At 42.1% G+C, this 115,343-nt stretch carries 102 protein-coding genes and 2 tRNA genes (2 of these 104 cut by a window edge); 26 read left to right on the top strand and 78 right to left on the bottom strand.

Annotated features, from left to right (window positions below):
• From D0907_RS14860 to D0907_RS14915, 12 genes are all read right to left on the bottom strand, one after another.
• On the bottom strand, positions 1-1,069 hold the 5' portion of the coding sequence (locus D0907_RS14860; RefSeq protein WP_075593914.1) for a glycosyltransferase family 4 protein. Its footprint begins 17 nt before the window's first position; only the first 1,069 of its 1,086 coding nucleotides appear in the window; its start codon is at positions 1,067-1,069; its stop codon lies off the left edge, out of view.
• Positions 1,066-2,451, bottom strand: coding sequence for a capsular polysaccharide export protein, LipB/KpsS family (locus D0907_RS14865; RefSeq protein WP_118844699.1), 1,386 nt, complete (start codon positions 2,449-2,451; stop codon positions 1,066-1,068). The genes D0907_RS14860 and D0907_RS14865 overlap by 4 nt, the downstream gene beginning before the upstream one ends.
• Positions 2,452-2,461: 10 nt before the next feature.
• Positions 2,462-3,679 carry a lipopolysaccharide biosynthesis protein gene (locus D0907_RS14870; RefSeq protein WP_162898060.1) on the bottom strand — a complete coding sequence of 406 codons (1,218 nt, stop codon included), beginning with the start codon at positions 3,677-3,679 and terminating at the stop codon, positions 2,462-2,464.
• Between the two features lie 50 nt (positions 3,680-3,729).
• Positions 3,730-4,782, bottom strand: a complete 1,053-nt coding sequence (gene pseI, locus D0907_RS14875; protein ID WP_075593911.1) for a pseudaminic acid synthase — start codon at positions 4,780-4,782, stop codon at positions 3,730-3,732.
• A gap of 6 nt (positions 4,783-4,788) precedes the next feature.
• Positions 4,789-6,315, bottom strand: a complete 1,527-nt coding sequence (gene pseG, locus D0907_RS14880; RefSeq protein WP_075593910.1) for a UDP-2,4-diacetamido-2,4,6-trideoxy-beta-L-altropyranose hydrolase — start codon at positions 6,313-6,315, stop codon at positions 4,789-4,791.
• On the bottom strand, positions 6,309-6,995 hold the full coding sequence (gene pseF / locus D0907_RS14885; protein ID WP_075593909.1) for a pseudaminic acid cytidylyltransferase: 687 nt from the start codon (positions 6,993-6,995) through the stop codon (positions 6,309-6,311). Before pseF ends, pseG begins: the two co-directional genes overlap by 7 nt.
• 2 nt (positions 6,996-6,997) lie before the next feature.
• Positions 6,998-8,158, bottom strand: a complete 1,161-nt coding sequence (gene pseC / locus D0907_RS14890) for a UDP-4-amino-4,6-dideoxy-N-acetyl-beta-L-altrosamine transaminase (RefSeq protein ID WP_075593908.1) — start codon at positions 8,156-8,158, stop codon at positions 6,998-7,000.
• Between the two features lie 12 nt (positions 8,159-8,170).
• Entirely contained in the window at positions 8,171-9,184 is a 1,014-nt protein-coding gene (gene pseB, locus D0907_RS14895) for a UDP-N-acetylglucosamine 4,6-dehydratase (inverting) (protein ID WP_075593907.1), read from the bottom strand.
• A gap of 48 nt (positions 9,185-9,232) precedes the next feature.
• Positions 9,233-10,201 (bottom strand): Wzz/FepE/Etk N-terminal domain-containing protein, encoded by a 969-nt coding sequence (locus D0907_RS14900; RefSeq protein ID WP_075593906.1) that lies wholly within the window; start codon positions 10,199-10,201, stop codon positions 9,233-9,235.
• Positions 10,202-10,259: 58 nt separating this feature from the next.
• Positions 10,260-12,929 (bottom strand): SLBB domain-containing protein, encoded by a 2,670-nt coding sequence (locus D0907_RS14905; RefSeq protein WP_118844701.1) that lies wholly within the window; start codon positions 12,927-12,929, stop codon positions 10,260-10,262.
• Positions 12,930-13,055: 126 nt separating this feature from the next.
• Positions 13,056-13,835: a DUF481 domain-containing protein gene (locus D0907_RS14910; protein ID WP_036973284.1), complete on the bottom strand. Its 780-nt coding sequence runs from the start codon at positions 13,833-13,835 to the stop codon at positions 13,056-13,058.
• A 35-nt stretch (positions 13,836-13,870) separates the two neighbouring features.
• Complete coding sequence (locus D0907_RS14915; protein ID WP_036973285.1) at positions 13,871-14,689, bottom strand: mechanosensitive ion channel family protein; 819 nt, start codon at positions 14,687-14,689, stop codon at positions 13,871-13,873.
• A gap of 277 nt (positions 14,690-14,966) precedes the next feature.
• Between D0907_RS14915 and D0907_RS14920 the strand changes: the two genes are divergently transcribed.
• Positions 14,967-15,042: transfer RNA gene (locus D0907_RS14920), tRNA-His, on the top strand.
• 1,946 nt (positions 15,043-16,988) lie between these two features.
• Here D0907_RS14920 and nagP read toward each other — a convergent pair.
• The 11 genes from nagP to trmJ form a co-directional block, all read right to left on the bottom strand.
• Positions 16,989-18,272, bottom strand: a complete 1,284-nt coding sequence (gene nagP, locus D0907_RS14925; RefSeq protein ID WP_371915643.1) for an N-acetylglucosamine MFS transporter NagP — start codon at positions 18,270-18,272, stop codon at positions 16,989-16,991.
• Positions 18,273-18,487: 215 nt separating this feature from the next.
• Positions 18,488-21,133, bottom strand: a complete 2,646-nt coding sequence (locus tag D0907_RS14930) for a family 20 glycosylhydrolase (RefSeq protein WP_118844702.1) — start codon at positions 21,131-21,133, stop codon at positions 18,488-18,490.
• Positions 21,134-22,682: 1,549 nt separating this feature from the next.
• Entirely contained in the window at positions 22,683-24,110 is a 1,428-nt protein-coding gene (locus D0907_RS14935; protein WP_036973287.1) for an NAD-dependent succinate-semialdehyde dehydrogenase, read from the bottom strand.
• Between the two features lie 142 nt (positions 24,111-24,252).
• Positions 24,253-24,591 (bottom strand): ISC system 2Fe-2S type ferredoxin, encoded by a 339-nt coding sequence (gene fdx / locus D0907_RS14940; RefSeq protein WP_036973288.1) that lies wholly within the window; start codon positions 24,589-24,591, stop codon positions 24,253-24,255.
• A gap of 11 nt (positions 24,592-24,602) precedes the next feature.
• Positions 24,603-26,465, bottom strand: coding sequence for a Fe-S protein assembly chaperone HscA (hscA, locus tag D0907_RS14945; RefSeq protein ID WP_118844703.1), 1,863 nt, complete (start codon positions 26,463-26,465; stop codon positions 24,603-24,605).
• 46 nt (positions 26,466-26,511) lie between these two features.
• Positions 26,512-27,039 carry a co-chaperone HscB gene (gene hscB / locus D0907_RS14950; protein WP_036973290.1) on the bottom strand — a complete coding sequence of 176 codons (528 nt, stop codon included), beginning with the start codon at positions 27,037-27,039 and terminating at the stop codon, positions 26,512-26,514.
• A 78-nt stretch (positions 27,040-27,117) separates the two neighbouring features.
• Complete coding sequence (gene iscA, locus D0907_RS14955) at positions 27,118-27,441, bottom strand: iron-sulfur cluster assembly protein IscA (protein ID WP_036973291.1); 324 nt, start codon at positions 27,439-27,441, stop codon at positions 27,118-27,120.
• An 11-nt stretch (positions 27,442-27,452) separates the two neighbouring features.
• Complete coding sequence (iscU, locus tag D0907_RS14960) at positions 27,453-27,836, bottom strand: Fe-S cluster assembly scaffold IscU (protein ID WP_036973292.1); 384 nt, start codon at positions 27,834-27,836, stop codon at positions 27,453-27,455.
• A gap of 40 nt (positions 27,837-27,876) precedes the next feature.
• Positions 27,877-29,094 carry an IscS subfamily cysteine desulfurase gene (locus tag D0907_RS14965; RefSeq protein ID WP_036973293.1) on the bottom strand — a complete coding sequence of 406 codons (1,218 nt, stop codon included), beginning with the start codon at positions 29,092-29,094 and terminating at the stop codon, positions 27,877-27,879.
• A 22-nt stretch (positions 29,095-29,116) separates the two neighbouring features.
• Positions 29,117-29,608 carry a Fe-S cluster assembly transcriptional regulator IscR gene (gene iscR / locus D0907_RS14970; protein ID WP_036973294.1) on the bottom strand — a complete coding sequence of 164 codons (492 nt, stop codon included), beginning with the start codon at positions 29,606-29,608 and terminating at the stop codon, positions 29,117-29,119.
• A gap of 192 nt (positions 29,609-29,800) precedes the next feature.
• Complete coding sequence (trmJ, locus tag D0907_RS14975; RefSeq protein ID WP_074989227.1) at positions 29,801-30,523, bottom strand: tRNA (cytosine(32)/uridine(32)-2'-O)-methyltransferase TrmJ; 723 nt, start codon at positions 30,521-30,523, stop codon at positions 29,801-29,803.
• Between the two features lie 346 nt (positions 30,524-30,869).
• Here trmJ and suhB point away from each other — a divergent pair, with 346 nt between their 5' ends.
• A complete protein-coding gene (suhB, locus tag D0907_RS14980) occupies positions 30,870-31,673 on the top strand; it encodes an inositol-1-monophosphatase (RefSeq protein ID WP_036973296.1) in 804 nt (267 codons plus the stop codon).
• A 43-nt stretch (positions 31,674-31,716) separates the two neighbouring features.
• Here suhB and D0907_RS14985 read toward each other — a convergent pair whose 3' ends face one another.
• The 8 genes from D0907_RS14985 to queA form a co-directional block, all read right to left on the bottom strand.
• On the bottom strand, positions 31,717-32,547 hold the full coding sequence (locus tag D0907_RS14985) for a substrate-binding periplasmic protein (protein ID WP_118844704.1): 831 nt from the start codon (positions 32,545-32,547) through the stop codon (positions 31,717-31,719).
• Positions 32,548-32,629: 82 nt separating this feature from the next.
• Positions 32,630-34,420: a GGDEF domain-containing protein gene (locus tag D0907_RS14990; protein WP_036973298.1), complete on the bottom strand. Its 1,791-nt coding sequence runs from the start codon at positions 34,418-34,420 to the stop codon at positions 32,630-32,632.
• A gap of 60 nt (positions 34,421-34,480) precedes the next feature.
• Entirely contained in the window at positions 34,481-35,053 is a 573-nt protein-coding gene (locus D0907_RS14995) for a hypothetical protein (protein ID WP_141687265.1), read from the bottom strand.
• Between the two features lie 57 nt (positions 35,054-35,110).
• The gene (gene secF, locus D0907_RS15000; RefSeq protein WP_036973300.1) at positions 35,111-36,058 is read right to left on the bottom strand and encodes a protein translocase subunit SecF; all 948 of its coding nucleotides are present in this window, start codon (positions 36,056-36,058) and stop codon (positions 35,111-35,113) included.
• An 8-nt stretch (positions 36,059-36,066) separates the two neighbouring features.
• A complete protein-coding gene (gene secD / locus D0907_RS15005; RefSeq protein ID WP_036973301.1) occupies positions 36,067-37,926 on the bottom strand; it encodes a protein translocase subunit SecD in 1,860 nt (619 codons plus the stop codon).
• 22 nt (positions 37,927-37,948) lie between these two features.
• Positions 37,949-38,287: a preprotein translocase subunit YajC gene (gene yajC, locus D0907_RS15010; protein ID WP_036973302.1), complete on the bottom strand. Its 339-nt coding sequence runs from the start codon at positions 38,285-38,287 to the stop codon at positions 37,949-37,951.
• 29 nt (positions 38,288-38,316) lie between these two features.
• Positions 38,317-39,444 carry a tRNA guanosine(34) transglycosylase Tgt gene (tgt, locus tag D0907_RS15015; RefSeq protein WP_036973303.1) on the bottom strand — a complete coding sequence of 376 codons (1,128 nt, stop codon included), beginning with the start codon at positions 39,442-39,444 and terminating at the stop codon, positions 38,317-38,319.
• A 258-nt stretch (positions 39,445-39,702) separates the two neighbouring features.
• Positions 39,703-40,734: a tRNA preQ1(34) S-adenosylmethionine ribosyltransferase-isomerase QueA gene (queA, locus tag D0907_RS15020; RefSeq protein ID WP_036973304.1), complete on the bottom strand. Its 1,032-nt coding sequence runs from the start codon at positions 40,732-40,734 to the stop codon at positions 39,703-39,705.
• A gap of 215 nt (positions 40,735-40,949) precedes the next feature.
• Here queA and D0907_RS15025 point away from each other — a divergent pair, with 215 nt between their 5' ends.
• Positions 40,950-43,460 (top strand): two-component system response regulator, encoded by a 2,511-nt coding sequence (locus D0907_RS15025; protein WP_118844705.1) that lies wholly within the window; start codon positions 40,950-40,952, stop codon positions 43,458-43,460.
• 231 nt (positions 43,461-43,691) lie between these two features.
• Entirely contained in the window at positions 43,692-43,895 is a 204-nt protein-coding gene (locus D0907_RS15030) for a hypothetical protein (protein ID WP_118844706.1), read from the top strand.
• Between the two features lie 29 nt (positions 43,896-43,924).
• On the opposite strand, the gene D0907_RS15035 is transcribed toward D0907_RS15030, so the two are convergent.
• The 10 genes from D0907_RS15035 to D0907_RS15080 form a co-directional block, all read right to left on the bottom strand.
• A complete protein-coding gene (locus D0907_RS15035) occupies positions 43,925-44,839 on the bottom strand; it encodes a hypothetical protein (protein WP_075594507.1) in 915 nt (304 codons plus the stop codon).
• Between the two features lies 1 nt (position 44,840).
• The gene (locus tag D0907_RS15040; protein ID WP_118844707.1) at positions 44,841-45,440 is read right to left on the bottom strand and encodes a hypothetical protein; all 600 of its coding nucleotides are present in this window, start codon (positions 45,438-45,440) and stop codon (positions 44,841-44,843) included.
• On the bottom strand, positions 45,433-45,975 hold the full coding sequence (locus tag D0907_RS15045) for an RNA polymerase sigma factor (RefSeq protein ID WP_074989223.1): 543 nt from the start codon (positions 45,973-45,975) through the stop codon (positions 45,433-45,435). The genes D0907_RS15040 and D0907_RS15045 overlap by 8 nt, the downstream gene beginning before the upstream one ends.
• A 123-nt stretch (positions 45,976-46,098) precedes the next feature.
• Positions 46,099-47,025, bottom strand: a complete 927-nt coding sequence (locus D0907_RS15050) for a hydrogen peroxide-inducible genes activator (protein WP_036973310.1) — start codon at positions 47,023-47,025, stop codon at positions 46,099-46,101.
• A gap of 84 nt (positions 47,026-47,109) precedes the next feature.
• Complete coding sequence (locus D0907_RS15055) at positions 47,110-48,378, bottom strand: inorganic phosphate transporter (protein WP_036973311.1); 1,269 nt, start codon at positions 48,376-48,378, stop codon at positions 47,110-47,112.
• 42 nt (positions 48,379-48,420) lie between these two features.
• Positions 48,421-49,098, bottom strand: a complete 678-nt coding sequence (locus tag D0907_RS15060; protein ID WP_036973312.1) for a TIGR00153 family protein — start codon at positions 49,096-49,098, stop codon at positions 48,421-48,423.
• Between the two features lie 149 nt (positions 49,099-49,247).
• Positions 49,248-49,949, bottom strand: a complete 702-nt coding sequence (phoU, locus tag D0907_RS15065; RefSeq protein WP_036973313.1) for a phosphate signaling complex protein PhoU — start codon at positions 49,947-49,949, stop codon at positions 49,248-49,250.
• A gap of 47 nt (positions 49,950-49,996) precedes the next feature.
• The gene (gene pstB, locus D0907_RS15070) at positions 49,997-50,824 is read right to left on the bottom strand and encodes a phosphate ABC transporter ATP-binding protein PstB (protein ID WP_036973314.1); all 828 of its coding nucleotides are present in this window, start codon (positions 50,822-50,824) and stop codon (positions 49,997-49,999) included.
• A 26-nt stretch (positions 50,825-50,850) separates the two neighbouring features.
• On the bottom strand, positions 50,851-52,500 hold the full coding sequence (pstA, locus tag D0907_RS15075) for a phosphate ABC transporter permease PstA (protein ID WP_036973315.1): 1,650 nt from the start codon (positions 52,498-52,500) through the stop codon (positions 50,851-50,853).
• A 15-nt stretch (positions 52,501-52,515) separates the two neighbouring features.
• Positions 52,516-54,750 carry an ABC transporter permease subunit gene (locus D0907_RS15080; protein ID WP_065979566.1) on the bottom strand — a complete coding sequence of 745 codons (2,235 nt, stop codon included), beginning with the start codon at positions 54,748-54,750 and terminating at the stop codon, positions 52,516-52,518.
• A 346-nt stretch (positions 54,751-55,096) separates the two neighbouring features.
• On the opposite strand from D0907_RS15080, the gene D0907_RS15085 reads away from it, so the two are divergent.
• The 3 genes from D0907_RS15085 (at position 55,097) to ppx (ending at position 59,297) form a co-directional block, all read left to right on the top strand.
• Positions 55,097-55,603 (top strand): glycine cleavage system transcriptional repressor, encoded by a 507-nt coding sequence (locus D0907_RS15085; RefSeq protein WP_036973316.1) that lies wholly within the window; start codon positions 55,097-55,099, stop codon positions 55,601-55,603.
• A gap of 126 nt (positions 55,604-55,729) precedes the next feature.
• Positions 55,730-57,817, top strand: coding sequence for a polyphosphate kinase 1 (gene ppk1, locus D0907_RS15090; RefSeq protein ID WP_075594511.1), 2,088 nt, complete (start codon positions 55,730-55,732; stop codon positions 57,815-57,817).
• Entirely contained in the window at positions 57,810-59,297 is a 1,488-nt protein-coding gene (ppx, locus tag D0907_RS15095; protein WP_036973318.1) for an exopolyphosphatase, read from the top strand. Before ppk1 ends, ppx begins: the two co-directional genes overlap by 8 nt.
• Positions 59,298-59,507: 210 nt before the next feature.
• Here ppx and D0907_RS15100 read toward each other — a convergent pair whose 3' ends face one another.
• The 7 genes from D0907_RS15100 to D0907_RS15130 form a co-directional block, all read right to left on the bottom strand.
• Positions 59,508-59,963, bottom strand: coding sequence for a hypothetical protein (locus D0907_RS15100; RefSeq protein WP_036973319.1), 456 nt, complete (start codon positions 59,961-59,963; stop codon positions 59,508-59,510).
• 142 nt (positions 59,964-60,105) lie between these two features.
• The gene (locus tag D0907_RS15105) at positions 60,106-63,210 is read right to left on the bottom strand and encodes an efflux RND transporter permease subunit (protein WP_036973320.1); all 3,105 of its coding nucleotides are present in this window, start codon (positions 63,208-63,210) and stop codon (positions 60,106-60,108) included.
• Positions 63,207-64,661: an efflux RND transporter periplasmic adaptor subunit gene (locus D0907_RS15110; RefSeq protein WP_118844708.1), complete on the bottom strand. Its 1,455-nt coding sequence runs from the start codon at positions 64,659-64,661 to the stop codon at positions 63,207-63,209. Before D0907_RS15110 ends, D0907_RS15105 begins: the two co-directional genes overlap by 4 nt.
• Positions 64,654-65,916, bottom strand: a complete 1,263-nt coding sequence (locus D0907_RS15115) for a TolC family protein (RefSeq protein WP_425274512.1) — start codon at positions 65,914-65,916, stop codon at positions 64,654-64,656. The genes D0907_RS15110 and D0907_RS15115 overlap by 8 nt, the downstream gene beginning before the upstream one ends.
• 163 nt (positions 65,917-66,079) lie before the next feature.
• Positions 66,080-66,433, bottom strand: coding sequence for a hypothetical protein (locus D0907_RS15120; RefSeq protein WP_074989219.1), 354 nt, complete (start codon positions 66,431-66,433; stop codon positions 66,080-66,082).
• Between the two features lie 52 nt (positions 66,434-66,485).
• Entirely contained in the window at positions 66,486-67,091 is a 606-nt protein-coding gene (locus D0907_RS15125; protein WP_074989218.1) for a paraquat-inducible protein A, read from the bottom strand.
• Between the two features lie 54 nt (positions 67,092-67,145).
• Complete coding sequence (locus tag D0907_RS15130; RefSeq protein WP_065979574.1) at positions 67,146-68,423, bottom strand: EAL and HDOD domain-containing protein; 1,278 nt, start codon at positions 68,421-68,423, stop codon at positions 67,146-67,148.
• A gap of 103 nt (positions 68,424-68,526) precedes the next feature.
• On the opposite strand from D0907_RS15130, the gene D0907_RS15135 reads away from it, so the two are divergent.
• The 3 genes from D0907_RS15135 (at position 68,527) to D0907_RS15145 (ending at position 70,869) form a co-directional block, all read left to right on the top strand.
• Complete coding sequence (locus tag D0907_RS15135) at positions 68,527-69,297, top strand: substrate-binding periplasmic protein (RefSeq protein WP_162898061.1); 771 nt, start codon at positions 68,527-68,529, stop codon at positions 69,295-69,297.
• A gap of 75 nt (positions 69,298-69,372) precedes the next feature.
• Positions 69,373-69,939, top strand: coding sequence for a PhnA domain-containing protein (locus tag D0907_RS15140; RefSeq protein WP_036973325.1), 567 nt, complete (start codon positions 69,373-69,375; stop codon positions 69,937-69,939).
• 120 nt (positions 69,940-70,059) lie between these two features.
• The gene (locus D0907_RS15145) at positions 70,060-70,869 is read left to right on the top strand and encodes an META domain-containing protein (RefSeq protein ID WP_065979576.1); all 810 of its coding nucleotides are present in this window, start codon (positions 70,060-70,062) and stop codon (positions 70,867-70,869) included.
• A gap of 82 nt (positions 70,870-70,951) precedes the next feature.
• Here D0907_RS15145 and D0907_RS15150 read toward each other — a convergent pair whose 3' ends face one another.
• A complete protein-coding gene (locus D0907_RS15150) occupies positions 70,952-71,791 on the bottom strand; it encodes a 23S rRNA (adenine(2030)-N(6))-methyltransferase RlmJ (RefSeq protein WP_065979384.1) in 840 nt (279 codons plus the stop codon).
• 240 nt (positions 71,792-72,031) lie between these two features.
• On the opposite strand from D0907_RS15150, the gene D0907_RS15155 reads away from it, so the two are divergent.
• The 9 genes from D0907_RS15155 to D0907_RS15195 all read left to right on the top strand — a co-directional run bounded on the left by D0907_RS15155 (position 72,032) and on the right by D0907_RS15195 (position 79,287).
• Positions 72,032-72,262 (top strand): cell division protein ZapB, encoded by a 231-nt coding sequence (locus D0907_RS15155; RefSeq protein ID WP_036973328.1) that lies wholly within the window; start codon positions 72,032-72,034, stop codon positions 72,260-72,262.
• Positions 72,262-72,561 (top strand): cell division protein ZapA, encoded by a 300-nt coding sequence (locus D0907_RS15160; RefSeq protein WP_065979385.1) that lies wholly within the window; start codon positions 72,262-72,264, stop codon positions 72,559-72,561. The genes D0907_RS15155 and D0907_RS15160 overlap by 1 nt, the downstream gene beginning before the upstream one ends.
• Positions 72,562-72,653: 92 nt before the next feature.
• The gene (locus D0907_RS15165; RefSeq protein ID WP_118844711.1) at positions 72,654-73,655 is read left to right on the top strand and encodes an MBL fold metallo-hydrolase; all 1,002 of its coding nucleotides are present in this window, start codon (positions 72,654-72,656) and stop codon (positions 73,653-73,655) included.
• Between the two features lie 28 nt (positions 73,656-73,683).
• Entirely contained in the window at positions 73,684-75,183 is a 1,500-nt protein-coding gene (locus D0907_RS15170; protein WP_178387099.1) for a transglycosylase SLT domain-containing protein, read from the top strand.
• A 64-nt stretch (positions 75,184-75,247) separates the two neighbouring features.
• Positions 75,248-75,736 carry an FKBP-type peptidyl-prolyl cis-trans isomerase gene (locus D0907_RS15175; RefSeq protein ID WP_036973331.1) on the top strand — a complete coding sequence of 163 codons (489 nt, stop codon included), beginning with the start codon at positions 75,248-75,250 and terminating at the stop codon, positions 75,734-75,736.
• Positions 75,737-75,745: 9 nt separating this feature from the next.
• The gene (locus D0907_RS15180; protein WP_065979386.1) at positions 75,746-76,471 is read left to right on the top strand and encodes an SDR family NAD(P)-dependent oxidoreductase; all 726 of its coding nucleotides are present in this window, start codon (positions 75,746-75,748) and stop codon (positions 76,469-76,471) included.
• Positions 76,468-77,310, top strand: a complete 843-nt coding sequence (locus D0907_RS15185; RefSeq protein WP_118844712.1) for an amidohydrolase family protein — start codon at positions 76,468-76,470, stop codon at positions 77,308-77,310. Before D0907_RS15180 ends, D0907_RS15185 begins: the two co-directional genes overlap by 4 nt.
• Before the next feature lie 46 nt (positions 77,311-77,356).
• Positions 77,357-78,904 (top strand): S41 family peptidase, encoded by a 1,548-nt coding sequence (locus D0907_RS15190; protein WP_118844713.1) that lies wholly within the window; start codon positions 77,357-77,359, stop codon positions 78,902-78,904.
• A gap of 8 nt (positions 78,905-78,912) precedes the next feature.
• Positions 78,913-79,287: a hypothetical protein gene (locus tag D0907_RS15195; protein WP_118844714.1), complete on the top strand. Its 375-nt coding sequence runs from the start codon at positions 78,913-78,915 to the stop codon at positions 79,285-79,287.
• 64 nt (positions 79,288-79,351) lie between these two features.
• On the opposite strand, the gene D0907_RS15200 is transcribed toward D0907_RS15195, so the two are convergent.
• From D0907_RS15200 to D0907_RS15215, 4 genes are all read right to left on the bottom strand, one after another.
• On the bottom strand, positions 79,352-80,527 hold the full coding sequence (locus D0907_RS15200) for a mandelate racemase/muconate lactonizing enzyme family protein (RefSeq protein ID WP_036973337.1): 1,176 nt from the start codon (positions 80,525-80,527) through the stop codon (positions 79,352-79,354).
• 9 nt (positions 80,528-80,536) lie between these two features.
• Positions 80,537-81,304: a class II aldolase/adducin family protein gene (locus tag D0907_RS15205; protein WP_036973338.1), complete on the bottom strand. Its 768-nt coding sequence runs from the start codon at positions 81,302-81,304 to the stop codon at positions 80,537-80,539.
• Positions 81,305-81,433: 129 nt separating this feature from the next.
• Positions 81,434-81,757: a c-type cytochrome gene (locus D0907_RS15210; RefSeq protein WP_036973339.1), complete on the bottom strand. Its 324-nt coding sequence runs from the start codon at positions 81,755-81,757 to the stop codon at positions 81,434-81,436.
• A 127-nt stretch (positions 81,758-81,884) separates the two neighbouring features.
• Positions 81,885-82,424 (bottom strand): DUF2058 domain-containing protein, encoded by a 540-nt coding sequence (locus tag D0907_RS15215; protein ID WP_036973340.1) that lies wholly within the window; start codon positions 82,422-82,424, stop codon positions 81,885-81,887.
• A 233-nt stretch (positions 82,425-82,657) separates the two neighbouring features.
• Here D0907_RS15215 and D0907_RS15220 point away from each other — a divergent pair, with 233 nt between their 5' ends.
• Positions 82,658-83,794, top strand: coding sequence for an MFS transporter (locus tag D0907_RS15220; RefSeq protein ID WP_036973341.1), 1,137 nt, complete (start codon positions 82,658-82,660; stop codon positions 83,792-83,794).
• On the opposite strand, the gene D0907_RS15225 is transcribed toward D0907_RS15220, so the two are convergent.
• Together D0907_RS15225 and D0907_RS15230 are read right to left on the bottom strand one after the other, a co-directional pair.
• Positions 83,761-84,261: a prolyl-tRNA synthetase associated domain-containing protein gene (locus D0907_RS15225; protein ID WP_036973342.1), complete on the bottom strand. Its 501-nt coding sequence runs from the start codon at positions 84,259-84,261 to the stop codon at positions 83,761-83,763. The two genes, D0907_RS15220 and D0907_RS15225, sit on opposite strands and share 34 nt — an antisense overlap.
• The gene (locus D0907_RS15230) at positions 84,262-84,648 is read right to left on the bottom strand and encodes a hypothetical protein (protein ID WP_036973343.1); all 387 of its coding nucleotides are present in this window, start codon (positions 84,646-84,648) and stop codon (positions 84,262-84,264) included.
• Between the two features lie 165 nt (positions 84,649-84,813).
• Between D0907_RS15230 and D0907_RS15235 the strand changes: the two genes are divergently transcribed.
• Positions 84,814-84,889 (top strand) — tRNA-Ala (locus tag D0907_RS15235).
• A gap of 155 nt (positions 84,890-85,044) precedes the next feature.
• On the opposite strand, the gene D0907_RS15240 is transcribed toward D0907_RS15235, so the two are convergent.
• Positions 85,045-86,292 carry a glutamate-5-semialdehyde dehydrogenase gene (locus D0907_RS15240; protein WP_036973344.1) on the bottom strand — a complete coding sequence of 416 codons (1,248 nt, stop codon included), beginning with the start codon at positions 86,290-86,292 and terminating at the stop codon, positions 85,045-85,047.
• On the bottom strand, positions 86,289-87,395 hold the full coding sequence (proB, locus tag D0907_RS15245; protein WP_036973345.1) for a glutamate 5-kinase: 1,107 nt from the start codon (positions 87,393-87,395) through the stop codon (positions 86,289-86,291). Before proB ends, D0907_RS15240 begins: the two co-directional genes overlap by 4 nt.
• Positions 87,396-88,316: 921 nt before the next feature.
• On the opposite strand from proB, the gene D0907_RS15250 reads away from it, so the two are divergent.
• On the top strand, positions 88,317-90,173 hold the full coding sequence (locus D0907_RS15250) for a cation:proton antiporter (protein ID WP_036973346.1): 1,857 nt from the start codon (positions 88,317-88,319) through the stop codon (positions 90,171-90,173).
• Positions 90,174-90,208: 35 nt separating this feature from the next.
• Here D0907_RS15250 and D0907_RS15255 read toward each other — a convergent pair whose 3' ends face one another.
• The 15 genes from D0907_RS15255 to cutA all read right to left on the bottom strand — a co-directional run bounded on the left by D0907_RS15255 (position 90,209) and on the right by cutA (position 105,874).
• Positions 90,209-90,817: a tetratricopeptide repeat protein gene (locus D0907_RS15255; RefSeq protein ID WP_036973347.1), complete on the bottom strand. Its 609-nt coding sequence runs from the start codon at positions 90,815-90,817 to the stop codon at positions 90,209-90,211.
• A gap of 111 nt (positions 90,818-90,928) precedes the next feature.
• Entirely contained in the window at positions 90,929-92,242 is a 1,314-nt protein-coding gene (locus tag D0907_RS15260) for an adenylosuccinate synthase (protein ID WP_036973348.1), read from the bottom strand.
• A 225-nt stretch (positions 92,243-92,467) separates the two neighbouring features.
• On the bottom strand, positions 92,468-93,346 hold the full coding sequence (gene hflC / locus D0907_RS15265) for a protease modulator HflC (protein ID WP_036973349.1): 879 nt from the start codon (positions 93,344-93,346) through the stop codon (positions 92,468-92,470).
• A 5-nt stretch (positions 93,347-93,351) separates the two neighbouring features.
• Positions 93,352-94,518, bottom strand: a complete 1,167-nt coding sequence (gene hflK / locus D0907_RS15270; protein ID WP_036973350.1) for an FtsH protease activity modulator HflK — start codon at positions 94,516-94,518, stop codon at positions 93,352-93,354.
• A 91-nt stretch (positions 94,519-94,609) separates the two neighbouring features.
• Positions 94,610-95,899: a ribosome rescue GTPase HflX gene (gene hflX / locus D0907_RS15275; RefSeq protein ID WP_036973351.1), complete on the bottom strand. Its 1,290-nt coding sequence runs from the start codon at positions 95,897-95,899 to the stop codon at positions 94,610-94,612.
• A 17-nt stretch (positions 95,900-95,916) separates the two neighbouring features.
• Entirely contained in the window at positions 95,917-96,180 is a 264-nt protein-coding gene (gene hfq / locus D0907_RS15280; protein WP_036973352.1) for an RNA chaperone Hfq, read from the bottom strand.
• Between the two features lie 79 nt (positions 96,181-96,259).
• Complete coding sequence (gene miaA / locus D0907_RS15285; protein ID WP_036973353.1) at positions 96,260-97,177, bottom strand: tRNA (adenosine(37)-N6)-dimethylallyltransferase MiaA; 918 nt, start codon at positions 97,175-97,177, stop codon at positions 96,260-96,262.
• Between the two features lie 6 nt (positions 97,178-97,183).
• The gene (mutL, locus tag D0907_RS15290; protein ID WP_118844715.1) at positions 97,184-99,037 is read right to left on the bottom strand and encodes a DNA mismatch repair endonuclease MutL; all 1,854 of its coding nucleotides are present in this window, start codon (positions 99,035-99,037) and stop codon (positions 97,184-97,186) included.
• Between the two features lie 23 nt (positions 99,038-99,060).
• Positions 99,061-100,368, bottom strand: a complete 1,308-nt coding sequence (locus tag D0907_RS15295; RefSeq protein WP_227006797.1) for an N-acetylmuramoyl-L-alanine amidase — start codon at positions 100,366-100,368, stop codon at positions 99,061-99,063.
• Positions 100,369-100,439: 71 nt separating this feature from the next.
• Positions 100,440-100,910, bottom strand: coding sequence for a tRNA (adenosine(37)-N6)-threonylcarbamoyltransferase complex ATPase subunit type 1 TsaE (gene tsaE / locus D0907_RS15300; RefSeq protein ID WP_036973356.1), 471 nt, complete (start codon positions 100,908-100,910; stop codon positions 100,440-100,442).
• Between the two features lie 143 nt (positions 100,911-101,053).
• Positions 101,054-102,394 (bottom strand): acetyl-CoA carboxylase biotin carboxylase subunit, encoded by a 1,341-nt coding sequence (gene accC, locus D0907_RS15305; RefSeq protein WP_036973357.1) that lies wholly within the window; start codon positions 102,392-102,394, stop codon positions 101,054-101,056.
• A 23-nt stretch (positions 102,395-102,417) separates the two neighbouring features.
• Positions 102,418-102,879 (bottom strand): acetyl-CoA carboxylase biotin carboxyl carrier protein, encoded by a 462-nt coding sequence (gene accB, locus D0907_RS15310; protein WP_036973358.1) that lies wholly within the window; start codon positions 102,877-102,879, stop codon positions 102,418-102,420.
• Positions 102,880-102,909: 30 nt separating this feature from the next.
• Positions 102,910-103,362, bottom strand: a complete 453-nt coding sequence (gene aroQ / locus D0907_RS15315) for a type II 3-dehydroquinate dehydratase (RefSeq protein WP_036973359.1) — start codon at positions 103,360-103,362, stop codon at positions 102,910-102,912.
• Between the two features lie 350 nt (positions 103,363-103,712).
• Entirely contained in the window at positions 103,713-105,554 is a 1,842-nt protein-coding gene (locus D0907_RS15320; protein ID WP_118844717.1) for a protein-disulfide reductase DsbD, read from the bottom strand.
• On the bottom strand, positions 105,554-105,874 hold the full coding sequence (gene cutA / locus D0907_RS15325) for a divalent-cation tolerance protein CutA (protein WP_036973361.1): 321 nt from the start codon (positions 105,872-105,874) through the stop codon (positions 105,554-105,556). Before cutA ends, D0907_RS15320 begins: the two co-directional genes overlap by 1 nt.
• 161 nt (positions 105,875-106,035) lie before the next feature.
• Here cutA and D0907_RS15330 point away from each other — a divergent pair, with 161 nt between their 5' ends.
• From D0907_RS15330 to groL, 3 genes are all read left to right on the top strand, one after another.
• Positions 106,036-106,512 (top strand): FxsA family protein, encoded by a 477-nt coding sequence (locus tag D0907_RS15330; RefSeq protein ID WP_036973751.1) that lies wholly within the window; start codon positions 106,036-106,038, stop codon positions 106,510-106,512.
• 143 nt (positions 106,513-106,655) lie between these two features.
• Positions 106,656-106,943, top strand: a complete 288-nt coding sequence (locus D0907_RS15335; RefSeq protein WP_036973362.1) for a co-chaperone GroES — start codon at positions 106,656-106,658, stop codon at positions 106,941-106,943.
• 51 nt (positions 106,944-106,994) lie between these two features.
• On the top strand, positions 106,995-108,641 hold the full coding sequence (gene groL, locus D0907_RS15340; protein ID WP_075594292.1) for a chaperonin GroEL: 1,647 nt from the start codon (positions 106,995-106,997) through the stop codon (positions 108,639-108,641).
• A 65-nt stretch (positions 108,642-108,706) separates the two neighbouring features.
• Here the strand turns inward: groL and D0907_RS15345 are convergent, their stop codons facing one another.
• Both D0907_RS15345 and D0907_RS15350 read right to left on the bottom strand, forming a co-directional pair.
• Positions 108,707-110,209, bottom strand: a complete 1,503-nt coding sequence (locus tag D0907_RS15345; RefSeq protein WP_118844718.1) for a S41 family peptidase — start codon at positions 110,207-110,209, stop codon at positions 108,707-108,709.
• A 242-nt stretch (positions 110,210-110,451) separates the two neighbouring features.
• Positions 110,452-111,927 (bottom strand): NAD(P)H-hydrate dehydratase, encoded by a 1,476-nt coding sequence (locus D0907_RS15350; protein WP_118844826.1) that lies wholly within the window; start codon positions 111,925-111,927, stop codon positions 110,452-110,454.
• A gap of 145 nt (positions 111,928-112,072) precedes the next feature.
• Between D0907_RS15350 and D0907_RS15355 the strand changes: the two genes are divergently transcribed.
• Positions 112,073-113,401, top strand: coding sequence for a M24 family metallopeptidase (locus D0907_RS15355; protein WP_065979398.1), 1,329 nt, complete (start codon positions 112,073-112,075; stop codon positions 113,399-113,401).
• Between the two features lie 52 nt (positions 113,402-113,453).
• Here the strand turns inward: D0907_RS15355 and speD are convergent, their stop codons facing one another.
• From speD to astD, 4 genes are all read right to left on the bottom strand, one after another.
• Entirely contained in the window at positions 113,454-114,266 is an 813-nt protein-coding gene (speD, locus tag D0907_RS15360) for an adenosylmethionine decarboxylase (protein WP_036973370.1), read from the bottom strand.
• Between the two features lie 88 nt (positions 114,267-114,354).
• Entirely contained in the window at positions 114,355-114,768 is a 414-nt protein-coding gene (locus D0907_RS15365; protein ID WP_036973371.1) for an OsmC family protein, read from the bottom strand.
• Positions 114,769-114,856: 88 nt separating this feature from the next.
• Positions 114,857-115,204, bottom strand: coding sequence for a DUF3802 family protein (locus D0907_RS15370; protein ID WP_065979400.1), 348 nt, complete (start codon positions 115,202-115,204; stop codon positions 114,857-114,859).
• A gap of 130 nt (positions 115,205-115,334) precedes the next feature.
• On the bottom strand, positions 115,335-115,343 hold the end of the coding sequence (gene astD, locus D0907_RS15375) for a succinylglutamate-semialdehyde dehydrogenase (protein ID WP_065979401.1). 1,461 nt of this gene lie beyond the right edge of the window; 9 of the gene's 1,470 nt are visible here — the last part of the coding sequence; the start codon falls outside the window, past its right edge; it ends in the stop codon at positions 115,335-115,337.

A 115,343-nucleotide genomic window follows, 5' to 3' on the forward strand; every position in this document is an offset into this window, starting at 1 on the left:
TGCTTTGCCATAGTTCAAGAATGTGTAAATCATCATAGCTTTTTGATGTCTCTAAACCATTACCTATGAGTTCTTTTGCCAGTTTATCATTTTCAGCTATATCAAGCATTGCCCTAGCTAGCTCTTCAATGCTTTGATCTTGAACTAGGATACCATCATAATTATTTGTAATAATATCTGACGGGCCTGTTTTACAGTCAAACGAAATAACTGCAGCACCGCAAACTTGAGCCTCTAAAATCACTAGTCCAAACCCTTCATATCTTGAAGAAAGAATAAATGCTTTGCTCTGTAAGTAATATTTAGATACATCATTTTGAGCACCAAGTAACTCGACTTGACTAGATAAATTAAGCTCAGAAATTTGAGCTTCGAGATTCGCTCTTTCCTTACCTTCACCAATAATTTTAAGCTTCCACTCTGGGCATTTGTGATGTATCAAAGAGTATGCTTTTAATAAATTATCGAAACCTTTTTGTGGGTCTAATCTACCGACAGCCAAGAATTGCTTCTGCCTATCCTCATAAGCAGGAATATTTTTCGGCTTAACAAGAGTGATTGGATTTATTGTCTTTATCGATGTACAAAACTTTTGATATTTCTTTTGATCAGACTCTGTTAAACATAGCACTTTGTGAGCATATGGATATAACAGTCTTCTTAACACGCGCCACACGATACTCGGCGAGTCAAAGTGAATATGTTCGTAACATATTACTTTTTTTGCTAGAAATAAGGACGCAAGTAATGTGAAACAATTTGTAGATGTCCAATTAGTAACAATGAAGTCTGGGTTTGAGTCTTTAATTATTTTTCTTAATGAAAATAACATCTTAGCATTTGATGAAGAGAAATAGCTTAAACCTGAATTTTCACTGTCATCACTATCAAAACCTAATGAATACCTCTTTACTTCGCTTGGAATTTTAAAGAAATCTTCATCTGGACTTCTAAATGTAACTAGCTCACACTGAATATTTTTATCGTTTAAAAAAATATTTATAAGCTTATTAACTACATTATCAGTACCACCGCAATGCATGGCATGATTAACGAACATAATTTTCATATATTTTCTTCTACTAATGTTGCTAACTCTTCGATTCCTTCAGCTGTTTCTTTATCCGCTAAATTAAGCTTAAATTCGAAGCAAACTTTATGATAGCTAGCGACAAAATTAATATTATAATCTGCCGGCAAGCTATTTTGGGGTCGGCTTTTCATCCACTCTATTGCATCTCTAATCTCACCGAACCCATTCAGTTTTCTTGCTAAGAAATGCTTCTTATAAAATGCATCCCCAAACATCGAAACTGGTTTATTTTTAAGAACCGCCTCATAGCCTACCGTACTAGTTAAAGTGAAGATTCCAGAACATTCATCAATAATCTTTTTTGCATTCAGTTCAGGACGAACCAAAAGAACATTTGGTAAATTAGAGAGCTTTTTATAAAACTGCTTATCCTCAAACGCATGAGCACTTTTATGATCTTTTACTATTAGTAACTCCCCTTTTTTTAAGCTAAAAGCAATATTTTTAATGATATTTAGCTCATCATAAAATCGTCCTAACAAAGAGGTCGACGACTCGGGATGATAATGTAGAGGATATAAAAAGTAAGTTTGGGTATCTAATGGCTCAAATTTAGTAAAATATTTTTTTATTCTATATGAGTTAAGCTTTCTATAAACATTTCGTAATCTATATCGGATTGAAGATACAATAGGCTTACCTAACTGAAACCCTGCACTATTAGACCCCAATGAATATTTGATATGAGTTTTAAGACTGTGTATACCCACTTTTTTTAATGCAGGTAAAGCACTTACTTTGCTTAACCCATTATTCTTCATGTAATCTGGCTCAACTTCGTTAATCTGAGATAAATAATTTTTAGCAAAATCTAAATCATCTGCTCTAAAAGTATTCGATAATAAAGCCTGCTCAATCTTATCTGCTAATTCATTATCATCAGTCGAAAAACAGCACATAGATGGTAATCTTGAAGACGTTAGGCCTAAATATTTACCATTTTCAGATTCGATAGCTTTCCAAGCAATATAAGCAAACCCATTAGACACGTTTTCATAAAAACATGTTGATATATTATGCTCAAGAATGACTCGTTTAAAAAAGCAATATAATCTTTCGACGACTTGACTTGACTTATGTCCTGAAAACTCGCCAGAAAAACCATAATAGTTGCCTCGGTCAAAATCTGGATGCAAGCACCAAGTATCTAAATTACTTACCAGATCACTGTCTATTGATAGATCATTTTCGAACACCTCAACAGGGATACCACTTTTATCTAGTTGAAATAATTCTTGAGTAAACTTAGAGTCTGTTGCTATGACAACATTGTTGCCTCGCTGTTTAAGCTCAATTGCCAACTTTAGATAGTACTTAGAAAATGCTGCTGTATTAATTAATATTAAAATACTTTTCAAAACCAACTCTTTATTTCAACACTTGGTAACAATAGAAAGCTTTACTCAGGAATGTAATCACTGATGATAAAAGCATAGCCAATACAATATTCATGAACACATTAATATCTGTTGCTACGTAAAGCCCAAAAACACTAACGAAAAAAACTAAAAATTGAAAAAAATGGGTTTTTAGTATCTTTCTGTCTTCATTTGCAGCATAAATTACATAATGGGGTATATATGAAATAACAATGAAAAAATACGCAATAAGCAATCCCCAAAAGTAGTTTATGTAATTCAGGTACTCTTGCTTACCTATATAGCTAAACAAAAACTCTAACAAAACATAGTAACCGGAGATGATCAATATATAAACAAACACTATTGCAACTGCATCTTTCTTCATTTGATTTAAGATTGCGTGCATATTTTTATTTTTAAAATTCTTTATTTGCTTTGGGTAACTAAATTGAAATACAGCAGAATCAGCAAATGTCATAAAAACATTGCATAACCCAACATACACAGCATATATTCCAACTAACTCTTTATGGCCTAAAAGCTCCAGTATCAGTCTATCACCAGTAAAGACAGCCCTAGCTAGCAAAGTGCCAAAAAATAGAATTATAGATATATTTATCCCTCGAATAATCCACTTTGAATCGATATTGAACTTAAATGGTGCAAGAGAAAATATATCTCTTAAATAATATACACCTATAAAAAGTGCTAACCAACTAGAGAGCAGCCAAAAGCCTAGAATGACTTTTAGAGAAATATAATCTGGGTTAAATACCATTAAGAACACAACAATATATGACCAAAGAGCACTTCGAATAAACAACGTCCAACTTGCTGCAATGACTCTTCCTGATGCAATAAGTAATCTACCTATTTCCTGCCCCAGATATTCGCTAATTACAACCATGCAAAATATAAGCAAAATATCTACTGAGAACACATCTAAAAAGAAAAGCAGTAAAAAAGGAATTGTTACAAGTGATAACGATAATAAATTAAAACTTAACTGCTTAGACGCGATTAAAGCTTGCTCACTTTCACTTTGTATAAAAGCTCGATTCGAAAAAGTATAAAAATCAAAACCGATCAAATATATTGAATAAGTTACAGAAGCAATAAAAATACCATACTCCCCCATATCTGATAGGGATAGGTATTTCGCAGCAAGAAAAATAAAGAAAAACTTACTTACAAGCACACTCAAGCGTAATGCTATATTTATCACTACCTCTTTATTGCTAATTAATTTTATAAATTGGTTCAAAGCTTTCAAATTTAAAGATCAACCAGTCTATTTGTAAGAGCTGTACCAGACTTAATAGAAGACTTTGCTTGCTTGCCTATTACATCATGTAAATACTTTGGTGCTAAGCCATAGCCTGGCCTAATACTCTTTACATTCTCATGTGTAAACACGTCACCTTCTGCAACATCCTTTACTACATACAATGAACGCCTAAAGATTGCATTCCCTTTCTCGCTCTCTTTTCGCTCATAATTTACTTTTCCTAGCGCCTGCCATGCTATTTTACTATCTCTGCATAACTGCTCTAACTCTGGCTTCTCTAACGAAAAACTATCATCCGGTCCGCCACCATTTCTGTCTAGCGTAACGTGCTTTTCGATTAAACATGCCCCCAACGCGACCGACGTAATAGCTGTTGTATTATCTATTGTGTGGTCAGATAGCCCCGTTAGCACATCAAAACGCGTTGCCATATCTGCAACCGTTGCTAAGTTGTAGTCTTCTGCTGGCGCTGGGTAACCGCTCACACAGTGTAAAACAACCAATTCTTTACACCCTGCATTTCTCGCTGTTTCTACTGCTTCACGTATTTCTTCTTCGTTTGCCATGCCCGTCGAAATTATCATCGGCTTACCCGTTTTCGCTACATACTCAATTAAGGGTAAATCAATGGCTTCGAACGAGGCTATCTTATAAGCTGGCGCACCAAGCTCTTCCAACATATCCACTGCCGTAAAATCAAATGGCGAACTAAAAATTGTAATGCCAAGCTCTTTCGCTTTCTCAAATAAAGGTTTATGCCACTCCCATGGCATGTGCGCCTCTTCATATAGGTCATAAAGCATTTTGCCATCCCATAACCCGCCTTTAATTAAAAACTCAGGGTTATCACTTTTCATCGTGATTGTATCGGGACGGTAAGTTTGCAGCTTAATTGCATCTGCGCCACATTCTTTTGCCATTTCCATTATTTTATAAGCGTTTTCTATGTTGCCATTATGGTTTGCTGACATTTCCGCAATAATATATGGTGCGTAATCTGGGCCTATCTTTCTGTTATCTATCGTAATAAATTTTGTCATTATTCCTCACTCCACAACTGGTCGAGTAAATTGCTCTGAATTGACTCTCTGATACCCTGCGCTACTAAAAAGCGCTTGTGATGCCGCGTTTTCTTTTAATACCGTGGCATTTATTATCACATCAGGGTGTAAGTTATCTATTTGCTGTAAGGCATATTTTCCTATGCCCTTGCCAAAATAATCAGCGTCAATAAAAATTGAAATCGTGTATTGACCTTGCGCGCTATTATCAAGGCGAACCACACCCACAGGTGCCGTTTCTTTGTTATTTTCGTCAACAAGTTCAATAATATAAAAATAGTCGTTGTTTGCTGCGAGCTTCTTTGTCATCCATGCTTGATGCTCTGAAAAACTCGGCACCGCTTTATTTAATGCATATTTTCGTGTTTCTGGCTTACACTGCCACTCGTAAACTTGTTCAATATCTGAGGTGATAGCGGGCCGTAACTTTAACCTAAACTCACTCAGTCGGTTAATGGCTTTCACCACTCGCTGTACTCCCTGTCCATCACACAGCTGTAAATTAATTCTCCGTATCTCTTCATACTGACTGAGTAATTCATGATACGTCGGCACTAAATCTGTCTGTATTCGAGATAGGTCTACTTGTTTTGCAGCACCTACCAATGCCAAATTACGGCTAATTGTTTGCTGATTTTCAGCCAGGGCAATAATAATGCTTGGTAGCCCAACACATGCTCGCTCCCACGAGGTGCTTCCCGGTGCACCTATTGCAAGTGAATGCTCGGCCATTAATGCTGCCATATCACTTACAAAATCAATATGCGTTACCCAATGTGAGTGTTGTAACGAAAATGCCTTTACACTTTCATAATTTGGCGCACGGGGGCTTAATAAAACGGTGACAAGTGGCTTTGTGTCAAGCTGCTGTAAAGCCTGCAGAGCTCGAAGTGTCGCGTTTGGTGCATCAATGCCTCCCATCGAAAGAAGGATGCGAGGCGGCTGTCGCAAAGGCGGCTGTTTTTCTACTTGGCACTGTTGGTGATATGTCGCAAAAACAGGCGCAATTAGTGCGTATTGCGTTCCTGCAAGTACCAATGCATTGGCATTTTTTCGGTTATACTCCGCTGCGTGTCGTTGTAATGTTTGATCGATAATTAATTCAGCGTTATGCGCTCTCACTAAGTCATCAATTACAACCACTTTACAATCATGCGTTTCTTTTACTCGCTTGTGCCATAAAGCACCAATACCATAATGGTCAACAATGACTAAGTCTGTCGATTTAATTAAATCAGCACACTCTGCTGCATCATCAAGCTCTGGGACTTGAAGCCAGCCTTGATAGTCATCTGTACTAACAGGTTCAACTGGGCACGCTAGCGCTGAAAGTGGGCAAACATTGTGACCGCGCTGCTTAATAAATGATATTAAGTCACCAGCTTGTGGACGAGTCAAAAAAACAACTTGGTGGCCATTGATTGACAGCGCATCCGCCAAAACCAAACAGCGCATAACATGACCACTACCAATGTGAATGGATGCGTCAACCCGAAAAGCAATTTTTAGCATTTGATAACCTGAAATAACGCTTCAGCTAAATCCCAATCCTCTGGCGTATCAATATCTTGCACTTGCTTTCGTGGCAAAAGTACAGCTTTTGACTTAACCCCAAATATAGGCCGTTTAGCTTTAAATGCGTCCGCTGTGCCCCAATAAAATTGGCCCGCATCATGGTATGCTTCAATTAAATCTTGCGAACGGGTATTAAAGTGCTCCGGTTGAAACATTTCAACCGTGCCTTCGGCATTCAGTTTTAGCGCTCGCTGAATAGGAAATGCATAACTCGTTGCACTAAATGCATAATCCAACTCACCCGATTGCAATGCTTCATACCCTTGTTTTAGGTTACTTGGCAAAACAAACGGCGCGGTTGCATAAAGACAACAGACATTATCAACAGCATCACCCTGTGCCTCAAGCCATTCAAGCGCATGTTTCATAACATCCAAAGTCGTTGCGTAATCATCCGCAATATCTGCTGGTCGCATAAACGGCACCTGTGCGCCAAACTGCTGTGCAACATCGGCAATTTCAGCATCATCTGTTGACACTATCACCTTGTCAAAACACCCGCTTTTGATAGCCGCTTCTATCGAATAGGCTATCATTGGCTTACCATGAAACAGTTTGATGTTTTTTCGCGGAATGCGCTTACTGCCACCCCTCGCTGGAATGATTGCTATATTCACGACTATTCACTCAAAACAGCTGTTAATTGCTTCACAACGTCATCTTGCTGTTCATGGGTCATCCCGTGAAACATCGGGATAGAAATCGCTTCTGCGTAATAACGCTCAGCTTCTGGGTAGTCACCTACGTTAAAACCCATTCGCTGATAATACGGCTGCAAGTGCACCGGAATATAGTGCAAATTGACTCCGATACCCGCTGCTCTTAGCTCATCAAATACCTGCTTGTGTGATTTGGTGATGGCGCTTAAATTCAAACGGATTACATATAAATGCAAACCAGAATACGTCTCAGGCAACTGATACGGCAAAGTAATCGGTAAATGTGCAAGCTTTTCATTGTAACGATTAGCTAACTGATGGCGAGCAGCGACAAACGACTCTAAGCGTGACATTTGCGACACTCCTAGTGCCGCCTGTAACTCTGTCATACGGTAGTTAAAACCTAGGTCAACTTGCTCATAGTACCAGCCACCGTGTGATGGATTTTCCATCAAGGCTTCATCTCGAGTGATACCATGACTTCTATACAGTGCCATTTTATCGGCCAGCGCTTTATCATTTGTGAGTGCTGCGCCCCCTTCTGCCGTCGTGACAATTTTAACAGGGTGAAAACTAAAGACGGTTATATCACTGTATTCACACGCACCAATCGGTTGTGACTGGTAACGACCACCAATCGCATGCGACGCATCTTCTATTACTTTAAAACCATACTCGCGTGATAGCGCATGGATAGCTTTCATATCACAAGGTTGACCGCACAGGTGAACAGCCACTAACACCTTTGGTAACGTTCCCGAAACTTTAGCGCGTTGTAACTTCGCCTCTAATGCAGTAGGACATAGGTTGTACGTTTGTGGATCAATATCGACAAAATCAACCGTCGCACCACAATAAAGGCCACAATTAGCTGATGCAACAAATGTGACGGGTGTTGTCCAAAGAACATCACCCTGCCCTAGCTCCAAGGCTAAACAGGCAATATGCAATGCTGAGGTGGCACTATTAACTGCTAATGCGTAATGTGCACCGGTGGCATCCATTAACGACTTTTCAAATGCAGGCACTTGTGGCCCTTGAGTTAAAAAGTCTGACTTCAATACCTCAACAACAGCGTTGATATCTTCTGCTGTGATAGATTGCTTTCCGTACGGTATCATTTATGCGTTCTCTTATACTTCAAACGTAGGATCAACGTGCTCTTTGACTAAGTGGCGTAAACTTTCAACGGTTTCCCACTCGGTGTTTGTACCTGAGTTGTATTTGAAACCAAAAGGAACTTTCTTCGCTTTATGGTGCTCAAGAAATTGCGCTTCAGTGTACATGTAAGAAACTGACGGTAGAATCGCGTACTTGTCACCTAAATCAATGGTATTAATTGAGTCGGTTTCAGTGAGCATTTCTTCATGTAACTTTTCACCAGGGCGAATACCAACAACTTCAGTCTTACACTCTGGAGCCACGGCTGTAGCAACATCTAAAATTTTGTATGAAGGAATTTTAGGAATAAAGATTTCACCACCTAAATGATGGCCAATCGCAAACATAACCAAATCTACGCCATCTTGAAGGGAAATATTAAAACGTGTCATTTCTTCGTGCGTAATAGGTAGAATACCGTCTTGACGCTTATTCAAGAAAAATGGAATAACCGAGCCACGTGACCCCATAACATTACCATAACGAACAACGCTAAATTTAATGTCTTTTGAGCCTTTAATATTGTTCGCCGCTGCAAATAACTTATCTGATGCAAGTTTTGTTGCTCCGTATAAGTTAATTGGGGCACATGCTTTGTCTGTTGACAATGCAACAACGTCTTTAACGCCGCATTCTAGTGCCGCATGAATCACATTCTCTGCGCCATCTACATTAGTACGAATACATTCTGTTGGGTTATATTCTGCTGTATCTACTTGCTTAATTGCAGCAGCATGAATAATCACGTCAACACCTTCACACGCTTGCTTTACACGCTCTTTATCACGTACATCACCAATAAAAAAGCGTAACTGGGGAAACTGTTGTGGCGGATAGCTCATACGAAGCTCTGATTGCTTCAATTCGTCACGAGAAAAAACAATAATCTTTTTCACGTCAGGGTAACGCGCTAAAATTGTCTCTATAAATTTCTTACCGAATGAACCCGTGCCACCCGTGATTAATACTGTTTTGTTATTTAACATTTTGTTCTCTCTAAAGTGATTTGGTTAAGTATGGATAGTTAAATAACATTACTTAACCTCAAAGTGTCTAGGGGAAACTGAGTTACCTCTTCTAAGAATGTAGTTCAAGAAAACGAGTGCGACTCCCACTACACCGCCAATTAAAGTCATAAAAATACAGATCAATGCTCTTTTTGGCTTAAACTTTTCTTCTGGTATTACAGCGGGATCAATAGTCCTGAATACATATTCATCTCTAACTTCAGAAAACATTATAGTCTTACTCTGCTCTTCAATGAGTTTATAAAGGATCGCCCGCATGTCAGCTACATTCGTTTGCTCGATCTGTTGCTTAAGGTATTCAATATTTTTAACAGAGCTACTAAGATCTCGTTGTTTCATTTTTTTATTGATATCTTGCACTAGCCATCTAACCCACTTTTCAGCAACATATGGGGAGTAATGCTCTACAGAAAGAGTGATCATTCCTGTTTCTTCTGACACATTTATAGACACAATTTTTGTATACTCTTTGTAAGCTTCTTGCATTGATGGTTTTGCTTTTAATGGCCACTCAACCTTACGAACCCACTTTTGAGTATCTTTATCGTATAGATCCTCATTGTATAAAACTTTATTGCTGGCACTATCCCAAGACTCTGCTGCCATTAAATCAGCTAAAAGCTCATGTGAATTAATAAACTCACTAGCAAACTGCCTCGACTTAATAATCTCAATAGCTAATTGTACCTTATCGCCGCCTTTATTGGCATTAAGGTTAATACCTGCAAAACTAGCGAGACCACTAAATTGGCCTGTTAAAGCTGATAACCCACTTGCTGTATCATTATCAGCTGCAGGAGCTAAAACTGCATATGACTTATATACATTTGGTAATAGGAGTGAAATTAGCACTCCTGATAATGCAAACAAGATTGTTATTATCAATACTTTCAACCGACCTTGCCAAATAATAAGTACAAACTCACTAATATTGAGATACTCATCATCTCGTGGGCTCAATTTTTTTTCTGTCACACTATTGCTACCTAATGTTTTTCTTTCAGTGAAATATCAAACTGCACAAGAGCTTAATTTAAATACTACTAATCGCTGCTACGGCTACACCAAGCTGATAAACAATCTGCGTTGCGGTGCTCCACAAGGTTAAGTTGTCCATGTAATCAGCATTCATTGGTACAACGATAGTGTCGCCCGCTTCTAAGAGCTGTGAATCATTAACTGCAAACCAGCTGCCGCTATTTGGAATTTTTACTGAACCATTTGCTTTAATGATATAGATTCGATCATCAGCGGCACGCTCTTTTAAACCACCACTGAGGCTGATGTAATCTTCAACGTCAATACCGGGTTTAAACAAGTGAGAAGTCGCGTAGTTTACTTCTCCAATAACGCTTATTGAGTCACGTTTGCTTGGGACATAAAGCGTGTCGCCATTTTGTAAAACTAGTTTTTGTTTGTTATCTGCAATCAGTGGAAGGTCAATAACTAAACGTCCTACAGCTTCAACATTTGCCAAATCAATAAGTAACTTGTTCATTTCTTCATAAGAAAGGGTGTTACTACTTACGGATTTTTCAAAGCTTTTTGTGGCAATGTCTCGACGTAAGTCTTCTGATAGTTTTGCTAACTGTTGTTGTTCTTGTTTTCGTATTGACTCACGAGTAAAGATAGCTGCATCGGGTTCTGCAAAGTCAGAAAAACCCCCAGCTCTTTCAAGCAGGTTAGTAAGGGTTTCTCCTCGTCGAATGGTGTATACACCAGGAAACTTAACTTCACCTTTTAGCTCAACTTTTACGTTTTCTTGCCAATTAGGAATAGAGAAAATATTAATACTATCTTTACTACGCAATATTTTATTTTCAGCTTTTTCACCTAGCATGGCTGCATGTAGGTCAAACTTGATGTGTTCAACTTTTGACGCATCACCCGCAACAATCCGAGTGATTTCAGCTTGTTCTGTATAAGCTGACTCAAGTAAGCCACCGGCTGCTGCAATAAGTTCATTTACTTCGCTGCCAACCGTTAACGGGTAAACGCCTGGGTACGCAACATGACCATTAATTTCAACAAGTTGCATTGCTGTATTAACAGAAGCTTGCTGTTTAAGCTTTGCTATAATTGGTTTTAATAAGTTATAGCGACTAAAGACTGCGTAATCTTCAGGTTCTAACTCCTGCTCTTCTTCTTTTGCTTTACGCTTCGATATTTCTGCGATGGTGAGTACTTTTTCTTCCTCAAGCTTGAAAGGGTCTTCTTCTTTTAAAACACCAATATAGCGTTCAAACTCTTTATTTTGATATTCGTGCCATTGCTTCACTTTAAATTGCTGTTGCTGTTGCTCTTCGCTTAACGCCATATTTGCAAGTGCAATTTCTTCAGCTTCTTTTTCTTGATAACGGCTAAAAACAAACAGTTTATCGTTTGCTTTTAACTCTAAATCATGACCTTGAGCTTTCACGATAGCTTGGGCAATATCAAATTGAAAAACCTCAATATCACCGGCAACGTTTATTTCACGTACCAGTAAGCCATAACCAAGATCGGCCTGTGGCAGTAAGTCGCCACGCACTGAAGTGAAAATATCTGAAATGCGTTTACCTTGATGCCATTGGTAATGACCAGGACGCGCAACAGCACCAATTAAGCTAACACTATTTTGATACTGTAAACTGATAGGGTTAAAACGAATACGGTCACCATCACGCGGAATATAGATAATTTTATCTGAGCTAAAGTCAACAGATAATACTTCTTTCATGTTGTGATTGTTAAAGCGCTCAACCAACGCTTTTTTAGCATATGCTTGTGGCTTTAAACCGCCAGCCATTTTTAAAAGCTGCTCTGCCGTTTCGCCTTTTTTTAACTCAAAAATTGCTGGACGTTTTACAAGTCCCTCAACAGCAACTTGCGAACCAACAGGCGGGATAAAAACAACATCACCTGGCTTTAATATAATATCGTTACTGCTATCACCCTTAATAAGCAGATCGTACAAGTCAAAATTTGCAACAACTTTACCGGCACGTTTAACTTGTATGTTTCGTAATGAGGCTATTTCTGACACCCCGCCGCTCACAAACAAAGCATGCGATACTGTAGTCAGTGATGACACACTGTAACTACCCGGTTTATAAGCTTCACCTAACACTAAAATACGAATACTACGAAGTTTACCGACCGATACAAACGCTTTAATGCCAATAACTTCCTGTTCAACTTTGGCTTTAATGAGCTCTTTTACTTCTGCAAATGTAAGCCCTGCAACTTGGACTGGGCTAAGATTTGGGATACTTATACGGCCTTCACGATCAACCATCACATCGTAGCTTTCACTTTCTTTACCATAAAAGTTAATAGTAAGCTCATCACCACGGCCAATTAGATAAGTATCTGGGACTGGGGCATTTTCGCTGGGCATAAATGTGGTTGGCTCACCAGCAAATAGCTCATAACCAAAAGGTTTTACTTCATCGACTTTCGGCGCAAAACGTTCATCGTCTGTGAGTTCTTCTTGTTCTTTTTCAAAGCGAGGTTGAATTGTTGACTCTTGTTCAACAGATTCTTTATTAGAGGTTTTGCCTGTTATGGTGGATAAATCGACACCATATTGCTTAGCAAGCGCTTCTTGCTGAGCTTTAGGAAGCTTTTTAAATTGCTCAATTTGAGCTGCTGTAGGGGTAAATGCCAATACTGATGCAGAAGTTAATAGCAAAAAAGTAATAAAGAGTCTTTTAAATAACATCACAAGTAGGGATTTCCATAGTTCTACAGTCAAAAAGATTGTCTATTCTACCTGAAATGACAAAAAATAAAAAAGGGACTTTCGTCCCTTTCTGTCATAAAAACATCAATATTCCGGTTTATTTAGTTAAAAACTGTAAACCAACGTTAATGACGTTTCAGTATCTGTATTTTCTTTGTCGTCAGCTACATCAGAGTTGTGAGTAATGTTGTACGCCACTTTCATTTGCAGTGAACCATTAATTTTAGCAAGAATGGCTGACTCAGAACGTGTTTTGGTGTTGGTATCACCGTACTCCACAGAAACTAGCTGAGTGAAACGCGCACTGTCTGAAATTTGCCAATTGTAGTCAAGTTTACCTAACGCAATTACTTCACCTTCGCGTTCACCCGCAAGTGAGTTACCGTTTTCGTCAACTTCTGTGCTTGTGTCTGGGTATTGGAAGTATTTATAACCTGGACCCACTTCTGCATTTAACCACATATCAGAACGGTCGATTAATCGTAAACCATAACCCGCTGAAACTACAGTCTCATTACGGTAAGCACCAAAGTAATCAGATACGTGCGAACCGTAAATGAATAAGTGTGAGTGCTTTTCGTTTAGCTTGTAGTTACCCTGTGCAGAAAAAGAGTACTTTTCGTTAGTACGCTGTGTTTCTTTAACACCGGCATCATTTTCGATCTCGTCTTCTTTATAAAGACCATCAAGCTTATATTCGTTATTCCAGCTCTCAAGGTTATGTAATACCTTTATGCCACCTTTTAGAGTGGTTGTTTCTGTATTACCGCTGGTTATGATGGCACCTAACTCACTCGTAACGTCCCACGTTTTCGTTTCATCGGCTGCGAATGCGCTAGTTGCAGCAGATGCTGCAACTAGAATTGATAAAGCTTTTAATTTCATTAAAAAATAACCTTTACTACTTTTAATTAGACAATTTAGTCTTCTTTGTGCAAATGAACGTCCATTTGCGGGAATGGAATAGTGATGTTTGCATCATCAAGTGCAATCTTAATGTTTTCCATTAAGTCGAAATATGTTGGCCAATAGTCAGCAGAGTTAACCCATGGACGAACCACAAAGTTTACGCTTGAATCGGCAAGTTCAGATACAGCTACTGTGTATGCAGGATCTTTTAATAAACGCGTTTCTTTGTCTAGTACTGACTTAAGCACTGCTTTTGCTTCTTTAAGATCAGCGTCGTAACCAACACCAATTACTAAGTCGATACGACGTGTAGACTCACGTGAATAGTTAACAATTGCATCGCCCATGATTTTTGAGTTAGGCATTACAATTACTTTGTTGTCTGGTGTGCGCATTTCTGTAGAGAAAATTTCAATTTTCTTAACAGTACCCGCTTTACCGCCAGCTTCAACATAGTCACCTGATTTGAACGGACGAAGTAAAATAATTAATACGCCAGAAGCAAAGTTAGATAATGAACCCTGAAGTGCTAAACCAACAGCTAAGCCCGCAGCACCTAAGATAGCAATGAATGATGTTGTCTCGATACCTAGTTGAGATAGAGCCATTAAGATTGTTGCAGCAAAAACGATTGCATAAACAATGCTCGCTACAAATGAACCTACCGCTTTATCTACTTTTTTCTTATCAAATGCTTTTTCAGTTAACCCTTCGCAGAATTTGGCGATGCGGCTACCAATAAAGAAGATAATTAGCGCCAGAACAGCCTGAACGGCGTAATGTATTATTAAATCTGAATTCTCATTGATCCAGTTCATTATTGTATCCATGTTCTCTCCTGAAGTTCATTTTTAGCGTAACGCTGTTGAAATTATATATGATCTTTGGTTAAAAAATCATTAAATAACATGCAGATTAATCAATGAGTGATTGCTTAATTGCAAAAGCGAGAGTCTAGCCCCCGAAACTGAACGCCAGCTGACCAGTGTTAAGTTTCTGAAATTTCTTACTCTTTCAACTTTTTTATCTTTTTTTATATTTAGGGGTTCACAAGCCCACGTTAATTATGTAATATGCGCGCCACACCAAACATGGTGTATCTCAGTGGCGGCTGTAGCTCAGTTGGTAGAGCCCCGGATTGTGATTCCGGTTGTCGTGGGTTCAAGCCCCATCAGTCGCCCCACTCCCCCCCTTTTGTATTTCTTTTGTTGTTCCTTTATAGATTTGTTCTTAGCTTAGTTACCCTAGCATTATTTTATTTCAATTTTTAGCCTTTGTTTTTAACTCTCTGTTTTTATTCAGCACATCTTATACATTTCACCTTGCTTATTTTTAACCATAAAGCTATTTAAAAAGTTGCTGCGCAAACGCGCCATGCAAGCATAACGCCTACGGTTTAATGTAGGCGTGAAATTTATTTCGCGCGAAGAGGTTATAAGCAACGAGCATCGAAAAGCGAGATACGAGCTAGTACAGCTAAACCGAGGTGGGTGTTTAATGTCGCTGAATAGGTTTGCTTTTCGGCGTTAAAACGCCTCCTACGTGTGTCGTGTGCATTTTTTGTAGGAAGGGCTTTAGCCGTGAAAGGGTTTTAAGCTACGAAGTACGAGCAGCGAGGTGCGAGCTAAATCGAGGTGGGTGTTTAATGTTGCTGAACAGGTTTGCTTTTCGGCGTTAAAACGCCTCCTACGTGGGTCGTGTGCATCTTTTGTAGGAGGGGCTTTAGTCGTGAAGAGGTTATAAGCAACGAGGTACTAGATGCGGGGTGCGAGTTACGAGCTAAATCGAGGTGGTTGTTTAATGTCGCTGAATAGGTTTGCTTTTTCGGCGTTAAAACGCCTCCCACGAGTGTCGTGTGCATCTTTTGTAGGAAGGGCTTTAGCCGTGAAAGGGTTATAAGTAACGAGCATCGAAAAGCGAGATACGAGCTAGCACAGCTAAACCGAGATGGTTGTTTAATGTTGCTGAACAGGTTTGCTTTTCAGCGTTAAAAAGCCCCCCACGTGTGTCGTGTGCATCTTTTGTAGGAGGGGCTTTAGCCGTGAAAGGGTTTTAAGCTACGAAGTACGAGCAGCGAGATGCGAGCTAAACCGAGATGGTTGTTTAATGTTGCTGAACAGGTTTGCTTTTCAGCGTTAAAAAGCCCCCTACGTGTGTCGTGTGCATTTTTTGTAGGAAGGGCTTTAGCCGTGAAAGGGTTTTAAGCAACGAAGTACGAGCAGCGAGGTGCGAGCTAAATCGAGGTGGGTGTTTAATGTTGCTGAACAGGTTTGCTTTTCGGCGTTAAAACGCCTCCTACGTGTGTGATGTGCATCTTTTGTAGGAGGGGCTTTAGCCGCGAAAGGGTTATAAGTAACGAGCATCGAAAAGCGAGATACGAGCTAGTACAGCTAAACCGAGATGGTTGTTTAATGTTGCTGAACAGGTTTGCTTTTTCGGCGTTAAAACGCCTCCTACGTGTGTCGTGTGCATTTTTTGTAGGAAGGCTTTAGCCGTGAAAGGGTTTTAAGCTACGAAGTACGAGCAGCGAGGTGCGAGCTAAATCGAGGTGGGTGTTTAATGTTGCTGAACAGGTTTGCTTTTCGGCGTTAAAACGCCTCCTACGTGTGTCGTGTGCATCTTTTCTAGGAAGGGCTTTAGCCGCGAAAGGGTTATAAGTAACGAGCATCGAAAAGCGAGATACGAGCTAGCACAGCTAAATCGAGGTGGTTGTTTATTGCTGAATAGGTTTGCTTTTTCGGCGTTAAAACGCCTCCCACGAGTGTCGTGTGCATCTTTTGTAGGAAGGGCTTTAGCCGTGAAAGGGTTTTAAGCTACGAAGTACGAGAAGCGAGATGCGAGCTAAACCGAGATGGTTGTTTAATGTTGCTGAACAGGTTTGCTTTTCGGCGTTAAAACGCCTCCTACGTGTGTCGTGTGCATTTTTTGTAGGAAGGGCTTTAGCCGTGAATTTTTAAAGGTAAGTTGCTGCGCAAACGCGCGATGCAAGCATAACGCCAACGGTTTAAATAAGACAAAAAAATGCCACCTTTCGGTGGCATTACACACGGGATTATTTCTATTTACTAGAAATGCTTTACATCAAGTGCAAGGCCGACGATTTACTCGTCTTTACCTCACGCTTTTTAATTACTTCCAACTTTTCATTTTATGCCCTTTCACAGCATAGAAAAGTATGAATAAATAACAAGGCAACATCACAATATAAGCCATTTGTTGCGCCTCGGCACTTTTAACGCCGCCACTTGCCAGGCCCCAAAATAACGGACCAAATGCACCGCCGGCAATACCCATAACAAGCAAGCCCGATCCCACACTGGTAAGCTTACCTAAGCCCGAAAGCGCTAGCGGCCAAACTGCTGGCCAAACAATTGCATTGGCAAAGCCTAGCACAGCAATCAGCAATAAGGTATCAGGAAGTACCGATTTTAGGCCAAGCAATGTAGAAATAAAGACCGATTCATTACTGCCTGTTACTATTGCAAGCGTTAACACACAGCCTAACAGCGCTGAAATAGTCAGTGCTGCCTGCTGAGACAACACACGTGGAATCAATAAGATACCTAAAAAGTAACCAAGTACCATACAACCCATGGTGTATGATGTCATCACACTGTATTGCTCAACACCCAATGACAGAGCAAAGCTACCAATGGTGTCACCAGCAATTACCTCGACAGCCACATACACAAACAACGCCACAATCCCTAACGCAAGGCTCGGATGTGCCAATGCTTTTTTAACTTGCCCAGGCTGCTGTTCATCAGCATCATCAATTAGTTCCGGTAACGGCATTTTGGTCACTGCGAAGCCAAGTATACCAATAAAAAGTGCCATCCCTAAATACGGTAATATTAAGCCATTGGCCATGGCATCGATGTCAGCTTGGCTGAGCTCTTTACCAACAAACCCTTTAAAATCACTCAATATGAGTGCGGTAAACACAATCGGGGCTACAACCCCTGCACCTTTATTTAAAATACCCATAACACTTACGCGGGCTGCGGCTGATTCCTCGGGACCAATTCTTACCACATACGGGTTCACCGCTGTTTGTAGTAATGTTTGACCCGCGCCCATAACGAGTTGCGCAAATAAAAACAGTGCAAACACTTGTGTTTTTGCAGCAGGAATAAATAACAACCCTGCAACCATCATGGTTGCCATGCCAAGGGCCATACCATTTTTGTAACCCACCTTACGAATAATCATCGCTGATGGAATCGCAGTGAATGTTACCGCGATATAAAACGAGAAAATAATCAACGACGCCTGAAACGGCGAAAGCTGCAAAACTTGCTGCAGGAAAGGCATTAAAGAGCCATTTAACCAAGTAGCAAAGCCTAAGATAAAAAACAGCGTGGCAACGATAGCCATAGGTATTAGGCTGCTTTGTTTATTCGTTTCTGACATGGTAATTCCCATTCATAGCATTGACTCAATTTATCAACGCTATTTGTTCAAGATGATTATAAATACGTTTGATGAAATATTTATAACACTAACGCAACAAAAATGACAGCGCTGCCATTAAACTGACATCAAATTGTAGTCATAATACGATGCCTTTCGTTAAAAGCAAGATAATAAAAAAGGGCCAAAGGCCCTTTTAGTTTGCTTGTAATCTATTAATTTACATAGGTTATTCGGCTTGTTTGCTGCGAATTTAAACGGCTACGCAAGGCTACATTCGCATCATTTTCAACACTGATCGGATCAGCATAAAGCTGCCAATTTTTTCCATTATCTAGGCTGTATTCAATGCTTAAATAGTTAAACGCTGTGTTGGCTTTTAACGTACCATTTTCAATAACAGCTCCCGGCACAGGTAAATGCAGATTGATACCATCTTGGGCCAGCTTTTCGAGCTCTTTTAAACCCACAGCGCTTGAGAATTCAGCCCAGTCTTTCGCTTGCTTTTTGGTATCGACATTTTCACCTTCCCACTCAGCTTTGTGCCACGCACGTTCTGCAACTGACAAAATACGCGGAAAAATCATCGCTAACACCTGATCTTCAGTGCGGATAGTTTCAGACCACACCTGACCTTGCATACCCAGAATATTTTCAGGTTTCTCAAGCTTAGGTAACGGGCGACCAACCAAGGCTTCTAAATTAACAATTGGCTCGCGAGTACGGGTATAGTCTGCGTTCGCGTATACATCGTCTGGCATGTAGTTAAAGGTTTTTTTAGTATCGGTGTAACGGGTTGCCCAATAATAACCACGCTCTTCTGGGCTGGCTTCATAGGGATGATCGAAATATAAGTGCGTGCCATGTGATAACACCACTTGGTAGCCGGCATTTGCTAACCGATATGCTCTGTCTGCAACGCCCCACTCCCAAATATTATCCCATGTATTAACCGTAAAGGTTTTATTTGGGAATTCATCACGTTTAAATGAATTCTCACGGTCATACATGATGCCGTCTTCCCAAATTCCCGGGGAAATACCGCGCTTTTCTAATAGTGTCGCGACGCGTTGCGTGAAATATGGTTTAAGATCAGCGGGGCCCGACACGCCATTACTCGGCTCGGCAAATAACGCCTGACAAACAGGTGAGCCAATCCATGAACCAGCCCCCACTTCATCACCACCAATGTGTAGGTTTGTCAGCTGTACGCCCGCTTCGCGGTACATTTGTTGTAATTCATACGTTACTTTATCTAAAAATGCATAGGTTGAATCCATACAGACATTCATCGAATTATCTTTGTAATTTTGTACCGTCATATACACTGAGGTATCTTTCGGATCGGTCAGTAGATACTGTGTTGCAGGACCCATATCCACTTGTTGTATTTCTTGCTTGGCCGAGCCAGTTTTTATATTGTTTTTAGCTGCTTTTTCGGCTTGTTCGAGCATATTATGATAACGTGCCTCCATCGCTTTTATTGAAGCACGCGCATGCCCGGGTCCCTCTACTTCAGGGATGATCTGAATATGGCGATCTTTTGCGTATTTTAACAGTTCAACAAATTCTTCGCGTTTTAAGTAACCATTACCCGAACCTGTTTTAAATGGTCCCGTACCTAGCTGCGTTAATAAACAGGTGCGCTCTTCTAAATCAAAACAACGGTATCCACCTACCTCGGTAAGCTCCGGTAGGCCAGGTATTTCGAGTCGCCAACCTTCATCTTCAGAAAAATGCCAATGTAGCTTATTCATTTTATAGCGCGCCATTTGCTCAACGAGCTTAAACATGGCTTCTTTACCGTGAAAGTTACGGCCATTATCGTAATGCATACCACGCCAGCCATAGCGAGGTGAGTCTTCTAATTCAAGCTGAGGTAAGCTTGCTGAGCCTTGGGTTGCTGCTGGCATCAAATTAAGCACACTTTGCATCGCATAAAACACACCAGCATTATCACTGCCGACGATGTTAATGACTTCATCATCAATTTCGAGGGTGTAGCTTTCAGCTTTACCGGCATTCAGTGCAGGGTCGACTTTAAGACGAATAAGTTTCTCTTTACCAAGGTTAATATGGTCAGGCTGCGCTTTAAGGCTAATACCATAGTCATCTTGTAAGTCTTGCATAAACACCATTACTTCGTGCTTGAGCTGACCTTGATAACTAATTTGCCAATCATTATTGATGGTTGTTGTACCCCGGTTAAAGTCAACTTTGCGTGGTTTTGGAATAATGCGTTTTAGTGCATCTTCTTTACTTACAGCAACGTTATCTGCATTGTTTCTTTCAAAACGTACTTTAGGCGTTGCAAGCACAGATAAATCTTTCGGCTCGTTATAGCGGTATAATTGGTTATCGCGCGTAAAAGGCATTACAAATTGTTTAAAGTCTTCGGTATCTGTGTTTGCAAATACCGCTGGCTTATTTTTTCCTGAAACAAAAAATGCACGCGGCATAAAATCACTGTAAGCAACAACCCATACTTGTGCATCAAAAGGCAGTTCTAGGCTTTCACCCGCTGCTAACCCTTTAAAGCTGCTCGTTGGCACTATACGGTGTAAGTCACCATTAACATGTTCAATATTTAAGCCTGCGACATGTTCGGTCGAAATTTTACGAACAGAGTGAATATAAAGCTGCCAATCACTTTCACCCGCAGGCAAAGCCACGTCAGAGCGATTATTAAGCGTAATTTGACCTAAGAACCCCGCGTCTTTATTACGGAAATTATCTTCTACCGAAAATAGTAATTCAGTGTCTTTAGCAAAGTGATTAACCTGTGATTGCGTCAGTGTCGCATGTGCGACTACAGGTGATGCTACCAGTATCGCGGCGAGTATTGACCTCTTAAAATCCATTACTTTCTCCTCGTTTAAGCCCTGAGTTTACGGTATTTATTCCGTAATATTTGTCATTTTTGTTTATTATTCATACCTATCATATAAAAACTAAAATGACAGCGCTATCATTTTATTAAAAATAAGCGGGTAGCTTCATCGTAGGAAGCGTTTTAACGCTAATTTTATTAAATAGATGTTGCTGCGCAAACGCGCCATGCAAGCATAACGCCTACGGTTTGTTGTAGGCGTGAAATTTATTTCGCGCGAAGAGGTTGTAAGCAACGAGGTGCGAGATGCGAGATAAATAAGCTTCGAGATACGAGTTGCGAGGTGCGAGCTAAACCGAGAGGGGTGCTTAATGCCAGTTAATAGGTTTGCTTTTCGCCGTTAAAACGCCTCCTACGTGTGTCGTGTGCATCTTTTGTAGGAGTGGCTTTAGCCGTGAAAGGGTTATAAGCTTCGAGAAGCGAGGTGCGAGATGCGAGCTAATACAGCTAAATCGAGAAGGTTGTTTAATGCCAGTTAATAGGTTTGCTTTTCGGCCTTAAAACGCCTCCTACGTGTGTCGTGTGTATCTTTTGTAGGAGGGGCTTTAACCGCGAATTTTAAAAGAGATGTTGCTGCGCAAACGCGCCATGCAAGCATAACGCCTACGGTTTAATGTAGGCGTGAAATTTATTTCGCGCGAAGAGGTTGTAAGCAACGGGGGCGAGATGCGAGATAAATAAGCTTCGAGTTGCGAGGTGCGAGGTGCGAGGTGCGAGCTAAATCGAGATGGCTGTTTAATGCCAGTTAATAGGTTTGCTTTTCGGCGTTAAAACGCCTCCTACGTGTATCGTGTGTATCTTTTGTAGGAGTGGCTTTAGCCGTGAAAGGGTTATAAGCAACGAGTTACGAAAAGCGAGATGCGAGATGCGAGCTAATACAGTTATACTGAGAAGGTTGTTTAATGCCAGTTAATAGGTTTGCTTTTCGCCGTTAAAACGCCTCCTACGTGTGTCGTGTGTATCTTTTGTAGGAGTGGCTTTAGCCGTGAAAGGGTTATAAGCAACGAGCATCGAAAAGCGAGATACGAGCTAATACAGTTATACTGAGAAGGTTGTTTAATGCCAGTTAATAGGTTTGCTTTTCGGCGTTAAAACGCCTCCTACTTGTGTCGTGTGCATTTTTTGTAGGAGTGGCTTTAGCCGCGAATTTTAAAAGAGATGTTGCTGCGCAAACGCGCCATGCCAGCATAACGCCTACGGTTTGTTGTAGGCGTGAAATTTATTTCGCGCGAAGAGGTTATAAGTAACGAGATGCGAGATAAATAAGCTTCGAGAAGCGAGGTGCGAGATGCGAGCTAAATCGAGATGGCTGTTTAATGCCAGTTAATAGGTTTGCTTTTCGGCGTTAAAACGCCTCCTACGTGTGTGATGTGCATCTTTTGTAGGAGGGCATTTGTAGGAGGCGCTTTAGCCGCGAATTTTAAAAGAGATGTTGCTGCCTAAATGCGCCATGCAAACATAACGCCTACGGTTTGTTGTAGGCGTTAAATTTATTTCGCGCGCAGAGGTTAAAGCGGCTTTTAAATCTTCATACAAAGATACTTCTCTTCTAGATACTCATCTAAGCCTTGATGACCACCTTCACGACCCAGGCCCGACTGTTTCACACCACCAAATGGGGCAACTGGGTTTGAGATAAGCCCTTCGTTGATGCCTATCATGCCGTATTCAAGTGCTTCACTTACGCGATAAATTTGCTTGATGTTGTCACTGTAAAAATAAGCAGCTAAGCCATAAGGCACATCATTGGCAAGTTTCAGTACTTCTTGTTCGTTATCAAAGGCAATAATGCTGATTACAGGACCAAACACTTCATCATGATAAATATCCATCTCTGGGGTGACATCAGTCAAAATGAGTGGCGCTTGAAAACTGCCCTCAAGCTCCTTATTATCGCCAATTAAAGAAGCCCCTTTGTTCACCGCATCTTCGACTAAGCTTTGTACCTTCTCTTTTGCTTTTGGGTAAATCAATGGGCCAATATCCACCCCTTCATCAAGGCCATTGCCTACTTTTAACTCTGCTACTTTGTCAGTGAGTTTTTCAAGCACGGTTTCAAGCACTGAGCGCTCTACAAAAATACGGTTTGCAGCGACACAGGTTTGCCCTGCGTTTCTAAACTTCGCGCCCATGAGCCCTGTAACGGCGTCATCTAAATTGGCATTTTCAAAAATAATAAAGGGAGCATTACCACCGAGCTCCATCGATGTGTTCTTAATTGTAGAAGCACACTGAGCGAGTAATTGCTTACCGACCCCAGTTGAACCTGTGAAAGTAAATTTACGTACGCGCTCAGACTCTGTCATGATTTCGCCGACCATTTTTGCGTTTTCAGATACCACCACATTTAAGGCACCTTTCACGAAACCGGCTTTATCAGCGAGATATGCAAGTGCAATTGCACACAATGGCGTATGCTCAGAAGGTTTAATAACAAAGCTACAGCCTGCCGCATATGCGGGGGCAACTTTACGCGTGATCATGGCAATCGGGAAATTCCACGGTGTAATACCTGCCACCACACCCACGGGCTGTTTTATTGTTGATAAACGATGCTGACTATCCGTCGCAGGAATACTATCGCCGTAACTGCGTTTGGCTTCTTCGCTAAACCATTTAATAAACCCGGCGCCGTACTCCACTTCACCCAATGCTTCTTTTAAAGGTTTACCTTGCTCTTTGGTCATTAACTCAGCAAGTTGTTGTTTATGCTCAATGACTAAGTCGTACCAACGTCGCAACGTTTCACTGCGCTCAGTCGCCGTTGTTTGCTTTAGTTTGCTAAAGGCTTCGTCGGCACTTTTTATAGCCAGTTCAACCCCGGCTTTATCAATATTAGAGACATGGGTAATCGCCTCTGCGGTTGCGGGATTATCGACACTAAAACGCTGGCTTGTAGAATAAAAGTCACCGTCGATAAATGAATCAGAAAAAACCAAATCAGACATAGAACCTCCAAGTTAAAGACACTAGAAATCAGAAATCTGACGACTATCATCTGAAATCTACTATCTGACAGCTAAAAAACAAAAAACCGCTGTAGAGACCAAGCAACTACAGCGGTTTTTAGGTATTCAAAGCCGTTAAGAATTAATGCTCTTCATTAACGATATTGAGATTATACTTTGGAATTTCAACCACAAGATCTTCATCTTTAATGATTGCTTGGCAACCAAGACGTGACTCTGGTTCAAGTCCCCATGCTTTATCTAACATGTCGTCTTCTAGCTCATCACTTTCGTCTAAAGAGTCAAACCCTTCGCGAATAATTAAATGACATGTCGTACACGCGCATGATTTTTCACAGGCATGTGGGATGCTAATGCCATTTTTAAGCGCAACATCTAATACAGTTTCGCCTGCAGGTGCTTCAATTGCTGCGCCTTCTGGGCATAACTCTTCGTGTGGAAGAAAAATAATTTGTGGCATACCTTACCTCGTTAAACTTCGTCTACTGACTGCCCTTGCAGCGCTTTTTTAATTGATGCGTCCATTCTACGCGCAGCAAACTCGCTACTTGCATTATCTACAGCTTCAATCGCTGCTTTAATTTCTGCCGGTGTTGTGGCACTTTCGCGTACCGCAATAAGTTTAGCAATTTCTGCTTTTAATACACTTAATTCTTGTTCATCAAGCAATTGGCTATCGGTTGCGAGTGAGGCTTTAAGTGCTTCAACAACACGTAATGCTTCAACTTGCTGCTCTTTGAGCATTCGCGCTTCCATGTCGTCTTTGGCATTTGTCATCGACTCTTTCAGCATATTAGCAACTTGGTCATCCGATAAGCCAAATGAAGGTTTTACCTGTATTTCAGCTTGCACACCAGTTGATTTTTCCATTGCTGATACGCTCAATAGACCATCTGCATCAACTTTAAAAGTAACACGAATATGCGCAGCACCTGCCGCCATAGCTGGAATGCCCTTTAAGCTAAATTTAGCCAGCGATCGACAATCATCTACTAATTCACGCTCGCCTTGCAGCACGTGTAATGACATCGCCGTTTGACCATCTTTAAAGGTGGTGAACTCTTGTGCACGTGCCACCGGGATTGTGGTGTTACGTGGAATGATTTTCTCGACCAAACCGCCCATGGTTTCAAGACCAAGCGAAAGTGGTAATACATCGAGCAATAACATGTCTGAATCAGGCTTATTACCCACTAACACATCTGCTTGCAGTGCAGCACCAAGGGCCACAACGCGGTCGGGGTCAATTGAGGTCAGTGGTTCTTTATCAAAAAATGCCGCAACTTGAGAGCGTACAATCGGCATGCGGGTAGATCCACCCACCATAACAACTTGCAGTACTTCTTGGTTTTCGATGCCGGCATCTTTTACCGCACGTCGGCACGAGCGAAGCGTTTTCTTTACAAGTCCTAGCGCCAATTCATCAAAGGTTTCGCGCGTTACTTCAACTGTGTAGCTTTGGCCATCAAACTCTAAGCCAACGTTCACTGTTTGGTATTGGCTTAATGCTTCTTTACAGGCTTTTGCTTTATTGATGAATAAACGTAAAACCGATGCCGATAACTCGTTAACACCCGTTTTCTGCTTAAAGTAGTCAACCAGTAATGAGTCGAAATCGTCACCACCTAGGCTCGAATCACCGCCTGTCGCCATGACTTCGAATACCCCTTGATGCAGGCGTAAAATAGAGATATCGAAAGTACCGCCACCCAAGTCGTAAACTGCAATAATGCCTTCTTGACCTGAGTCTAGGCCATAGGCAACTGCCGCCGCTGTTGGCTCGTTGAGTAAGCGTAAAACATTAATACCCGCAAGTTCAGCCGCGTCTTTAGTGCTTTGACGCTGTGCATCATCAAAGTACGCTGGCACAGTGATCACGGCGCCCATAATATCTTGGCCGGCAAAGCTTTCTTCAGCACGTTGTTTTAAGGTTTTTAATATTTCACTTGATGCCGACACCGGGCTGATTGGGCCAGCAACAGTGCTAATGGCAAGTGAGCCATTATGTTCACAAAACTGATACGGTAATTGACCGTAACTTTGCTCAATTTCGGTTTGTGTTTTGCCTAAGAAGCGCTTCACTGAAATGAGTGTATTTGCTGGGTCTTGTGTAGCCGCTGCAGCCGCTTGTTCACCCACTAATATGCTGTCTGCTTGGTACTGAACAACCGACGGCAGCATTGCATTACCTGCAAGGTCTGTTAGTGTGCGAGCTTCGCCACTTTGGACAGTCGCAACAAGTGAATTTGTTGTACCTAGGTCAATACCCACTGCCAATTTGTGCTCATGTGGTGCCGCGCTTTGCCCCGGCTCAGCAATTTGCAATAATGCCATAATGCTCTTTTAAACTCTTAAATAGCTGTTAAGTTACAACTAACGATTAATCATCAAATAAACTGTCTTCAATTCGCTCAAGTTCTTCGCGTAGTTTATAAACAAACTTTAACTTACGAATATTATCCGCCGCTGCCTGCCATTGCTGTTCATCATTGCTTGCTAGCTGAGCAGCCAGTTCGTTGCTGTATTGCGTGTCTAACTGTTTAATTTGCGTTTCAAACTGGGCAATTGCTGCATCAGGATCTGCGGCATTTTCAAGCTCTTCGAGCTCTTCTCGAAGCTCCATTTGCTGCATTAAGAATAGCGGATCTTGTAATGTTTGTTGTTCAGCACGAATATCAACGCCCAACTCACTAAGCATGTATTCAGCACGCTTTACCGGGTGCTTTAACGTTTGTAATGCATCATTGATTTCAGCCGCGTTTTGCACAGCAAGTAGTTTGTCGCGGCTACTAGCACTGGCATGACGATCTGGATGAACTGCACGTTGCAGCTCGAGGTAGTGTTTATTAATAGTCGCTAAATCAATGTTATAGTCTACTGGAATCGCAAATAACTCAAAGTAACGCATTACATAATCCAACTCGGTAAACAGAAAAAGAACAAAGCCCTACACAGGTAGGGCTTCAAGCAAGGAAAACGTGCTAGCTTAAACGGTAAAGCTTTCGCCGCAACCACACTCATCGGCCTGATTTGGGTTGTTAAACTTAAACCCTTCGTTCAAACCTTCTTTAGTGTAATCAAGTTCAGTGCCGTCTATGTACACTAAGCTTTTTGCATCAACGATTACTTTCACACCGCGACATTCAAAAACTTCGTCGCCATCTGCTAACTCATCAACAAATTCAAGAACATAAGCAAGACCTGAACAGCCCGTCGTTTTAATGCCTACGCGAAGACCAATGCCTTTACCGCGATTTGCTAAAAATGATTCTACGCGGTTTGCTGCCGCATCTGTCAATGTCACTGCCATGAATTTATCTCTTACTTCGCTTGTTTGCTTTTGTAATCAGCAATCGCTGCTTGAATCGCGTCTTCTGCTAAAATTGAACAGTGAATTTTCACTGGTGGTAATTCAAGCTCTGCACTGATATCAGTGTTTTTGATTGTTGAAGCTTCGTCTAATGTTTTACCTTTCACCCACTCTGTTACAAGTGAAGAAGAGGCGATTGCGCTACCACAACCATATGTTTTAAATTTTGCATCTTCAATAACACCTTCTGGTGATACTTTAATTTGCAATTTCATTACGTCACCACACGCAGGTGCACCCACCATACCTGTTGCAACAGATGGATCATTTTTGTCTAAAGAACCCACGTTACGTGGATTTTCAACATGATCGATTACTTTATCACTATAAGCCATAATACTATCCTCACTACCTGCTAGCGGCGGCGATCACTGATTAGTGATGCGCCCACTCAACTGAATCTAAATCAATACCTTCTTGATGCATTTCCCATAAAGGAGACATCTCACGTAAACGGCCAATCGAGTTTTTGATTAGTTCGACGGTATAATCAATCTCTTCTTCAGTCGTAAAGCGGCCAATGCTGAAACGAATTGAGCTGTGTGCTAATTCGTCGTTACGGCCTAACGCACGTAGTACATAAGAAGGCTCTAAGCTTGCTGAGGTACAGGCTGAACCTGATGAAACAGCAATGTCTTTAACAGCCATTAATAACGACTCACCTTCAACAAAGTTGAAGCTGATGTTTACAATACCCGGAACTGACTGACTTGGTTCACCATTGAAGTAAACTTCGTCCATATCAGCCATAATGCCATCAACCAAACGCTTACGAAGTGCGCTGATATGTGCATGGTCTTTTTCGAAATCTTCTTTTGCGATTCTAAATGCCGCACCCATACCCACTAATTGGTGAGTAGCCAGTGTGCCTGAACGCATACCACGCTCATGACCACCACCGTGCATTTGTGCTTCTAAACGAGCACGTGGCTTACGACGAACATACAATGCGCCAACACCTTTCGGGCCATATACTTTGTGGCCAGAGAACGACATAAAATCAACTTTTAACTGTTGCACGTCGATAAGTACTTTACCTGCACTTTGTGCCGCATCAACGTGGAACATAATTTTGCGCTCACGGCACATTTCGCCGATTGTCGCGATATCTTGGATAACACCTAGCTCGTTGTTAACGTGCATGACACTAACAAGTACCGTGTCGTCACGCATAGCGGCTTCAAGCTTTTTAAGGTCAAGTAAACCGTTTTCTTCAACGTCCATGTAGGTTACTTCAAAACCTTGACGCTCTAATTCACGACATGTATCAAGCACTGCTTTGTGCTCTGTTTTAACCGTGATGACGTGCTTGCCTTTCTTTTTATAGAACTGTGCAGCACCTTTAATGGCGAGGTTATTTGATTCTGTAGCACCTGAAGTGAAAACAATTTCACGTGGATCAGCGTTAATCAGATCAGCAATGTCTGTACGCGCTTGATCAACCGCTTCTTCTGCTTGCCAACCAAAACGGTGTGAGCGTGATGCAGGATTACCAAAATTACCGTCCATAGTCAGGCATTGCATCATTTCTTTTGCCACACGTTCATCAACAGGCGTGGTTGCTGCGTAATCTAAATAAATCGGTAACTTCATTTCTCTCTCCGCTTTCGTCAAGCTACAGTTGACAGCTTACTTGAATGTTTTCCAGTTGCTTAATTGCAGTGTTGATGCTGTTATCTTGGCGCGATGCGACTTCTTTCACATCTGATTTTTCTACCAATTCAGCAAGGGTAATACTATTTAAAAAATCTTCGATACGCGCGCTTAAATCTGACCACAATGTATGAGTCAAACAGCGCATGCCACTTTGGCAGCCACCCGTTGCACCATGGCAGCGAGTTGCATCAACAGACTCATCAACGGCATTGATAACATCGCCAACAGAAATTTCATTCGCGCCACGTCCTAATAAATATCCACCACCTGGGCCACGCACAGAAGTCACAAGGCCATTTTTACGTAAACGGGCGAATAATTGTTCGAGGTAAGACAACGAAATTTCTTGTCGCTCAGAAATATCGGCAAGGGGCACTGCACCCACATTTGTATGGAGTGCAACATCCAACATGGCGGTTACTGCGTATCTGCCTTTTGATGTTAACTTCATGGAGCCCCCGATGTTACTGCACGCTAAGGTGTGCAAATTTTAATTACCAGACCAAAATAGTCAAGTATTATCACGTGATAAAAATTGATACTTGCCATTGATAAAACCGAATACCCGACTAAATTGGTCAAGTACTATGTCTATTGTAATTACCTGAGTAATTTAGTCAAGTATTATGCTTATAACCTGTGATTATTTTATAGACTTATTAATTGAAGTCAGAATGCCGCGTAAGATATTCATTTCGGCTTCTTCTGGGCGCGCACGATTAAACAAACGACGTAATTTAGTCATCACCATACCTGGGTGCTGTTTGATGATAAACCCGGTGTCGTTTAATGTTTGCTCTAAATGCTCATAGAACAACTCAGTTTGTTTTGCGTTAGGGTAAGTAACGTCGTCTTGTTCTTGCTGTTTTGGCTGGGTGTTTAAATACGCCATACGTGTTTCATAGCACAGAGTTTGTACTGCCATAGCAAGGTTTAATGAGCTGTATTCTGGGTTTGCAGGAATGCACACATGATAGTTACACTGTTGTAACTCTTCATTGGTTAAACCGCTATTTTCACGACCAAACACGAGTGCAACCGGGCCATTCGCCGCTTCTGCCACTAATTTTTCACCACATTCACGTGGCTCAACCATCGGCCAAGACAAGGTGCGCGAACGAGCACTGGTGCCAATCGTTAAACTACAATCAGCAATCGCATCAGCAAGGGTATCAACAACCACGGCTTTGCCTAAAACATCGGTTGCACCTGCAGCAAGCGCACTGGCATGACTATCAATTTCACATGCAGGGTCAACAAGATAAAGGTTTGATAAGCCCATCGTTTTCATAGCACGTGCTGCTGAGCCAATATTACCAGAATGAGATGTGTTAACTAATACGATACGAATATCATCAAGTGTCATTGCGTTGTTACTTACTGAATGTCAAAAATTGCGCGAATTCTACCATGAAAGCTATTCTGGAGGCTATACAGATCACGCGATCAATCAGTATTGATCACAGATCATGGGCGGTGCTAGGGGTTTTTCTTTTACTAGTACATCCTTATTTTTAGTATCAGATTTATGTATGAAACGCCCCGTATAATTTTTAGCTTTTAAAAATAGTCAGATAGAAATTTAATTTAAAATCAGTTCAGTACAAAAAACAACCAAAAGTATTTCCGCTTTGTTGTTTACTTTGCAGTAAAAACCGCTAGAATACGCCGGCTTAAATATATTCGTTCTTTTACAACCCAAAGGTAATGCTATGCATCCAATGTTAAACATTGCGGTTCGCGCTGCGCGTAACGCAGGCAAAATTTTACTTCGCGCAAGTGAAGACTTATCAAAAGTTGATGTACAACAAAAAGGCACTAACGATTTAGTGACTAACATCGATAAAGAAGCTGAAGCCGCAATCCGTGACACTATTTTAAGATCTTACCCTGATCACTGTATCGTTGGTGAAGAACTAGGTGAGCACAAAGGCAAAGATGCAGATTACCAATGGATTGTTGACCCACTTGATGGCACAACAAACTTCATCAAGGGTATCCCTCATTACGCAGTATCAATCGCACTTAAAGTAAAAGGTCGTTTAGACCAAGCTGTTATCTATGATCCAATTCGTGGTGAATTATTCACAGCGTCTCGCGGTCAAGGCGCACAGCTTAACAGCAAGCGTTTACGTGTATCAAAAACTAACGAGTTAGCAGGTTCTATTCTTGCTACAGGTTTCCCGTTTAAACAAAAGCATCACTTAGACGCATACTCTGAGGCATTCAAAGCTTTATTTATTCACACGGCTGATATTCGTCGTGCAGGTTCTGCTGCTCTTGATATGGCGTATGTTGCAGCTGGCCGTGTTGATGGCTTTTTCGAAATTGGCCTTAAACCTTGGGATACAGCCGCTGGTGAGCTTTTAGTTAAAGAAGCGGGCGGTATGGTTGTTGATTTCGCAGGCGGTATTAACTACAACCAAAGCGGCAACATTATCTGTGGCGCGCCTAAATTAACACAAGCAATCATTCGTGAAATTCGTCCAGTATTAACTGAGTCACTACTTCGCTAATGACCCATTAGTTCTAACGCGTGATTAGCATGACAAAAAGGAGCTACGGCTCCTTTTTTTGTGGCTGAAAATAGTCATTCTCCAACTTTATTTCTATGGCACTCTTTTCTGTAAACGGCAGACCGGCTAAGTCTTCAGCAAAGTAACTGTTGAACAGCTGATCAAACTCACCTGAGCTTTTCATCGCGTTTAAGCCTGTTAATAATACCTCGGCTAGCTCTGGCTTGTTATTGCTAACAAAAAAATAAAAAGCGCTCGGGTAGCTAATATAGACATTGGGCACAATCGCCAGTTGCTCACTATTTATTTGCTTAAGCTCTGAAGTCACCTCGATAAATGAACGCGGGAAGTAATCAACCCGGCCACTTATAACTAAGTTAAACATTGCTTGATAATTCGCCAGTGGCCGAACCGCTAAGCCATTTTGCGCCAATATTTTTGTATCAGGCCAGTCATGACCTTGTATAGCGGTAAACGCCATTAAGTCTTGTTTAGTTTTTACCTCTTTAAACCGCGGTAAAAATTCACGTTTTGTAAGCAGTGCGCGTTTACCGATAAACCCTTTAAATAAAGGGACTGGAACAGCAATCGCTAGATGCTCTCGCTCTGGGCTGGTCATACTCCAGTAGACATCGGCTTGGTTTTCGTCGAGCATGAGTAATGTGCGCTGTTGATGAGGGTGCACCAGTACTTCGTTTATAACGGTGGGATACTTTGCGGCACGAAACGCTGCACCTAGCAGCGCGTGTAAATAATGATCGCGCTGATACAAGGGACGTTGCTCTATGGCTAAGTTCACCACATTTTTGGCATCAATAGGCAGGCTGCATCCTAGGCTTAGCACAACAAGGATTGCACTACATAGTCGCTTCATTATTATTATTCTTAACGTGTTTTTTTAACCTACACTGGCTTAGAGTGAGACACAAGTGAAATTGGCCGAACTCAAATTTTCTTCATAACCCGATTTGCAGGGTGTCATCGCTGGCGACACTTAGCCTCACCACTGCCGGGGCCGGACAACGACGCTTACAAACAAATAAGTGACTCGTTTTGAAGCGTTTGGCCTCTTTTTTCGCATCAGTTGCGAGTGCTGCAACTTGGTGGCTATTAATGCATTGCTCAAGGTCAGGTTTAACGAGACCAATCGACAGCGTTAGCAAAGGTACAAACTGTTTTTTACCTTCGCGGTTACTCGCCCAATACCCCCCTTGCGAGATGTGTTCAGGGGTAAAAAAGGCGCGTGATTTTTCTTCAAATTCTGAAATGATCGCATGGCACCTATGCTCTGCATCGTCTTTATCGAATACCACCATAAAATCATCGCCACCAATGTGACCAACAAAGCCTTTGCTTTTGCTACAAACATCAACGATCACTTCAGCTAATAATTTGATCACACTGTCGCCACTGGCGTATCCATATAAATCATTAAATTGCTTAAAGTGATTTAAATCGACATACGCTAACGAAAACGCATAACTATTGCGCAGCCTTAATTCGATGGCTTCATTTATTGCCACATTACCGGGTAGCATGGTCAATGGATTTGCGTGTTGAGCGTGGCGTATTTTTTCTTCGGTGATGTGTTTGAGAATATTACGCAAAGGTGCCAATCCTAAGTAGTCGCCGTTGCGTGTTATGACGATATGGCGGCGAATATCGAATTCAAATTCGGTGATTTGTTGACTAACCGTATCAAGCAATTCGTTTTCATCGACCACTAGCGGTTGCTTATCCATTAGTGCGGTAACAGGCTGCTTATCATAAAGCGCGTGACCATAAGGAGCTGCAAACACCTCGGTAAGTTGATCCCTGTGTAATAAGCCTACGGGACTATTTTGTTCAAGGACAGCAAGACTGGTGAGTGTTTTATCTTGCTCAAAAATACTGTGCGCATCTTTACATCGGGTATTCGCCTCAATACTGGCATGCTCAACAGCAAGCCAACCGATAGCCATTGATTGTTCAAAGCTGCTGCTGTTGTCTGATGATTCAAGGTGTTTTAAGCAATGCAGATTAATTTGGTAGCTGGGCTGTAAACTCGGTCTTTCTAATAAAAAGCCCTGTGCATGCTGCACTCCTAAACTTTCGAGTAAACGTAACTCTTCTACGCGCTCGATACCTTCGGCAATCACTTGGGTATTCGTGGCTTTAGCCAATACAATGATTGATTTTAGAAACTCTTTTTTCACCACACTTTGGTCACAGTGATCAATAAAGTAGCGGTCAATCTTTACAAACTCAGGGCATAACTCAGACCACTGCTTTAACCCCGAATAACCTGCCCCTAAATCATCAATGGCAATTGAAAAGCCTAATTGACGATAATGCGCGATGGTCTTTAACAGTAAACATCCGTCGTCTACTTTTTCTTGTTCAGTTACTTCAATGACAACGCGATTAGCCGCCAGCCCAAAATGTTCAACTAGGTGTAATGTTTCGCCTTTAGGATGACATGGGTCGAGCAGTGTTTTAGGGCTGACATTTAAGAACAACTTACCTTGCAGGTTGAGCTTAACAAAGTTTTCAATGGCTTTACTGCGACACAAAAGCTCAAGTTCTGAAATTTTATTGCAGGCAATTGCAGCAGAAAATAAAGCGCTGGGCATCTCAAGTTCAGAGCTTTTTGGCCCCCGACTTAAAGCCTCGTAACCCAAAATATGTTGATTAGAAACATCAAAGATGGGCTGAAACAGCGTTTTAATGTCACTGTTTTCTAATATTCGCTGTAGTTGTGCACTCACCTTTCACCTAGTTTCTGTCATACAAATAGATGACTAAATTAGCAATCTAGTATGACAATTTTATGGCAAGCGCTGCGCTTCATTCACCTCTTGTTCATTTATTCCCACTAATTCCAATTGCTTAATGCGCGCTAAGCTATCGATCATTTTTAGTTCAGCCTGTTCAATATCAACATGATTCATTTGTTGTTGTGTCGTCATCGCCAAAACGGCTAACGGATTAAGTAACAGCTGTTGTATGTGATAACAGTTAGGCCCTGTAAAATCGGGTAACTCAGGTTGTAAATTAAGGGGCTCATTGTCACTAGAGATTGCTGTAAGCGGTGTGCTTTCAACATATTCAGTAATAGCGTCTAATGTCTGCTTACACTCTGGAAACACCTGATTAAACGCTAAAAATAATCCCTGTGATGAATGAACCAACGACAACAGCATGGATTTAACTTGCTGCGTATCTGACTGCCCTTGCAGTGCTGTCACAACCTGCCACGCCAAACTTTGGTACTCACCTAATTGTTGTTCTGGCGTTATTGTGGGTGGCTTTGGTGCTGACTCAGCTTGCTTGGCAACCTGTTGCTCTTTGCAACCGAGCAGTAAAAAAATAATAAATACATTACTTATTAGATACTTCATAATTTCTTCCATAAAAAAACCGCCCAAACAGGGCGGTTCTTTTTTAAGCATGGCTTATTAAGGCATAGGATCGAGATCCGCACCTTCTTTTTCGATTACTTCTGGAATTAAGTCTTCTTTACTTACACCCATTGCAATCGCCACTGCTGATGCAACATACACAGATGAGTAAGTACCGATGAACACACCAAATAGTAATGCTGTCGCAAAGCCGTGAATAGTTTGACCACCCCATACAAACAACGCAATCAATACTAGAATTGTGGTGATTGATGTTACAAGGGTACGATTCAATGTTTGCGTAAGTGAAATATCAATGATTTCTATGGTGTCATCGATACGCACTTTACGGAAGTTTTCACGAATACGGTCAGATACAACGATGGTATCGTTGAGTGAGTAACCTATCACCGCCAAAATCGCTGCTAAAATCGTTAAGTCAAACTCAAGATCCAGTATTGAGAATAAACCTAATGTGATAATAACATCGTGTAATAGTGCTGATACCGCGCCAACCGCAAAACGCCATTCAAAGCGAAATGCCACGTAGATCAAGATACAAATAAGTGCAGTTAACATGGCCAAGCCACCCTGCTCTTTTAAATCTTCACCTACACTTGGGCCCACAAACTCAATACGGCGCATTTCAACACTTGAATCAGTTTGTTTTAAGGCATCAATGATTTGGTTACCAATGACTTCTGCTTTCACGCCATCACCTTGCGGTGCAAGGCGCACAAGAATTTCTTTACTTGAGCCAAATAGCTGAACAGAGAAATCTTCAAAGCCACTTGCCGTAATTGCTTCACGTACTTTTTTCAGATCTGCAGGTTGTGCAAAGCCAACTTCAACCGCTGTACCACCGGTAAAGTCTAAACCGAAGTTTAAGCCTTTTGTAAAAAACGATACGAAAGAAGCCAAAATCAACAATGTTGATAATGTCATGGCAAACTTGCGGAACTTCATAAACGGGAGTGTTTTACCACCGAGTTTTAAGATTTGCATGCTGACTCCTAAATCGACAACTTATCAATACGCTTACCGCCAATAAACAAGTTGATTACCGCACGGGTACCAACAATGGCTGTAAACATAGAGGTGATAATACCAATCGCAAGTGTCACGGCGAAACCAGCAATTGGACCCGTGCCCACTGCAAACAGAATCACTGCTGCGATTAACGTGGTGATATTTGCATCAAAAATTGTGCTAAATGCGCTGTCGTAACCGAAATGAACGGCTTGTTGCGGACTACGGCCGTCGGCAAGCTCTTCGCGGATACGCTCAAATATAAGCACGTTTGCATCAACGGCCATACCCACGGTCAGTACGATACCTGCAATACCCGGTAAGGTTAATGCCGCACCTGGAATTAATGACATAACACCCACGATTAATACTAAGTTCGCACCAAGGGCAATATTTGCCACCATGCCAAACCCTTTGTAATAAACCAGCATAAATACAAGCACAAATGCAAAGCCTAGTACCACTGCCGTCATACCTGCTTCGATGTTTTCTTGACCTAGGCTTGGCCCTACCGTGCGCTCTTCTACAATTTGAATAGGAGCAACAAGTGCACCTGCACGTAGTAATAAGCTCAGATTATGGGCTTCAGCAGGGTTATCAATACCCGTGATTCGGAACGAACGGTCAAGACGTGCTTGAATTGTCGCCACGTTAATCACTTCTTCGACCTTAATTGGAGGAAGTGCTTTACCGTTTTCATCTGTTTTACCCGATGGCTTGTACTCAATGAATACGGTTGCCATGCGCTTACCAATCGCGCGCTTGGTGAACGCATTCATTTTTGCGCCACCTTTGCTATCAAGGCTAATGCTTACTTGCGGACGTTGATACTCATCCATTCCTGATTGCGCACCAGTGATGTGGCTACCTTCAAGAATAATGCGTTTTTTTAGTACCACAGGGTAACCGTCACGCGCCATGATCACTTCGGTGCCTGGTGGTACACGCCCTTGTAAGGCTGCACTTGGGTCAGCATCTTCGTCTACTTCACGGAACTCAAGCGTTGCCGTAGCCCCTAAAATTTCTTTGGCACGGGCTGTGTCTTGTACACCAGGAAGCTGTACGATGATACGCTCAGCACCTTGACGCTGAACGTTTGGCTCAGCAACACCGATTTGGTTGATACGGTTACGGATAATCGTTTCGTTTTGCTTGATAGCGTAATCACGAATTTCTTTAAGCTTTTGTTCGCTCATACTGGCGTAAAAAGCGTTATCACTGCTGCTATCATCAATGTACACATTGAGCGGGTAACGGGTTGATAAAAAGCGCTCTGCTGCGTCTTTATCTTCTTCGTTACGCATTTCAACACGTAAACGCTCGCTGCCAGCTACACGACGAATCGTGCGGTAACGCAGCTTTTCTTCACGTAAATCACTTTTAAAATCTTGTTCCATTTGCTCAAGCTGTGTATCAACCGCCGTCGCCATGTCGATTTCCATAGTAAAGTGAACACCACCACTTAAATCCAGACCCAGCTTCATCGGGTTACCACCCAATGCTTTTAACCACTCTGGTTGTGCTGGAGCCATGTTGATGGCAGAGATGTAATCTTCACTAAGGGAATCACGCAGTAGGTCTTGCGCTTTAAGTTGATCTTCAACATTCTTAAAACGTACAAGGATTTGTCCGTCTTCAAGTTTGCTTGATTTAACAGTAACGTTATGTTCTTTGAGGGTCGCATTTACTTTATCGAGTACGCTTAGGTCAGCATCAGTACCTTTAGTGCCCGATACTTGTATGGCCGGGTCACGACCATACAAGTTAGGAGAGGCATATAAAATACCAACGACTAACACAACAAGAACAAGTAAATACTTCCATAATGGAAACTTGTTTAACACGTGTGAGTCCTTATTTTTATTGTTATAGCGACTTCATAGTGCCTTTTGGCAATACTGCAGAAACAGCTGATTTTTGTACTGTTACTTCTGCTTGGTCGTTTAATGAGATAACGATGAAGTCTTTGTCATCAGCGATTTTAGCAATTTTACCAACTAAACCACCTTGCGTAAGCACTTCGTCACCTTTTGCCATCGCGCTCATAAGGGCTTTATGCTCTTTTACACGCTTAGCTTGCGGACGGTAAATTAAGAAATAAAATACCAGACCAAAAATACCCAACATGATTAGCATTTCCATGCCACCACCTGCTGGTGCTGCACCTGCCGCACTTGCGTGCGCGTTTGAGATGAATAAACTCATTACACTTCCTCTTTAATTTTTCTAAAAATTTAATCTGATGTATCTGCAAGCTCTGGCACTTCTTGGCCGCGGCGTGCATAAAAATCTGCAACAAATTCGTCTAGTTTGCCATGACTAATGGCATTACGTAAGCCTTCCATTACACGTTGATAATAACGTAAGTTATGAATCGTGTTTAGACGTGCGCCTAAGATTTCATTACATTTATCAAGATGATGCAAGTACGCACGTGAATAGTTTTTACATGTATGGCAATCACACTCTGGATCAAGTGGACCGGTGTCTGTTTTATGTACTGCGTTACGGATTTTAACAATGCCACCTGTCACGAATAAGTGACCATTACGTGCATTACGGGTTGGCATTACACAGTCGAACATATCGATACCACGACGCACCGCTTCAACCAAGTCTTCTGGTTTACCAACGCCCATTAAGTAACGTGGTTTGTCGGCTGGCATTTTATACGCACAATGATCAAGAATATTGATCATTTCGTTTTTAGGTTCACCCACTGATAAACCGCCCAGTGCATAACCATCAAAACCAATGTCTTCTAGGCCTTTTTGCGATTGTGCACGAAGCTCAGGGTACATACCCCCTTGGATAATACCAAACAGTGCAGCTGGATTATCACCATGCCCTTCTTTTGAACGTTTAGCCCAACGCAGCGAGAGCTCCATTGAGTCTTTGGCTTCTTTTTCAGTGGCAGGATATGGCGTACATTCGTCGAAAATCATCACAATATCAGAGCCTAAGTCGCGCTGAACTTGCATGGCTTTTTCTGGTGAAAGCATGATTTTTTCACCATTCACAGGCGAGCTAAACATGACGCCCTCTTCGGTGATTTTACGCATTGCACCTAAGCTGAATACTTGGAAACCGCCTGAATCAGTTAAGATAGGACGATCCCAATTCATGAAGTCGTGTAAATCACCGTGTTGCTTAATGATTTCTGTGCCAGGACGCAGCATAAGGTGAAAAGTATTACCAAGGCAGATTTGTGCCCCCGTGTCTTTTACTTCATCGGGAGTCATCCCTTTTACCGTGCCGTAAGTACCTACAGGCATAAATGCAGGCGTTTCTACAACACCACGCTCAAAAATCAAGCGGCCACGGCGCGCTTTACCGTCAGTACGGTCTAATTCAAATTTCATATTATCCTCTAGTGTCGGAAAAACAGTCCAACAAGCTATAATTTAACCGCTCGATTCTAACCTGTTTGCGCATTTATTACTATTAATTGGGCTAAATTCAAAAATAAAAAGCCCGCTAGCTAAACTCTCCCCACCATGCAGAATTCAGCGTTGCACAGCGGCTTCATATCAACGCATAGCATAGTAAGAATGGCTGAAAATAAAAAACCCAGTGAAATGCTGGGCTTTTTACGGGGTAATATAAAAGATGACTAACGCTTATTTACGCGTTAAGAACATGGCATCACCATAACTGAAAAAGCGATACTGTTGCTCAATTGCTGTGTGATAAGCACCCATAATGTTTTCTTGGCCTGCGAACGCGCTCACCAACATAATCAACGTTGATTCAGGTAAGTGGAAGTTAGTGACCATGGCATCCACCACATTGAACTGATAACCCGGGTAAATAAAGATGTCAGTATCACCAAAGTAAGTATCAAGCTTGCCACCATGTACTTTGGCAGCCGACTCTAAAGAACGTACTGAAGTGGTGCCCACCGCAACAACACGCCCGCCTTTTGCTTTGGTTTCGGCTACGGCTTTTACAACCTCATCAGGAACTTCGATATATTCTGAGTGCATAACATGTTCATCAACTGAATCAACACGCACAGGTTGGAATGTACCCGCACCCACGTGCAAAGTAACAAACGCCATGTTAATGCCTTTGTCTTTTAAAGCCGCCATTAATTTATCGTCAAAGTGAAGCCCTGCTGTTGGTGCTGCAACAGCACCGGGTTTCTCACCATACACCGTTTGATAACGCTCACGATCAGCCTCGTTATCTGGGCGGTCTATGTATGGTGGTAATGGCATGTGGCCAATATCGTTTAAGATATCTAATACATTTTCGTCTTTAGCAAACTCAAGTTCAAATAGCTCACCGTGACGCGCTACCATGGTTGCTTCGGCTTTGCCTTCAAGGATAATTTTAGAGCCCGGTTTTGGTGATTTACTCGCACGTACGTGAGCCAGTACACGATGCTCGTCCAATACGCGCTCAACGAGTACTTCAAGCTTACCGCCAGACTCTTTTTGGCCAAACATTCGTGCTGGTATCACTTTCGTGTTGTTAAACACTAATAAGTCATTTTCATTTACCAGAGATAAAATATCACTAAACACTTTGTGTTCAACTTGCCCTGTTGGGCCGTCGAGCGTTAATAAACGACTGCTTGTTCGATCTGCTTTTGGAAAACGAGCAATTAATTCATCAGGAAGGTCAAAGCTAAAATCAGCCACGCGCATAGAGCATATCTCTCATTAATAAAAACGCGCCAAGTTTACTCTGATACGCTTGCCACCTCAAGCAAAGCACCTCGGTTCAAGAACAAACAACCTAACCGTGTAAGCTGGTACAGGCTAATAACCGTTTTTAGGTAAAGTTTGCTTGTAGAATAATAGAAATGTCATTATTCTAACCCATTCACTAAGCATGGGTTCAGTTAAGAGGTAGTAGCGCCATGGCAAAGCAGTTGCAACTGCTAATTTTAAACGCTAGCGTTGCTGAGCGTGAAACAATTAAGTTAACACTCAACAAACTTAATGTTTTTACGTTTATTGAAGCCAACGACTCGCAAGAGGCGTTAAAAATACTTAAAAGCCAGCCGGTGGATATTATTATTACGGGCCTTGAAGTCGGCAAAATTGACGGCTGGCGCTTCTCGCGCATGATTCGCTCGGGGTTATTAAAAACCCCAAAAAATACACCTATACTGCTAACTCCCCCCATTTATTGTGAGCGTATTGCTGAAACAACAGCCCGCAGTTATGGTATTGATGCTGTATTGCCTTTTGAACGCCAAGATATGCTGCCGCAAGTCCTTGCTAATGTCCTGTCGACACACCTAGAAAAAAGCAGCCGCCTTAATTTACTCCTGCTTGAAACGAATAACAGCAAAGCAAATAACATCAACGAACAACTCAAACTCAGTTTTGCTGTTACACACACGACATCGACAAAAGCAGCACTGGCGACGTATCTACAACAAAAGTTTGCAATTGTATTGATTGATGCAACGCAATCGCAATCAGATCCCGCAGGCGCGCTGATTAGCGAAATATTGCAGCATAATCCTAAACAAGCCATTGTTACCATCATTGATAACAACGATGCTGATTATGCCGAGCAACTGTTGCTCTCTGGTGTCACCGATTTTATACGCGCCCCTTATGATCAGTCTTTACTGAGCAAAGTATGTGACCATGCCGCACGCCGTGAAGATTTTATGGTGAGTTATGCAGAGTTTGCACAAAAAGTTGAGCAACTAAGCCAAAGCCAAAGCCGCTATAAAGAGCTTTTTTCGGCTCACCAACGTATTTTATTGCATTTAAACACCGTGGTATTGGAGTTTGATCAGCAAGGAAATATTCGCTTTATTAACCCTGCATGGGAAAACCTCACGGGATACGGCATTAAATCAAGTTTATCTAAGTCGTTAACTGATTTTTGTTTGCCTGAGTGTCAGTCCAAGTTACAAGATACGATTCAAAGTATTTTGCACGGGGGGGAGCTACAACAGCAAGTTGAGATACAACTGAGTCATAAAAACGGCAATGCCATTTGGGTTGAATGCCGAATGCAGTTAATAAAAAACAGCCGTAACTCTGCAACGATTACAGCCACTATCGATAACATTCACGAACGTAAGCAAGCTGAGTTACAGCTTCGTCATTTAGCATTGCATGACACGCTAACTGAATTACATAACCGCTATTATTTTGATCAACAATTGCAACGTATTTGCCAAGCAAAATACACCAATGGCGATATAGAACATGCGCTTATTTATATCGATTTAGATCATTTTAAAATCATCAATGACAGTAAAGGTCATCAACAAGGTGATATTGTGCTTAAAGAAGTCGCTCAACTCTTTACTGCCAATATTAGCGACGAGCACTTAATTTGCCGTATTGGCGGTGATGAATTTGCGGTTATTCTGAAAAACACCAATTTGCTTGATGCCCATTTAGTCGCAGAAAGTATTTGTATGGCCATTGAAAAACATCAATTTCATTCAGAAGGCCAAGAATATTCGATTAGCTGCTCAATTGGCCTAACACAAATTACCGCACAAAATAATGATCCCAACGAATGCCTTAAGCAAGCTGATATTGCGCTGTATGTTGCAAAAAGCTTAGGCCGTAATCTGGTTCATTGTTATTCAAAAGAAGACACTCACCACAATAGCCTACAAGCAGGGTTAGAGTGGGGCCACAGCATTCGCCAAGCGCTGCAACACGATGCAATTGAATTACATTACCAACCAATTTGGGATTTTAAACGTGGTCATGTGGCTTACTTTGAAACCTTACTGCGTTTAAAGCTTGATAATGAGCTTATTTACCCGAATCAATTTATCCCCGCATTAGAGTTACTAAACGACACATACCTGATGGACCAATGTGTTATTCGTAATGCGATTAAAAGTGTTGCTGATTTTCCTGAGCTCAACCAAGTGGCTATTAATTTATCGGCACAGTCATTTTTAGATGAACGATTATTACCGCATATAGAATCAAGCCTACAAGAGTATAACGTTGAACCCACGCGTATTATTTTTGAAATAACCGAGTCAGCCAGTATCAATAATTTAGCGGCCACCCGCGCAATGATAGAGCGCCTCAATGGCTTAGGCTGCCATTTCTCGATTGACGACTTTGGCACTGGCTTTAGTACATTTAACTACCTTAAACAGCTGCCAGCACAACATGTAAAAATTGATGGCTCGTTTGTTCGCGATATGTTGAACGACCCTATCGACCTTGCGCTCGTGAAGGCGATAAACGATATTAGCCGCTCTTTAGATAAGCGTTCTGTTGCTGAATACGTTGAAAATAAAGAAATATTTTTAGCACTAAAAGAGATAGGCGTCGATTACGGGCAAGGTTACTTTATTGCACGCCCCATGCCCGTTGAAAAAATTAGCAGTGAGCTTGAAAGAATCTCTAACAATAAACTTTTTAGCTAACAACTGACTAGCTAATTCGCCCCGAATATTGATACATTTTTAAACAATTTTATTAACTTTTTATCTACCATCCTGAGAATACTCATCTATAATTAATTCACGCCAAGAGATAATGTCGCGTATTTATAGTGATAATCTAAAAAAAACATGACATTACCTTTTATATTACACATACTGAAAACAACTTAACATCTATAAGTTCTTGTATTAGCGGTATTTAGGAGAAAAGTGATGACACAACTAATCGTATTGTTACTGATCGTTAATCTAGGGATAGCATATCAATGTTACCGTAATGCGACCTTCAAAGGGTACCCGGTAAAAGTATTTACAGGGTTGGGCTTAGTGCCTTATTTTAATCTGGTTGTTTGGGTTTACTTATTGTTTTTACCCAGCTTAAAGCCTTTTTCAATGGATGAAAAGCAGCCCTTATAGGCTGCTTTTTTGGTTGGAAAATCAATTAATTAAAATACATAGCTTGATGCACGTTCGAGTAGTTGCGACGATTTAATATTCCCCACTACACACTGTTTAATATCTGCTTTTTTAAACACTTTAATGTGATCCTTTTTGCTCTGATCGAGTCCGCGAATAACAACACTGACGTGCTCATCGTCGGGTAAGCTTCGTAAACCACTGCCATAATCACACAACGATAATGCAATACTGTTATTTACACTGTTTGTTAGGGCCATCATTTGCTGCTGCTGCTCTTTTGCGCGCGCTTGCTTTTTCTCTGCAAGTTGTTTGCGTAACCTTTGCTGCTTCAATGACAGCGTTTGTTGCTCTTTTTCAAGCTCTTTAATAGAGGCTTGTAACTCTTTTTTACGTTGCTCAAGTGCTTGATTTTCAGCTTCCTTATCATGACGACGCTCAAATTCAATATCACGTTTTTCGCGTTCAAGATCACGAATTTCACGGCTAATATCACGCTCTTGCTCAGCCACTTCACGGACTTGCTCTGCACTTTCACGCATCATTTCCATCGCGTGCTGATACGCTTCTTGCGTTTTAACGACCACAGCGTCGCTTATCACCTGCACATGGTCACCAAGAATCTCAATGTCGCTTATTTCATCAAAATTAATATCTGGCATAGGTGGCAAAGGAGCATCAGGCACCGATGCAAAAATAGTTGACCATCGCGACCCCCGCACGTCAAAACTAAACACCACTCCTTGGTGCTGTAAATAACTTGCTGACACGTTGCTCACTTTGTTATCCGTATCTTGCTTTAAAGCAGCCGTAAGAATTTTTTCCATAATTCCTACTTCACGCTGAATTTTATCTAACTCATCACTACTTTGTGCAAACACAGGGTTCACTGTTGCTACACCACATAGCAATAACACCGCACTGGCTATCATGTTCTTTGGCATTTTAATACTCCACGTTGTTGGCAACGGTTGGCATGGGTCGGCCATCCACTTGCTCTGCTAAATCATTCAATTGCATACGCAAGTATGCTTGGTCTTGGGCGCGCTGCGTTTTGATATAAGCAAGCACACTGGCAATATCTTCTTGTCGCTCTACACGACCCGTTTTAATCGCTTCTTTCGCTAGCTGATACATATGCTGTTGTTGTATGTCATTTTGTGCTGTTAGCATGTTCTGCAATTGATCTATTTGTTTTTGTTGTGACTCTAATAAACGAGTTTGCTTAGCCACTTGCTCAAGCAACTGTGAGTCTGTTTGTTCTGGGCTGGTTATTAATAACCAGGCACACAATGCGATAGACGCAGCCATCGCCCATAAACCAGAACCAAAATACACAGCCTGCTTGTGCGTTTGTGGCATACAAGAACCACGATCCCAGTCAGGTACTGGTAACGGTTGATAGTTAAGACTATGCTGCTGCCACTTTGTCGCATTTTCCATCATCAAGGCATAGTCAGGATTACTTTCGAGCAACCTAATTTGCTCTTCCGTTAAGCTTTCACCTTCTAGCCATGCTGTAAATAACGACTCTAAATTAGCCATCTACTGCCTCCAAATGCACTTTTAACTTACCTAACGCACTGTATAATCTTGATTTAGCAGTATTAGTTGAAATACCTAACTGCTCAGCAATTTCCTCAAATGTGCAATGCTGAAAAAACTTTAACTCTACAACCAAACGCTGCTCCCACGGCAAATTGTTCATCATACTTTTAAGCTCATTATGCTGTTGAGATTGCTGTTGATTCGCTTCTATTTCACTACGCTCACAGGCTTCTTCGGGTAAAGCATCTAGGCTTTGGTGGTGCTTACGGCGACGATAATACTCAACACTTCGTCTATGCACGATTTGGTAAAGCCAAGTATTAAAGCTGCAATCTCCCCGAAAGCTAGGCAAACTCTTATACACAGAAATAAACACTTCTTGCATTAAGTCCATTGCATCATCAGGGTGACTCAACATTCGCAAACAATAGTTATAGACCTGCGTTTCATGTTGCTTCACTAATTTCAACCATGCCCGTTTATTGCCTTGTTGCGCCTTGGCAATTAATGTGTCGAGTGATTGAAAAAACACGGTAGCCTCGTCATGTTATTTATCTATCGTAAAAAGGGGTAATGTATAAAGTTAGTCGAAGGAAGGAAAAAAATAGTTTGCTTTAATAATAAAAAACCCCAAATTTTTATTTGGGGCTGCAATTTATTCTGCTGATTGGGTATGTAAGCTGCATTGCTTGGCAAGAAACAGCTCTAACTGTTGACTAAACAGCCTAAAATCGCGGATTCGCCCGGTGGTTTTACGCCACACAATACCAATATCTCGGTATGCGTCGCTTTGTGATGGCGTTGCCACCATGTCTTTTTTCTCTAGAATGCCGGCGTTAATCGCCATTTGCGGTAAAAAAGTAACGCCCAGTTGATGCTCAACCATGCTCAGTAACGTATGTAAGCTGGCCGCTTCAAACGGGTTAATGCAACTTGAGCGATTTAAATGGCAAGCACTTAAGGCATGACCTGTCATACAGTGCTCTCGCTCTAGCAAAAACACACTGGCATCGGGCAACAAGTTAAAGTCTTCGACACCTTTCGCTGGCATATAATCTTTATGGTGAACTAAGCTAAAGTGGTCTTTAGCGAGCACTTGGGTGTGAAACTTTTCGGTATCGAACGGCAACGCAAGCAACGCGATATCAATTTGCCCGTGTTCAAGCTTATCCAGTAACTTTTCACTGGTATCTTCAACAAGTACTAACTCAAGCTCGGTAAATGTTTGCTTGCAAAAGTGATACAACGGCGCCGCGATAAAGCTGGCGATGGTAGGGATCACGCCTAAGGTTAACTTACCACTTAACGGGGTTAAAAAGCTTTTGGTGAGTTCTTTCAAACTTAGCGTATCGTCAATGATTTTACGTGCTTTCTCTACGACCTCTTCCCCAATGGCAGTAAACATTAAGCTGCGATTTTCACGCTCGATAAGCTGACAACCTAAGGTTTCTTCTAAGTTTTGAATCGCACTGCTTAACGTGGACTGACCAATAAAGCAGGCACTTGCGGCACGACCAAAGTGTTGGTGCTGATGAACGGCGAGTAAATATTGTAGTTGTTTAATACTGGGTAAGTTATTCATACTCTTTTTTACTACCTGCAAATAAAAAGACCCCAATACCTAGGGCATTGAGATCTTTTCAAGCTAAAAGTCTGTTAGTACTTTTTAAACGCCGAAGGCTGTTCTCAGTACGTAGAAAATAACAATAGCAAGGGCTGCGCCAACTGGCAATGTAATTACCCAAGAAACTACAATGTTTCTTACAACACCCATGTTAAGCGCTGCGATACCACGTGCCATACCAACACCTAATACAGCACCTACAAGCGTTTGTGTTGTAGAGATTGGTAAACCCGTACCTGATGCAATAACAACCGTTGATGCAGCAGCAAGCTCAGCAGCGAAACCACGGCTAGGCGTTAAATGAGTAATACCTTCACCGATTGTTTTGATTACTTTCTTACCTAAAATAGCAAGGCCAGCAACAATACCCAAACCACCCAGTGGTAAAATCCACCATGCGATAGCGGCTTTCTTAGCAATTTCACCGTTGTGCTCAACAATGTTTACAACAGCAGCTAGTGGACCAATCGCGTTTGCAACATCGTTCGAACCATGGGCGAATGCCATACAACAAGCTGTTAATACCATTAATACCGCGAACACTTTTTCAACGTTATTAAATTGCATTTTCTTGTCAGCTTTAGGATCAATTTTTAAGCGTGAAATAGCAAACTTACCAATAATACCAACCACGACAGCGATCGCGATAGAAAGTGCGTAACCCTCAACAGCGCCTAGGTTAATACCAATGTGCTTCAAGCCTTTCTTAATCGTAACTAAAGACATAATGAAGCCCGCTAGACCCATATACACAGGGACAAAGCGCTTAGCGTTTTTAAGTGGAGCATCGGTATCAAAAATAAGCTTTTGTGCACTCATAAAGATAAGGTAAGCAATAAAGCCCGAAATTGCAGGTGTTACAATCCAACTCCCCACAATGCCCAGTACTTTATTCCATTGGATTGCTTCGCTGCCAACAGCCACTAAAGCAAAACCAATAATCGCACCGATAATTGAGTGAGTAGTCGATACAGGCCAGCCAAGGAAAGAGGCGATTAATAGCCAGCTACCTGCAGCAAATAACGCGGCAATCATGCCTAAGATCATAAGCTCAGGTATATCAATAAATGGCGTGGCGTCGATAATTCCTTTACGAATAGTTGATGTAACCTCACCACCGGCAAGGTAAGCACCTGCGAATTCAAACACCATCGCAATAATAATTGCTTGTTTGATAGTAAGTGCTTTTGAACCTACTGATGTACCCATCGCATTGGCAACGTCATTTGCACCAATACCATAAGCCATGAAGAAACCGACTGCTGCGGCAATTAAAACTAAAAAAGTGCCGTAATTTGCAATGATATCCATTGTGTGAAACCTTTAATTTTTCGTATTTGAACTGATTTTAAATTAACGAGCTAACATCAGCTCAAGACGAGAACCTACGCGCTCTGCAATATCAGCTAGATCGCCGACCCACTCAATGATCTTGTACAAGAACATCACATCAATTGGGTTTAGTTCATTTTCAACGGCGCGCAATTGACGGCGTATTTTGATTTGCATGTCATCCGTGTCTTGTTCGATTGCATCCAATTCAACGAGCATTTTTTCTACTAAAGTCACTTCGCGACCTTTGAAGCCCGTTTCAAGTAGCTCATCTAACTCGTTAATTGCTTTTGATGCTTGTTTTGTCGCATCAACACAACGTGTTACATAAGCAAGAAAATCTTCTTGAATTTCTACCGGAATCGTCATTTCTCGACCAATTACACGACCTGCAATGTCTTTTGCTTTATTCGCAATTTTGTCTTGTTGGGTAACAAGCTCTAACAAATCGGTACGCTCAACTGGCATAAATAAGCCGCGCGGTAGTTGAAGGCGAATGTTACGTTTCATGTCATCCGCTTCACGTTCTAAATTACGAATGTTTAGACGGATTTCCTCCGCTTCTTTCCATTCTTCTTTAAAAACGTGATTAAAGAAAGGGATCAAGGCTTTGCTTGCTTGATGTACTTTCTTAATGTGATCTTCCATAGGCTTAATAGGAGATTTAGCAAAAACCCCTAAAAATGCATTTGTAGGCATAACTGACCCTTTATAAATTAGTATGCTTTGGCAGGTTCGAATTTTACAGCATTGTGTACGATTTTGAACGCTTTTTCTGCCTGACATCACCAATAATAGACAAAGCGGCCTAAAGCCGCTCGGTTTAAAAATGAAAAGTGCTTAAAAATTTACAGCGACTTTTCGATATCTGCTTGAGATGTATGACGAATATCTTTACCGTTCACAAAATAGATAATGTATTCTGCGATATTCTGACAACGGTCGCCAATACGCTCAAGTGAACGAACTGACCACACTAAATCCATAATTTTAGGGATTGAGCGTGGATCTTCCATCATATATGTCATAATTTGACGCGTAATTGCTTCATATTCACGGTCAACTTTTGCATCTTCTTTATGAACTTCGAAGGCACATTGCACATCCATACGGGCAAATGCATCAAGTACATCATGAAGCATCTTCGACACTTGGCGACCCATATTTTCAATATTAACAAGAAGATCTTGTTGATCTTTGGTAAATGAATCAAGCGCCACTTTTGCAATGCGCTCTGCTTCGTCACCAATGCGCTCTAAATCGGCGATTGTTTTCGCAATCGCAATAACTAAACGTAAATCACTGGCAGCAGGCTGACGACGTGCAATAATGCGTGTGCATTCTTCGTCAATATTGACTTCCATGGCGTTTACTTTGTAGTCGTTTTCACGGACTTTTTGCGCCAATTCTGCATCACCTTTACTAACCGCATCAAGCGCACTATTTAACTGCTGCTCAACTAAGCCACCCATGCTAAGTACATGGTTACGAACATTTTCAAGCTCTTCATTAAAGCGACCTGAAATATGCTTATTAATATTATGTTCCATTGTCTACCTCTATAAAATTCGTTTACGTTACCAAGTGTTTTATTCGACTAGCCGTAGCGGCCAGTGATGTAATCTTCTGTTTTCTTTTTACTTGGTGTCGTAAATAAGGTGTTGGTATCTGAATACTCTATCAATTCGCCCATGTACATAAACGCTGTTTGGTCTGATACACGCGCGGCTTGTTGCATGTTATGAGTAACAATAACCACGGTAAACTTATTCTTTAAGTCGTTAATGAGCTCTTCAATAACTAATGTAGAAATTGGATCGAGTGCCGATGTTGGCTCATCTAACAAGAGCACTTCTGGCTCAATCGCAATTGATCGCGCAATCACAAGACGTTGCTGCTGACCACCTGATAGGCCAAATGCACTATCGTGAAGACGATCTTTTACTTCATCCCACAATGCAGCACCACGTAAAGATTGCTCAACGACTTCGTCTAATTTACGCTTTTCTTTAATTCCTTGTAAGCGTAGGCCATAAACAACATTTTCGTAGATTGATTTTGGAAATGGATTCGGACGTTGGAATACCATACCAACATTACGACGCAGTGCGGCAACATCGACACTTTTATCGTAGATGTTATGACCATGTAGTAAAATTTCACCGGTGATACGACAGCTATCAACTAGATCATTCATACGGTTAATACAACGAAGCAGCGTTGATTTACCACACCCCGATGGGCCGATAAACGCTGTTACCTGACCTTTGGGAATCTTCATATTTACGCCGCTAAGCGCTTGTTTATCACCGTAGTATAGATCTAAATCTTTAATCTCTAACGCAGTTTGCTCTGCGGTTAGATTCTCTAAGTCTAGTTTTGCCGCGCTTTTCGCTTGGTTTACGTGTGGTGCAACTGTAATCATCTCTGTCTACCTATAAAAATTCTGTATTAATGCTCTAGAGCTCTAAACTTTTCGCGTAAATGGTTACGAATACCAATCGCGGTGATATTCAGGGCGATAATTACTGAAACCAGTAAGAATGCCGTGGCATATACCAGCGGACGTGCCGCTTCTACGTTCGGGCTTTGGAAACCAACATCATAAATGTGGAAACCTAAGTGCATAAATTTTCTATCTAAATGTACGTATGGGAAGTTGCCGTCTAGTGGCAATGTAGGCGCCATTTTAACCACACCCACTAACATAAGTGGCGCAACCTCGCCCGCGGCACGTGCAACCGCTAAAATTAATCCAGTCATAATCGCTGGGCTGGCCATTGGAATAATAATACGCCATAAGGTTTCAGCTTTTGTCGCACCCAGTGCTAATGAACCGTGGCGAACAGTACTTGGAATACGTGATAAACCTTCTTCTGTTGAAACGATAACCACAGGTAAGGTTAAAATCGCAAGGGTCAATGCCGACCATATCACACCTGGCGTACCAAAAACGGGGCTTGGCGATGATTCAGGGTAAAATAATTGGTCAATACTGCCACCCAACATGTAAACGAAGAAACCCAGACCAAATACACCGTAAACAATAGATGGTACACCCGCAAGGTTGATAACGGCGATGCGAATCATCTTCGTAACAGCATTTTTGGCTGCATATTCGTGCAAGTAAATTGCCGCAACCACACCAAATGGCGTCACAATAACGGCCATCAGTAATACCATGAACACGGTACCGAAAATCGCAGGGAATACACCCCCTTCGGTGTTTGCTTCGCGCGGATCGTCTGACACAAACTTACCTAGCTGTACAAAGTAATGACCTAACTTAGCAAAGAACCCCATGTCATTTGGGAACCACACATCAAGCACTTGATAAAGTGGTAATGTAACAACCTCACCGCGCATATCTTTTACGGTTACTTGGTCACGCTTTGCTTCTTTGCGTAGCGCAAAAAGTTGTTTTTCAAGTACCGAGTATTCTTCACGTAGCTCAGCACGGGCAGCTGCCAGCTCTGCAACACGTTCATCGGTAAGTTCATTATCAAGCTGATACGCTTTTTCTTTTAAACGTAAGCGCTCAAGTTCGTAGTTAATGTGACCAATGTCGCCATTTTGCAGATCAAGTGCTTGGTCATTTAACTCAACAGCACGCTCAACAAGATCATAGAGTACGTCTATTTTGTTCTCTGTGATAACTTCGCCGTCTTTAATAACTTGGTCAACATAGCCGTAAAAATTACCATTTTTACTGCGCTCAAATACGGCAAGTTCAGCCGGCGCTGTGCGTGATTTGATATCGGTTTCTAATACCCAACGGAAATCTAAATCAACGTATTCACGGTTACCGGTTTTAATTAATAAACGTTCTAACTGCTCTTTGTCGTAATGAGATAAATCAACGCCTGTTGCCTCAATACGTGACTTTGCAACGAGCTCACGATCATAAACTTCACCAATCACAGTTTGTTTTGCAACTGAGCCTTGTAACTCAAGTTGAATAACTTCTGATGGCCAGAAAAAGCTTAAACCTTTCCAAGCAATCATGGCTAACAAACCAAGAACTGAGATTAAACTGATGCTCACCGCACCACCGGTCATCCAAATCCAAGGAGAACCAGACTTAAACCACTGCTTTACCATGTCGTGTCTCTCCACCTACATTGAACTGTATTTATCACGCAGTTGCTGACGAACAAACTCAGCCACTGTGTTGAAAATAAATGTGAATATGAATAGTACAAACGCTGCTAAGAATAGAATGCGATAATGCGAGCTGCCTACTTCTGACTCTGGCATTTCAACCGCGATATTCGCTGCAAGTGTTCGCATACCTTGGAAAATACTCCAATCCATAATAGGCGTGTTACCTGTTGCCATAAGTACAATCATTGTTTCACCCACTGCACGGCCAAGACCCATCATCACTGCGGAGAAAATACCTGGGCTTGCAGTAAGAAGAACCACACGTACCAGTGTTTGCCATTGTGTTGCACCGAGTGCCAGTGAACCATTCGATAAATGTTTAGGAACACTGAACACCGCATCTTCTGCAATCGAGAAAATAGTGGGGATAACCGCAAAGCCCATCGCAATACCGACAACGAGCGAGTTACGTTGGTCGAATGTCATGCCTAATTCATTGGTGAGGTACTGACGAACATTACCATCGAATACCCATGATTCAATTGTGCCACTCATCGCAAATGACAACCAACCAATAAACAGCACAACCGGAATCAATAAGATTGAGTGCGAACCTTCAGGCACACGGTGACGAATAGAAGCTGGCAGCTTATTCCAACCAAATGCAGTCAGTAAGATACCAATCGGTAGTAACAGCAGTAAGCCCACAATCGCTGGTAAATGCTCTTCAATTAACGGCGCTAACCAAAGACCGGCTAAGAAACCCAAAATAACGGTCGGTAACGCTTCCATGATTTCAACGGTTGGCTTTACGACTTTACGCAGCTCACTCGACATGAAGTATGCGGTGTAGATAGCCGCAGATAAGGCAATTGGTACCGCAAATAACATCGCGTATAGTGCGGCTTTAATGGTACCGAATGAAATTGGCACTAACGAGAATTTAGACTCAAAATCATCACTCGCTGAAGTTGACTGCCAAATGTATGCAGGTTCAGGGTAACCTTCGTACCAAACCTCTTGCCATAATGCAGACCACGTTACTTCTGGGTGCTCATTATGGATTTCAATCACTTTCAATGCATCATCAGCAAGAATAAGTGCAGCATTTGAACGCGGCGCAATTGCGAAATTATCAATTGGGCCGTCACTGACTTTACCTTGCCACAGCTTTGCTTCACTGGTGGTGTAGTAAATGCCTAGTTCGCCATTGGCACCCGCAGTAAAGAAAGTGCGGCGATAGAATTCAGTGAAAATACTTAACTTTGATTGTTTGCTGGTTTCAAACGCGCGAATTTTTTGAAACTCACGGCCTTCGTCGGTATTCACCTCAAACCACTGCGAAACTTCGCCATTATCATTGGCAAGCATCAATGAGTTTGCACCGGCAAGTAATTGCGTAGAAACGAGGTTTGCGTTTTCTTCGTTTGCAGCAAGTACTTGAATAAGCTCTACCTCAGACGGATAGCGCGTATCGTAAACATAAATTTGGTTAGCTGAGCGAATAAAGGTGCGCGTCGTATCTGGCGACATTAATAACTCATCAACACGGCCATCAATATCAAGCTCTGTGCGCTCAACGCTCCATTCAACTTCGCCAGTGAACATGTTCTCTTCAGCTAAAAAGCTGCTAAATAAAACACGTTTATCCGCAGTTAACGCAACCACCGCGGTTTTATCTTCGTAATGGCTAAATGCAAACTTCTTAATGGCAGCGCCTTGCTCATCAACTTCTAACGCCACTTTACCCAGAGGGTAATCTAAACGAGGCGTTAATTGACGCTCATTGTTAGGGAATGTGACCAAAAACTTCGGCACCACAACCATAACAGACCCGTTTTCAAGGCCATAAGCGTATTGCCCTTGAAAAGGAGCTGAGCTTGCAAAACTGCTTACATCACTGGGGAGTTCAGTGTTAAGAGTGGTGATTTTTTTACCGAAGTGTTGTTTTTCAACATTGTAAAAATCAACCGTGCCTTTTTCGCCTAGTAAAAAGGCAACTTCGGTTTGTTCTTCAATACCGAGCCCAACAATTTCTGACGCATTTTGTAGTTTTACACTGTTACGTGTCTCTACTTTTGCTGATTCAAAAATAGGTTGAACAACATAAAGAAGGTAAAAGAAAATTAGTAACAGCGCGACAAGCACCATTACACCACCTGCGGAAATACCCCACTTGGCAAACCGATCTTTAAATAGACGGCTTCTATCCGTATGAAAGGTCGGTTTATTCGGATTGGAAGTCATCAAAACACCCTTAAATCTTAACGTTGGGCGCATTATATTTCACCAAGATGACAGTATTGTTACAAACGTCATATTTCAGTGTAATAAAACAGGTATTTTAGATACGGGGTTTATCCCTAAAACATGACCAAAATACTACCAAAAACAATACTCTAAGAATGCCAAAGGAATTAAGCTAACAATTTGTTATCGCTAATTTTTTATTACTCTATGGAAAAAATTGGACAAACGTTAAATCAGCATTAATACTCAATGTGACTTATTTTTTTCAATAATAAGAATCATCTTAACCCAACGCCTCCTTCCTTTTTTGCATTTTTCAGAGGCTTTTTATAGAGAATTAAATATGAAGCAGTTAGTAATTACTATTTTAGGTCCCGATAAACCGGGCCTCGTCGAAGATATTTCAGCCACGATTTTAAGCCATCATGGCAATTGGTTAACCAGTAACTTAAGTCATTTAGCGGGCCATTTTGCGGGCATTATTGAAGCCGCAGTTCCTGAAGAACACTTGCAAGAATTGCAAGATGCGCTGCACAGCTTACCGCATTTAGAGGTAAGGATTGAGCGCGGCACTGATACCTTACCTGACGTGCCTTCTGAAGAAATTAATTTTGTGATCACCGGTAACGATAGACCAGGCATCGTGCAAGAGCTTGCCAGTGTCATTCGCCACAAAGGCGCTAACATTACGCATCTCAATTCAAAACAACAGAGTGCGCCAAATTGGGGAGTGCCTATTTTTAGCGCGGTGGCCACCGTTGCGCTACCAGTGGGGATGAACAAAGACGAAGTCATCAGTGCGCTTGAATCGATTACCACCGATCTTATTGTTGATATAGAAGATGCTTAATCAACGACTATAAGGGCACAAATAACCCTTGATACCTAACGACGTGTCACATTAGTGACACGTATGTCACATAACCGTCATCTGCATCCTCTATATTCTAACTAGCCAGAAACGTTGGAAAAACAGATGAACGCAAGTCACTCCTCTTCACACGCCGTCACTTACTTTGCCAAAGAGCTTAGTTGGCTGTCTTTTAATGAGCGCGTACTGCAAGAAGCAAAAGACAAGTCGAACCCAATCATCGAACGAATGCGCTTTTTAGGGATTTATTCAAACAACATGGACGAATTTTTCCGTGTGCGTGTCGCCGATGTTAAGCGTCGTATTCTACTTAACAAACTGCCTGACGCGAATTTTGAAGAAGACGAAATACTGTTACAGCAAATACAAAAAAAAGTACTGCAACTAGGTAAGAAATTTAATCAAATTCATAAGGATATTTTAGCCGACTTAAATGAGCACAATATTCATGTTGAATTACCCGAAAAGTTAAGCGAATTCCATTTAAACTGGCTAGAAAAATTCTTTCACGACAGTGTATTGCAACATATTTTACCTATTTTGATCACAGAGAAAAAAGACTACTCCGATCAAATTAACGACACAATGACCTACTTTTTTGTCGAAATGAGTACGCAAAAAAGCCATTACGCAATGCTTGAAGTCCCTACCGACCGAGTGCCGCGTTTTATTATTTTGCCGCCAGAGAAAACTCGTCGCCATAAAACCATTGTGATGCTGGATGACATCATCGCTTATTTTATTCGCGATGTGTTTAGCAGCTTTTTTAGCTTTGATGATATTCAGTGCTATGCAATTAAATTAACCCGTGATGCTGAGTACAATCTAGATGATGAACTTGAAGAAGGGTTGCTCGATAAAATGTCGAAGGGGCTAAAACAGCGGATTTATGCCGAGCCTGTACGCCTTGTTTATGATGAAAGCATGCCCGATGACATGCTCAGTGTCATGAAAAAACGCCTCAATATAAGCCAGCATGATGCGCTTATTCCTGCAGGACGCTATCGCAATTTTAGAGACTTTATCGCCTTTCCGAATGTGGGTCGCCAATACTTAGAAAATAAACCATTGGCGGCGTTAAAAAGTGCTGCATTTAATCAGTTTTCAAGTGTGTTTGACGCGATTTCAGCACACGATATTTTACTCTACTACCCCTATCACACCTTTAATCATTTATTAGAGTTTGTCCGCCAAGCTGCGTTTGACCCTGATGTTACGCAAATTAAAGTAAATATATATCGCGTTGCGAGCCAATCGCGCTTAGTGTCAACGCTGATTAATGCTGCAAAAAATGGCAAGCATGTCACAGTTATGGTTGAGTTAAAGGCGCGCTTTGACGAGCAAAATAATATTGAGTGGGCGAAAACGCTTAGTAATGCTGGGGTTAAAGTTATTTTTGGTATTCCCGCATTAAAAGTGCACAGTAAATTGTGCGTTATTCACCGTAAAGAAAAAAACACCGTCGTGAAGTATGCTCACATTGGGACGGGGAATTTCCATGAAAAAACCGCAAAAATTTATACCGACTTTAGCTTATTCACCAAACACGAGGGGATCACAGAAGAGTGTGACAGCGTGTTCAAATTTATTGAAAGTAGCTACCGACCTTTTCATTTTGAACATTTAATGATTTCGCCTGTCAATGCGCGCGAAACAATTATGGCGCTCATTGATGATGAAATCGCCCTCGTAGAGCGTGGAAAACAGGGCCGTATTACCTTAAAAGTGAATAATTTAGTTGATAAGCAGCTTGTCGATCACCTTTATTTTGCTGCAAGACGCGGTGTTAAAATACGTATTATCGTTCGCGGTATGTGCTCATTAGTCCCTACAACCACCAGTGCGCATGACAATATTCGTATCATAAGCATTGTTGACCGATTTTTAGAACATCCCAGAGTGATGGTGTTCCATAACAATGGTGATGAAAAAGTCTATATTTCCTCTGCCGATTGGATGACCCGAAATTTAGACCATCGTGTCGAAGTGGCCGTTCCTATTTTTGATGCAAAACTTAAGCAACTCATTATTGATATTCTTGAGCTACAGTTTAAAGACCGAACTAAAGCACGTTTGATCGACAGTGAGCAGAAAAATCACTATGTTCGCCGAGGTAATCGCAAGAAAATTCGCTCGCAAATTGCCATCTACGATCACTTAAAGAAATGGGAAAGTAACTATAATAATGAATGATTATCCTTCAATTGCTGCAGTAGATTTAGGCTCAAACAGTTTTCATTTAGTGGTCGCAAGAGAAGTCGATGGCTCTTTGCAAATACTCCATAAAGAAAAGCAGCGGGTATATTTAGCGGATGGCTTAGATGATAAAAATCATTTGAGCCAAGCGGCAATCGAACGCGCTTTAGCTATCCTTAAGCAGTTTGCAGCCACATTACAGGACTTTCCACTTGAGAACGTGAAGGTTGCCGCCACGTATACACTAAGACGTGCCAAAAACATTCACTCGTTTTTAACCCAAGCCAGTGACGTTTTTCCATACCCGATTGAAGTCATTTCAGGACAAGAAGAAGCGCGCTTGATATACCAAGGTGTCGCGCATTACATTCATCATGATAATAATCGCTTAGTCATTGATATCGGCGGTGGAAGCACCGAATTAATTATCGGTAAACACTTTAAGCATCGCTTACTTTCAAGCCGAAACATGGGGTGTGTCAGCTATACAAAGCAGTTTTTTGCTGATGGACAAATTAATGCCAAACGCTTCGCGAAAGCACAAATACGCGCAGAGCAAGAGCTTGAAGTTATCTTTGCGAACTACATCAACACAGGTTGGCAGTCTGTCGTGGGGACATCGGGTACAATAAAATCAATTTTGGCAATGATTAATGCAAATGACGCAGAGCAAGAGCTGATTACTCTTGAAAGACTGCATGAGCTTAAAACGCAATTTATTGCCGCTAAACAGATTCAAAATTTACACATTGAAGGTTTAACACCTGAGCGACAAGAGAGTATTTGTGGTGGGCTCGCGATTTTAATTGCACTCTTTACGCTTTTCGACATCGATGCGATGCAATACAGTGACTTTTCACTGCGTGAAGGGCTCTTGCATGAAATGCAGCAAAAACTCGCACACAAAGATATTCGCACCAATACCATTCATAATTTAAGCGATCGCAATACCATCGATAAAGAACACGCAAACCGCGTATCTAGCACCGCTGAATGGTTATTTGAACACGTTAAAACACCTTGGCAGCTCAGCCATCCCGATTTTTTAAATTTACTTAATTGGGCGGCACAGTTACATGAAATAGGGCTGGGCATAAACTCATCTGGTTTACATAAACACAGTGCTTATATTGTGGCAAATAGTCAGCTTCCGGGCTTTACACAGCAACAGCAAACGCTACTCAGCTGTATGATCCGCTTTTACCGTAAAAAGATTCGTTTAGACCAATTTCCCACTTTACACACAGTGCAACACCATCAAATTTTACAGCTGATCGTGATTTTGCGTCTTGCCGTGCTTTTAAATCAAAAACGCACACCAGATCAAGGCGTGTCGTTAACGGTAACGGCCAAGCAAAATAGCATGTTCTTAAAATTCAACGACACGTGGCTGAAGGAACATACTTTGCTTTTGGCCGATTTACAGCAAGAACAAAAATACCTTAAAAAAGTCGGCTTTTTGCTCGATTTTCATTAATGATACCGCTCTGCTTAATTAGTGGTCTATTTTGAGGCAATAAAACCGCGTTGATAACAAGGCTAAAATGTCGTTATTTAGTTGTTCTCGGCCATTGCTCTTGCATTGCATTGCTCTGCATCCATGCAGTCGTAAATCAGACATTTTTAACGCAGGTAGCAACTGGTTTAATCACCCAAAATGATTAAGTATTATTGCGGATTAATGGTATTACATATCCCTATGACGATTAGCACTTTGCATCATTTGCTTTAAGCCTTGATGCTCAAGTTCGAGTAAGCGCTCAAGCTTTTCAATCGTGTCTTGGGTTTCTGCTCGCGAAACAAGGTACTCGTATAAATCGATCACCTTTTTATGTTGAGTTGATAGGTAAACTTGAATGGCTGTTTCGTCTATTTGCTGATCAGTGCTGATGTCACTGAATGTGATCAGTTCAGGGTTGTCTGCAAAATATTCATAGCAGTAAGTATCAAGGGTGTTTATTTCGGTAATGGCTTTAAAGCCAACCAAATCTTCGGCGAGCTTTTTCTCATAGTTGAGATAATACTCCACCAGCATTTGATTATGTTCATCCAATAAGTCTTTTACACTATGGAAGTTGGCCGCCATTTGGGTGTGAAATAAAACGGTCCAATCATAAACCTGTTGTATTGTTTTAACTTGCATGTGCATTCCTTATTAAAGTCAATTTAATAAATAAATGCATAAATCAATCCAGATTAAAAACTCTTTTAAATCAATAAATAAACTGTGTTATGTGTAACCTGTACGCAAAAAAAGCGTACAAGTTACACACTGGCTGTAAAATTTATAGGTCTCGTTTACGCCAGATAAAATACAAAGCAGGTAGCACCAGTAAGGTCAGTACCACGGCACTGAACATCCCACCGACCATAGGCGCAGCAATTCGGCTCATTACCTCACTGCCGGTGCCAGTACCGTAAAGCACCGGTAACAAACCAATTATAATAGTGGCTACGGTCATCATCACAGGTCTAACCCTTAATCCTGCACCATTGATGATTGCTTGGCGAAGTTCAACGACACCAAAGTGCTCTGCTTGCTGTTTAGCCTCGAGATAAGCTTGGTTAAGATACACCAGCATGATCACCCCTATTTCTACGGCAACCCCTGCAAGCGCAATAAAACCAACCCCGACAGCAACAGAGAAGTTGAAACCTTCGATATACATCAGCCAAATACCACCAATCATCGCCAGAGGAAGTGTTAGCATGATCATCGCCACTTCAATAAAGCTTCTAAAGTTAAGGTATAACAGCACCACAATGATAGCGAGCGTTAGCGGTAGCACATAACTCAATTTAGCTTTAGCGCGCTCCATGTACTCGTATTGACCTGCCCACGTAATTGAGTAGCCAGCAGGCAACTCTAGCTGCTCATGCAGTGCCTTTTGGGCACGCTCAACATAGCTGCCGATATCACTGCCTTCAATATCAATTAAACTCCAGCCATTGATTCGCGCATTTTCGCTCTTTATCCCCGGAGGACCGTCTTCGATAAAGACATCAGCCACATCAGCCAGTGCAATTCGCTGCCCACTTGCAGTGACAATAGGCAGCAGCTTGAGCTCTTCTGGCGAATCACGGTAATCTTGTGGATAACGTAAATTAACCGGGTATCGCTCTTGTCCTTCAACCGTTTCGGTTACATTCATACCACCAATTGCAGTCGCCACAACCTGTTGTACATCGGCAATGTTAAGACCATAACGCGCAGCCTTGTCGCGATTGATATCCACTTTAATATAGCGCCCACCCGCTACTCGCTCTGAATACACAGACGCAGTACCCGGTAAGTCTTTTAATATCACTTCAATTTGCTCACCAATTTTCTGTATTTCACTCAGCTTAGGGCCCGCTACTTTAATACCCACTGGCGTTTTAATACCGGTGGCAAGCATATCGATACGCGTTTTAATCGGCATAACCCACGCATTCGTTAAGCCGGGGAACTTCACTAAGCTATCAAGCTCTTTTTTAAGCTTTTCGGTTGTCATTCCCTCACGCCATTGTGATTTAGGCTTAAGCTGAATAAAGGTTTCAATCATGGTGAGTGGCGCAGGATCAGTGGCTGTTTCAGCCCGCCCTACTTTACCAAAGACACTCTCGACTTCTGGCACACTGGCTATAAGTTTATCGGTCTGCTGTAAGAGTTCTCGGGCCTTACCGATTGAAATACCCGGATAGGTTGTGGGCATATACATTAAATCCCCCTCATCAAGCGGAGGGATAAACTCACTGCCAATCTTATTAACCGGATAAAAACCGACTACAGCCAAAATGATAGCCATCACTAGCGTGGTTTTTGGCGCTTTAAGAACCGCATTTAATAACGGTTTATAACTTGCCACAAGTAAACGGTTGACTGGGTTCTTTTGCTCAGAAATAACTTTTCCGCGAATAAAGTAACCCATTAACACCGGCACTAAGGTTATTGCTAAGCCTGCGGAGGCTGCCATGGCATAGGTCTTGGTGTAAGCAAGCGGAGAGAACATACGCCCTTCTTGTGCTTCAAGAATAAACACCGGCATAAAGCTGACAGTAATAATTAATAAACTAAAGAATAATGCAGGGCCCACTTCTGAAGCCGAGTCCATCACCACTTGCCAACGGTTTTCGTCGGTAAGTGGGGTTTTTTCCATGTGCTTGTGCATGTTTTCGATCATAACAATCGCGCCATCCGTCATTGCGCCAATCGCAATCGCAATTCCCCCAAGTGACATGATATTGGCATTAATACCTTGCCAATACATAACCACAAATGCGGTTAATATGCCCATTGGTAAAGTAATAATTGCCACAATTGATGACCGAATGTGAAACAAGAACACCACACACACCAGGGCTACAACGATCAATTCTTCAATCAGTTTTGAGGTCAAATTATCCAGCGCTTTGGTGATTAAGTTAGAGCGGTCATAGACAGGCACAATTTCAACGCCCTCGGGTAAGCCTTTTTTCAAAGAGTCTAACTTTTCTTTTACCTGTTTAATTGTGGCTTGTGCATTTTCACCAAAGCGCATCACAACAACGCCCCCAGCCACTTCGCCTTCACCATTAAGCTCAGCAATACCGCGGCGCATTTGCGGCCCTAATTTTATATCGGCAACATTGCGAAGCTGCAGCGGTGTGCCGTTGGCATTAGTCCCCAACGGGATAGCCTCTAAATCGGCCACACTTTTAATATAACCGGTGCTTGATACCATGTATTCCGCTTCGGCCATTTCAACAACAGAGGCACCTCGCTCCTGGTTACCTTGCTTAATTGCTGTTTGAATCAGGCTCAGAGGAATGCCATAAGCACGCAGTTTATCGGGGTCTACATTGACTTGGTATTGCTTAACCATGCCACCGACCGATGCAACTTCTGACACCCCTGGTACAGTTTGCAATTCAAACTTTAAAAACCAATCTTGTAAGCTACGTAGCTGACTAATATCGTGCTTTCCTGTTTTATCAACTAATGCATAAAGGTAAATCCAACCGACCCCTGTTGCATCGGGACCAAGCTCTGGTCGAGCCGACTCGGGTAAGCGAGCACTCACTTGACTTAAGTACTCTTGCACCCGACTGCGTGCCCAGTATAAATCGGTGTCTTCATTAAATATGACGTAAACATACGAATCGCCAAAAAATGAAAAGCCCCTGACCGTTTGTGCCCCTGGTACCGAGAGCATAGCGGTGGTAATTGGAAACGTTACTTGGTCTTGCACTACTTGTGGCGCTTGCCCGGGGTAGGATGTTTTAACGATGACCTGTATGTCAGATAAATCAGGTAGCGCATCAACTGGCGTATTCTTCAAAGAAAAAATGCCAAAGCCTGCCAGCATGACGGACAGCAGTAATACAAAGAAACGATTACCGACTGACCAGCGAATGACTGCTGCAATCATTTCATCTCTCCTTGCATTGGATGGCTTAAGGTCATGATGTCAAAAATCATAAATTCACCCTCTACCAGCTTAAACGTGAAATGTACTTCGTCATTAGGTTGTAGGTGTGATAAATCGATACGCGGCGAAAAATGAAACTCCACGGTTGCTGCCTCACGGCCCCATTTTGGAATTGCTTCACGGCTGATCACCGCGGTTCTGGCTTTGCGATCAATACTGTTGATCACCCCATTGACCATGGCACTCTCGCTATCAGGCTCTTGCATACGCATAAAGTCAGAGCTTTTGCTTGATTCGGAGTCAATCAAGAATTGCGCTGATGTCACTACGTTATCGTCTTTTAGTAAGCCTGATAAAATTTCAATGTCGTGATTATCACTGCGCCCAATGGTCACAGCGACGGACTTAAAGCGCCCTTCACCTAAATCAACCACCACTCGGTCTTGGCTACCTGTGCGGATCACCGCTTCTTTCGCTATCACTATCTGTGGCTCTGTTGGCTTAGTCGTAATACTAACCTCAGCAAACATATTCGGTTTTAATAAGCCCTCATCATTCACAAACCGGAGGCGCACACGTAATGTACGGTTTTTCTCATCGAGTGTAGGATAAATATAATCAACCTTGCCGTGCCATTGACGGCCCGGTAAATAATCTAAGGTCATTGTTACAGGCAAACCTTTACTGATAAGCCCAGCTTGGCGCTCGAACACTTCAGCTTCAACCCATACTTCTTCAAGGTGAGCAATACTCATCATGGTTGTGCCGGGCTTCACATAAAAGCCTTCTCGAATGTTTAGCTCATCCAGTACACCACTTTGCTTGGCATAAAAGGTGATGTTTTGTCTGACCTTCTGACTTTGCTCTAAGCGCTCAATAAAATCATTCGATACATTTAATGAGGCCAAACGCGCTTTGGCAGCACGAATAAGCACACTATTATTGCGCTTTAGGGCAAGTAGTAACTCTTCTTGCGCATTCACCAACTGTGGAGAATACAAGGTATAGAGGGGTTCACCTTGCTTTACTTGATCACCCGCAGCTTTCACGAACAGCGTTTCAATCCAGCCTTCAACACGTGGATGAATATGCACTAATTGATCTTGGTCGTATTGCACGTAGCCCACAGTATCAACGGTAGTTTGCAGTGACTTAAAACGTACCGGTGCGGTTCTAACACCTAAATTGTTGACAACGGCAGGTGATATTCTAACTGTTCCGGGGCTGTCTTCGGCGCTGTTTTCTTCATACACTGGGACTAACTCCATGCCCATTGGCGACAATCCTGGCTCATCACGTCGGTAGTTGCTATCCATGGGAGCAACCCAATACAGAGGTTTCTTTTCTGCACTTGGCATAGCGGAATGATCAGCAGTAGAAAGCTGATTTACTACGGTTGCCAAAGCGGCACCCACTGCCAAAGCCACTCCTAATTTAACGGTATTATTCATGATGTGCTCCTTGGCTTTGTGCTGCATTAATTTGGCTGTCTTTTGCTGCTGCGTAATAATTTAAACGTGCCAGCGTAATTTGTGTGTCGATATCGATATTTAGGGCATCTATTTTTGCATTTAGCTCACTGATACGAGCACGCATGACTTCTGAAAAGTCCCCATCATCATTGGTATATGCATTTAATGTGGCTTCGGCTTGCTCTGCCATTTGTGGTAAAAGCTGCTCGACATAAAGCGCTCGACGTTGGGCTAGGCGACTTAACTGGCTAAGCTCTTTAAAGTATTGACCTTGCAGTTTTTGTAACGTGATCAGCTTTGTGGTTTTAACTGCTTCAGCACTTGCAATAGCCGCATTAACTTGCTGATCTTGGCGGTTATCTGTAAATAATGGTAAATCAACACTGACCCCTATCGAGAATAAATCGGCGCGCGAACTTCCCATCGGCGTATCATCACGATAACCATAGCCAACATTCATACCAAACTGTGGCTTATAGGCTTCTTTTGCCACTTCGATTTGTGTGCTTTTTGCACGTAAGGCATGCTCAATAGCCACAACAGCAGGATGCCCCATAAGCACTTCGGTCACGCCTGTTGGTTGCATATTTTGGTATGGCATTAAAGCCGCCACATCACCATTATCACTGCTGACAGGACCACTTAGCATGTCAATTGGCAACCACTGTGCTAAGCGCTTTTTCGCACTATCGAATTGCTGCTCAAGCATCACCAATTTATCTTCTAAGCGTGTAAGCTCTAACTGAGCACGAATGATATCTTGCTGGCGCGTAGTCCCTAAAGAATTTGCATAGCTTGCTTCTGTGATATCAATCAATTGGTTGAATAAGGCTTTATCTTGGTTAATTAATTGGATACTTTGCTGAGCTCGGTAGGCATTTAACCATGCTTCAGTAACAATAGCCTTTACTTGCGCTTGTCGGTCAGCACGTTGCCATGGGTATTGCTCGGCCGATTGCCTTAACGCTTGTTGCTGTAATGCCAAGCTATCACCGCGGCTAAACTGTTGTGATAAACCGACCTTAAATTGCGTCATGCCTTCTTGATCAAAGGCAAAACCATCCGTCGGTAAATTCATTAGCCCTACCGTCAGAACAGGGTCTGGCAAGGTGCCTGCGGCAATACTTTGCGCTTCAATTGCCTCTTGCTGATATTTGTTTGCTTGTAGCCAAGGTTCATGCGTCAGTGCGTATTCAACCACGCCATTCAGTGTCAATGGATTAGACTGAACCATACTGGAAGTCGTTACTAATACACCAAGGCAAAATGCCTTTAAAAATTTGCTGTGAGTCATCACATGCTCCACTAAAATTCTAGAAAGTTAAAAAACAATAGAGTTAGGGGCAGAATGGGTTGTAAAGCAGCGCTTAGCTGAATTTTTGACAGACCTATCCTGCTTAAGCAGTAATAGGTGGGCGATATAAAGAACTTATAGGGTAGCTGCGTTGGCTAACATTAAACAAACGTACTTTTTCAGATTGTTTGTTAGCATTCATCACTGTGCTATTAAGAGGAAGGAGTGAATGCGCAGTACACGCATTAAATGGACACGCACAGTCGGCACTGTCCATGGTATCTTCATGACAACAGTCCATGTCAGACATGTCGTTATCATTGTCCATATCGGCATGATGATTCATAGCCATTGAAGCATGCGGCATATCGCAGACCATTGACACAGACGCAACTGACTGACTCACAAATGTGAGCAGCATCATGGCTATTAACATATAGCTTGAAAGTCGCGTCATCAACATACCTTAAATATTAATCGTGTAAATTGTAGCCTGAAAATTACGCCAACTACAAGGGTTTCTCTATTTTTATACTGCTACTAGCGGCTATTGCAAATAAACAGTAGCCAGTAAAATACCAAAAACCCACCCCCAGCTCTGCGTGCATTTTTATCAACTCACCCATTTGACCATCGGCATTGCCTGCTAAATAAGCAACGATTAATGCAATGACAAACACATCAACCATACTCCATTTGCTGAGTTGCTGAATAAGTTGACCGAGTAACTGCTTAAATTTATTCACGGGAAGAAAACAATACAGTAACTGCATCAATAATTTTATTGTCGGGATAACAATCGAAAACACCGCAACGAGTACCGCTACTAAGTAGTTTTTATTGTTAGCAAGCTCGTTCACAGTGCCCCAAATACTGCGCGTTTTTTTGTACGCGTCTATTTCGCCTTCAAGCTTATCAAGACCTAACATACTGGAGGCCATCATCAATACGCTGCGCGTATTTCTGTCACCTTCATCTGCTAACATTTCAATGCCTGTTTTAGCTAACTTAGATTTATCTATTTTACCTTCTAACGTGAGAACGGGCTGAGTAACCCCTGGGACAAGTAAAGCGAGGGCAAAAATAATCGTCACAATTGGAAATATTGAACGCATGGTATACAAACCTTATCCACTAACAGTGCGAACATAATAACCAACTCAATATCATTAGTCTGCAATTGATGACAAGGTCGTCAATACTTCATCTGCGTAAGCACGTGCGCTGTACATTGCTTTAAATACAACGTCCATGTGTGAAGCTGGCCGAATCATGGTTAAAAATGACCGCACGTCTTGCCATTGTTCTTCTTCGATTGCTTTTACAAGTCGCAGGCTAATACCTTGCATACCATTAAAGCTTAACAATGCACTGGAAAGTTCTGCGCCAAGTGAAAACTCTTTTGTAACTCTATCTAATTCCATATCGAGAATGGCATCAAGCACAGACAGCAATCCGACTAAATAACCTTGCTCTGATAGCTCTTTACCACCGGGTTCAAGCATCAGCGCAATAAACTTTGCACGTGTAAGCGCAAGCTTGGTTAATTCTTGTGGTTTATCATTCCCCAATTCACTTAATGCTAAAACACGGACAAACTGACGAATCGCATCTTCACCTAAATAAATAACCGCTTGTGAGATTGATTTTATCGTTTGTTGTGAATTAGGTGAGCGTGCATTTACCAATCTTAAAATACGCGCTGTTAAACCAAGGTCTCGACCAACGCGTTGCTGCACCGCATCAAAGTCAATATCGGGCCTTGCTGTACAGCTTAGTAAATCAAGTACTGCCATTTTCGACGGTTCAACATTACCAAAGCTAAGCACTTCTGGCTTTGCAAAAAAGAAACCTTGAAATAAATCACATCCCGCGTCTTTTAACTGTTTAAAGTCATCATAATTTTCGATGCGTTCAACAATTATGATTGCATCTGGGTAACTGCGTTTTAGCTTTTTGATCATCATATTGGTTTTAATAATAGGATGCTCAACCTCTAACTTGATGAAGTCCATCAAAGGAAGTATGTCTTGCCATTTTTCAGTGCCATCATAATCATCAAGGGCAAAAAAATAGCCCTCTTTTTTGAGCTGTTTAACACGTGTTACAACTTTTGGGATACTTGTCGTTCGCTCAACTATTTCGAGTACTGCACTGCTTGGTTGGAGCAGTCGCGGAAAATCATCAAGAATGGCATCGGTCGATAAATTAATAAACGCAGGTTGAAACCCTGTAAGCTTTTCAAGTCCCATTAACATCAATGCATTAAAAAAGAGTCGCCCGGTGGCTTGGCCATCACTGGTTCCTATCGGAAAAACATTATCGCTCGATTCTCTGTATAACAATTCATACGCATACACACTTCTATCAGCATTAAATATTGGCTGCCTGGCTATATACTGAGTCACGTTTTGACTTTTTTTACCTTCCATATTTAACTCTGACATATTACTTCTCACTAAATGTAACTAAAGCCACATTACAATTGTTATAAGTATAGTGAAAGATGTTTTCCTTGCTAAAAAAGAAAAACCCGACCAAACTAAATTTATGAATAACTTTAAACATAGTCCATTGCACTTAATTTTTTCGTTATTTTTCATAATTTTATACGGTGCTATTTTTAGCTCTGCGCATGCGGCATCGCCCCCTGCGTTAAAGTATAATATTACGGCCTCTGGAAGCTATTACCCATACTATATTGATGACGAAAACTCGCCCGGTATCCTGCCAGAAATCATCCAACATGTGCTAACTCTTTCCAACATTGATGCACAACACATTGAATTGCCAGCCAAACGCACGGTTAAGTATCTTCATTTAGGTCACATCGATTTTGATGTAATCAGCCCTGAATGGCTCAGTGAGAAAGAGCGAGAAAATGACATGTTCCGCTATTCAGATAATTTATTTACCGTCGAAGAATACCTTGTTAGCTTGAGTAAAAATATCAACAAATGGCAAGATTTAGAGGCAATAAAAAAGCACCCTGTCGGCACGGTACTTGGCTATTACTATTATGATGATGAGCGCTTCACGCGCGTTGATTTTCACTCCGAAAAAGAGCTGGTTAAAGCATTACAACTCAACAGAATAGAGGTAGCAATTATTGATAAGCTCTCTGCGATATACTGGTCAAACTGGTTCAATATCAATACGCAGCTTGGCGCCCTTCATTCACAAGGTAATATGAAAATTCGTATCCGAGCAGAACACCAATCGCTCCTCAAGAATATAAATGCAGCTATTGAGCAACTTAAAAATAATGGCACGATTGATACCATCATCAATAAATACACAAAAAACATACCCCCACAATAATTAGGGATATTCCGCTTTGGGGCTACATTTGCTATACTGCGCGCTGTTTTTCTTGTTAACTTAAAAGAGCCTCCTATGAGCATTGAACAAGCCCTTATCGAACGCAGTAATAACCAATGTGAACTGTGCGCCGCAACAGAGAATTTATCTGTATACGAAGTCCCTCCTGTCACGGAAGCTCACTCTGATAAATGTATCTATGTCTGTCAGACTTGCAAAGACCAAATCGAAAATAACGCGGAATTAACTGCAACTCACTGGCATTGCCTAAATGACAGCATGTGGAGTCAAACGCCTGCTGTTCAAGTGGTAGCGTATCGTATGTTAAAACGTTTAGCGGCAGATAATGGCTGGGCACAAGATGCTCTAGACATGATTTACCTTGAAGAAGACACGCTAAAGTGGGCGCAAACAGCCCTTGCTGAAGATGATGACATTAAACATATCGACAGTAATGGCGTTGTGCTGCAAGCGGGCGATACAGTAACGCTAATCAAAGATCTCGATGTAAAAGGGAGCAGCCTCGTTGCTAAGCGCGGCACCGCCGTAAGAAATATTGGTTTAACCAGTAACCCTGAACACATTGAAGGACGTGTCGATGGGCAACGTATCGTTATTCTAACAAAATACGTGAAAAAATAATTTCTTATTAAAAATGGGCCTTGCGCCCACTTTGACTCAATTAAGCTATGATTAAGTCAGCGAACTTTATGCTAATACAATAATCTCAGTGTATAACACTAAAAACGCAAGGAAAATATCATGGCTTCGGATACCTTTTCATCTTTAAAACGTGCTTCACTTTGCAGCGTAATGATCTTAGGAAGCAGCTTAGTTCTTACCGGTTGTGGCGAAGATTCTGCCGCGCCTCAAGCAGAGCAATCAACAATGAAAACGCTCAATACGCAAATTACTTATTTAGACCGTAGCATGCTGCCACCAGGCTCTGTATTGAAAGTGCAGTTAGCCGATGTATCAAAAATGGATGCAAAAGCAGACGTGATCAGCGAACAAGAAGTTGCGTTAAAAGGGGCGCCTCCTTATAACGTCGCACTTGAGTATGATGAAAGTAAAATTGCTGATCGCCATCGTTATAGCGTCGGCGCTCGAATCGAAAACCAAGGCAAGCTGTTATACATTAGCACCACTCACAACAACCCGTTTGCTGAAGGTGCTCAGAATGATGTGTATAAAGTGACGGTATCTAAAGTGTCGGCGAAAAAGCCCGATGTAACGTTAACTAATACATATTGGAAAGCAGTCACGATTAACGGTGAACCCGTTAAAGTAGAAACAAAAGAGCCTTTCATTCAATTTAAAGAAGATGGCTCAACGCATGGTTTCCTTGGCTGTAATAGCTTTTCAGGCAGCTATGACGTGAATAATCAATCACTCACCTTCAACCCGTTAGCCAGCACTAAGAAAATGTGTATCGAGCAAATGGATATTGAAGCTGCAATGTCAGCTCTACTCACTGCGACAGCGCAATTTTCAATTAATGGTGAGCAGCTTACGCTATTAGATGGCAGCAGCGAACCCCTTGCTACATTTGCAGCAACCTATATGAATTAATGACAGTTAACACGAAAACGCCCCGCAATTGCGGGGCGTTTTTTATTTATACCCTTTATTAAATAGGCACATTGTTGCAGCATTACTCTTCAACTAATTGCTCACTGCGATAAAAGCCACTACTGTCACTTAATACAGAAACAAGCTCAGGTAAAACCGCGTCCATTGTCTGTTTTAGTTTCCATGGTGGGTTGATCACTATCATGCCTGAGGCCGTCATACCGTGTACCTCAGTATCTGCTTCGGTGGCTAATTCAAATAATTGAATATTACGCATGCCAGATGCGATTAAACCTGCTTCCATTTTATCTATGCGCTCACGATCAACAACCGGATACCAAATCATGTACGTACCCGTTGCAAAGCGTTTGTGCGCTTTAACGAGGGTTTTTACCACCGTGTCATAGTCATCTTTAATTTCGTATGGAGGGTCAATCAGCACACATGCACGACGCGATGGCGGTGGCAGCAGACCAACTAACCCTTGAAAACCATTTTCGCCACGCACACGGATAGAGCGTTTACCTATCATATTCTGCTTAAGTAATGCTAAGTCGCGAGGATGTAACTCAAAAAACCAGCCATTATCTTGGCGACGCAAAAAGTGTTCAGCAATTTTTGGCGAGCCAGGATAGAAATCTAATTCGCCATTCTGGTTAAACGATTTAATCAGCTCAATATATTCATTTAACGGTGCATGCTCACTCTGGTGCTGCCAAAGCTTTGCTATGCCATCTAAATACTCTTGTGTTTTTTGTGCATCACTGCCCGCTAGTTCAAAAAAGCCCGCCCCCGAATGGGTATCAATATAATCGAGAGGCTTATCTTTAATTGTTTGGTATTTAAGAACTTCAGCTAAAACCAGATGTTTAAGCACATCAGCAGGATTGCCTGCATGAAAAGAGTGTCGGTAACTAAGCATATTTATAAATCGCTAAATGCAGTGCTGCATGAAAAATAGATGAAGATATTGTACATGATAAATAGTGAATAATCCTAAAATCTAAGCGCAGAGTGAACCATAAATGAATAAAAATGCAGCTACGCTGAATTACACCTTAATTTTAAATAAAAATACGCTAAAACAGGCGTAAATGCTGGCATATCAACACACTTTCCTTTACATTTGCATGACAATAATCACAGTTTTATGAGCGCATTTATGAATAACGAAACCCTTTCCCAACTCGAACAACTGATCGACAAATTAATCCACCGAAACAGCGAACTTGAAAGCGAAGTGAAAAGCTTAAAAGATCAAACTGCCAAATTAATAGACGAGAACGAAACGCTTCAACTTGAAGTACTCGATAGCGAAGAAAAACAAAAAGAAGCAAGCAGCACATTAACTGGCCTGCTTGAGAAATTACAAAGCGTACATCAGGCTAGCTAATGAGCAGCCCACAAAGTCAGCGGGTCACCGTAGAGCTACTAGGTAAAGAACATGAGTTCTCTTGCCCACCGGGTCAAGAGAACGCCCTAGTTGCTGCTGCACAACATTTGAATGACTTAGTGGACCAAATGAAACAACGCTCTTCTGTTCGTAATGAACAAAAAGCGTTATTAATGGCAGCGCTGCACTTAAGCCATGAATTGCTCGAAGCACAATCGCAACAAGCAAAACAAGAGCAACAGCATGACTCTTTAATCGATAAACTTAGCCAGTACTTAGACCAAACTCACTCGACTTAACACGCCGTGAGTGGTATTGGTTATATAAAAAGCGCATCTTGCGCTTTTTTTGTTTACAATGCTCAACCTGAATAATAACCGAGCAAATTAGAATGCGCATATATGCTTTATCAATGTGGGCTTTTTTAGCGCTACTAACAGCAAGTTTCTCATCTAAAGCCAAGGTTACATGGCAGACTATCAGCCCTGAGATTCAATTTTTACAACAACAGGCATCGCTGCGCTTTTACGATTCAAACCAGGTCCTTATTGAAGGTAAAACGTGTGCACTTATGTTTGATGCCAGCGGTGATTTTGCCGCGGTTGAGCAACTCGCACAGCGTTTGAAAAAGCGCTTAAAAACACCTTTATGCTACTTGGTTGCGAGTCATTATCATGATGACCACTTGCTGGGTCTTGCAGTGTTACAAGCCACGTTCCCTGATGCAAAATTGATTGTTCATCAGCAACTAGCGAATGAATTTACACACTATCAAAAAGCCTTAAGCGATAAACTTGATGGCTATGAAAAAAGCATAGAACTAAGTTATCAACGTTTAGCAAGCCAACCACAAGAACAACAAGCTGTTTGGCGAGAAAAACTATCACTTGCTAAACAACGCCTATTTCGTTGGCGCGAATTAACACTCAATCCCCCCGCTATCCGTGTTGCTAAAGAAACGCATCTCGACCTTGGTGATTACCCGATTACTGTTATGCCGTATCAAGCACACACGCATGGCGACTTAGTATTAACAGCCGATCATGGCCGGGTATTACTTGGTGGAGATATAACCGATTGGTTACCTTACCCAGGGCATGGGCAAATAGATAATTGGCTCGCAGCGTTAACTGAGATTCAACAAAATAGTGCTATCACAACAATTTTACCGGGTCATGGTGCACAACTAACTCCTGCAGAACTTAATCAGCCGAAAACATTTTTATCTGCTATTTTGACACTTGCAAATGCACAGCCCGAGAAGCCTATTGCTGAGTTAATTCCCCTGTTTCCTGAGCAAATAAAACAAGACTATCACCTTGATGAAGTCGGTCAACGCGCTTTCGTCATGTTTCTAGAAGCTGGACTTAAGCAGGCCAAATCGTCAAAATAGCGCTAAAATAGTAAAGGGATTTTATTACATGGCTTTAATGCGTTTGAAATATTTACTATTGCTGAGTTTTTTTATTGGCCTACAAGGATGCCAAACAACTCAGCAAGATACACAACAAGAGCAACAGGCTCGGCCAGAGATTTTTAGCCATTTCAAGCCTGATTTAAGCTTACAAACACAGCCGACTGAGCAACCTGTTGCTACAGCCGATAAGACTGCTGAACCTGTAAAACTTCAACCTTATAAAGATACGCCACTCGCTAAACCGCGAGCGGCTGATTTGTGGCAACACATTGCAAATAATCTATCGTTGGTATTTCAAACCAATAAGCATACGACAGCTCGGATAAAGTGGTACTTAAAGCAACCAGCCTACCTTGAAAAAGTGAACCGACGCGCTGCACCGTATCTTTACCATATCGTCAAACGCGTCGAAAAACAGAATTTACCGATGGAGCTTGCATTACTCCCCTTCGTAGAGAGTGACTTTAGACCCACTATTCAATCATCAGAGCAAGCTGTGGGGATATGGCAGTTAGTTGGGGCAACTGCCTATCACTTTGGCGTGCAGAGCGACCAATGGTATGACGGCCGCCAAGATATTCTCGCCTCAACCGATGCTGCCTTAGCGTACCTCAGTTATTTGCACAAACGCTTTGATGGCGATTGGTTACACGCAATCGCGGCCTATAACAGTGGTGAAGGGCGTGTTAAGAAAGCCATCGAGAAGAATAAAAAACTCGGTAAGAAAACCGATTACTGGTCGCTGTCATTACCAAAAGAAACCGCTGAATATATCCCTAAATTATTAGCACTCAGCCACTTAATCAGACACCCTGAAAAAGGCCTAAAACGCCCAAAACTCGCTAATAAACCGCTCACAACGGAGTTTAATGTCGGCCAGCAATTTGATTTTTCGGTAATTGCGAGTTTATCTGGGATTGGGCGTAACCAATTACATAAACTAAACCCTGGCTATTTAAAGAATCAAAGCTCTCCTAATGGCCCCCACACGCTGATATTACCAATAGAGCAGCGAACTTTATTACAGAGTAAGCTATTTCGTAATAACTTTATTGGCGAGTACACCGTTCAAAAGGACGATACGCTTTATCGCATCGCAAGACGTTTTAATATGCCTATAAGCCAATTAAAAATGCTCAATAATAAAACCTCGAATCTCATTAAAGTGGGTGAGCAATTGCGCCTAAGTAAACCTCAAACGATGCCTGGATCGTTAATAGTTGATTACAATATCAGCCCGTATTTAGAGCAACAAGAAGACGTTGTTTCAACTGTTGCTGTCGATTATCAAGTAAAGCCGGGGGATTCTATTTGGAGCATTAGTCAGCTTTTTGATGTCCCTCATAAAGACGTGGCTATTTGGAATAAACTCAGCGCGTCTAGCCTACTAAAACCAGGCACCATACTAACTTTGCATATCCCTCAAGCAAAGCCACCAGCCCCTCAAACATCCGCCAGCGAGGCTATGCTGTCGGGTATTGAAAGCTCTTTGAAAAAGCCTTGATTGCTGTGTCATTGTGGTTAGCGTAAAATCAGTGTTTATATTCTAAGTTTACAAGAGAAAAAACATGCAAATCAGCAAAGACACTGCCGTTGAGTTCCACTACACATTAAGTGAAGCAGGCGAGCAAATTGAATCAAGCAAAGATGGCGAGCCACTTTCATATATCCATGGTACAGAAGGCATGCTACCGGGTCTTGAAAAAGCCCTTGAAGGTAAAAGCGCTGGCGATAGCTTTAGTGTAACACTTGAGCCAAGCGAGTCTTATGGTGAGCGTGTTGATGACCTTATTCAGCGTATTCCACTTAAGCACTTACAAGGTAACACTAAAGTGTGGAAACCGGGTATGACTGCGATTGTTCACTCAAACCAAGGCCGTCATCAAGTGACGATTGTAAAAGTAGGTCGTTTCAATGCAGATTGTGACTTAAACCACCCATTTGCAGGTAAAACACTGACTTTTGACGTTGAAGTACTCAACGTCCGTGAAGCGACACGTGAAGAATTAGCGCACGGTCACGTACATGGTGAAGGCGGTTGTGGTCATAGCCACTAAGGGTAAATAATGACAAACGTTGCAATTGTCACAGGTGGCAGTAAAGGGATAGGTAAGGCCATTGTTGAGCGCTTAGCGCGCGAAGCATACATCGTGTATAACCTTGATATTACACCATCAGAAGGTCGCTACCGCTACTGTGATGTCAGTAATGTTGAGCAGGTAAAAGCGGTTATTGCTGATATAGCACAAGAAACAGGCCGTATCGATGCGCTTATTTCTAATGCTGGTCGTCATTTAAGTGCCACCATTGAAGATACTGACGAGGCAACGTTTGATGCTCTTTTTGCGCTCAACGTAAAAGGCGCGTATGCGGCAATTCAAGCAGTTTTACCCAGCATGAAAGCAAAACGGCAAGGTAGTATTGTTTTAATTGCCTCTGATCAAGCGCTTATTGGTAAGCCCAATTCTTTTGCTTACAACTTAACAAAGCATGCACTTGCTTCAATGGCAAAAACAACCGCTCTGGATTATGCCGCATTTAACATTCGCGCTAACGCTATTTGCCCAGGCACCATTGAAACACCTTTATTTCATAATGCAATTGACGCTTACTGCAAGCGAAGCGGCGCCGATAAAACTGCCGTCGTCGCAGAAGAAGCTGCATTACAGCCATTAGGGCGCTTAGGTCAACCAGAGGAAGTGGCTGCATTGGTTAATTTTTTAGTTAGCCCTGAGGCAAGCTTTATCACTGGTAGCCTACACAGTATTGATGGTGGGTATACCACGCAATGAGCGACAAGATTATTGACCCCCATGTGCATTTTTTTAACCTCACTGAGGGTCAATACACTTGGTTGCAAGGCGAGAAACCACCTGCGTGGCCTCACCTCGATAAGATCAAAGCTCCTATTAGCATGGCGCAACTAAAATCAGCATGCCCATTTCAATTAGAAGCACTTGTTCATATTGAGGCAGGGTACGATAATAATGACCCTATTAAAGAGCTCAACTGGCTAGCACAGCATTTAAACGGCTACAAATACAAAGCCATTAGTTATAGTCGAATAGACGCTACCTTGAGCGAATTTAGTCTGGCGCTTTCGGCATTAACACATTCACACCTTGTGGGTATTCGCGATATTACTGAAGGTAAAGATGCGACTCGTTTACTCGCACCTAATTGCCTTGAAAACTTAGCCTATCTTGCTGCGCAAAACTTGCGATTTGAAGCACAGTTTGAAATTGAAAACCTACACATTACCGAGCAGCTCATAAAATACTGCCATGCCCTTCCCTCATTACGAGTCGTAATTAACCATTTAGGCTTTATATGCGATGAACAACAATGGCTAAACGCGGTTATTAAATTAAGCCGCTGTGATAATATTGCGATTAAGTTCTCAGGCTTAGAGTTCAGCAAACTGGCTGCAAGTAAGCACCAATGGCTGCTTGATACACTGCTGCAATACTTTGGCGAGCAGCGTATTATGTTTGCCAGTAATTTTCCTGTTTGCCAAATAAAGACACACTACGAGACATGCTGGCAGCATTACTTTTCATTGTGTAACCAGCACAGCGTATGGCATCGTCTAAGCTACAAAAACGCCCACGAAATCTATCAAATTGATTAAAAACTAGCTATATTTAGTTAAATAAAAGCGGTTTAGGTTAGTGGTTATGTTTATTTTTTCAAAAGAAGCGGCCATTTTAGGTGCGTGCGTATTTAGTCTTGTTGGGTGTGGCGGCAGTGGGAGTGACAACTCCGATTCAGGCAATCTAGACCCAGCCACCATTACGTGGACACAAGGTGTGTTTGAGCCATCGAGTAAGTTTGATCAACAATGTCAGGCACTCAATGAAAAGCACTGGCTGCGTTCATGGAGCCATGAAACATACCTTTGGTACGATGAAATAATAGACCGTGATCCAGCTCTCACTGATGGGGTTCTCAATTATTTTGCGTTACTAAAAACCGAAAACACCACGGATTCAGGGGCTAAAAAAGACAACTTTCATTCCAGTTTACCCACCGATGAATGGCGAGCACAAAGCCAGTCGGGACAAACCTTTGGCTATGGCTTTAAAATACGTTTAATAAGTGCCAGCGCCCCACGTCAAGCCATTATAACTTATACCGAACCCAACTCACCCGCGGCAGCACAAAACCTAGCGCGTGGTTTTGAAGTGTTAGAAGTGGATGGTGTAGACTTTGTAAATGCCAGCACCCAAGCTGAAGTCGACGTACTCAATGCGGGTCTTTTTCCGTCTGAATCCGGGAAAGTAACGACCTTTGTGTTTAAAGATATCAACACCAGTGAAACCCGCGAAGTCACCATGACAGCCCAAACTATTACGGGACAAGCTGTAGGCAATATTAAAACATTCGCAAATGGAGAAGTCGGTTACTTCCAATTTAATCGCCACAATGCGATTGCAGAAAAGCCCTTATTTGATGCTTTTAATACATTAGCAGCACGTAATGTGAAAGACCTGATTATCGACATGCGATACAACCCCGGCGGTTTCCTACAGATGGCAAGTCAAGTTGCTTATATGATTGCAGGTGCCGAAAATACTGACGGCAAAATTTTCGAAAAGACTATCTTTAACGATCAACACCCAACCTTTAACCCAATCACTGGGGAGCGTTTGGAGCCCGTGCCGTTTACCGATGAATTTGTCGGATTTGCAGAAAACCCAGCAATCAACCCTGGCACACCATTGCCTAGTTTAGACCTAAAACGTGTTTTTGTGTTAACAACAGGCAGTACATGTTCAGCCAGTGAAGCCGTAATTAATGGCTTAAGAGGGGCTAATATTGAAGTCATTCAAATAGGGGAAAATACCTGTGGTAAACCCTATGGTTTTTATCCAACCGATAACTGTGATACGACCTACTTCAGCATTCAATTTACAGGGGTTAACAATAAAGGCTTTGGTGAATATGCCGATGGTTTTGCCCCCCAAAACAGCACTGGCAGTGAGTTTCAACCCGTGCGAGTCCCAGGTTGTGCAGTCGCCGATGATTTTAGCCATCAGCTAGGCGACGAAAATGAAGCATTACTTAGTGCTGCACTGGCATACAGAGCGACTGGCACATGCCCTGTAGCAAGCTCAATGACCAGCAAACAGGGTTTTGCACCAGCGCTGTTCACTGATACACCAAAAGTACAGGACAACCGAGCAACAACGCTTATTGAGCAAAACAAAATACTTGAGAATTAGAGGCGTGTATGAACTTTAAAGTAGTCACAGCAATATACTTTGTGACTTTGCTTGGGTGTAGTGCACAAAGCCAAGAGCCGACTCCTAAGCTACAACATGCGGTGTTAACAACACCGCAAAGCACCTTGATTGCACAAGGTATTGCCAGATTAATGCACAGTCAGCCTATTGCAGTCGCCGATGATGCCTTTATCAATAGCAGTATCCTCGTTACTGACAGCATGGGCATCACAGATGCGCAAGGCAATCCAATCATGGGAAAGCAGCTTTCTATGCCCGATCGCTTTGAATTACTCATTAAAGATAAAATGTGCTTTGTTCGTCATTTAGACAGCAAAGCAACAGAGCCACTGCCGCTGGTAAAGTGTAAAGCGGTTAACTAAGCCTCACATATACCTAAACACCTATAAAAAAAGCCCTTACGGGCTTTTTTATTGCTGAATCTATTTATTTTATTTCGACACGTTGCGAACGCATCACAACATCATCGTTTAATTCAATACCAATGCCGGGTTCTTCGGATACTTGGAAAAAGCCATTTTTAGGTTGTGGGTCTTGAATACATAACTCACGATTCCACTTTTTAATCGCGTAAGTGTGATGCTCATGAATTAAGAAGTTAGGAATGGCTGTTTCTAAATGCAACGATGCCGCTGTTGCAACTGGACCGCCACATACATGCGCTTGAATACGCACATCAAAAATATCAGCGTAATCACAGACCTTTTTCGTCTCGGTGAAACCGCCACATAAACCAAGATCTGGCTGAAGCACATCAATGCTTTGATCTTCAAGATAAGGACGTACACCCCAACGATTATACAAGCGCTCGCCACCGGCTATGGGCACTGCAACTTTATCAGCGACTTTGGCATGCAATGAATGGTTTAGGTAGTTCACTGGCTCTTCATAATACATGCAATCGAATTCTTCGGCGATTTCACCAATTTGAATTGCAGATGTTGCCCCTGGCAAACTATGACATTCAAAAATAATATCAACTTCATCACCCACCGCTTCACGAATAGCCTGCATACGCGCGCGGTATAACTTCATTTCACCACGAGAAATAATATTAGTGCGGTCATAATAAGTATTGCCGTGCTTATCGTATTGGATAGGGTCAACTTTCACTGCATCGTAACCTTCAGCAATCGCTTTTAATGCCGCTTCTGCATATTCTTCTGGATGAATAAGTGCTTTAAACTCGCTGTCCCAGTCAAACTGTAATTGCGATGCGTAAGTACGAAGTTTGTCGTTAACTTTACCCCCTAGCAATTGATAAACAGGTAAACCTAATGCTTTCCCTTTGATGTCCCACAGTGCAGTATCAATCGCACTCATCGCAGCGTAGACCACTGGTCCTCCGCCTAATCCCCAAAAGCTCTCGCGTAGCATTCGTGACCATAGCTTTTCAGTTTGAAACGGATCATGGCCTATTAAAAAAGCGTCAGCCATTTCTTTGATCATCGCAGCGGCTGCACTGTGACCTAAGTCATAAGCAAGCCCGGCTTCACCAACGCCACTAATACCTTCATCTGTATGAATACGCACAAACACAGGTGTCCAAGCAGGTCTGTCTGGACAATGAATATCGAACACTTCGACGCGATTAACTTTCATGGTTACTCCTTACTGAGCAAAACTAGGATCAAGGCGATAAGCCTTACGCAGCATCGCAGGCCACGCTAATTGGCCTCCAGTACTGCCGCTATGCACGACATTCGCTTGATTATAAATATTATCGATAATAGGTTGAGGCACCGGAATAGCTGTTTGACCACTGGCTTGAATCGCCAATTGAATTTCACAGGCGCGCTGTAAATCATAGAAGCGCATAAATGCATCCCCCACCGTTGGACCCACAGTTAGACCGCCATGATTTACTAAAAGCATATGATTTGTAGTGCCTAAATCATCTTGTAAACGTTTTTTTTCATCCTTGTTCACGGCTAAGCCTTCATAGCCATGGTATGACAGTGACGGCAATGAAAACATCGAGTATTGGCTTAACGGTTGTAAACCTTTTTCTTGCGTTGCTACTGCAATAGTCTCTTTGGTATGAAGGTGGATAACACAATGCGCATCATCGCGTACTTCGTGAATAGCACTGTGAATAGTGAAACCTGCAGGGTTAATTTTAAACGGTGTATCGTCGAGAATATTCCCTTCTAAATCAACCTTCACTAAGTTTGACGCGGTTACTTCATCAAAGCTTAAACCAAATGCATTGACCAAATACTGATTTGTGCCCGGTAAGCGTGCAGATAAATGGGTATAAATTAAATCACCCCAACGAAAATGCTCGACCAAACGATAGCATGCAGCCAAATCTACGCGAAGCTGCCATTCTTGTTCAGATACTTTATTTTTTAAATCGAGTTTTGGTAAGTCAAACATGGAAAACCTTGTATATGCGACAAGCATAAATAGATGTATAGAAGTCTAAATTACTATTAACCGATGATCAATAGCTGATACAAAAAGGCCACATCAATTGATGTGGCCTTTTTTATTAAATGTAGCGGATTATTTAACTTGTGATAAATAATCTGCAATTGCTGCCATTTCTTCTTCAGATACGTTCGCAACCATTGCTTTCATCGCAGAAGCCATACCGTTATTACGTGCACCAGACTTAATGTCTTTCATTTGTGCAAGTAAGTATTCTTTATTTTGACCATTTAGCTTAGGGTATAGCGGCATAATGGGTGCTTTACCTTCTGCACCGTGGCACGTTTGGCAAAGTTTTGCTGTGTATAGCGTTGCGCCATCAGCAGCCATTGTATTGAAAGATAGGCTTGCAGCCATTGCAAGGCCAGCCCCACATAGAATTTTAGTTATCTTGCTCATTTGTATCTTCTCTTTTTAACGGGTTAGAAAACATTTTCTTTAGTGTAGACCATGATTTAACAATATTGCACCCAAATTGCCCCCGAAAAATTGTTACAGCAACCTAAATGCTATGCAGTTATGCGGGTTACCATATTAAATCATCAGGCACTTCAAAATCAGCATAGGGATCGTCTTCATCCTTTTGCTTATCTTCAGGTTCGACATGGAACACTATATATTCTTCGCTAACTTCAGCGACTTTTCGAGCTGGTTCATCTTCCAGAACAAAAAATTGGCCTTCTAAAACACAAATTGCTAAGCGACCACCCGCTAACGCTTTTTGTGTTTTTTCATTTACGTCGAGCTCTTTCACTTTATTTTCATAAGTGAAATTAAAGGTGCGATCGCCACGGATCTCATCCTGATTATTATGCTCTAAAATTTGCTTAACGCGAGCAACTTGCTCACGTTGTTTTTGCTCTTCCAAACGCGCTTTATTTAGTTCATCTGCTTTTTTCTGCTGCTCGAGCTTGGTTTGCTCAATGTGCTTTTGCAAATCACTTGGGTTACTGGTAGCCCCTTTCTTTTTTTTCTTTTGCTGCTTACGTTTTTCAGTTTTAGCTACTTTCGCTTGGTGCGAGGTAGTGAGCCCAGCTTTAAGTAGCTGATCTTGTAATGAACCCATCACTAAATTCCAATAATTAAAATGCGTATAAGGGCTATTTTAATCAGCTATGCAAACAAATAACAGTACTGAACCCATTTGAATCTTTGCTATTTATATTATTACACGCAGATTAACACGCGATGAAATCATGACACTTTGATTTAACGCAATATTTCTTACTTTAATCATTATGATACTTGTAAAATTACTCGCACTCTATAAGCTAATACTTTTTCTTCACGGAGCTAAAAATGCAGCTGCGACATTTGTTACTTTGCTCTGTATTTATTTTCTTTGTTTTATACGCACCCCAGCCCCTACTTGGATTATTTGCTCGCCATTTTTCTGTGTCGCCAGCCGCCGCCGGCAGTTTAATGACAGCCACAATGCTCCCGCTAGCAATCGCTCCATTAGTGTATGGGTTATTTTTAGCAAAGCGTAACCCGCTGGTTATTTTAAAAATCGCTATGGTTATACTGGCTATTAGCTGCGTTATTTTTACCTTTGCGCCGAGCTTTAACGTGTTACTTTTGATACGTTTTATTCAAGGTATTACGCTGCCAGCCGCACTCACCGCGATGACCAGTTATATTGGTGTCACTTACCAAGCCGACCTACTACAGCGTAATATGACCTTGTATATTGGTAGTACGATTGTTGGTGGTTATTTTGGTCGTATGTTAGCGGCCTTATTTACTGATTTTTTAAGCTGGCAAAGCTTTTACTATGTGATAGCGATTGGCTTAGTCTGTCTTGCCTTCGCTATCCCTAAACCCCAAAAGACAACCGCAATTCATACCCCACAATCACCCCTTTTATATTTAAAGCAATTAAAAAGCCCATTAGTTTTGAAGCTCTATGGGGCGGTTTTTTGTATGTTCTTTTGCTTTGCAGCGCTGTTAAATTATTTGCCCTTTATTCTGCAAGATAGCTTTGCCATTACTAACACGCGCGAAATCGGACTTGTTTATACTGGCTACTTAGTCGGTGCACTTGCGTCAATAGCCACCCCTTGGTTACTGAGAAAGTCTTCATCTCCTTGGCGCTTGCTCACTGGGGTATTTTTATTTTATAGCCTCACAATGTTGCTGTTGATGAGTCAACAGCTGCTGTTATTTGTCATCGCATTTACAGGTTTTTGTGGCGCTATGTTTGTGATTCATTCAAGTGCCGCACCATTGGTTAATAAAATTAGCACCGCCCCTGCCAGTGTGACGAATGGCGGCTATGTATCGTTTTATTACAGTGGTGGTGCACTTGGTTCGCTGTTACCGGGGCTGATATACCAGCAACATGGTCAAGTTGCCTTTATGGCAGTACTGCTGCTGGTATGTTTAATAGGGCTCGCGTTGGTTTATTTAGCAGGAAGGAATACGACTCGAGGCTGATGCCCTGTACTGGCAAAGAAGCGTTCTAAGTCGTCTTTTTTCATTAACCAAGTCGCGGTGTTCTCAAACGGATGGCAATGAAAAAGCGCATTAAACCAGATTTCTTGATCAAGCCACAACGTGACATTATTTTGTTTGTCGTTTAAAAGTGCCAGCATAGACACACAGCCAGGCGGCACTTTTAAATAACGTGCAAGTCGCTCATCTGAGGCAAAACCTATCCGCGAAAGTCCTTGCTGCTTTGCAATCGCTTTTAAATCAAGCTGTTTGTCGTGGGCTGTTATCACCAAAAAATGACGTTTACCTTCGTTATCACGCAGAAATAAGTTTTTCAGTCGCGTACCAGGCCTATCAACCATAAACGTATCAGCATCGAGGCTGCCATGTAATGGTGGGTGTTCTATTTCTTCGTATTCAATAGCGAGCTGAGCAAGTGCCGCTGCCAGCTTGGTTTTATCGGCATACATTTACAAACAACGTCCTCGTAATTGCACACTCAAATCACGCCATAATACTTCGTCAATTACATGTTTGTCGTCGCAATACGAACGCTCTTTGAGTTCTTCATTTAATAATTCAACAGCTTGATCTTCTAAGAGTAATTTTAAGTTGCTCGACTCTTCAAAGTACTCTTGCTCGGCAAAATCTTTAAATTGTCGACGCGTCATCGGCTTATCTAAATTAATAGGCTTTCGGCCTTGCGCTTTTACTGACACAACATAAGCAAAAATTTTATTTCCCTGCTCATCATTTTTTCCATAAAACTGTTTGTTATTAATTTCAAAAGGAGGGGCGTCCCCTTGGCTTGCGCAACCAGCTAATAAAACAACCAAAAGCGATGCTATTTTTTTCATTATTGGATAAGCCTTGAACAGTAGATGCGACCTAGTCTATCAAAAATAAAAGCGGAGGGTAAAAATTCGATCATTTTTTAAAAAACACTTGACCGCGAATGTAAAAATAATTAAAGTTCACCCCGCTTAAGACGTAAGACTTAAGCATCCTGTATTTAGGAATGTGGGGCTATAGCTCAGCTGGGAGAGCGCCTGCCTTGCACGCAGGAGGTCAGCAGTTCGATCCTGCTTAGCTCCACCACCTTCCTACTTTTCTTAGGCACTCTGCCAAATTTAATATCAAACTTATCTAAAAAAATTATCTAGTTTATCCGTTATTTTTTGCCGTCTTAATTTTATTCACATAAAAAAAAGCCGAGCAGAGCCCGGCATTTTCATGTTTTATTTTGTAAATAATTACTCGCGAATTTGACCTTCGCCGTTCACTAGGTATTTTTCTGTCGTGAGTGACTCTAAGCCCATTGGGCCATAAGCATGCAGCTTGGTTGTTGCAATACCAATCTCTGCACCTAAACCTAATTGCGAGCCGTCAGAAAAACGAGACGATGCATTAACCATAACCACTGAAGCATCTACACTACGTTGGAATAACTGCGCAGCAGCTTGGTCTTTTGTACAGATCACTTCTGTGTGGTTAGAACCGAATTTAGCAATGTGGTCAATCGCACCCGCGAAATCAGGAACAACTTTAATCGCGATTTCTAAATCGAGGTACTCTTCACCAAACTCATCGTCGCCCAGTACAGTCGCGTTGTCAAAATACGCTGCGGCTATTGCGTCTGCATTCACTTTTACGCCTTCTTGACGCAGTACCACTGCACATAAGTTTAAAAACTCATCAGCGATATCTTGGTGAACAACTAAACCTTCAAGTGCATTACACACGCCTGTACGCTGCGTTTTACCGTTAAGTAATAGATTAATAGCCACATTTAAGTCGGCGTCTTTATCTACATAAAGATGACATACGCCTTTAAAATGCTGAATAACAGGAATCGTACTGTTTTCTGTTACAAAGTTAATTAGGCCTTCACCACCACGTGGAATGATTAAGTCAATGGTGTCACGTTGCTGCATCAGCTCCATGAGTAAACCGCGGTCTGGGTCTGGAATCACCGAAATTAACGCTGTTGGCAGGCCATGCTTTTCTAATACTTTGTGCATCACACTGGCAATCGCTTGCGAGCTTTTAAGCGCTTCTTTACCACCGCGTAATATGACACCGTTACCTGATTTGAAACACAATGCACCCGCATCCGCTGTTACATTAGGACGCGCTTCGTAAATCATACACACCACACCTAAAGGCACACGCATTTTACTGATCTTAATGCCATTCGGGCGCTCAGTAATTTCACGTAGTTGACCCACAGGATCGTCAAGGCTAACAATTACCTCAATCCCTTCAGCCATGGCTTCGATACGCTCATCATTTAACGTTAAGCGATCAATCATTGACCCAGGGAGATTATTATCACGCGCCGCAGCTAAATCGCTTTCATTTTCTTTGATAATGAACGCTTTACTTTCACGAAGTGCCTGTGCCATCTCAGTTAAAACCTGATTTTTAGTGGCTGTATCCAGTAAGGCTAGCTGGGTAGCAGCGTGTGCTGCTTGGCTCGAAATATCCGTAATTAAACTCATGACTTCTCCAATAATGCGATATCTTTCTCTGAAACAACGGGGCCAATTGAATCCTGCATTTTCTCGCTAAATTCACTTTGCTCGTTGTCAGCTATAAAACTTAATAAACAGCTACTGTAATTCGCTGTTGCTTTTGCTAGGCGCGTACCATCGTCACTGCGTACTAAAATAGTATCGCCTACGCCAAATTCTCCGTGTACCGCAAGAATTTCATCACTGCGAATACACCCATTTTCTCGGTTTGATGATTCATTAATTGAACCTTCAACCACAACTTCACCTTGCTCATTGGCAGTGTGAGTCATCCAATGCACCGCTTCTTGCATTGGTTTTTCGTATGGGGTGAAAATAGTGCCTGGATTATCACCTGCTAATAAACGGTTAAATGTTTCTTCTTTAAACCCGTTTAAAATATAGGTGGTGATACCATGTGAAGTCGCTTTTTCTGCTGCTTCTATTTTCGTTTTCATACCGCCAGTACCTACAGCACTGGTTGCACACCCAGCCATAGCATAAATTGATTCATCGATGCTTTCGATTTCAGGTAATAAGACAGCGTCCTCATGTAAATTAGGGTTCTTGTCATATAAACCATCGACATCTGAGAAAATCATCAAGGCATCCGCATCTGCCGCAGCCGCAACCATGGCTGATAAGTTATCGTTATCACCTACTTTTAAATCGTCGGTTGTTACCGTGTCATTTTCATTAATGATGGGCAATACACCGTGCTCAAGTAAAGTAAATACTGTTTCTCTAATACTTGTATAGCGTTCACGGTCTCGCAAATCACCATGCGTTAATAAAATTTGCGCCGATGGGAAATCAAAAAAGCGATCCCACATGGCCATCATTTCTGTTTGGCCAGCCGCTGCCATTGCCTTTTTCATCGTCACAGAGCGTTGCTCTTGCTCTGGGAATAAATGCGAACCAGCAGCCACCGAACCTGACGATACTAAAATAACTTCGATACCTTGCGCTCGACAACGAACGATGAACTGTGCAATGGTCAGTAAATAGCGAGAACGACACCCATCTTGATCAGGTGCGATTAAGGCGCTACCAACTTTTAGTACTATACGTTGCCATTTAAACTTTTGCATAACTGTTCAACTTTCCATTTTACTATCTGTTCAGTGTCAAAATGCCACTGATTAAAAGACTCACGTTTAGCCGAGCTAAACGCACTGATCATAATTAATCTGTCAAACCACTTATCTGAGCACACAGCTAAGCCACGCAAGTAATGCGATTAGATATAGCACAACTTTTATTCAGTCAGTAGACCAAACGGTTATAAACCATAAGTTGTTATAAAAAGATAAGTGTTGTTTATGTATCGCTGTAAAAAGCTGTGTGCGGCTTTTATTAATAACAACATACATAGAGCCTATACAGTCTGGTACACCAACAGATAGGGTGTAGACTGTATGACCGAGATTTAGCAGCCACGATGGGAACTAAACATTGACCAGACAATGAACTTATATTCTATTCAACACGTAATAAATACACACTGAATAGGACCAAGCTCATTTCTATTTAATTAGAAAACAAAGTGTAAAATACACACTTAGCTCGCCAAACAATTGATTAAATAGAGCTTAAGCTCTAAGTAGAAAGGGTTTTCGTTACCAATCATTTAGATATCAAATTGTTTGAACACGAAATATAATACGGTAAACATGGGGGTAAGATCAAGTCTGAAAAGCAATCATACCTTTTATACTTACCATAACCTTGAAAAATAGAGCTCAAATAACAAAAAGTTAAGACCTAGCATTTATCAATTAATGATTTTTTATCAACTTTTAAGGATTTTGTTGTCGAAAGCAGCCCAAAAAGTAGTAATAACGACTAAAATCGTATGTGAAGCAACAAGTTTGCTTGTGTCTATGACGGTGAGTAGGCTTTAATAGGTAAGCAATTTTATTTAAAAGTTAACGACTGTTTATCGTTTTCAAACGCGATTACCTATCTCGTTGGTGTTTTTAAATAGTAGTAACTAAAGGATACTTTATTCTATGTCAGCAATTTATATAGCAGGGATCGCCTTGTGCTCTGTGTTAGCACAGTGGATAGCCTGGGCGTTTCGTGTACCCGCTATTTTATTTTTACTACTAACGGGTTTATTACTTGGCCCATTTAGCGGCATTTTAAACCCCGATGCCTTACTCGGCGACTTGCTTTTCCCTGTCGTGTCATTGAGTGTTGCAGTGATCCTTTTTGAAGGCTCCTTAACGCTTCATTTTCGAGAGTTAAAAGGCATAGGCAAAGTTGTTCGAAACCTATGCTCCATCGGTATGATCACCACCTGTTTAATTATAAGCCTCAGTGCCTATTGGATTTTAGAACTAAACTGGCGTGTTGCAGCAGTTCTGGGGGCAGTATTAGTGGTTACCGGCCCTACGGTTATTGCCCCTTTATTAAACTCAATGCGGCCTACGCAAGATATCGACCGTATATTACGCTGGGAAGGTATTGTTATTGACCCCATTGGTGCCTTGTTTGCAGTGCTTGTATTTGAAGCCGTCATGCTTGTTGGTCAGGGCGAAGTACTCAGCCACACGATCATTGCTTTATTCAAGACCTTAGGCGTTGGTTTAACAATCGGTGTCGTCGCTGGCTGGTTAACAACCCTACTTATTCGCCGAGAGTGGTTACCGTTCGAACTACATAAGTTTGGCATACTAGCCTTAGTGCTCATTAGTTTCACGGTTTCTAACCACTTAAGCCATGAATCAGGACTACTTGCTGTTACCGTCTTTGGTATATGGCTTGCTAATCAGGACGACTTAGAAATAGACTCTGTGCTTGAATTTAAAGAAGACCTGTCGATGATTCTCATTTCATCCCTGTTCATCTTACTGGCTGCACGTTTGCAGCTATCCGACTTAATGATGCTGCACAGCGACGTGTTTATCTTTTTAGCCATTGTTTTATTTGTGGCGCGTCCTGCGTGTATCGCAATTTCGACGTTTAAAAGTGATTTACCCTTAAAATCTCGTCTCGTCTTATCGTGGATAGCCCCACGCGGTATTGTCGCGGCAGCAGTAGGCTCTGTGTTTGCCCTAAGCATGGTCGAAGCCGGTATCGCGGATGCAGAAAAAATAGTGCCACTTATCTTCACAGTCATTATCGTCACAGTGGTTTTACAGAGTTTAACGGCAACGCCTTTAGCTAAATTATTAAAAGTACGTCAGCCGTCACCTAATACGATTCTTATCATAGGTGCAAACCATGTTGCACGTGCTATCGCCTGTGGTTTAAAAGAACAAAACATTCCTGTTCATTTATCTGACCCCGCGTGGGAAAACTGTCGCATGGCGCGCATGGATGGTTTACCCTGTTATTACGGTAACCCGCAATCAGAACATGCTGAGCGTTACTTACCCCTAACCACAATTAGAAACGTGTTGGCACTGTCGCCAAACCGTCATCATAATGCCTTGGGCGTACAGTATTTTTCTCACCTATTGGATGAAAAAAATGTATTTTCACTGCGCTCATCAACCAACCACGCTAAAGCGAATAAAGACAGTGCGACGTTCTTATCACGACAAATTTTATTTGGTGATAACGGGGCCTATGCTCGTTTAAGTAGCTTAATCGCGAAAGGGGGTAAAGTGAGTGCAACGCGTATTTCTGACGAGTTTAGCTGGGAGCAGTACCAAGAAGTCAACAGTGAAGCAATTCCATTGTTTATTCTAAATGGTGAAAAAGATGATGACGATGATTCACCTATACGTCTTCGCCCTTTCACCACCCACATGGAAAAAACACCTCAAGTTGGTGAACGAGTCGTGGCACTACAGCCTCCTAAACTTTCTGTTTTAAAAGATCCGAATAACGGTAAAAATAAAGAGAAAAAAGAAGACTAATAATAACGATAAGGCCAGCATTTGCTGGCCTTTGTTTATTCAGGTAGACGGGCGCGGGCGACAACGCTGTCGGGCATTTTTTCTGCCAATTTAGCCAGTAACTGTTCTACTTTTTTATGCTGTGCTTTGTCAGCCACCATTGAGTGAAATAACCAACGGTAGGCGTCTTCATAGTCACGAGGGCTGCCATAGCCTTGATTGAATAGGTTAACCAAGCGAATTTGTGCTTTAAGGTTTCCCTGTGCCGACGCTTCTCTGAGGTAGGTGACCGCCATGGCTTTATCTTTCTGTACTAATTGGCCGACATCATAGTAACGACCAAGCTGCTCGAGTGCCGCTGCGAAACCTTGCTGTGCGGCTTGGCGCATGTAATAAACACCCAGCTCAACATTGCGGTCTACACACACCGCATACGCTAACATATCACCATACAGGAATTGATACGATGGCAACGCCATTTTATTGGCTCGCGCTTCAATATCTTGTACTAGCTGGCAATCATCAGCCTTTACCCGTGCCAAATGTGCATTTTTATTAATTAAGCCAATTAACTCGCTCTCAGTATACAAAGGGACTGCTGTAATAGGCTCTTCAGCCATGGCTAGGCTTGAAAAGAGGAATGTTAAAGGCAATAAAACACGCATCAAAATCACTTAATGAAAATCTGTCTTAGTAAATAATATACAATTTTCATTCCAGAATAAATTTTAGGCACAAAAAAAGCTGCCGAAGCAGCTTTTTTAAACATATCGTGATTATGCAAACGGGTTGCGTAATACCATTGTTTCAACACGGTCTGGACCTGTTGAGATGATATCAACTGGCACGCCAGTGATTTCTTCGATACGTTTGATGTAGTCAATCGCTGCTTTTGGCAGCTCTTCAACTGAAGTAACACCGACTGTGTTTTCAGACCAACCAGGCATCTCTTCGTATACTGGTGTTACTTTCTCGTAGCCTTCAGCAGCTAATGGTGTAACGTTCGTTACTGTGCCATCTTCTAACTGGTAACCAGTACAGATTTTCAGTGTTTCTAAACCGTCTAGTACGTCTAGTTTAGTTAAACAGAAACCTGAGATGCTGTTGATTTGTACTGCACGGCGCATAGCCACTGCATCTAACCAACCTGTACGACGTAAACGGCCCGTTGTTGCACCAAACTCATGGCCTTTCTCACCTAAGTGCTTACCTACTGGGTCTTGTTTATCTAGACCGTCGTAAAGCTCGGTAGGGAATGGACCTGAACCTACACGTGTTGTGTAAGCTTTGATGATACCTAATACGTAATCAAGGTGTAATGGACCAAAGCCCGCACCGGTAGCTACACCACCTGCAGTAGTGTTAGACGATGTTACGTATGGGTATGTACCGTGGTCGATATCAAGTAACGTACCTTGCGCACCTTCAAATAAGATGTTGTCGCCCGCTAAACGTGTTTGATCAAGAAGCTCAGTAACATCAACAACCATTGCTTTTAAGATATCAGCGATTGCCATTGCATCGTCAAATGTCTTTTGGAAGTCCACTGGCTCTACTTTGTAGTAATGCTCTAACGTGAAGTTATGGTATTCCAATACTTCTTTAAGCTTACTAGCAAACTGTTCAGGGTTGAATAAGTCACCAACACGTATACCACGACGTGCTACTTTGTCTTCATAAGCTGGACCGATACCACGACCTGTCGTACCGATTGGCTTATCGCCACGTGCTTTTTCACGGGCTAAATCTAATGCAATGTGGAAAGGTAAAATTAGCGGACATGCTTCGCTGATTAATAAGCGTTCACGTACTGGTACGCCACGCTCTTCTAGCATGCCGATTTCTTTCATTAATGCTTCTGGTGATAAAACAACACCATTACCGATCACACACTTAACATTGTCACGTAATACACCCGATGGAATAAGGTGTAAAACCGTCTTTTCACCGTTGATCACCAAAGTATGGCCTGCGTTATGACCACCTTGATAACGAACTACTAAAGATGCTTTGTCTGTAAGGAGGTCAACTACCTTACCCTTACCTTCGTCACCCCATTGGGTGCCTAGTACAACAACGTTTTTACCCATTGCAAATTCACTTAGAAAAAATTAGGACGAGATTTTACCAGAAAACGAGGTGAAAGATCACCCCGTTTAGCTTATTTTTTCTGCGGCTGAATTTTTATCATCTTATTTAATAGCACAATTACAGGCAGAACAGAGGTTTATAAAAACAGACAGTCTATGTTTTAAGCAATCTCAGAAACAAAAAAGCCCCGCAAAATAGGCGGGGCTTTTAGCAGCGACAGTAAATTACTGTGCTTTAGAACCTTTCATGTAATTAAAGAAATCGCTATCCGGTGATAGAACCATCACGTCTTGCTTATCTTTAAAGGTATTTTTGTATGCTTCTAAGCTACGAACAAAGCTAAAGAATTCAGCATCTTTACTGTATGCGTTCGCGTAGATAGCTGCGGCATTCGCATCACCTTCACCGCGCACAGTACGTGCATTTCGCTCTGCATCAGCAAGCATAACGGTGACTCGGCGATCGACTTCTGCACGAATTGTTTCCGCTTTTTCCTGACCTTCAGAACGGTGCTCTTTTGCCACTGCAGTACGTTCAGCACGCATACGTTGGAAAATAGAGCTACTCACTTCTTGTGGTAAGTTAATTTGCTTAACACGCACATCAAGTACTTCGATACCTAACTCTTGCGCACTTTCTGATGCTTGTACTAATGCTTCTTCCATCAGCTCACTTCGCTCACCAGAGACAATTTCTCTGATAGTGCGCGAACCGAAGTTAGTACGCAGTCCGTTATTAACTTTTTGCTTTAGGAGTGTTTCAGCGTATTGCTTATCACCACGAGCACGCAAGTAGAAAGCGCTAAAATCGTTAATACGCCATTTTACGTACGAATCAACAATTAAGTCTTTCTTCTCGCTGGTTACAAAGCGGTCTGGTGCACCATCTAGCGTTTGAATACGTGCGTCTAAGCGACGTACTTGGCTAAAAAATGGGACTTTAAGGTGTAAACCAGGCCCATACACCACCGCGTTATCACTGTCGTCTTTTTGCACTTTGCTGAATAACAGCACAATTGCCTTTTCGCCTTCTTGCACAACAAATACTGCTGAGAACGACAATACAAGAGCAAGGGCGAGTATGACTAAACTAAAGTTTTTCATCTTGTTTATCTCCCCTCATTAAAACGGTCAGTAGCGAAACGATCACCGCTTGGATTAACAGTGCTGTTTCGTGATGTGTTTATCTTATTGCGAAGGTCCTTGATATCACTTGAGCTTGGAAGTGCAACTCGCGTTGCTGTGCCTTGCTTTTCCATGATTTTATCAAGTGGTAAATACAGCATGTTATTGCCACCTTTCACATCGACTAACACTTTAGAGCTGTTACCTAACACTTGTTCCATTGCATCAATATATAAACGCTGACGCGTGACTTCTTTTGCTGCTTGGTACTCAGGTAATAACTTTTCAAAACGTGCCACTTCACCCTGAGCTTCAAGGGTAATACGTTCGCGATACGCTTCTGCTTCTTGTGTCATACGTGTGACTTGACCACGTGCACGCGGTTCAATTTCACGGGCATATGCTTCGGCTTCACGAATAAAACGTTCTTCATCTTCTTGCGCTGCAATCGCATCATCAAAGGCATCTTTCACTTCGCCCGGCGGACGAGAGTCTTTAAAGTTCACATCGCTGACAATAATACCGAGGTTATAAGGCTCGATAATTTTGTTTAGTTCATCCCATGTTTGTTGACGAACTACCTCACGACCTGTTGTGAGTACTTGGTCCATTTTCACATGACCAATGACATAACGCAGTGCACTATCAAGTGCCTGTTGTAAGCTGTGATCAGCATCCGTTACACTAAACTTGTAAAGATGTGGGTCAATTACACGGTACTGAACTTCAAACTCAACATTAACTACGTTTTCATCTTCGGTGAGCATAAACCCTTTTGCTGATAATGAACGAACGGCTTCAATATCAACAGGAATAACACGTTCGATGAACGTCATCTTCCAACGTAAGCCAGGTTCAGCAATACGGTCAAATTGACCAAACTGTAGAACCACACCACGCTCGGCTTCTTTTACGGTGTAAATACCACTCAATGCCCATACGATGACGGCAATGATTAAAATGAAAGAAATGCCTGCGCCACCAAGTCCGCCGCCGTTGTTACCTGGTTTGTTACCACCAAATAAACCGCCAAACTTGCCGGAGAACTTACGCAGTACCTCGTCTAAATCAGGTGGGCCTTGATCTTTACCGCCTTTATTATTCCACGGATCTTTATCATTGCCATTATTACCCGGTTCATTCCAGGCCATAGCTATACTCCATTGTTATCTAAATGAATTAGGTTAAATCTATCAAATATACAGCATTTCTCATACTAAAAATGACAAATGCTGCTGATTTTTAGTTCGCCGCTACAAAAGAATCGAGGTCATGCCCCATTTCTTTTTTCAAACGATTCCATTCCGCCATAGGCAAACGTACTGACAAAAGCCAATTGCCTTGCTCATCAAATTGCTCTTCATGCACAGCATTTAAATTAAATAATGCGGCACGAATACGCCCATGTTGTGGCGGTAATTTAAGCTCATCGGCAAACATTTTTTTGGCAAGTAACTCATTAATTGCCTCAGACAACAACTCACAACCGACCCCCGTACGTGCCGAAAGCCAAACGCGAATAGGTTGCCCTTCGTCGTTTCTATCTATACGTGGCGCAACGTCATCTAGCGCATCAATTTTGTTATAAACCAATAATTGTGGCACATCGTCTGCCTCAATTTCTTTGAGTACCGATTGCACCTGCTCAATATTTTCTTTACGGCGGGGGTCTGCCACATCAATCACATGAAGCTGTAAATCGGCTTCACGCGTTTCTGTTAATGTTGCTTTAAAGGCAGCCACTAAATCATGTGGTAAGTGGCGAATAAAGCCCACCGTATCGGCCAAAATAACGGGGCCAATGTCTCCAATGTCCAACTTACGTAACGTTGGATCAAGTGTTGCAAACAGCTGATCCGCTGCATACACATCAGAATTTGTTATACGGTTAAAGAGTGTCGACTTACCCGCATTGGTATACCCAACTAATGACACCGTGGGGATTTCATTTCGAGTACGCGCACGTCGCCCCTGCTCACGCTGAACAGCGACTTTATCTAAACGGGCACGAATATTCTTAATTCTTGCACGCAGTAAGCGTCTATCTGTCTCGAGTTGAGTTTCACCCGGTCCTCGTAAACCAATCCCGCCTTTTTGTCTTTCAAGGTGGGTCCAACCACGGATCAAGCGAGTAGAAATATGGCGAAGCTGAGCCAACTCCACTTGAAGTTTACCTTCGTGGGTACGCGCTCGCTGCGCAAAAATATCCAAGATCAAACTCGTACGATCAAGTACACGACACTGGCAAACGCGCTCTAAATTGCGCTCCTGTGACGGGCTAAGTTGATGATTGAAAATGATGACATCTGCATTGTGGATTTTGACAGTTTCAGCGATTTCTTCTGCTTTTCCGGTCCCGACGAATAGTTTCGGATGTGGTGCTTGACGACTGCCTTGCACAATCGCCAAACTACTAACACCAGCAGAAGATACCAACAACTCTAATTCGTGAAGATCTTCGCGATCCCCCTCTTTAGGTAAGTCGATATGAACTAAAACTGCCTGTTCGCCGGCTTCATAACGGTCAAACAAGCATTACGCTCCTAAATTTAAAAGTTTCCAGCTTCTTGCTCTTCTGCATCATCACTTCCTTGTACACCTTGGAAGTTAACAGATCGCGCTGGAACAACGGTAGAAATAGCGTGTTTATACACCATTTGATTTACGGTGTTTTCTAGTAAAATAACAAATTGGTCAAATGACTGGATTTTACCCTGAAGTTTAATGCCATTAACCAAAAAGATTGATACTGGAATGCGCTCACGACGTAACGCATTCAAAAATGGGTCTTGTAACGACTGGCCTTTTGCCATGTTATTTTCCTTCGTTCTAGGTGTTATTATAATTAAGTAGCTGAACTCATTTAACAAAGCTAAATTTTTTCAACTACTACTAGCTTAGCGAACTTACTACACGTTGCAAGTTTTCTTCATCACCCGTGGTTAACCAAGTAACATTTGGCCAACCTCTTAACCAAGTTAGCTGTCGCTTGGCTAACTGCCGTGTGGCTGCAATACCACGAAAGACCATTTCATCATAGTCAGTTTCGCCTGCAATGTAATCCCACATTTGTCTATAACCTACGCAACGAATTGATGGCAGATCGGGGTGTAAATCCTTACGTTTATATAGGGATGAAACTTCATTTTCAAACCCCTGGTCGAGCATTATTTTAAACCTTTTCTCAATTCGCTGATGCAATTCACTGCGATCATCAGGTGCAATCGCAAATTGATGGAAAGTATATGGTAACTCAGGCTGCTTTTGTTTTTGCAGCTCTGTCATTGTTTTACCTGTTATACGATACACTTCGAGCGCACGATTAATGCGTTGTGAATCATTTTCACTCATTTTGCTCGCAGCATCAGGATCAATTTTAATAAGCTCTTTGTGCAAATGCGGCCAACCAAACTGCTTTGCTTCTTTTTCAAGCTCAGCACGTACTTCGGGTGATGCCTCTGGTAGCGGTGATAAGCCATCAAGTAATGATTTAAAATACATCATTGTACCGCCAACCAGTACAGGTACTTTACCTTGCTGATGAAATAGATCAATCTTTTCAATTGCATCGCGACGAAAATCTGCGACTGAATAACTCTCTGCTGGATCAATAATATCAATCAAATGATGTGGCGCTCGCGCTAATTCATCAGCATCGGGCTTAGCCGTACCAATATTCATATCTTTATATACAAGTGCGGAGTCAACACTGATAATTTCAGTGTTAAGGTGCTCGCATAATGCAATTGCCAGTTCGGTTTTCCCTGCAGCTGTTGGTCCCATTAAAAAAATGACGGGTAAGTTATTCAAGCCTGATTACCTTGCTTCGTTTAAAAACTGAGATAGTTCTATTTTAACTGCTTTTTCACGCAAACGTTGCATTGTTTGTGGATTATTTTCTAGTCGCGATATTTGTTCCAAAAAGACTTGGCTTGCAAAATACCGGGTCGGTATTTGGCTATCAAGCCAAATAAGCCAACCGTCTAATGTGCTATCAACACTCTGACAGGCACTAATAAGTCGTGCTATTGCATCACTCACATCTAATAAATACAAACAGGGCGGCAGTTTTTTCACCATCACAAAATGTTTTTCAATGACGAGGTCAAACCCTAATAACGTAAACCAAGATTGCTGCGCATTAAGCGCATTGACGTCATCATCACTCACATTAACACGCACAGGCAACAGCAATGCTTTGCCTTCAAGGTTTCCTGCTTGTTCAACCTGAGTGTGCCAGTCGAGGCTCAGTGCATGCTTAAAGTGAGCTGCAAATAACTGGTTATCTTCACAAAATACACACTGCCCCTCTTTCACATGCATAAGCTGGGTCAATGCGGGTTGTGTATCGGTTACCGCTGCAACACTGGGCTCAGGGCTAACACGGTCAAAATGTGCCGCGTGTTGCTCGCTAATTCCTTGATAAAACGCATTAACATCGTGATGAGTCGTTTTAGTTCGGGGCTCACTTGGCGCACTGCCCCCTGCACGCGATGCCCCACCCGACGATGAATACGAAGGGTGACGCGTTGGCTGTAATGCCGACTTAGGGTAATCATACTGCTCAGAATAGCTTGTAGCAGGGCGACTCACTGGCAACGTACTTGATTGAGTGAAATTAAGCGGCGTGTCTGCAACAGAGTGCGTGTTATTAACACCTGACTCAAAATCGACGTCATGCTGAAGCGGCACGACCACTTGTTTAATCGCTTGTAGAATAAAATCATGAACCAAGCGCCCTTGGTGAAAACGCACTTCGTGTTTGGCCGGGTGCACGTTAACGTCAACTTGGCGCGGGTCAATATCAATATAAATAACGAAGCCTGGTAGCTCCTCAGACCCTGCGACCTCTTCAAAGGCCTGACGAATTGCATGCAGAATCAACTTATCGCGCATCATGCGATTATTTACATAGGTGTACTGCGTACTGTTGCTTGACCCTACAGGTAAAACCCAACCTCGCAGCATCAGCCCCGCTTCACCAGATTGAATATGTAAAGCGTGTTCGCTAAATGCTTTACCAGCGACTTGCGCAACACGGGTAATCGCATCCTCAGGGTTTGGTTTCGCACGGTACTGACGCACGACCTTGGCATTATGCGTTAACGTAATCGACACATCGAAGCGGCTTAAAGCGATTCGCTTAATGAGCTCATCAATATGCGAAAACTCGGTTTTTTCGGTGCGTAAAAATTTACGTCGTGCTGGGGTGTTAAAAAATAAGTCTTTCACCTCAATGGTAGTGCCATCGGGGTGGGCTGTTGGCTTGACTTGCACCGCCATATCACGGCCTTCAGCAAACGCTTGCCATGCAGCCTCTTGCTTTTTTGGCTTCGAGCTCAATGTCAAACGTGATACTGAGCTGATCGAGGCCAACGCTTCACCACGAAAACCTAGCGAACAAATATTCTCCAGATCATCGAGTGACTTTAACTTACTGGTTGCGTGGCGAGATAATGCCAACGTGAGCTCATCTTTATTAATACCCGAGCCATTATCTCGAATCCGAATAAGCTTATGACCACCACGTTCAATATCTATTTGGATTCGCGTCGCACCGGCATCCAAACTATTTTCAACCAGCTCTTTAACGACTGACGCGGGACGCTCAACCACTTCACCCGCTGCAATTTGGTTAGCCAGTCGCGCGGGTAATATTTCTATACTCATAGTGTTCCTAACACGCTAATTGACTAGCTTTGGGGAATATCAAGCTCTTGCCCGATAAACAAAGTGTTCGATTTTAGGTTATTTACCGTTTTAAGCTTGCTCACAGATGTGCCATAACGACTCGCCAACATGCTTAGCGATTCACCCGGGCGTACCTTATGCTTGGTTGGGTATTGCGCTTTTAATTTAGCAAATAAAGAGTCATCAGGTGGATTTTGTAAATAATAGCTTTTAATTGATTTAAAGATTGCTTTAGCTAATCGCTCTTGGTGATTGGCTGTTTTTAGTAAACGTTCTTCACGCGGATTCGAGATAAACCCTGTTTCGACCAAAATAGAGGGAATATCTGGCGATTTAAGCACTGCAAGGCTCGCTGCTTGTGGTTCTTTTTTATGTAATTTAGCCACTTTTTTAAGCTCTCTCACCACCTCTTCAGCGACGTTAAAACCCGTTTTCATTGAGTGGTCCATCGACATATCAAGCAATGCTTGCGCTAAATACTTTTCACTAGCGGTGTCTTTTAACACCCCAGCTGCACCGCCTAAAAGCTCCGAATGCTTTTCTTTATCCTCAATCCATTTACCAATTTCTGAGTTTGCACGGCGCAGCGACAACACCCATACAGAGGCTCCATTAGGTTGCGGACTGGTGAAGGCGTCAGCATGAATAGACACAAAAAAGTCTGCTTTTTTCTCGCGTGCAATATTGGTACGCGTATTCAGGTTTACAAAATAATCACTGCGGCGGATCATACGTGAAATCATCCCACGCTCAGCATCAATCATTCGCTCCAAGCGTTTAGCAATTTGCAACGTGATGTCTTTTTCATAGGTGCCTGATGGCCCTATTGAACCGGGGTCTTCCCCACCGTGCCCTGCATCAATCGCAATCACAATATCACGCTCTTGATTAAGCTCGCGCTTTTTGACACTGCTATTCGTACTCGCTATCGGCTCCGCTTTTGGTGTTTTATCAACAAGGTCAACAACTAAACGATGCTTATAAGGGTCGGTAGGTAATAATGCAAATACCACGGGCTTCGTCGCTCGGGTTAATTCAAAGACAAAGCGCACACTTTTGCTGTCTTTTGGTTTCGAATAACGCAGCTTAGAAACTATTTGGTGTTTGTTTGGAATACTTGGCAGTGTATCTAACTTATCGGTGTCTTTGAGATCAATCACTAAACGCGAAGGGTTTTTCAGCATGAAGTAGCTGTAATCGGGTTTGTCGTTTAAATCAAACACAACCCGAGTACTGTCTGGAGAGGGCCACACACGCACGCTATTAATGGAATTTTGTGCCAGCGCAACGTCACTAACAATCAAAAGCATCCAAAAAATTAATAGTTTAAATGTACAACAACCCATTTTTGATAACACACCTTTTATTGTTATTTATTTTATTATTGCGCGCTCTTTAATTGTCTAACTATAGACTGACCACGCTCAGTTAAACTCTTTATTTCAATAGCACGTGCCTCACCTTCATAGCGTAACGTGACATCTAAATCGGGCGTAGGGATAAACTCGCCCCCTTTCTCGGGCCATTCAACCACACAAATTGCCTGTGGTGAAAAATAGTCACGAATTCCCATATACTCAAGTTCTTCAGGGTCACCTAAACGATATAAATCAAAGTGATAGACATCTGCTTTCGTTAATTGATAAGGCTCTACTAATGTATACGTCGGACTCTTAACCTTACCTTGATGACCAAAACCTTGAACAATACCACGCGTTAAAGTCGTTTTGCCGGCTCCTAAGTCGCCGTGCAAATAAATTACCGCGCCTTGCTCCATTAACGCCGCAAGTTGCTTACCCATGTTTACCGTTGCAGCTTCATCAGCCAGTGGAAAACCAACACTGTCGGTCATTATTACCTCATGAAAAACTAAAAACACACTACTTTGTTAATCATACCAGATTATTTATGTAAGGCGAGAATCAGCCATGCCTTGAATTTGACACAAAAAAACCGGCAAAGTTGCCGGTTTGTTTTAGGTAAACATTATTATGTTTAAAGACCGAGTTTCTTCTCAAGGTAGTGGATATTAGTACCACCGTTTTGGAAGTTTTCATCTGCCAAGATTTTCTTGTGCAGTGGGGTGTTGGTCTTAATGCCGTCGATAACTAATTCGTTTAACGCATTACGTGAACGCGCAATCGCTACATCACGGTTTTCACCGTAACAGATCAACTTACCAATCATTGAATCGTAATGAGGTGGTACAGTGTAATCAGCATAAATGTGGCTGTCCCAACGAATACCTAAACCGCCAGCTGGGTGGAATCGTGTGATTTTACCCGGTGAAGGAATGAAGGTTTCAGGGTCTTCTGCGTTAATACGACACTCAATGGCGTGACCACGAATAACCACATCTTCTTGTGTGAATGATAATGGTTGACCCGCAGCAATTTTTAGCTGTTCTTTAATTAAGTCAACACCTGTTACCATCTCTGTTACAGGGTGCTCAACTTGAATACGGGTGTTCATTTCAATGAAGTAGAACTCACCGTTTTCGTATAAGAACTCAAAAGTACCTGCACCGCGATAACCGATTTCGATACATGCACGTGTACAGCGATCACCGATGAACTTACGCATTTCAGCTGTAATGCCCGGTGCGGGTGCTTCTTCAACCACTTTTTGGTGACGACGTTGCATTGAACAGTCACGCTCACCAAGGTGAACAGCGTTACCTTGGCCGTCAGCTAATACTTGTACTTCGATATGACGTGGGTTTTCTAGGAATTTTTCCATGTAAACCATACCATTACCGAAGAACTGCTTCGCTTCTTGTTGTGTTAATGCGATTGAATCTACTAACTCTTTTTCGCTACGCACAACACGCATACCACGACCACCGCCGCCGCCTGCTGCTTTAATGATTACAGGGTAACCAATGCGCTTAGCGATTTGAATATTGCGTTCATTATCAGCCGTTAATGGACCATCAGAACCTGGTACACATGGTACGCCAGCTTTACGCATTGCTTCAATTGCAGATACTTTGTCGCCCATTAGACGAATTGTGTCGCCTCTTGGACCGATAAATACAAAGCCGCTTTGCTCTACTTGATCAGCAAAGTCTGCATTCTCAGAAAGAAAACCATAACCTGGGTGAATCGCCACCGCATCCGTTACTTCTGCCGCCGCAATAATGCGCGGAATATCTAAGTAACTTTCAGACGCAGCAGGTTTACCAATACAAATTGTTTCGTCTGCCAGTAACACGTGCTTAAGATCACGGTCTGCCGTTGAGTGCACAGCAACAGTTTTGATCCCAAGCTCTTTGCAGGCGCGCAATACACGAAGTGCAATTTCACCTCGGTTTGCAATGACTACTTTATCTAACATAGAGTTGGCCTTTTGTTGCGCTATTATTCAATGATGAATAAAGGTTGATCGAATTCTACTGGCTCGCCGTTTTCAACTAAGATAGCTTTTACTGTGCCCGCTTTGTCTGATTCGATTTGGTTCATCATTTTCATTGCTTCAACGATACACAGTGTATCGCCAACATTTACTTTTGAACCTACTTCTACGTACGGCGCTGCTTCTGGTGATGCTGCTGAGTAGAAAGAACCTACCATTGGTGATTTAACTTGATGACCGGTTGGTGCTGCTGGTGCTGCTTCTGCCGCTGGTGCTTCAGCAACTGGAGCAGGTGCTGCTGCCGGCGCTGGTGCCGCAAAATGTTGAGGTGCATAATGCATTGCAGGACCTGCACTCATATTATTACGGTTAATGCGTACTGATTCTTCACCTTCAGTGATTTCTAATTCAGCAATACCAGATTCTTCTACTAGTTCGATAAGTTTTTTGATCTTGCGAATATCCATTAAACGACCCGCCTGTTAGTTTATTTAAAATTAATGTGTGTTTTGCAACCGATTAACCGCAGCTTCAAGTGCTACTTTATAACCCATTGCTCCTAATCCAACGATAACGCCTTGTGCCACATCCGAAAAATACGAATGATGACGAAATGCTTCACGTGCATGTACATTACTTAAATGCACCTCGTAAAAGGGAATGTTTACACTGAGTAATGCATCTCGTAAGGCAACGCTTGTATGTGTAAATGCTGCAGGGTTGATAATAATACAATCAACCGCTTGCCACGCTGCATGAATTCGCTCAATAAGCGCCGCTTCACTGTTACTTTGAAAATGCGTTAAATCAACATGGTAACGCGTCGCGACCGTGCTTAGTTCAGCCATAATCTCGTCAAGAGATTGTGTGCCATACTTTTCAGGTTCACGCTTGCCAAGCATGTTTAAATTTGGCCCATTTATAACTAAAAGTCTGAATTTTGCAGCCATAATACGCGATATATCCTTTAAGTAACTAGTTTAAACATATTCAACATAAACCCCTGCTTAACTTAAGAGGGTAAATGTAAAATAGCAACTATTTCTCACGTTAACCACCTATTATAGATATTTCGACGTAAATAGCAGCAAAATACTGGTCTAATCACTCTTAAACAAGGCGCATCGTACGTGTGACAAGGAGCTGCGACAAGTTATCCTTGTTGTTTTATTAGGGTGATTAATTATTCAAACCGTTTAAAATTAAACCTAATGTATTAGATTTTACATGAAGTGCTCTTTTAAAAATAAAAACGCCACTCAATTGAGTGGCGTTCAGCTTGTTCGATGCAATTAACCGTTTATTTTGCGTTATTTCGTACTTTTGCTAAATGTTCGGCAAAGTCTTTCGCATTTAAAAAGCCCGTGACTCGTTGCTCGGCTAACTCGTTACCTTGGGTATCAAAAAACAAAATACTTGGTAAACCAAACACCGTGTACTCTTCCATTAACTCAATGGTTTTTGCATCACTTTCGGTTAAATCAATTTGAATTAACTCAAAATGAGCAAACTCACTTTGCACATTGGCATCTGGAAAGGTGTAATGCTCAAATTCTTTACACGCAACACACCAATCGGCATACAGGTCCACCATCACTAAACGGCCTTGGCTATTTGCATCACTAATTTTATCTTTAAGCTCTGCTAGGTTAGCCACTTGTGTAAAGCCGTGGTTTTGCTCTGCCACATTAGTAACCACTGCTTTAGTCGGCCAAAAGTAGTTTTTCGTTAACGAAGCCCCTGTAATGACTAATAACGTTGCCGCAAACCATAAAACCGTTTTTAGCTTACTTTGCGACTGACCACTTTGCCAATGGTGTAAATACAACGCGGTTGCAAGTGCAAGTAAACCGGCCATCAACCAAATGATTTCAATATCAACAATTCGCTCTAATAAAATGAGTGGCACAACCAACATAATAAAGCCGAACAAGATTTTAACCTGTTCCATCCAACCGCCAGCTTTAGGAAGTAATTTACCACCTGACGTGCCAAGTAATAATAACGGTAAGCCCATACCTAAGCTGAGTACATAAAGCGTCAAGCCGCCTACCAAGTAGTCGCCACTTTGTGCAACATAAAGCAGGGCTGCTGATAACGGTGCCGTGGTACAAGGTGACGCGATTAAACCCGACAACACCCCCATCATAAACACGCCAACATAGTTGCCGCCTTTTTGCTGGTTACTCACCTGAGTGAGCTTATTCATCATGCCGCTTGGCAATTTAATTTCGTACCAACCAAACATCGACATGGCCAGCAATACAAACAAAATACTAAAGCTAATCAGTACGGTTGGGTGCTGTAAATACCCTTGAACTTGTCCACCCAGTGAAGCAACCACCAAACCTAACGCAGCATATGTCACCGCCATACCTTGTACATAGACAAAAGATAATGAAAATGCTTTTTTCGTTGAAAGGTTTTGCTGGCCTGCTATTAAGCTCGATAAAATTGGAAACATCGGAAAAACACACGGCGTAAAGGCCAGACCCACACCCACCAAGAAGAAAATCACTAAATTAGTCAGTAATCCCTGTGAGGCTAATTTATCTGTATAAGACTGCTCCCCCTTGGGAGCTGCAGATGTATTTTTTTGTTCTGTTTTCGAAGGCTCTACATTTTCTAAAGACTCAGTATTGGCTGTTAATGCCGCTAATGCATTACCCGCAGATGCACTGTCGGTAACCTGCTCACCGGCGATGACTGAAAGAGGGATGGTTCTAACTTCTGGCGGATAACATAAGCCAGCCTCTGCACAGCCCTGAAATCGCACTTTTACAACGGCATCTTCTGTCACGTTGCTTAATTTTGAGATGATACTTAAGGAATCAAAAAAAACCTCGGTTCTGCCAAAAAACTCATCTTCGATTATTTCACCTTTGCCAAGGTCTGGAATTTCAATATCAGCTCCTTTGGCAATTATTTCGACTTTCTTTTTATATAAGTAATAGTCTGGCGCTATGTCCCAGCCAATGAAGAGGGTGTTACCTTGCTGATCAAAATCAAAAACAAAGGCCTGATCCACAGGAAGAAAAGTGTGTTCTGCTGGTTGTTGCAGTAAATTTCCGAGTAAATTGCTATTACTTGCACTGGCTGGCAATAACCACAGTGCGCAGAGTAATAAAAAGAACGATCGCATTAATTAAGTACCTCATCCATCCAATTAAAATAGGCTAAATTGCCTGTTGCGACATCAACGACCTGAATTTCTGGCACCTCATAACTATGCAACTTCTTGATAGTTTGGATCACCTCATTCATTTTTTCTGATTTTGTTTTGATCAGTAACTTACTCTCTTTGGCTTGAGTCACTTCACCTTCCCACATGTAAATAGATTCAATGGTCGGCAAAATGTTCACACAGGCCGCTAGCTTTTCTTTAACTAGGTGCTGAGCCAGCAGACGCGCTTCATTCTCATTTGCACAGGTAGTAAAAATTAGTCGAAAATGCGTAGTCATAAGGAACCTTTATTTGATTACATGAGTCGCACCATAGTAGCCGATAGTCACTACAATGTGTAGCGGCCTCAATGATCCTTGGTTCTACCTTGAAAAAAGACCTGATCACCCATATTTATATTTCACTGACTCAAAAAAGAGCGACATTTTTAGAGAGCGTTATGTTTAGATTTTTGTTTTTATTATTTATTTTAGTGCCGATTGTTGAGATTGCACTGCTCATTCAAGTGAGTGAAGTCATTGGCGGCTTTGCAACCATAGCGCTTGTCATTGTCACCGCGATTGTCGGTGCAAAACTTGTAAAGCAGCAAGGTATCGGTGCTATTCAAAACGTACAACTGCAAATGGCGCAAGGGCAAATGCCTGCAAAAGAGTTATTTACCGGTCTGTGTGTGATTATCGCCGGTGTCTTACTGATGACCCCTGGTATTATGACCGACGTGTTTGGCTTTTTATTATTAACGCCAGTAGTGCGCAATAAATTGGCGGCAGGCCTTGCCAGTCAAGCGACTGTGCGTATGAGCTCACAAATGAATCAAGGCGCTGCACACTTTCAATATCATAGTAAAACCAGCCAACATGAAGAGCCAACTCACCAGCCAACAACCATTGATGGCGAATTTGAGCGAAAAGATTAAAAATTTTTAATTTTTATACTTGGATTTTTTTAAGCCACCCCCATTATTGAAGGCAATGAAACGCAACGGGTGGCTTTAGCACTCCCCTGCATAACACAAGATTTTTTCTGTACTGTTCAGAAACTGTTAGGAGAACTAAATAAATGAACATTCGTCCTTTACATGATCGCGTCATCGTTAAGCGTCTAGAAGAAGAAACTAAGTCTGCTGGCGGTATTGTTTTAACTGGCTCTGCAGCTGAAAAATCAACGCGCGGAGAAGTTATCGCTGTTGGTAATGGCCGTGTATTAGACAACGGTGAGGTAAGAGCATTAGAAGTAAAAGCCGGTGACACTGTGCTGTTTGGCTCTTATGTTGAAAAAGCTGAAAAGATCGAAGGTCAAGAGTACCTGATCATGCGTGAAGATAACATTCTAGGCATTGTAGGTTAATCCTACTTTTCGTTTAGCAACCCGTTTACAGAATTTAAGAGGAATTAAATCATGGCAGCAAAAGAAGTACTTTTTGCAAGTGACGCACGTGGCAAAATGCTAACAGGCGTAAATATTTTAGCAAACGCAGTAAGAGTAACTTTAGGCCCTAAAGGCCGTAATGTTGTTTTAGACAAATCATTCGGTGCGCCAGTCATCACTAAAGATGGTGTGTCTGTTGCAAAAGAAATCGAGCTTGAAGACAAGTTCGAGAACATGGGCGCACAAATGGTTAAAGAAGTAGCGTCAAAAGCGAATGACGCTGCAGGTGACGGTACAACAACTGCAACCGTATTAGCGCAAGCTATCGTAAACGAAGGCTTAAAAGCAGTTGCTGCAGGCATGAACCCAATGGATCTTAAGCGCGGTATCGACAAAGCGGTTACAGCAGCTGTTGAAGAGCTTAAAGCATTGTCTGTTCCTTGTGCTGACACAAAAGCGATTGCCCAAGTAGGTACTATTTCTGCTAACTCTGATAGCGAAATTGGTAACATTATTGCTGAAGCAATGGAAAAAGTGGGTCGTGATTCAGGTGTTATCACTGTTGAAGAAGGTCAGTCACTAGAAAACGAATTAGACGTTGTTGAAGGTATGCAGTTTGACCGCGGTTACCTGTCTCCTTACTTCATCAACAACGCAGAAAAAGGCGCTGTAGAGCTTGATAACCCATTCATTCTACTTGTAGATAAAAAAGTATCTAACATCCGTGAGTTACTACCTACATTAGAAGCGGTTGCTAAAGCAAGCAAGCCTTTATTAATTATTGCTGAAGACCTTGAAGGTGAAGCACTTGCAACGCTTGTTGTGAACAACATGCGCGGTATCGTTAAAGTATCTGCAGTTAAAGCACCTGGTTTTGGCGACCGTCGTAAAGCAATGCTACAAGACATCGCAGTCTTAACGGGTGGTACTGTAATTTCTGAAGAAATCGGTTTAGAACTTGAAAAAGCAACAGTTGAAGACCTCGGTACAGCGAAGCGCGTTGTGATCACTAAAGATGACACAACAATCATCGATGGCGCAGGTGAAGAAGACGGTATCAATGGCCGTGTTGCACAAATCAAAGCACAAATCGAAGAAGCAACGTCTGACTACGATAAAGAAAAACTACAAGAGCGTATGGCTAAACTAGCTGGCGGTGTTGCAGTAATCAAAGTTGGCGCAGCAACTGAAATCGAAATGAAAGAGAAGAAAGACCGCGTAGAAGATGCATTACACGCAACTCGCGCAGCGGTTGAAGAAGGTGTTGTACCGGGTGGTGGTGTTGCATTAGTGCGCGCTGCAAACAAGCTGGTAGACTTAATTGGTGACAATGAAGACCAAAGTCACGGTATTAAAGTTGCACTTCGTGCGATGGAAGCACCACTGCGTCAAATCGTTACAAACGCAGGCGACGAAGCATCTGTTGTTGTTAACAATGTGAAAGGCGGTGAAGGTAACTACGGTTATAACGCAGCGTCTGGCGAATACAACGACATGATCGAAATGGGTATCCTAGACCCAACTAAAGTAACGCGTTCTGCACTACAGTACGCTGCTTCAATCGCGGGTCTTATGATCACAACTGAAGCAATGGTTGCTGAAATCCCAAAAGATGACGCTGGTGCCCCTGATATGGGTGGCATGGGCGGCATGGGTGGAATGGGCGGCATGATGTAGTCCACTCCAAGCACTTCGCTTAAAAAACCCAGCTTCGGCTGGGTTTTTTATCTCTACAGATCACTTTACTTTATAACACGCTCAATGTGTTCTAATAAAACCTCTGTTGTCCAGTCAACGCCATGGTATGGAATATCAGGCCAGTAAAAATCCCCCTTACCGCGCGCTCTGTTTACATAAACTTTGTTAGGGATTATCACTTTGCTTAATCCTGAGGGAGTATCAACAAATCGAACATCCATATAGGTTGAATCAGCACTGCTCGGCGCACCAAATAACACTGTATTTGAAAATAACTTAAAAGTATCGATTGCATCTAGACACGCACTGGCACATTGTCCGGGCACTATAACGATGGCTTTAGTGTTAAAATCGCTTTCAGATATTTCATCTAAGACCGGTGTCGTTGCTGGCTTCTTCTCAATATAAAAAGGTTCACCCATATCTAACGCCGTCTGCATACCTGCTGAGACTTGTTTTACTATAGCGAAGACCTCGGGCTGGTCTTGCACTTTTGTTTTTAATGACTCAAGGTATTGCGTATTATCTTTGGATGCTCGCCACCAAACGCGTGTATTTTTAGCTAACTGCTCTCTTCGCGATGTCACATGCTGCGGCCCCCAAAGTTGCTCAGCAATTTTCATACTCCAATATGTTGAGCCGCCTTGATTATGGCGAAGATCTAATATCACCGCTTTAGCCGTTAGCAACTGTTCACGCTGCTCGGCTAAATCAGTGAAGAGTTGTCGGTAACGTGCTTTTTGTTCTTCATTTGGTGAAAATGAAGGCATTGCTACCCAAGCAATCTCTTGAGTTGCCCAGTGTAGGCCTACCTCGAGCTCATCACCATTGTAAGCATTTACTAAGTGCTGGCGAACATTTTTTGGTCGCTCAGACCATTCAAGTCTAACGCTATACGTCGCGCCACTGACTTTCACAAAATCACAACTTTTAAAGGGGGTTAGAAATGGGTTTCCATCATCCACTAATAATCGCCATCCTTGGTTCCACCAATGACCGGGTTGATCAACTTCACCATAAAATTTAAACAGGGTATCGCGCATTAAGGGTTCAATAGGCGTGTTATTACAGCGCACTATTTTATCCCCTTTCGTTACTTTATCATGCTCGCTGTAATACACTTTTAAGCCATCACCACGCCATACTGCAGAAAATCCGGGCCAGCGTCGTGGCAACTTAACGTCGTCAGGTAACAGTGCAACTGCCCCAGCGTGACCATCTTGCAAAACCGAATTAAAACGTGCAATTGCGGCTGCGTAACCTTGTGCATTTTCTACTTGGTCGGCAAGCATTAAAGCGTGTTGCTTGGCATTAAACAGTAATTGTGGAAACCCTGGGTTATCGCTATCAAACATGCCGGGGTGATTATCGACTGATTGCTGATAAGCAGCTTCAATATCTTTTTGTGTAGTGGCTTTCCACTGGGTTGCTGTTTTTGGAAAGTGTTGTACTGGGTGAGAGCTGTCAGCTTGCACACTCACACTTGCAGTGACTAAGGCTATGCCACTCACGAGTAGAGGCAAGTATAAATTAACCGCTTTATTCATATAAATCCTTTTAATTATTTTAATCCAAACAGTGGGTATACATGTAATAGCAACGCGACTATTAACCGTGCTACATATTGTTTAATTTATAACTAATGACTAAAAAATAAAACCCACACTGTCGACACAAGAGCCCATCATTTTGAAACACTCTGATACAACCCGCAATAATACTCAACGATTGTGAGCTGTTTATGAGGCGAATAGGCATAAATGAAATTGGCCCTTTAATTTATGGCTTGTTAAGGTGAATTAACTAACTCTCTGACTATCATAAACAAATCACTTGGCAACATACCACGCTCACCATCACGCTCAGCGGCGATATCACCCGCTTTTGCATGTAAGCAGACCCCTCGGCAGGCTGCTTGCTGAGTATCTAGCCCTTGTGCAATTAGGGCTGCAATAACGCCAGTGAGTACATCTCCACTCCCCCCAACAGCAAGGGCTGGATTACCATCTGTGCAGACCCAGGTTTTATTGTTATTGCTAATTAATGTGCCAGCCCCTTTTAGTACGCAGGTTGTGGTATAGCTGTGCGCTAAACGTTTGACCGCTGCAAAACGGTCAGTTTCTATGTCTGAGGTGCTGCAATTAAGCAGCCGTGCGGCTTCACCGGGGTGAGGAGTGATAACCGTGTTTGTCAGTGGAAATGACGACGCATGTTGGGCAATTAAATTAAGTGCATCGGCGTCAATAACTAAGGGTTTATTATTGGTGAAACAGTACTGCATGACTGTTTCAAAGGTAGCCTCAGACCAACTATCAAGCCCCAAACCGGGGCCTATGGCAATACAGCTTGCCCATTCAAGAGAAGCAATTAGATTAGCGTCTGTGACCATTAACTCTGGCCTTCCCATACTTACACTGAGAATTGAGCTGGTATGCGTATACACCTTAACCATACCCGCACCTGTTCTCAGTGCCGCTTCTGCCGTTAAGCGAATAGCACCTGCTGTACCTGCATTACCGCCAATGCACAATAACTTACCATGGCTGGTTTTGTGGCTATTGTTATCACGCGCTGGTAGTGAGTTGATTGTTTGCTGATTAATAAGCAAAGCACAGGGTGAGCACAGCAACGCAAATGCATCAGCAATGCCTAAATCTGCAAACTCACATTGCCCTGCATGCGCGCGCCCTTGCCCCGTTACCAAACCTTGTTTAATACCCACAAAGGTCACAGTAACAGTCGCTTTAATTGCAATACCTTGAACGGCGCCAGTATCGGCATGAATACCAGAGGGTAGATCGATAGCTATAATGGGCGCTTGGCTATTATTCGCCGCGTTTATCAGCTCACTAAATGGCGAGCGAACGTCACTTTGAATACCCGTACCAAGCAAACCATCAACGATAACATCAGCCTGTTCAAGCACAGCAAAGTCTGTCACGATTTCGCCTGTGGCATCTAACCAAGCTTGTTGTGCGGTGAGTGCATCTCCTGACAAGGGTTTGTCAGGTACAGCGGCTATCACTGTCACGTTTTTTCCTGCTTGTTTAGCCAAATTTGCAACGATGTAGCCATCACCTGCATTGTTTCCAACGCCGACCAACACCACATAATGCAACGCGTCCGCAAAGTAGTTCACGCTATGCATAAACACAGCCTGACCAGCACGTTCCATAAGCGTGTACATCTCAACACCGCAGCGTTTAGCCGCAATGGCTTCATTCGTTCTTATTTGTTCGGCTTTAAATAACTGATGTTCAATCATTGGTTTAGTCATTCTTGAGCAATCTATCAATTTACTGTAGCAAGCAACCCCGTAGATAGAAACCTGTTATTCATCTTAATCTTATCGTCTTGTCTATTTATTATTGCTATGTTCTAAAGACACTGACAATAAAAAGAGTTAACCCATGACTAATAACAAAAAAACGGTTATTTCATTATTTTGTGCCTTATTAGCCCTACCATTAAGCGCAAATACGGTCGATATTTTACCAATGAAAGCGCGCGCTGAATTTATTGATAAAATGACTGAATTACGAGTAAAAACGTTACTGCCCCCTTTAATGAAGCAACATAATATTGATATGTGGCTGCTAATCAGTAGAGAATATAACGAAGATCCTATTTTAAAAACAATGCTGCCTGCGACTTGGTTATCAGCCAGACGCACCACCATTTTGGTGTTTGCTCGAAACCAACAAGGTGGGGTTGATGCGCACGCTATCGCGCCATATAAAATCGGCAAGGTATTCAAAAAGTCATGGGATAAACAAAAGCAACCTGATCAATGGCTTGCTCTAAATGACATAATTGAAACATACCAACCTAAAAATATTGCCCTAAACACCTCTCAAAACTGGGCACATGCCGATGGTCTTGTCGTCGGTGATTTTAATAATCTTAAAAGCGCACTCCCTAAAAAATACCTTGATAAGCTCATTTCTGCTGAACCTCTCGCTATTGAGTGGCTCGAGCAACGTTTACCTGAAGAAGTAGACATGTATAAAAAGGCAGTGGCTATTGCGCATCAAATTATTGCTGAGGGCTTCTCAAGCAAAGTGATAAAGGTAGGTGAAACAACCACAAACGATTTAGCCTGGTGGTTTAGAGAGCGGGTAAGAGAATTAAAACTGCAAACATGGTTTCACCCCAGTGTCAGTATACAGCGTGCCGATAAAAAAACGTTTGATCATGAAACAAGCTTTAGCAAAGATAATGAGCACATTATTCAAGCGGGTGATCTACTGCATGTTGATTTTGGCATTACCTATTTGCGCTTGAACACTGACACTCAACAACATGCTTACGTGTTAAAAGAAAACGAAACGCAGGCACCAGACTATTTAGTGAATGCCTTAAAAAGTGGCAATCAATTACAAGATATTTTCACCTCACACTTTGCAGCCGGTAAAACGGGTAATGAAGTACTAAAAGAGTCTCGTGCAGAGGCGATTGCTCAAGGGTTAAAGCCCACAATATACACCCACCCTATTGGTTACCATGGCCATGCTGCGGGAACAACGCTGGGCATGTGGGATTCACAACAAGGGGTTGCTGGCGATGGCGACTATCCACTGCACTTAAATACCGCGTATTCGATTGAATTAAACAACGCCGTTTTTATAAAACAATGGAATAAAGAAATTCGAATTATGCTCGAAGAAGATGCGTTTTTCGATAAATCAGGGGTGTGGTATCTAAATGGCAGACAAACTGAGTTACTGCTTATAAAATAAAAAACGGCGCATAATAATTTTATGCGCCGTTTTTTTAATACGTTACCAGTGACTACTCAGTGTCAGGTAAGTTACGACCGTAGAAGATTTCTTGCATCTCGCGTGTTAGCTTAGAGCGGATCTCTTCTTCTTCGTCTTCTGACAAATCAGATGTAGATACACCGAATAAATAGGTATTTAAGTCGGTTTCTTTTAACATCATTTTAGTGTGGAACAAGTTTTCTTGATACACGTTTACGTCCATCATTTGGTACGCTTCTTTTGTATCTTCAGTCATGTAATTCTGAATAGAATTGATCGCATGGTCGATATAGTGTTTCACACCATCAACATCACGCGTGAAACCACGAACACGGTAGTCAATTGTTACTACATCTGACTCAAGGCTGTGAATTAAGAAGTTCAACGCTTTCAGTGGCGAAATAATGCCACACGTTGATACTTCGATATCAGCACGGAAAGTACAAATACCATCATCAGGGTGCGCTTCTGGGTACGTGTGAACACAGATATGACTTTTATCTAAGTGTGCTACCACAGTTTCAGGAAGTGGACCCGGCGCTTCATCAACGTCGTACGTTGTTTGCTGCTCAATTGGCTCTTCTGAGATCAGAATTGTTACACTGGCACCTTGCGGATCATAATCTTGGCGAGAAACATTCAAAATGTTTGCACCAATAATGTCCACTACTTCACCTAAAATATCGGTAAGGCGATCAGCACTGTACTGTTCGTCGATATATTCAATATATTCTTTACGCTGTTGTTCAGTCTTCGCGTAGCAAATATCGTAAATACTGAAGCTTAAGCTCTTAGTTAAATTATTAAAGCCATGAAGCTTAATTTTATCGAAGGGTTTATTCATGCTAAACCAACCTTTAAACGAGTGAAACCTGCACCAGCAGAAATAAAAGTTCGCGGATTTTATACGAATTTTGCGTTTGGAAAAAGCGTTATTTTACTTGTTCTTCCACAACTTCATGGCTATGTGTAATTTCTACTGTTTTATCAAGCATTAAGGCTACAGAACAATACTTTTCTGCAGACAATTGAACAGCACGCGCAAGGTGTTTTTCAGACACGTTATCGCCAGTAACCACAAAATGTAGATGAATCTTGGTAAACACACGAGGAGCAGATTCAGCACGCTCAGCACTGAGCTTTACTTGCACGTCAGAAAATGATTGCTTCGCTTTTTTAAGAATACTAACAACATCAACAGATGAACAACACCCTGCCGACATTAATACCATTTCCATTGGACTTGGTGCAGCACTGTCACTACCCGCATCAAAAACGACATTGTGACCTGAATTTGAAAGGCCAATAAAGGTATCACCTTCTACCCATTTTACATTCGCTTGCATTTATTTTATCTCTAAAAGTTATTTTGCTTGATTGTAAGCAAGTCACACTCAGATGCAATCGAAAAACGATATTAGGTGTTAAAGGAGATTACGCACTTTCAGCAACGGCTGTATCGAATAAGTTTTTTACAAGTCCAGCAAACTCATCTATAAAGGCGTGTTGCTCAACAGTAACAGGTTGATTTGTGACACTGCTTAGTACTTCTTGTAAGTCATAAACGATGCCATCGACTTCGCGAACGATTTGGCTGCGTTGTTCGGTATTCAATTCTGTATGCTGTTCGCAAAGCAGCATGACATTCTCGGCAATCACGTCTTCAATTAGCTCTAGCACCGTTGGAGCTCCTGGCTTTATTTGACCTGGCTTCTCAAATAGCGCTAAATTTTGAGTGAGATACATGACAAGATCATCGTACCCTTGCCTATCTAAAACCATACGACTGCACACCTAATAAAATGACTAACTCTATAGATTTAAGCAGAAAGCGCTTTTAATTGCTACCTTTGCTATAAAGCCAATACAAAAAAAGCAGCCGAAGCTGCTTTTTATAATCATTAATACTGATTTAGTCTAT

Source organism: Pseudoalteromonas lipolytica, from assembly GCF_003515105.1.
GTDB classification, from domain to species: Bacteria; Pseudomonadota; Gammaproteobacteria; order Enterobacterales; family Alteromonadaceae; genus Pseudoalteromonas; species Pseudoalteromonas lipolytica.

Bases quoted from the DNA above. Each gene is read 5' to 3' on its own strand.
- pseI (WP_075593911.1), bottom strand. From the start codon at position 4,782: ATGACAAAATTTATTACGATAGATAACAGAAAGATAGGCCCAGATTAC.
- pseG (WP_075593910.1), bottom strand. From the start codon at position 6,315: ATGCTAAAAATTGCTTTTCGGGTTGACGCATCCATTCACATTGGTAGT.
- pseC (WP_075593908.1), bottom strand. From the start codon at position 8,158: ATGATACCGTACGGAAAGCAATCTATCACAGCAGAAGATATCAACGCT.
- pseB (WP_075593907.1), bottom strand. From the start codon at position 9,184: ATGTTAAATAACAAAACAGTATTAATCACGGGTGGCACGGGTTCATTC.
- D0907_RS14905 (WP_118844701.1), bottom strand. From the start codon at position 12,929: ATGTTATTTAAAAGACTCTTTATTACTTTTTTGCTATTAACTTCTGCA.
- D0907_RS14910 (WP_036973284.1), bottom strand. From the start codon at position 13,835: ATGAAATTAAAAGCTTTATCAATTCTAGTTGCAGCATCTGCTGCAACT.
- D0907_RS14915 (WP_036973285.1), bottom strand. From the start codon at position 14,689: ATGGATACAATAATGAACTGGATCAATGAGAATTCAGATTTAATAATA.
- nagP (WP_371915643.1), bottom strand. From the start codon at position 18,272: ATGTCAGAAACGAATAAACAAAGCAGCCTAATACCTATGGCTATCGTT.
- D0907_RS14930 (WP_118844702.1), bottom strand. From the start codon at position 21,133: ATGGATTTTAAGAGGTCAATACTCGCCGCGATACTGGTAGCATCACCT.
- D0907_RS14935 (WP_036973287.1), bottom strand. From the start codon at position 24,110: ATGTCTGATTTGGTTTTTTCTGATTCATTTATCGACGGTGACTTTTAT.
- fdx (WP_036973288.1), bottom strand. From the start codon at position 24,591: ATGCCACAAATTATTTTTCTTCCACACGAAGAGTTATGCCCAGAAGGC.
- hscA (WP_118844703.1), bottom strand. From the start codon at position 26,465: ATGGCATTATTGCAAATTGCTGAGCCGGGGCAAAGCGCGGCACCACAT.
- hscB (WP_036973290.1), bottom strand. From the start codon at position 27,039: ATGCGTTACTTTGAGTTATTTGCGATTCCAGTAGACTATAACATTGAT.
- iscA (WP_036973291.1), bottom strand. From the start codon at position 27,441: ATGGCAGTGACATTGACAGATGCGGCAGCAAACCGCGTAGAATCATTT.
- iscU (WP_036973292.1), bottom strand. From the start codon at position 27,836: ATGGCTTATAGTGATAAAGTAATCGATCATGTTGAAAATCCACGTAAC.
- D0907_RS14965 (WP_036973293.1), bottom strand. From the start codon at position 29,094: ATGAAGTTACCGATTTATTTAGATTACGCAGCAACCACGCCTGTTGAT.
- iscR (WP_036973294.1), bottom strand. From the start codon at position 29,608: ATGAAGTTAACATCAAAAGGCAGATACGCAGTAACCGCCATGTTGGAT.
- trmJ (WP_074989227.1), bottom strand. From the start codon at position 30,523: ATGACACTTGATGATATTCGTATCGTATTAGTTAACACATCTCATTCT.
- suhB (WP_036973296.1), top strand. From the start codon at position 30,870: ATGCATCCAATGTTAAACATTGCGGTTCGCGCTGCGCGTAACGCAGGC.
- D0907_RS14985 (WP_118844704.1), bottom strand. From the start codon at position 32,547: ATGAAGCGACTATGTAGTGCAATCCTTGTTGTGCTAAGCCTAGGATGC.
- D0907_RS14995 (WP_141687265.1), bottom strand. From the start codon at position 35,053: ATGAAGTATCTAATAAGTAATGTATTTATTATTTTTTTACTGCTCGGT.
- secF (WP_036973300.1), bottom strand. From the start codon at position 36,058: ATGCAAATCTTAAAACTCGGTGGTAAAACACTCCCGTTTATGAAGTTC.
- yajC (WP_036973302.1), bottom strand. From the start codon at position 38,287: ATGAGTTTATTCATCTCAAACGCGCACGCAAGTGCGGCAGGTGCAGCA.
- tgt (WP_036973303.1), bottom strand. From the start codon at position 39,444: ATGAAATTTGAATTAGACCGTACTGACGGTAAAGCGCGCCGTGGCCGC.
- queA (WP_036973304.1), bottom strand. From the start codon at position 40,734: ATGCGCGTGGCTGATTTTAGCTTTGACCTTCCTGATGAATTAATTGCT.
- D0907_RS15025 (WP_118844705.1), top strand. From the start codon at position 40,950: ATGGCAAAGCAGTTGCAACTGCTAATTTTAAACGCTAGCGTTGCTGAG.
- D0907_RS15030 (WP_118844706.1), top strand. From the start codon at position 43,692: ATGACACAACTAATCGTATTGTTACTGATCGTTAATCTAGGGATAGCA.
- D0907_RS15035 (WP_075594507.1), bottom strand. From the start codon at position 44,839: ATGCCAAAGAACATGATAGCCAGTGCGGTGTTATTGCTATGTGGTGTA.
- D0907_RS15040 (WP_118844707.1), bottom strand. From the start codon at position 45,440: ATGGCTAATTTAGAGTCGTTATTTACAGCATGGCTAGAAGGTGAAAGC.
- D0907_RS15050 (WP_036973310.1), bottom strand. From the start codon at position 47,025: ATGAATAACTTACCCAGTATTAAACAACTACAATATTTACTCGCCGTT.
- D0907_RS15055 (WP_036973311.1), bottom strand. From the start codon at position 48,378: ATGGATATCATTGCAAATTACGGCACTTTTTTAGTTTTAATTGCCGCA.
- D0907_RS15060 (WP_036973312.1), bottom strand. From the start codon at position 49,098: ATGCCTACAAATGCATTTTTAGGGGTTTTTGCTAAATCTCCTATTAAG.
- phoU (WP_036973313.1), bottom strand. From the start codon at position 49,949: ATGGAACATAATATTAATAAGCATATTTCAGGTCGCTTTAATGAAGAG.
- pstB (WP_036973314.1), bottom strand. From the start codon at position 50,824: ATGATTACAGTTGCACCACACGTAAACCAAGCGAAAAGCGCGGCAAAA.
- pstA (WP_036973315.1), bottom strand. From the start codon at position 52,500: ATGGTAAAGCAGTGGTTTAAGTCTGGTTCTCCTTGGATTTGGATGACC.
- D0907_RS15080 (WP_065979566.1), bottom strand. From the start codon at position 54,750: ATGACTTCCAATCCGAATAAACCGACCTTTCATACGGATAGAAGCCGT.
- D0907_RS15085 (WP_036973316.1), top strand. From the start codon at position 55,097: ATGAAGCAGTTAGTAATTACTATTTTAGGTCCCGATAAACCGGGCCTC.
- ppk1 (WP_075594511.1), top strand. From the start codon at position 55,730: ATGAACGCAAGTCACTCCTCTTCACACGCCGTCACTTACTTTGCCAAA.
- ppx (WP_036973318.1), top strand. From the start codon at position 57,810: ATGAATGATTATCCTTCAATTGCTGCAGTAGATTTAGGCTCAAACAGT.
- D0907_RS15100 (WP_036973319.1), bottom strand. From the start codon at position 59,963: ATGCAAGTTAAAACAATACAACAGGTTTATGATTGGACCGTTTTATTT.
- D0907_RS15105 (WP_036973320.1), bottom strand. From the start codon at position 63,210: ATGATTGCAGCAGTCATTCGCTGGTCAGTCGGTAATCGTTTCTTTGTA.
- D0907_RS15110 (WP_118844708.1), bottom strand. From the start codon at position 64,661: ATGAATAATACCGTTAAATTAGGAGTGGCTTTGGCAGTGGGTGCCGCT.
- D0907_RS15115 (WP_425274512.1), bottom strand. From the start codon at position 65,916: ATGGTTCAGTCTAATCCATTGACACTGAATGGCGTGGTTGAATACGCA.
- D0907_RS15120 (WP_074989219.1), bottom strand. From the start codon at position 66,433: ATGACGCGACTTTCAAGCTATATGTTAATAGCCATGATGCTGCTCACA.
- D0907_RS15125 (WP_074989218.1), bottom strand. From the start codon at position 67,091: ATGCGTTCAATATTTCCAATTGTGACGATTATTTTTGCCCTCGCTTTA.
- D0907_RS15130 (WP_065979574.1), bottom strand. From the start codon at position 68,423: ATGTCAGAGTTAAATATGGAAGGTAAAAAAAGTCAAAACGTGACTCAG.
- D0907_RS15135 (WP_162898061.1), top strand. From the start codon at position 68,527: ATGAATAACTTTAAACATAGTCCATTGCACTTAATTTTTTCGTTATTT.
- D0907_RS15140 (WP_036973325.1), top strand. From the start codon at position 69,373: ATGAGCATTGAACAAGCCCTTATCGAACGCAGTAATAACCAATGTGAA.
- D0907_RS15145 (WP_065979576.1), top strand. From the start codon at position 70,060: ATGGCTTCGGATACCTTTTCATCTTTAAAACGTGCTTCACTTTGCAGC.
- D0907_RS15150 (WP_065979384.1), bottom strand. From the start codon at position 71,791: ATGCTTAGTTACCGACACTCTTTTCATGCAGGCAATCCTGCTGATGTG.
- D0907_RS15155 (WP_036973328.1), top strand. From the start codon at position 72,032: ATGAATAACGAAACCCTTTCCCAACTCGAACAACTGATCGACAAATTA.
- D0907_RS15160 (WP_065979385.1), top strand. From the start codon at position 72,262: ATGAGCAGCCCACAAAGTCAGCGGGTCACCGTAGAGCTACTAGGTAAA.
- D0907_RS15165 (WP_118844711.1), top strand. From the start codon at position 72,654: ATGCGCATATATGCTTTATCAATGTGGGCTTTTTTAGCGCTACTAACA.
- D0907_RS15170 (WP_178387099.1), top strand. From the start codon at position 73,684: ATGGCTTTAATGCGTTTGAAATATTTACTATTGCTGAGTTTTTTTATT.
- D0907_RS15175 (WP_036973331.1), top strand. From the start codon at position 75,248: ATGCAAATCAGCAAAGACACTGCCGTTGAGTTCCACTACACATTAAGT.
- D0907_RS15180 (WP_065979386.1), top strand. From the start codon at position 75,746: ATGACAAACGTTGCAATTGTCACAGGTGGCAGTAAAGGGATAGGTAAG.
- D0907_RS15185 (WP_118844712.1), top strand. From the start codon at position 76,468: ATGAGCGACAAGATTATTGACCCCCATGTGCATTTTTTTAACCTCACT.
- D0907_RS15190 (WP_118844713.1), top strand. From the start codon at position 77,357: ATGTTTATTTTTTCAAAAGAAGCGGCCATTTTAGGTGCGTGCGTATTT.
- D0907_RS15195 (WP_118844714.1), top strand. From the start codon at position 78,913: ATGAACTTTAAAGTAGTCACAGCAATATACTTTGTGACTTTGCTTGGG.
- D0907_RS15200 (WP_036973337.1), bottom strand. From the start codon at position 80,527: ATGAAAGTTAATCGCGTCGAAGTGTTCGATATTCATTGTCCAGACAGA.
- D0907_RS15205 (WP_036973338.1), bottom strand. From the start codon at position 81,304: ATGTTTGACTTACCAAAACTCGATTTAAAAAATAAAGTATCTGAACAA.
- D0907_RS15210 (WP_036973339.1), bottom strand. From the start codon at position 81,757: ATGAGCAAGATAACTAAAATTCTATGTGGGGCTGGCCTTGCAATGGCT.
- D0907_RS15215 (WP_036973340.1), bottom strand. From the start codon at position 82,424: ATGGGTTCATTACAAGATCAGCTACTTAAAGCTGGGCTCACTACCTCG.
- D0907_RS15220 (WP_036973341.1), top strand. From the start codon at position 82,658: ATGCAGCTGCGACATTTGTTACTTTGCTCTGTATTTATTTTCTTTGTT.
- D0907_RS15225 (WP_036973342.1), bottom strand. From the start codon at position 84,261: ATGTATGCCGATAAAACCAAGCTGGCAGCGGCACTTGCTCAGCTCGCT.
- D0907_RS15230 (WP_036973343.1), bottom strand. From the start codon at position 84,648: ATGAAAAAAATAGCATCGCTTTTGGTTGTTTTATTAGCTGGTTGCGCA.
- D0907_RS15240 (WP_036973344.1), bottom strand. From the start codon at position 86,292: ATGAGTTTAATTACGGATATTTCGAGCCAAGCAGCACACGCTGCTACC.
- proB (WP_036973345.1), bottom strand. From the start codon at position 87,395: ATGCAAAAGTTTAAATGGCAACGTATAGTACTAAAAGTTGGTAGCGCC.
- D0907_RS15250 (WP_036973346.1), top strand. From the start codon at position 88,317: ATGTCAGCAATTTATATAGCAGGGATCGCCTTGTGCTCTGTGTTAGCA.
- D0907_RS15255 (WP_036973347.1), bottom strand. From the start codon at position 90,817: ATGCGTGTTTTATTGCCTTTAACATTCCTCTTTTCAAGCCTAGCCATG.
- D0907_RS15260 (WP_036973348.1), bottom strand. From the start codon at position 92,242: ATGGGTAAAAACGTTGTTGTACTAGGCACCCAATGGGGTGACGAAGGT.
- hflC (WP_036973349.1), bottom strand. From the start codon at position 93,346: ATGAAAAACTTTAGTTTAGTCATACTCGCCCTTGCTCTTGTATTGTCG.
- hflK (WP_036973350.1), bottom strand. From the start codon at position 94,518: ATGGCCTGGAATGAACCGGGTAATAATGGCAATGATAAAGATCCGTGG.
- hfq (WP_036973352.1), bottom strand. From the start codon at position 96,180: ATGGCAAAAGGCCAGTCGTTACAAGACCCATTTTTGAATGCGTTACGT.
- mutL (WP_118844715.1), bottom strand. From the start codon at position 99,037: ATGAGTATAGAAATATTACCCGCGCGACTGGCTAACCAAATTGCAGCG.
- D0907_RS15295 (WP_227006797.1), bottom strand. From the start codon at position 100,368: ATGCTTTTGATTGTTAGTGACGTTGCGCTGGCACAAAATTCCATTAAT.
- tsaE (WP_036973356.1), bottom strand. From the start codon at position 100,910: ATGACCGACAGTGTTGGTTTTCCACTGGCTGATGAAGCTGCAACGGTA.
- accC (WP_036973357.1), bottom strand. From the start codon at position 102,394: ATGTTAGATAAAGTAGTCATTGCAAACCGAGGTGAAATTGCACTTCGT.
- accB (WP_036973358.1), bottom strand. From the start codon at position 102,879: ATGGATATTCGCAAGATCAAAAAACTTATCGAACTAGTAGAAGAATCT.
- aroQ (WP_036973359.1), bottom strand. From the start codon at position 103,362: ATGGCTGCAAAATTCAGACTTTTAGTTATAAATGGGCCAAATTTAAAC.
- D0907_RS15320 (WP_118844717.1), bottom strand. From the start codon at position 105,554: ATGCGATCGTTCTTTTTATTACTCTGCGCACTGTGGTTATTGCCAGCC.
- cutA (WP_036973361.1), bottom strand. From the start codon at position 105,874: ATGACTACGCATTTTCGACTAATTTTTACTACCTGTGCAAATGAGAAT.
- D0907_RS15330 (WP_036973751.1), top strand. From the start codon at position 106,036: ATGTTTAGATTTTTGTTTTTATTATTTATTTTAGTGCCGATTGTTGAG.
- D0907_RS15335 (WP_036973362.1), top strand. From the start codon at position 106,656: ATGAACATTCGTCCTTTACATGATCGCGTCATCGTTAAGCGTCTAGAA.
- groL (WP_075594292.1), top strand. From the start codon at position 106,995: ATGGCAGCAAAAGAAGTACTTTTTGCAAGTGACGCACGTGGCAAAATG.
- D0907_RS15345 (WP_118844718.1), bottom strand. From the start codon at position 110,209: ATGAATAAAGCGGTTAATTTATACTTGCCTCTACTCGTGAGTGGCATA.
- D0907_RS15350 (WP_118844826.1), bottom strand. From the start codon at position 111,927: ATGATTGAACATCAGTTATTTAAAGCCGAACAAATAAGAACGAATGAA.
- D0907_RS15355 (WP_065979398.1), top strand. From the start codon at position 112,073: ATGACTAATAACAAAAAAACGGTTATTTCATTATTTTGTGCCTTATTA.
- speD (WP_036973370.1), bottom strand. From the start codon at position 114,266: ATGAATAAACCCTTCGATAAAATTAAGCTTCATGGCTTTAATAATTTA.
- D0907_RS15365 (WP_036973371.1), bottom strand. From the start codon at position 114,768: ATGCAAGCGAATGTAAAATGGGTAGAAGGTGATACCTTTATTGGCCTT.
- D0907_RS15370 (WP_065979400.1), bottom strand. From the start codon at position 115,204: ATGGTTTTAGATAGGCAAGGGTACGATGATCTTGTCATGTATCTCACT.